100 protein-coding genes, 2 tRNA genes and 1 riboswitch (2 of these 103 cut by a window edge) are annotated in these 115,343 nt (G+C 42.6%); of the genes, 62 read left to right on the forward strand and 40 right to left on the reverse strand.

Annotated elements, in window-relative coordinates:
• Together PSYCG_RS00235 and PSYCG_RS00240 are read left to right on the forward strand one after the other, a co-directional pair.
• A protein-coding gene (locus tag PSYCG_RS00235; RefSeq protein WP_020442444.1) for a DnaJ C-terminal domain-containing protein crosses the window boundary here: on the forward strand, positions 1-545 show its 3' portion. 448 nt of this gene lie to the left of the window's left edge; 545 of the gene's 993 nt are visible here — the last part of the coding sequence; its start codon lies off the left edge, out of view; the stop codon is at positions 543-545.
• 85 nt (positions 546-630) lie between these two features.
• Positions 631-954, forward strand: a complete 324-nt coding sequence (locus PSYCG_RS00240; protein ID WP_020442445.1) for a chaperone modulator CbpM — start codon at positions 631-633, stop codon at positions 952-954.
• An 87-nt stretch (positions 955-1,041) separates the two neighbouring features.
• On the opposite strand, the gene sstT is transcribed toward PSYCG_RS00240, so the two are convergent.
• From sstT to PSYCG_RS00260, 4 genes are all read right to left on the reverse strand, one after another.
• Entirely contained in the window at positions 1,042-2,244 is a 1,203-nt protein-coding gene (gene sstT / locus PSYCG_RS00245; RefSeq protein WP_011512424.1) for a serine/threonine transporter SstT, read from the reverse strand.
• A 194-nt stretch (positions 2,245-2,438) separates the two neighbouring features.
• The gene (locus PSYCG_RS00250) at positions 2,439-2,894 is read right to left on the reverse strand and encodes a DNA polymerase III subunit chi (protein ID WP_020442446.1); all 456 of its coding nucleotides are present in this window, start codon (positions 2,892-2,894) and stop codon (positions 2,439-2,441) included.
• A gap of 21 nt (positions 2,895-2,915) precedes the next feature.
• Complete coding sequence (locus PSYCG_RS00255; protein ID WP_020442447.1) at positions 2,916-4,595, reverse strand: leucyl aminopeptidase; 1,680 nt, start codon at positions 4,593-4,595, stop codon at positions 2,916-2,918.
• Between the two features lie 251 nt (positions 4,596-4,846).
• Positions 4,847-5,452, reverse strand: a complete 606-nt coding sequence (locus tag PSYCG_RS00260; protein WP_020442448.1) for a cysteine hydrolase family protein — start codon at positions 5,450-5,452, stop codon at positions 4,847-4,849.
• A 463-nt stretch (positions 5,453-5,915) separates the two neighbouring features.
• Between PSYCG_RS00260 and PSYCG_RS00265 the strand changes: the two genes are divergently transcribed.
• Positions 5,916-7,202 carry an LPS export ABC transporter permease LptF gene (locus PSYCG_RS00265; protein WP_041772357.1) on the forward strand — a complete coding sequence of 429 codons (1,287 nt, stop codon included), beginning with the start codon at positions 5,916-5,918 and terminating at the stop codon, positions 7,200-7,202.
• Entirely contained in the window at positions 7,202-8,428 is a 1,227-nt protein-coding gene (gene lptG, locus PSYCG_RS00270) for an LPS export ABC transporter permease LptG (RefSeq protein ID WP_020442450.1), read from the forward strand. The genes PSYCG_RS00265 and lptG overlap by 1 nt, the downstream gene beginning before the upstream one ends.
• Positions 8,429-8,522: 94 nt before the next feature.
• Here lptG and PSYCG_RS00275 read toward each other — a convergent pair whose 3' ends face one another.
• The gene (locus PSYCG_RS00275) at positions 8,523-9,131 is read right to left on the reverse strand and encodes a class I SAM-dependent methyltransferase (protein WP_020442451.1); all 609 of its coding nucleotides are present in this window, start codon (positions 9,129-9,131) and stop codon (positions 8,523-8,525) included.
• Between the two features lie 381 nt (positions 9,132-9,512).
• On the opposite strand from PSYCG_RS00275, the gene PSYCG_RS00280 reads away from it, so the two are divergent.
• Entirely contained in the window at positions 9,513-9,956 is a 444-nt protein-coding gene (locus PSYCG_RS00280) for a hypothetical protein (protein ID WP_011512431.1), read from the forward strand.
• Positions 9,957-10,079: 123 nt separating this feature from the next.
• On the opposite strand, the gene xerD is transcribed toward PSYCG_RS00280, so the two are convergent.
• The 7 genes from xerD to recN all read right to left on the reverse strand — a co-directional run bounded on the left by xerD (position 10,080) and on the right by recN (position 16,423).
• A complete protein-coding gene (gene xerD / locus PSYCG_RS00285) occupies positions 10,080-11,018 on the reverse strand; it encodes a site-specific tyrosine recombinase XerD (RefSeq protein WP_011512432.1) in 939 nt (312 codons plus the stop codon).
• 107 nt (positions 11,019-11,125) lie between these two features.
• Entirely contained in the window at positions 11,126-12,340 is a 1,215-nt protein-coding gene (locus PSYCG_RS00290; RefSeq protein ID WP_020442452.1) for a methyltransferase, read from the reverse strand.
• A gap of 69 nt (positions 12,341-12,409) precedes the next feature.
• Positions 12,410-12,670 carry a sulfurtransferase TusA gene (tusA, locus tag PSYCG_RS00295; RefSeq protein WP_020442453.1) on the reverse strand — a complete coding sequence of 87 codons (261 nt, stop codon included), beginning with the start codon at positions 12,668-12,670 and terminating at the stop codon, positions 12,410-12,412.
• 52 nt (positions 12,671-12,722) lie between these two features.
• Positions 12,723-13,256, reverse strand: a complete 534-nt coding sequence (locus tag PSYCG_RS00300) for a hypothetical protein (protein ID WP_020442454.1) — start codon at positions 13,254-13,256, stop codon at positions 12,723-12,725.
• 221 nt (positions 13,257-13,477) lie between these two features.
• Entirely contained in the window at positions 13,478-13,999 is a 522-nt protein-coding gene (ruvX, locus tag PSYCG_RS00305; RefSeq protein ID WP_020442455.1) for a Holliday junction resolvase RuvX, read from the reverse strand.
• 50 nt (positions 14,000-14,049) lie between these two features.
• Positions 14,050-14,613 carry a YqgE/AlgH family protein gene (locus tag PSYCG_RS00310; protein ID WP_011512437.1) on the reverse strand — a complete coding sequence of 188 codons (564 nt, stop codon included), beginning with the start codon at positions 14,611-14,613 and terminating at the stop codon, positions 14,050-14,052.
• Between the two features lie 130 nt (positions 14,614-14,743).
• Positions 14,744-16,423, reverse strand: coding sequence for a DNA repair protein RecN (gene recN, locus PSYCG_RS00315; RefSeq protein ID WP_020442456.1), 1,680 nt, complete (start codon positions 16,421-16,423; stop codon positions 14,744-14,746).
• Between the two features lie 533 nt (positions 16,424-16,956).
• On the opposite strand from recN, the gene PSYCG_RS00320 reads away from it, so the two are divergent.
• Both PSYCG_RS00320 and rlmB read left to right on the forward strand, forming a co-directional pair.
• Complete coding sequence (locus PSYCG_RS00320; protein WP_020442457.1) at positions 16,957-17,292, forward strand: pyrimidine/purine nucleoside phosphorylase; 336 nt, start codon at positions 16,957-16,959, stop codon at positions 17,290-17,292.
• Positions 17,293-17,496: 204 nt separating this feature from the next.
• A complete protein-coding gene (gene rlmB / locus PSYCG_RS00325) occupies positions 17,497-18,267 on the forward strand; it encodes a 23S rRNA (guanosine(2251)-2'-O)-methyltransferase RlmB (protein ID WP_020442458.1) in 771 nt (256 codons plus the stop codon).
• Here rlmB and coaE read toward each other — a convergent pair.
• From coaE to pilB, 4 genes are all read right to left on the reverse strand, one after another.
• Complete coding sequence (coaE, locus tag PSYCG_RS00330; protein WP_020442459.1) at positions 18,230-18,922, reverse strand: dephospho-CoA kinase; 693 nt, start codon at positions 18,920-18,922, stop codon at positions 18,230-18,232. The genes rlmB and coaE overlap by 38 nt on opposite strands.
• 83 nt (positions 18,923-19,005) lie before the next feature.
• Complete coding sequence (locus PSYCG_RS00335) at positions 19,006-19,905, reverse strand: prepilin peptidase (RefSeq protein WP_020442460.1); 900 nt, start codon at positions 19,903-19,905, stop codon at positions 19,006-19,008.
• 25 nt (positions 19,906-19,930) lie between these two features.
• Positions 19,931-21,154, reverse strand: coding sequence for a type II secretion system F family protein (locus tag PSYCG_RS00340; protein WP_020442461.1), 1,224 nt, complete (start codon positions 21,152-21,154; stop codon positions 19,931-19,933).
• A gap of 237 nt (positions 21,155-21,391) precedes the next feature.
• The gene (gene pilB / locus PSYCG_RS00345) at positions 21,392-23,104 is read right to left on the reverse strand and encodes a type IV-A pilus assembly ATPase PilB (RefSeq protein ID WP_020442462.1); all 1,713 of its coding nucleotides are present in this window, start codon (positions 23,102-23,104) and stop codon (positions 21,392-21,394) included.
• 397 nt (positions 23,105-23,501) lie between these two features.
• On the opposite strand from pilB, the gene tpiA reads away from it, so the two are divergent.
• The 14 genes from tpiA to pnp all read left to right on the forward strand — a co-directional run bounded on the left by tpiA (position 23,502) and on the right by pnp (position 37,117).
• On the forward strand, positions 23,502-24,311 hold the full coding sequence (tpiA, locus tag PSYCG_RS00350) for a triose-phosphate isomerase (protein WP_020442463.1): 810 nt from the start codon (positions 23,502-23,504) through the stop codon (positions 24,309-24,311).
• Positions 24,312-24,539: 228 nt separating this feature from the next.
• Positions 24,540-24,848, forward strand: a complete 309-nt coding sequence (secG, locus tag PSYCG_RS00355; protein WP_011512446.1) for a preprotein translocase subunit SecG — start codon at positions 24,540-24,542, stop codon at positions 24,846-24,848.
• 159 nt (positions 24,849-25,007) lie between these two features.
• Positions 25,008-25,092, forward strand: a tRNA-Leu gene (locus PSYCG_RS00360).
• A gap of 124 nt (positions 25,093-25,216) precedes the next feature.
• Positions 25,217-25,293 (forward strand) — tRNA-Met (locus PSYCG_RS00365).
• A gap of 458 nt (positions 25,294-25,751) precedes the next feature.
• The gene (rimP, locus tag PSYCG_RS00370) at positions 25,752-26,252 is read left to right on the forward strand and encodes a ribosome maturation factor RimP (RefSeq protein ID WP_011512447.1); all 501 of its coding nucleotides are present in this window, start codon (positions 25,752-25,754) and stop codon (positions 26,250-26,252) included.
• Positions 26,253-26,385: 133 nt separating this feature from the next.
• Positions 26,386-27,870 carry a transcription termination factor NusA gene (nusA, locus tag PSYCG_RS00375; RefSeq protein WP_011512448.1) on the forward strand — a complete coding sequence of 495 codons (1,485 nt, stop codon included), beginning with the start codon at positions 26,386-26,388 and terminating at the stop codon, positions 27,868-27,870.
• A gap of 149 nt (positions 27,871-28,019) precedes the next feature.
• A complete protein-coding gene (gene infB, locus PSYCG_RS00380; RefSeq protein ID WP_011512449.1) occupies positions 28,020-30,746 on the forward strand; it encodes a translation initiation factor IF-2 in 2,727 nt (908 codons plus the stop codon).
• Positions 30,747-30,944: 198 nt separating this feature from the next.
• A complete protein-coding gene (locus tag PSYCG_RS00385; protein WP_011279383.1) occupies positions 30,945-31,349 on the forward strand; it encodes a ribosome-binding factor A in 405 nt (134 codons plus the stop codon).
• 16 nt (positions 31,350-31,365) lie between these two features.
• Positions 31,366-32,445 (forward strand): tRNA pseudouridine(55) synthase TruB, encoded by a 1,080-nt coding sequence (gene truB, locus PSYCG_RS00390; RefSeq protein WP_020442465.1) that lies wholly within the window; start codon positions 31,366-31,368, stop codon positions 32,443-32,445.
• Between the two features lie 382 nt (positions 32,446-32,827).
• The gene (locus PSYCG_RS00395) at positions 32,828-33,352 is read left to right on the forward strand and encodes a type 1 glutamine amidotransferase domain-containing protein (RefSeq protein WP_020442466.1); all 525 of its coding nucleotides are present in this window, start codon (positions 32,828-32,830) and stop codon (positions 33,350-33,352) included.
• A gap of 58 nt (positions 33,353-33,410) precedes the next feature.
• Complete coding sequence (locus tag PSYCG_RS13380) at positions 33,411-33,569, forward strand: hypothetical protein (RefSeq protein ID WP_020442467.1); 159 nt, start codon at positions 33,411-33,413, stop codon at positions 33,567-33,569.
• Between the two features lie 45 nt (positions 33,570-33,614).
• The gene (locus PSYCG_RS00400) at positions 33,615-33,800 is read left to right on the forward strand and encodes a hypothetical protein (protein WP_020442468.1); all 186 of its coding nucleotides are present in this window, start codon (positions 33,615-33,617) and stop codon (positions 33,798-33,800) included.
• 345 nt (positions 33,801-34,145) lie between these two features.
• Entirely contained in the window at positions 34,146-34,412 is a 267-nt protein-coding gene (gene rpsO, locus PSYCG_RS00405) for a 30S ribosomal protein S15 (RefSeq protein WP_011512454.1), read from the forward strand.
• Between the two features lie 602 nt (positions 34,413-35,014).
• Entirely contained in the window at positions 35,015-37,117 is a 2,103-nt protein-coding gene (pnp, locus tag PSYCG_RS00410; protein WP_020442469.1) for a polyribonucleotide nucleotidyltransferase, read from the forward strand.
• A gap of 112 nt (positions 37,118-37,229) precedes the next feature.
• On the opposite strand, the gene PSYCG_RS00415 is transcribed toward pnp, so the two are convergent.
• The 4 genes from PSYCG_RS00415 to PSYCG_RS00430 form a co-directional block, all read right to left on the reverse strand.
• Entirely contained in the window at positions 37,230-37,802 is a 573-nt protein-coding gene (locus tag PSYCG_RS00415; RefSeq protein WP_020442470.1) for a hypothetical protein, read from the reverse strand.
• Between the two features lie 43 nt (positions 37,803-37,845).
• Positions 37,846-38,376, reverse strand: coding sequence for a hypothetical protein (locus tag PSYCG_RS00420; RefSeq protein ID WP_020442471.1), 531 nt, complete (start codon positions 38,374-38,376; stop codon positions 37,846-37,848).
• Positions 38,377-38,523: 147 nt separating this feature from the next.
• On the reverse strand, positions 38,524-38,781 hold the full coding sequence (locus PSYCG_RS00425; RefSeq protein WP_020442472.1) for a YheV family putative metal-binding protein: 258 nt from the start codon (positions 38,779-38,781) through the stop codon (positions 38,524-38,526).
• Entirely contained in the window at positions 38,782-40,977 is a 2,196-nt protein-coding gene (locus PSYCG_RS00430) for a M3 family metallopeptidase (protein ID WP_020442473.1), read from the reverse strand.
• A 561-nt stretch (positions 40,978-41,538) separates the two neighbouring features.
• Between PSYCG_RS00430 and PSYCG_RS00435 the strand changes: the two genes are divergently transcribed.
• The 3 genes from PSYCG_RS00435 to PSYCG_RS00445 all read left to right on the forward strand — a co-directional run bounded on the left by PSYCG_RS00435 (position 41,539) and on the right by PSYCG_RS00445 (position 44,682).
• Entirely contained in the window at positions 41,539-42,651 is a 1,113-nt protein-coding gene (locus PSYCG_RS00435; protein ID WP_011512460.1) for a hypothetical protein, read from the forward strand.
• A 217-nt stretch (positions 42,652-42,868) separates the two neighbouring features.
• Positions 42,869-43,627, forward strand: a complete 759-nt coding sequence (locus PSYCG_RS00440; RefSeq protein WP_041752899.1) for an endonuclease/exonuclease/phosphatase family protein — start codon at positions 42,869-42,871, stop codon at positions 43,625-43,627.
• Between the two features lie 59 nt (positions 43,628-43,686).
• Complete coding sequence (locus tag PSYCG_RS00445; protein ID WP_020442475.1) at positions 43,687-44,682, forward strand: NADP-dependent oxidoreductase; 996 nt, start codon at positions 43,687-43,689, stop codon at positions 44,680-44,682.
• A 28-nt stretch (positions 44,683-44,710) separates the two neighbouring features.
• Here the strand turns inward: PSYCG_RS00445 and PSYCG_RS00450 are convergent, their stop codons facing one another.
• Genes PSYCG_RS00450 through PSYCG_RS00460 form a run of 3 tightly spaced genes read right to left on the reverse strand, consistent with a single transcriptional unit; the run spans position 44,711 to position 48,190 of the window.
• Positions 44,711-45,334: an alpha-ketoglutarate-dependent dioxygenase AlkB family protein gene (locus tag PSYCG_RS00450; protein ID WP_020442476.1), complete on the reverse strand. Its 624-nt coding sequence runs from the start codon at positions 45,332-45,334 to the stop codon at positions 44,711-44,713.
• 8 nt (positions 45,335-45,342) lie between these two features.
• A complete protein-coding gene (locus PSYCG_RS00455) occupies positions 45,343-46,230 on the reverse strand; it encodes an alpha/beta fold hydrolase (protein WP_020442477.1) in 888 nt (295 codons plus the stop codon).
• Between the two features lie 49 nt (positions 46,231-46,279).
• Positions 46,280-48,190: an ABC transporter ATP-binding protein gene (locus tag PSYCG_RS00460; protein WP_041772359.1), complete on the reverse strand. Its 1,911-nt coding sequence runs from the start codon at positions 48,188-48,190 to the stop codon at positions 46,280-46,282.
• A gap of 277 nt (positions 48,191-48,467) precedes the next feature.
• Here PSYCG_RS00460 and PSYCG_RS00465 point away from each other — a divergent pair, with 277 nt between their 5' ends.
• Positions 48,468-49,316 (forward strand): hypothetical protein, encoded by an 849-nt coding sequence (locus PSYCG_RS00465; protein WP_020442479.1) that lies wholly within the window; start codon positions 48,468-48,470, stop codon positions 49,314-49,316.
• Positions 49,317-49,489: 173 nt separating this feature from the next.
• The gene (locus PSYCG_RS00470; RefSeq protein ID WP_020442480.1) at positions 49,490-50,380 is read left to right on the forward strand and encodes a fructose bisphosphate aldolase; all 891 of its coding nucleotides are present in this window, start codon (positions 49,490-49,492) and stop codon (positions 50,378-50,380) included.
• A 165-nt stretch (positions 50,381-50,545) separates the two neighbouring features.
• Here the strand turns inward: PSYCG_RS00470 and thiC are convergent, their stop codons facing one another.
• From thiC to argH, 3 genes are all read right to left on the reverse strand, one after another.
• Positions 50,546-52,432, reverse strand: coding sequence for a phosphomethylpyrimidine synthase ThiC (gene thiC, locus PSYCG_RS00475; protein WP_020442481.1), 1,887 nt, complete (start codon positions 52,430-52,432; stop codon positions 50,546-50,548).
• A gap of 240 nt (positions 52,433-52,672) precedes the next feature.
• A riboswitch (TPP riboswitch) is annotated at positions 52,673-52,796 on the reverse strand.
• A 79-nt stretch (positions 52,797-52,875) separates the two neighbouring features.
• A complete protein-coding gene (locus tag PSYCG_RS00480) occupies positions 52,876-53,166 on the reverse strand; it encodes an oxidative damage protection protein (RefSeq protein WP_011512469.1) in 291 nt (96 codons plus the stop codon).
• Positions 53,167-53,311: 145 nt separating this feature from the next.
• The gene (argH, locus tag PSYCG_RS00485) at positions 53,312-54,685 is read right to left on the reverse strand and encodes an argininosuccinate lyase (protein ID WP_041772188.1); all 1,374 of its coding nucleotides are present in this window, start codon (positions 54,683-54,685) and stop codon (positions 53,312-53,314) included.
• 116 nt (positions 54,686-54,801) lie between these two features.
• Here argH and PSYCG_RS00490 point away from each other — a divergent pair, with 116 nt between their 5' ends.
• The 6 genes from PSYCG_RS00490 to PSYCG_RS00515 all read left to right on the forward strand — a co-directional run bounded on the left by PSYCG_RS00490 (position 54,802) and on the right by PSYCG_RS00515 (position 60,822).
• Complete coding sequence (locus PSYCG_RS00490; RefSeq protein WP_011512471.1) at positions 54,802-55,953, forward strand: sensor histidine kinase; 1,152 nt, start codon at positions 54,802-54,804, stop codon at positions 55,951-55,953.
• 196 nt (positions 55,954-56,149) lie between these two features.
• Positions 56,150-56,887 carry a LytR/AlgR family response regulator transcription factor gene (locus PSYCG_RS00495; protein ID WP_020442484.1) on the forward strand — a complete coding sequence of 246 codons (738 nt, stop codon included), beginning with the start codon at positions 56,150-56,152 and terminating at the stop codon, positions 56,885-56,887.
• A 183-nt stretch (positions 56,888-57,070) separates the two neighbouring features.
• The gene (gene hemC, locus PSYCG_RS00500) at positions 57,071-58,108 is read left to right on the forward strand and encodes a hydroxymethylbilane synthase (RefSeq protein ID WP_020442485.1); all 1,038 of its coding nucleotides are present in this window, start codon (positions 57,071-57,073) and stop codon (positions 58,106-58,108) included.
• A 112-nt stretch (positions 58,109-58,220) separates the two neighbouring features.
• Positions 58,221-59,198: a uroporphyrinogen-III synthase gene (locus tag PSYCG_RS00505; protein WP_020442486.1), complete on the forward strand. Its 978-nt coding sequence runs from the start codon at positions 58,221-58,223 to the stop codon at positions 59,196-59,198.
• Positions 59,199-59,327: 129 nt separating this feature from the next.
• On the forward strand, positions 59,328-60,278 hold the full coding sequence (locus PSYCG_RS00510; RefSeq protein ID WP_020442487.1) for a hypothetical protein: 951 nt from the start codon (positions 59,328-59,330) through the stop codon (positions 60,276-60,278).
• A gap of 58 nt (positions 60,279-60,336) precedes the next feature.
• Complete coding sequence (locus tag PSYCG_RS00515; RefSeq protein ID WP_020442488.1) at positions 60,337-60,822, forward strand: acyl-CoA thioesterase; 486 nt, start codon at positions 60,337-60,339, stop codon at positions 60,820-60,822.
• A gap of 105 nt (positions 60,823-60,927) precedes the next feature.
• Here PSYCG_RS00515 and ribBA read toward each other — a convergent pair whose 3' ends face one another.
• Positions 60,928-62,040, reverse strand: a complete 1,113-nt coding sequence (ribBA, locus tag PSYCG_RS00520) for a bifunctional 3,4-dihydroxy-2-butanone-4-phosphate synthase/GTP cyclohydrolase II (RefSeq protein ID WP_020442489.1) — start codon at positions 62,038-62,040, stop codon at positions 60,928-60,930.
• Between the two features lie 312 nt (positions 62,041-62,352).
• Positions 62,353-63,642: a replication-associated recombination protein A gene (locus tag PSYCG_RS00525; protein WP_020442490.1), complete on the reverse strand. Its 1,290-nt coding sequence runs from the start codon at positions 63,640-63,642 to the stop codon at positions 62,353-62,355.
• Between the two features lie 329 nt (positions 63,643-63,971).
• Here PSYCG_RS00525 and PSYCG_RS00530 point away from each other — a divergent pair, with 329 nt between their 5' ends.
• Together PSYCG_RS00530 and PSYCG_RS00535 are read left to right on the forward strand one after the other, a co-directional pair.
• Positions 63,972-64,469 carry a hypothetical protein gene (locus PSYCG_RS00530; protein WP_020442491.1) on the forward strand — a complete coding sequence of 166 codons (498 nt, stop codon included), beginning with the start codon at positions 63,972-63,974 and terminating at the stop codon, positions 64,467-64,469.
• Positions 64,470-64,569: 100 nt separating this feature from the next.
• Positions 64,570-65,532: a hypothetical protein gene (locus tag PSYCG_RS00535; protein WP_020442492.1), complete on the forward strand. Its 963-nt coding sequence runs from the start codon at positions 64,570-64,572 to the stop codon at positions 65,530-65,532.
• A 63-nt stretch (positions 65,533-65,595) separates the two neighbouring features.
• Here PSYCG_RS00535 and gltA read toward each other — a convergent pair whose 3' ends face one another.
• Positions 65,596-66,876, reverse strand: coding sequence for a citrate synthase (gltA, locus tag PSYCG_RS00540; RefSeq protein WP_011512481.1), 1,281 nt, complete (start codon positions 66,874-66,876; stop codon positions 65,596-65,598).
• 1,032 nt (positions 66,877-67,908) lie between these two features.
• On the opposite strand from gltA, the gene sdhC reads away from it, so the two are divergent.
• From sdhC to PSYCG_RS00605, 13 genes are all read left to right on the forward strand, one after another.
• The gene (sdhC, locus tag PSYCG_RS00545) at positions 67,909-68,295 is read left to right on the forward strand and encodes a succinate dehydrogenase, cytochrome b556 subunit (protein WP_011512482.1); all 387 of its coding nucleotides are present in this window, start codon (positions 67,909-67,911) and stop codon (positions 68,293-68,295) included.
• Positions 68,296-68,312: 17 nt separating this feature from the next.
• Positions 68,313-68,699, forward strand: a complete 387-nt coding sequence (sdhD, locus tag PSYCG_RS00550; protein ID WP_041772361.1) for a succinate dehydrogenase, hydrophobic membrane anchor protein — start codon at positions 68,313-68,315, stop codon at positions 68,697-68,699.
• 178 nt (positions 68,700-68,877) lie between these two features.
• A complete protein-coding gene (sdhA, locus tag PSYCG_RS00555) occupies positions 68,878-70,728 on the forward strand; it encodes a succinate dehydrogenase flavoprotein subunit (RefSeq protein WP_011512484.1) in 1,851 nt (616 codons plus the stop codon).
• Between the two features lie 207 nt (positions 70,729-70,935).
• Positions 70,936-71,646 (forward strand): succinate dehydrogenase iron-sulfur subunit, encoded by a 711-nt coding sequence (locus PSYCG_RS00560; RefSeq protein WP_011512485.1) that lies wholly within the window; start codon positions 70,936-70,938, stop codon positions 71,644-71,646.
• 814 nt (positions 71,647-72,460) lie between these two features.
• Positions 72,461-75,346, forward strand: a complete 2,886-nt coding sequence (locus PSYCG_RS00565) for a 2-oxoglutarate dehydrogenase E1 component (protein ID WP_020442495.1) — start codon at positions 72,461-72,463, stop codon at positions 75,344-75,346.
• A gap of 155 nt (positions 75,347-75,501) precedes the next feature.
• Complete coding sequence (gene odhB / locus PSYCG_RS00570; RefSeq protein WP_020442496.1) at positions 75,502-76,734, forward strand: 2-oxoglutarate dehydrogenase complex dihydrolipoyllysine-residue succinyltransferase; 1,233 nt, start codon at positions 75,502-75,504, stop codon at positions 76,732-76,734.
• 271 nt (positions 76,735-77,005) lie between these two features.
• On the forward strand, positions 77,006-78,457 hold the full coding sequence (gene lpdA, locus PSYCG_RS00575) for a dihydrolipoyl dehydrogenase (protein ID WP_020442497.1): 1,452 nt from the start codon (positions 77,006-77,008) through the stop codon (positions 78,455-78,457).
• Between the two features lie 200 nt (positions 78,458-78,657).
• Complete coding sequence (sucC, locus tag PSYCG_RS00580; RefSeq protein ID WP_011512489.1) at positions 78,658-79,824, forward strand: ADP-forming succinate--CoA ligase subunit beta; 1,167 nt, start codon at positions 78,658-78,660, stop codon at positions 79,822-79,824.
• Positions 79,825-79,928: 104 nt separating this feature from the next.
• Positions 79,929-80,804 carry a succinate--CoA ligase subunit alpha gene (gene sucD, locus PSYCG_RS00585; protein WP_011512490.1) on the forward strand — a complete coding sequence of 292 codons (876 nt, stop codon included), beginning with the start codon at positions 79,929-79,931 and terminating at the stop codon, positions 80,802-80,804.
• A gap of 107 nt (positions 80,805-80,911) precedes the next feature.
• Entirely contained in the window at positions 80,912-81,952 is a 1,041-nt protein-coding gene (gene galE / locus PSYCG_RS00590; protein WP_020442498.1) for a UDP-glucose 4-epimerase GalE, read from the forward strand.
• A 53-nt stretch (positions 81,953-82,005) separates the two neighbouring features.
• Positions 82,006-82,890: a UTP--glucose-1-phosphate uridylyltransferase gene (locus tag PSYCG_RS00595; RefSeq protein WP_020442499.1), complete on the forward strand. Its 885-nt coding sequence runs from the start codon at positions 82,006-82,008 to the stop codon at positions 82,888-82,890.
• 3 nt (positions 82,891-82,893) lie between these two features.
• Positions 82,894-84,561: a glucose-6-phosphate isomerase gene (gene pgi, locus PSYCG_RS00600; protein WP_020442500.1), complete on the forward strand. Its 1,668-nt coding sequence runs from the start codon at positions 82,894-82,896 to the stop codon at positions 84,559-84,561.
• A 37-nt stretch (positions 84,562-84,598) separates the two neighbouring features.
• Positions 84,599-86,011 (forward strand): UDP-glucose 6-dehydrogenase, encoded by a 1,413-nt coding sequence (locus tag PSYCG_RS00605; RefSeq protein WP_020442501.1) that lies wholly within the window; start codon positions 84,599-84,601, stop codon positions 86,009-86,011.
• A gap of 144 nt (positions 86,012-86,155) precedes the next feature.
• Here the strand turns inward: PSYCG_RS00605 and PSYCG_RS00610 are convergent, their stop codons facing one another.
• Entirely contained in the window at positions 86,156-87,643 is a 1,488-nt protein-coding gene (locus tag PSYCG_RS00610; RefSeq protein ID WP_020442502.1) for a phosphomannomutase/phosphoglucomutase, read from the reverse strand.
• Positions 87,644-87,799: 156 nt separating this feature from the next.
• Here PSYCG_RS00610 and mazG point away from each other — a divergent pair, with 156 nt between their 5' ends.
• The 8 genes from mazG (at position 87,800) to yjgA (ending at position 95,460) form a co-directional block, all read left to right on the forward strand.
• A complete protein-coding gene (mazG, locus tag PSYCG_RS00615; protein ID WP_020442503.1) occupies positions 87,800-88,663 on the forward strand; it encodes a nucleoside triphosphate pyrophosphohydrolase in 864 nt (287 codons plus the stop codon).
• Positions 88,664-88,736: 73 nt separating this feature from the next.
• Positions 88,737-89,048 (forward strand): ComEA family DNA-binding protein, encoded by a 312-nt coding sequence (locus tag PSYCG_RS00620; protein ID WP_227500748.1) that lies wholly within the window; start codon positions 88,737-88,739, stop codon positions 89,046-89,048.
• Positions 89,049-89,212: 164 nt separating this feature from the next.
• A complete protein-coding gene (gene pcnB / locus PSYCG_RS00625) occupies positions 89,213-91,474 on the forward strand; it encodes a polynucleotide adenylyltransferase PcnB (RefSeq protein WP_020442505.1) in 2,262 nt (753 codons plus the stop codon).
• A gap of 34 nt (positions 91,475-91,508) precedes the next feature.
• Positions 91,509-92,075 carry a 2-amino-4-hydroxy-6-hydroxymethyldihydropteridine diphosphokinase gene (gene folK / locus PSYCG_RS00630; RefSeq protein ID WP_020442506.1) on the forward strand — a complete coding sequence of 189 codons (567 nt, stop codon included), beginning with the start codon at positions 91,509-91,511 and terminating at the stop codon, positions 92,073-92,075.
• A 67-nt stretch (positions 92,076-92,142) separates the two neighbouring features.
• Positions 92,143-92,943 carry a 3-methyl-2-oxobutanoate hydroxymethyltransferase gene (gene panB, locus PSYCG_RS00635; RefSeq protein WP_020442507.1) on the forward strand — a complete coding sequence of 267 codons (801 nt, stop codon included), beginning with the start codon at positions 92,143-92,145 and terminating at the stop codon, positions 92,941-92,943.
• Positions 92,944-92,994: 51 nt separating this feature from the next.
• Positions 92,995-93,858 (forward strand): pantoate--beta-alanine ligase, encoded by an 864-nt coding sequence (panC, locus tag PSYCG_RS00640; RefSeq protein WP_020442508.1) that lies wholly within the window; start codon positions 92,995-92,997, stop codon positions 93,856-93,858.
• Between the two features lie 59 nt (positions 93,859-93,917).
• On the forward strand, positions 93,918-94,880 hold the full coding sequence (gene rapZ / locus PSYCG_RS00645; protein WP_020442509.1) for an RNase adapter RapZ: 963 nt from the start codon (positions 93,918-93,920) through the stop codon (positions 94,878-94,880).
• A 67-nt stretch (positions 94,881-94,947) separates the two neighbouring features.
• A complete protein-coding gene (gene yjgA / locus PSYCG_RS00650) occupies positions 94,948-95,460 on the forward strand; it encodes a ribosome biogenesis factor YjgA (protein WP_011512503.1) in 513 nt (170 codons plus the stop codon).
• Positions 95,461-95,610: 150 nt separating this feature from the next.
• Here yjgA and PSYCG_RS00655 read toward each other — a convergent pair whose 3' ends face one another.
• The gene (locus PSYCG_RS00655; protein ID WP_011512504.1) at positions 95,611-96,231 is read right to left on the reverse strand and encodes a thiol:disulfide interchange protein DsbA/DsbL; all 621 of its coding nucleotides are present in this window, start codon (positions 96,229-96,231) and stop codon (positions 95,611-95,613) included.
• Between the two features lie 376 nt (positions 96,232-96,607).
• Between PSYCG_RS00655 and ubiG the strand changes: the two genes are divergently transcribed.
• The 4 genes from ubiG to PSYCG_RS00675 all read left to right on the forward strand — a co-directional run bounded on the left by ubiG (position 96,608) and on the right by PSYCG_RS00675 (position 99,551).
• Positions 96,608-97,438 carry a bifunctional 2-polyprenyl-6-hydroxyphenol methylase/3-demethylubiquinol 3-O-methyltransferase UbiG gene (ubiG, locus tag PSYCG_RS00660; RefSeq protein WP_020442510.1) on the forward strand — a complete coding sequence of 277 codons (831 nt, stop codon included), beginning with the start codon at positions 96,608-96,610 and terminating at the stop codon, positions 97,436-97,438.
• Between the two features lie 34 nt (positions 97,439-97,472).
• The gene (locus PSYCG_RS00665; protein ID WP_011512506.1) at positions 97,473-98,183 is read left to right on the forward strand and encodes an HAD family hydrolase; all 711 of its coding nucleotides are present in this window, start codon (positions 97,473-97,475) and stop codon (positions 98,181-98,183) included.
• A gap of 102 nt (positions 98,184-98,285) precedes the next feature.
• On the forward strand, positions 98,286-99,161 hold the full coding sequence (locus PSYCG_RS00670) for a YciK family oxidoreductase (protein ID WP_020442511.1): 876 nt from the start codon (positions 98,286-98,288) through the stop codon (positions 99,159-99,161).
• A gap of 123 nt (positions 99,162-99,284) precedes the next feature.
• Positions 99,285-99,551, forward strand: coding sequence for a DksA/TraR family C4-type zinc finger protein (locus tag PSYCG_RS00675; RefSeq protein ID WP_011512508.1), 267 nt, complete (start codon positions 99,285-99,287; stop codon positions 99,549-99,551).
• 120 nt (positions 99,552-99,671) lie between these two features.
• Here the strand turns inward: PSYCG_RS00675 and PSYCG_RS00680 are convergent, their stop codons facing one another.
• Together PSYCG_RS00680 and ompR are read right to left on the reverse strand one after the other, a co-directional pair.
• Positions 99,672-100,859: a CobW family GTP-binding protein gene (locus tag PSYCG_RS00680; RefSeq protein ID WP_020442512.1), complete on the reverse strand. Its 1,188-nt coding sequence runs from the start codon at positions 100,857-100,859 to the stop codon at positions 99,672-99,674.
• A 43-nt stretch (positions 100,860-100,902) separates the two neighbouring features.
• A complete protein-coding gene (gene ompR, locus PSYCG_RS00685) occupies positions 100,903-101,667 on the reverse strand; it encodes a two-component system response regulator OmpR (RefSeq protein ID WP_011279439.1) in 765 nt (254 codons plus the stop codon).
• Between the two features lie 419 nt (positions 101,668-102,086).
• Here ompR and PSYCG_RS00690 point away from each other — a divergent pair, with 419 nt between their 5' ends.
• Positions 102,087-104,609 carry a Tex family protein gene (locus PSYCG_RS00690; RefSeq protein WP_020442513.1) on the forward strand — a complete coding sequence of 841 codons (2,523 nt, stop codon included), beginning with the start codon at positions 102,087-102,089 and terminating at the stop codon, positions 104,607-104,609.
• A 136-nt stretch (positions 104,610-104,745) separates the two neighbouring features.
• Here PSYCG_RS00690 and PSYCG_RS00695 read toward each other — a convergent pair whose 3' ends face one another.
• Together PSYCG_RS00695 and PSYCG_RS00700 are read right to left on the reverse strand one after the other, a co-directional pair.
• Positions 104,746-105,177 carry a hypothetical protein gene (locus tag PSYCG_RS00695; RefSeq protein WP_020442514.1) on the reverse strand — a complete coding sequence of 144 codons (432 nt, stop codon included), beginning with the start codon at positions 105,175-105,177 and terminating at the stop codon, positions 104,746-104,748.
• A gap of 447 nt (positions 105,178-105,624) precedes the next feature.
• Positions 105,625-106,923, reverse strand: a complete 1,299-nt coding sequence (locus PSYCG_RS00700) for a saccharopine dehydrogenase family protein (RefSeq protein WP_020442515.1) — start codon at positions 106,921-106,923, stop codon at positions 105,625-105,627.
• A gap of 459 nt (positions 106,924-107,382) precedes the next feature.
• Here PSYCG_RS00700 and PSYCG_RS13160 point away from each other — a divergent pair, with 459 nt between their 5' ends.
• Positions 107,383-107,538 (forward strand): DUF1328 domain-containing protein, encoded by a 156-nt coding sequence (locus PSYCG_RS13160; protein ID WP_011512513.1) that lies wholly within the window; start codon positions 107,383-107,385, stop codon positions 107,536-107,538.
• Between the two features lie 146 nt (positions 107,539-107,684).
• On the opposite strand, the gene PSYCG_RS00710 is transcribed toward PSYCG_RS13160, so the two are convergent.
• The 4 genes from PSYCG_RS00710 to PSYCG_RS00725 form a co-directional block, all read right to left on the reverse strand.
• Complete coding sequence (locus PSYCG_RS00710) at positions 107,685-107,978, reverse strand: 4a-hydroxytetrahydrobiopterin dehydratase (RefSeq protein ID WP_020442516.1); 294 nt, start codon at positions 107,976-107,978, stop codon at positions 107,685-107,687.
• A gap of 304 nt (positions 107,979-108,282) precedes the next feature.
• Complete coding sequence (locus PSYCG_RS00715; protein WP_020442517.1) at positions 108,283-108,576, reverse strand: GNAT family N-acetyltransferase; 294 nt, start codon at positions 108,574-108,576, stop codon at positions 108,283-108,285.
• Positions 108,577-108,758: 182 nt separating this feature from the next.
• Positions 108,759-110,105, reverse strand: a complete 1,347-nt coding sequence (locus PSYCG_RS00720) for a fatty acid desaturase family protein (protein ID WP_020442518.1) — start codon at positions 110,103-110,105, stop codon at positions 108,759-108,761.
• A 129-nt stretch (positions 110,106-110,234) separates the two neighbouring features.
• A complete protein-coding gene (locus tag PSYCG_RS00725) occupies positions 110,235-111,557 on the reverse strand; it encodes a flavin reductase family protein (RefSeq protein ID WP_020442519.1) in 1,323 nt (440 codons plus the stop codon).
• Between the two features lie 371 nt (positions 111,558-111,928).
• On the opposite strand from PSYCG_RS00725, the gene ettA reads away from it, so the two are divergent.
• The gene (gene ettA / locus PSYCG_RS00730; protein WP_020442520.1) at positions 111,929-113,590 is read left to right on the forward strand and encodes an energy-dependent translational throttle protein EttA; all 1,662 of its coding nucleotides are present in this window, start codon (positions 111,929-111,931) and stop codon (positions 113,588-113,590) included.
• Between the two features lie 116 nt (positions 113,591-113,706).
• Here the strand turns inward: ettA and plsB are convergent, their stop codons facing one another.
• Positions 113,707-115,343: the 3' portion of a glycerol-3-phosphate 1-O-acyltransferase PlsB gene (gene plsB, locus PSYCG_RS00735; RefSeq protein ID WP_020442521.1), read on the reverse strand. It continues 1,156 nt past the right edge of the window; only the last 1,637 of its 2,793 coding nucleotides appear in the window; its start codon lies off the right edge, out of view; the stop codon is at positions 113,707-113,709.

Genomic DNA, 115,343 nt, shown 5'->3' on the forward strand with positions numbered 1-115,343 from the left:
ATCAACATGCCGAGATTACGGTTGATTTGGCTTCAGTCTATAACGGTGATGACTATAGTATTAAGTTAAATGTTCCGGTGCGTCAGCCAAATGGCAGTGTGGGCTACGATAATAAGACCCTTAAAATTAAAATCCCTAAAGGCATTACGGATGGCAAGCAAATTCGATTGGCTGGACAAGGAGCGGCTGGCAGCGGTAATGGTAAAAATGGTGATTTATTTTTAAAGGTTAAAATCAGTCATGCTTCAAATATCCGTATCGAAGGCGCAGATATTTACCAAACTGTAAACATCGCCCCATGGGAGGCAGCACTGGGTGAAAAAATTAATGTTAGTACGCCAGCGGGCACGCTGGGTGTAAGTATCCCTAAAAACAGCAAATCAGGCAGCAATTTACGTCTAAAAGGCAAAGGTATTCCTGCTAAAGAAGCAGGCGATTTATACTTAACCCTAAATATTGTCAATCCGGATATAAATAGTGAAGCGGAAACCAACGCTTATGAAGCACTAAAACAAGCCTTCACTGACACAACCATTGAACGATAAACAAATAGATTTATAAAAGCCGTTTAATACCCTAATAGAGATGTAGACGATAACGATAAAATAAAGAAAAACGAGGATAATCGCTATGAAACACTCGCCTGAATTTAATGACATTATCATGAGCTTAGATGAGCTGATATCTGCCTGTGGTCAAGAGCGCCAGTGGGTGATCGAGCTGATTGAAGAGAACATCATCGAATATGATGTACCAGAGCGCGAGCAGTTTACTGGCTATCAGCTGACGACTGTGCGCCGTGCGTCCCGCCTAAGTCGCGACTTTGAAGCCAGCGTGCCAGCAATTGGTCTGATACTTGAGCTGCTAGATGAAATCGAGCAACTGCGCCAATTAAAACGTCAATTGAATATGCAAGCACCTGTTATTGAAGTCACGATTGACCAATTAAAATAGTTAAATGAACAGTAAAAGCCGATCATAAAAAAGAGCCCAATCATTGATTGGGCTCTTTAGCATTTAAACATACGATTTTATAGCAAATTAACGAGCATATTTTGGATCAGCAGCAGCGGTAAATAAGACGTCTGTTGATGAGTTCAGAGCGGTTTCTGCAGAATCTTGTATGACGCCGATGATGAAGCCAATTGCGACTACTTGCATTGCAATGTCATTTGGAATACTAAATAGGCTTGCCGCTAATGGAATTAGTAGCAATGAGCCACCAGCAACACCAGATGCGCCGCAGGCACTAATCGTTGCGACCAAGCTTAATAGCAGTGCTGAGGCAAACGTCACTTCGATACCGAGCGTATGAGCAGCAGCAAGCGTTAAAACGTTGATAGTGATTGCAGCGCCTGCCATATTGATGGTAGCACCCAGGGGAATAGTCACTGAATAGGTGTCTTCATGTAGACCCAATTTACGCGCAAGGTTCATATTGACAGGGATATTTGCCGCTGATGAGCGGGTAAAGAAGGCGGTGATACCAGACTCACGTAAGCAGATAAACACGAGCGGATAAGGATTTTTTCCTGTCTTAACTAAGATAATGAGTGGATTGACGACTAGCGCGATAAATAGCATACAACCGACCAATACCATCAAGATGCGTGCATAGCCAGCTAAAGCTTCAAAGCCTGTCTCAGCGACGGTATTGGCAACCAAACCCAAAATACCAAAAGGCGCTAAGGCAATAACCCATTTTACCACTTGTGAGATGGCATCAGAAAAATCACCGACCACGGTACGAGCAGTATCACTTGCCTGACGTAAAGCAAAACCAATAATGATTGCCCATGCCAAAATACCAATATAGTTGGCTTCAGCGATAGCTTGAACGGGGTTGGCGACCAAATTCATCAGCAAGTTGGTCAACACTTCTTTTAAATTTGCTGGCGGTACTTGTTCAATTACCGCATTGACTAAAACCAGCTCGGTTGGAAATAAGAAGCTTGCCCCTACAGCAGTCAGCGCTGCTAAAAAAGTGCCAAACATATACATGATCAGCACGGGTTTAACATAGACCTCGTTGCCACTACGATGTTGGCTAATGGCTGCCATGACCAAAACGAATACCAGTATCGGCGCGACGGCTTTTAGTGCCCCCACAAATAAAGTACCCAATAATCCTAATGCAATACCAACATTTGGTGCCAACCAACCTATTAATACCCCTAATACTAAACCGATAATAATAAGCGGTACCAGTCCTATACGCTGGTACATCGCAATCAATGAACGCATCTATACACCCTCAACCTTGTCAATAAATAAGATATTTATAGCGAAAACAGAAAAATAATCGGAGGATGGTAGCATTTTTTGGGATAAGCGCCTACCTTTAACCCGCATCTGACTGGGCTGGTAGAGCTAAAGAAAAGGCGTTATATGTGACAAAAAGAATGATTTTACCGTAACAAATAAAGCGGTTTGAAGAATTAAACTTTAAAGTGGGTCAGCTCATAGCCGAGTTGTTGATAGCTTTTATATTTATGACGACCTTCTTGCACACTAGCTGCATCAGGTTTTATCAGCTCAAGGACGCGAGTAGGTTTCGCATTGATAGTAGCTGTCATAAAAGTGCTTACTGGATGTATAGTGGTATTAAGAACCATACCTTTAAAGTTAGCAGGTATATAATTGCTAAGAAGTACAGGCGCTAACGCTTTATGGTTGATATCAGTATCAGCATTCAAAAGGCGTTGATGTGGGATAAAGCTAGTAGCCTCTTGCGCCCATAATGCCTTATCAAGCGTCGATAGCAATTCATCATCGTCGATAAGAATTAACAACGATTGATTGCTTTTATTAAGCGCGGTTTGGGTCAGCTGACAAATAAAGCCCAAGAAATCTTGGGCTTTATTCTCAGTTAATACATAGAAGCTAACGTTCATAAACTGATTTTCATTAATAAGTTATGCCATGTTTACACTATTTCTCAGATATTGCATGAATAACGGTACAGGACGACCAGTCGCAGCTTTGTCTTGACCTGAAATCCATGCCGTACCAGCGATGTCTAAATGCGCCCATGCTTGGCCTTCTTCTATAAAGCGCGATAAGAAACATGCGGCAGTCACAGCGCCAGCACCTTTACCACCGATATTTTGAATATCAGCGATAGGCGAGTCAATCTGCGCTTGATACTCGTCATCCATTGGCATGTGCCAGATAAGATCACCTGATAAATGACTCGCGTTTTCTAAGTCGAACAACACATCTTCGTCATTACTAAAGACTGCTGAGCGGACATGACCTAGGGCAACCACACAAGCACCAGTCAAGGTTGCGACATCGATGATGGCTTTTGGCTGATAATACTTCTGTACGTAGCACAAGGTATCGCACAATACTAAACGACCTTCAGCATCGGTATTTAATATCTCAACTGACTTACCGTTCATTGCTATGATGATATCGCCAGGACGCGTCGCCTCTCCTGATGGCATATTTTCAGCACAAGCTAGCGCACCGACGACGTTGATAGGTAGACGCGCTTCACATAATGCTTTTAGGGTACCGAGTACCGCAGCAGAACCGCCCATATCAAATTTCATCTCATCCATCGCCGCACCTGGTTTGATTGAGATACCACCTGAATCAAAGGTCACGCCTTTACCGACAAGAACGATAGGTGCATCATCATTTGTAGTTTGGACATTGTCTTCGCTATTTTGGTCAGCTTTTTTAGCGGCTTTTTTGCTAGCAGCTTTGGTTGGTAACTTATCAGCCAATGCTTTTAGACCACCCGCTACTTTTGCGCTGTTGGTAATGGCTTTACTAGTATCGCCATCAGCATTGACGCTAAAATTAGACTTGCCACGATATTCCATTAACACCAGCTTGCCCTCTTTGGTCGAGCCTTGCGCGACCGATAAGAAGCAGTTCATACCTAATGCTGACATCTCTTTTTCACCTAATACGGTGACTTTTAAGAGGTCAGGATAAGTGGCTGCCAATTCCTGTGCTTGCTCAGCCATATACGCTGGAAAACAGATATTACCCGGCTCATTGGCGACGTCACGGGTTAAGCTTTGACCAGTGAAGACCGCTTGTGCAAAGTTTAACGATTCCTCTAAAGATGGCTCTGCCAATAAGTAGATGTCGGTTAAAACAGGCGTTTGCTGCTCAGATTTGTACTTGTCAAAACGATAGCTTGCTGCCAGTAGGCTCAGCGCGAATTGACTAAAATGGTTTTCTTCTAAAGCATCGCCCAGCGCAACAGTGATAGAGTCAACACGCTTTTGCGTGCTCTTATAAATGGTATTGGCAATTTTTTCTAGAACGCTATGACGCAATTTATCAACATTACCCACACCGACCAATAACAGCTGTACTGGATTTTCTTTGGTGGTTTTTTTATCGCCAGCTAAAGCATAGTCAGCAACGGTTTCACAAGCTTTGCCGTTAAAGTGCGATACTTCAATCAATTGCTCAATACGGGTTTGATAATCGTTTAATACTGACTCAGCTAAGATATTTTTCTTATCATCGATTAAGACGACAAGGCAAGCGGCATCTTTGCTTTTAGCTTCTTTTTTAAGAATTTTTTGTGTATGGGTTTTCGGTAAACTTTGCGTTAATTTAATATTCATATATTGTTATCCTTATTAGATGAATGCATTTTTTTAAAAGCGTGAATACAGTAAGGTGTCAAATTTAAAAAGATATCAAATTTTAACTGCTAACGCATTTGAATCGATAGTGTATTCTAACTGCTACTTATCTTAAATAGCACACCTATCAAGCAAGCATAGTAGTGTAGCATATCGGCATACAGTACGCAGTTAGCAAGGGTTAGGTAATGTTTCTGGAGCTATTTCTTGCATTATTCTAGGGTCTGTCGTTAGCTGTTAGTCAACTTATCAGTCGCTACTAGAGCGGCAAATCTATCTTGAAGTGCAGCCATCGCACTATCATGCACAGTATTAGCCGTTATGACTTGTCCTGCAACACTAGGCAGATCGCGCGTGGCACAAGCATCATGACACACGAAATTTTCAAAACCCAAATCAAAAGCTGCTCTGACGCTTGAGCTGACGCACATATGGCTCATAAAGCCTGCAAAAATAATTTGTTGCTTACCAGCCGATTTTATTAGTGCTTGCAGCTCGGTATCATAAAATGCATTAGGGTGCATTTTAACAATGGTTTTTTCGTCATTAATAGGCTGCAGGCTATTAATAATATCTACTTTTGATGATAATGGATTGAAAATTTTATCATTATCCTGCCCGTGATGAGTAACATGAAATATCGGAATAGATTCGTTCCTAGCTTTATCGAGTAGCAGGCGCGCGTTCGCAGTGGCTTTATTACCGGCATCACCTAACGGCATCGCGCCGTCAACATATTCATTCTGAAAATCAATCATGACGATAGCGCAATTTGACCAATCAATCTCATTAAATTGACCACCAGCTAATCCAAGTAAAGTAGAGGGAATAGACATTTTATGCTCCGTTAATTAGTAAACGATATAAGTATAGATGCTAAATCTTAAATAATTTTGAATGTTAACTGACGTTAAATACTAACAACTAATGCTGATAGTATTCAGTACGTGATACGTACAGTACACAAATTCAGTTAGAAAGCATGCATGAGAGACTTAATCGTGATGTCTGAGTTAAAGCGCTTATATCTTATATAGTGCGATTAGGTTTTAAATAGCGCAGTTACGTCCCAATTTAACCCTGTTGATGAGTGAGTAATAAATGCGTTATTGGTAACGGCTAGGTAATGTTTCCAAACACATTTCCACGCTATTTTTTCTAGAAATATGCTAGCATTAGCGGTTATGCCTATCGTCTCTGGTCAAGCTTAACTGTCCTTATCAATACAGACGCGATGAACCGCACGAACGCCAACTTCTACAACCGCTAAGAGTGCCTACTGTGATATTACGCCGCTATATGACCCAACAAGTTGCCTCAACGACCGCATTGGTCTTGGGGTTTTTAGTGGTGATGATGCTTGGCGGACGTTTGATACGCTATTTTGGTATCGCAGCTGAAGGTAATTTAGACATCGGTTTGCTGTTTACCATCATTGGTTATAACCTACCGTATTTCTTAGAGCTTATCCTACCATTGGCGTTCTTTATTGCGTTAATGCTGGTATTTGGGCGCCTGTATGTTGACCAAGAAATGGCAGTGATTAATGCCAGTGGCGTGTCGCGCGGTCGGCTTGGGCGCTTGATGACGCCATTGATTTTGGCATTGTTCGTTGGTGAGGCAGCATTATCCATCGTTGGTAAGCCATGGGGCGTGCGTTCATCTGAGAATGTCTGGCAACAGCAAGCGTTGACCAGTGCCTTTGACTTAATTCGCCCCAATCAATTTATTAGCAGTGGCAATTATCATCTGTATGTGGGCAGTTTAAGTGATGATAAAAAACAATTACAAGATGTGATATTGATTCAGTCTGAGCCTGAAAAAAAGGGCAATGGGGCTAAAAATAACACTGCTAAAAATAGTGCTATGGATCTTGAAAATAACATCGATGTCGAAACTGCCGAACAGCTCAATATTCCAGAATTGCCCACAGCGCTTGCCAATAATAATATTAGCAAAGACACGATTACGCTTGCCAAACGTGCTGAACAAGTAGATACCGGCAATAGTGGCGTAACCCAATTGGATTTGTTCCAAGGTCGCCGTTATGAAGTCGGGGCTGGTAGCTTAAAATACAATCAAGTAGGTTTTGATCGCTATCGTATTACCTTGACGGAGTCGTCGAAAGAAGTCATAACCGAAGACAATATCGAGACGCAGGCGATTGGACCGTTATGGCAAGCGGCAACAGGCAATGCGCAAGTGGGTAGTAATAATGCCATGCGTGCGGCCCAAAGCGAGCTTGGTTATCGTTTATCATTACCATGGCTGATGATTATCGCGCCGATGCTCGCCGTACCACTGGCGCAAGTTCGTCCACGTCAAGGTCGTTGGTTACGCCTATTTCCCTCCATTTTACTGTTTGTCAGCTGCGCGCTCGGTATCATCTCGCTCAAAAATGCTGTCGGTAAAGGCAGTGTAAGCGTGTGGGCTTATGCATGGCTCATCTTAGGATTTATGGCCTTGGCACTGTATATGAATTGGGGTAGCCGCGTGCAGCACCGATTGCGCTTTCGCAAGCCAGAAAATGAGCTTTTGACGGTTACCGACAATCAAAATAGTAGCTCACAAGGAGGGCAATCCTAATGAGTGCTCTATTCTCTAAATCATCGAAGCCGAATTCGCCAAATGCTAAATCGATGCTTAGCTCAAAACCGACTAACCTCAAAGTGCTTAGCCGCTATGTGAAACTAAATGCCTTGCTAGCGATTATCGCTGCGGTCATAGGATTGTGGGCATTACAGCTGGTATTCTCTTATTTATCTGAGCTTGATTCGCTAGATGAGAGCTATACGATGGGAGAGGCAATCAGATATATCTTTTATCGCTCGCCTTATTTTTTAGAACAATTTATCCCAACAGGGGCATTATTGGGTGCGGTCGTTGGTTTGGGCTTGCTGGCCAATAACAGTGAGCTGGTCGTCATGCGAGCTGCTGGTATTAGCGTTTATCGAATCGTCAGTTGGGTATTGCAGCCAGCTATGATTTTTGTAGTATTAGCATTATTCATTAACCAGTTTGTGTTGCCGTATTCCAATCAATTGGCAAATGAGATTAATAGTGAGGATAACAGCTCGCTAGTGACTTCAGTACGTGGTTACTGGACAGTGCAACCACGCTTTGAGAATACAAAAGACGGCAGTGCCAAGCCGGATGGTAGTGATATCTTGTATATCGATTATGCTGATGTCAAAGGGAATATCGGTCAGGTAAAGCGTTGGCACTTAGATAATAACGGCAACTTGCAAACCGCCATTCATGCTGAAGGTGGTAAATATATCGGGCGCGAGGCGCTTGCTACCGCTAGCAGCAAACCGAGCGAGCAATATCGTTATGAGTGGCAGCTGAACAATATGACCAAACTGATGATTAATCAAGGCTTTGAAAGTAGCCAAGCCATATCGCCCACAGACGCATTGAGTTTACCGTTTGCCCCTGAGTCTGTGTATTTGCTCACGCGTCAAGCTGAGGATTTATCTCTTACGCAACTTTATGAGCATCGTCAATTTATGCGTCAGCAAGGCACTCGCTCTTTAAGCCATGAGCTGGCGTTTTGGCAAAAGCTATTATCACCTTTATCCATTCTGTCACTAGTGATTGTCGCCTGCTCATTCGTTTTTGGCTCATTGCGTACGCACAGTCTCGGCTTGCGAATTGTCGTGGCATTATTATTTGGGCTGCTATTTAGTTATGTGCAGGATTTGGTCGGTTTTGTGTCACTAGCAACGGGCTTTTCGCCGCTACTGATGGTGATACTGCCAATTATTGCCAGTGCATTGTTGGGTGGATATTTACTGAAACGGCAGATGTAACTCTCAAAATGAGGTAAATCTAAAAGTTTAGCCATAAAAAAGCACGCTAGATCCTTATGATTTAGCGTGCTTTTTATTTGTCTGGTTCTAGCGTTTAATCTTTGGTTGCCATGGTAATCGTATAAGTCTTGCCCTGTTTTACCTTTTCGCTATTACCAAAGACTTCGGTAAATGAGCGTTTCATAAACTGACGTAAGCCATTAATCGTCACCACGTAAAAGCGTCCACCTTTACGCATACGCGCATGAGCATCTAGGAAATAAAGGTAATGCTGCTCTTTGCCTACTTTGGCTGGTAAGTTTGACATCACAAGACTAAAGTCTTTGTCTTTGGCCACGTGATTAAAGCCATTTGATAAATGTACATCGACATTTTTTAGACCATTCTTTTCACAATTAAGGCGTGCATATTCTACTGCCATAAAGTCTTTATCAATCAAAGTATGCTGACCATTAGGACATTCGCGCGCTGCTGCCATACCCAATACGCCGTAGCCACAGCCCAAATCTATCGAGTCATCATCCGCCTGAAAATCCACATAATCAAGTAACATCAAGCTACCGTCATCGAGCTTTTGTGGTGAAAAAATACCCCACGTGGTCGCAAAATCAAACGGCTTGCCGAGTACGTCTTCGCGAAAATTAATATCTTCGCGCCAGTATTTGGCTTTTTCTAATAGATCGCTAGGTGGTCTATGGCTCATGGAATTCTCGGATTATGGATAAGTAAAAGGTGGTGCATTGCTCAAACGAACAGGGTGCACATTATGATGAGTATTGTAACGATAAAAGGGAAGATTTGCAGCTACGTATTAGTGGAAATTGTGATGGGCACTAAAGGAGGGGTATTTGACAGAAACCATTATCAGATTTATGTCAGGTTGAAGTTACCCGTTTACGCATTTATATCGTAAATGCTATAGCATCCTTATTGAAGCTATGGAATACTAATAAAGCTAACTAATTGGTCAACTATTTATTGTAGTGTCTTCTTGATATGAAGAATTACGGTCATACTAGGAGTTGTACCAGCTTACTAAGATTAAACTCACCAAGCTTTACTTAATTAGAAAGGATGCTTAAATATGAAGTCTAAAATCAAAACGAAAATAAATCCAGCGCAAGAAACATTTATTCATATTGTACATAGTAAGCGTATTAAGCCTCTCAAAAAACAGCCGGGTGTCAAATGTGTGGAAGCAGTAAAAACGATCGACAAAGCTTATTTGGCTGAGCTATCTGGTTGTGATGAATATGTGTCTATCGCTTTTTGTTATAAAAACTATAATGAAGAGACCAAGCCTCGTCTTAGTGAAAATGAAAGCTGTGCTGTGATTAGTGTGGCCAAAGCCAAAGAGCTATTAAATACTACAGAGTTGGCTGAAGAAGCATTGTCTGCTGTCAGTATTATTTTATTTAGCGCTGTATCACAGACGTTTGGTGGCTTCTTAACGGATGGGGAAACCAGTAAGCGTTATGTACTATCAAAAGGCACAGAATATGCAGGCTTGTCCTCATTATCGCTATAGCATATAAGCAAGCTTACGTTTCTACTAAGTATGAAAAAACGGCAGTATTATTATAATATTGCCGTTTTTTTGCTTTAATTCATAGGTTTTTATGTTGGTAATAATATCTCGTAGATCAGTAAGCTAACCCCTTGGATGATGTTCAGCATGTAACTTCTGCAATCTAGCCGTCGCCACATGGGTATATATCTGCGTCGTCGATAAATCACTATGCCCTAATAATAACTGTACGCTCCGTAAATCGGCACCGTGATTGAGTAAATGAGTAGCAAAAGCATGACGTAAGGTATGCGGTGATAGGTCTTTATCAATACTGGCAACTTTGGCGTACTTCTTTAGCAGATACCAAAAGTTTTGCCGGGTCATATAGCCACCTTGCGCAGTTAAAAACACTGCTTGGCAATTTCCTGCTTTTAAATGGGCTATCAAATCACCACGTCCATGCGTCAAATAATCTTCAAGCGCATCTGCTGCATATTCCCCTAAAGGCACTAAGCGGGTTTTATTGCCTTTCCCCGTGATTTGTAGCCAGCCTGAGTTTAGATTCACTTGTTCAAGAGACAAGTTAACCAACTCACTAACGCGCAAACCGCAAGCGTAAAGTACCTCTAACATGGCTTTATCACGTAGCCCTAGCGCAGTACTGCTATCGGGCGCGGCAAGGAGATTATCGACGTCAGCTTCTGCCAAATCTTTTGGCAGTGGACGACCAAGTTTCGGGCTTTTGATACGCTCGCAAGGATTGTCTTCACGTAGGTTGCTGGCAATCATCCACAGATAAAACTGACGCAAACTTGAAAGCATGCGCGCTTGCGTACGCGGCGTTTTCCCATCTTGAGTAAGAATAGACAGGCAGTGCAGCACATCTTCGGGCTGCCAACGCGTTAGTGCCGTATGATTGGTTAATTCGCAGGAGCGCAAATCACGCACATAGGCGTTACGGGTACGCGTGGCCAAACCACGAGCCAGCATTGCTTGACGAAATTCGGTTATATAAGCCGGTTCATCATCTACGGCCAGCGCTTTTGGTTGGCGCTGCTGTACGGCACGGTCGCGGCTCATAAAACATACTCGGCAGTGGTATAAGAAATTACAAGTGGATATAAATGATATTTTTTATATTAAGTTGACTATCCGTTAATAAAATTTGGCAAAGTCATTTTTACCCTTTAAGTATTAACAGGTACCAAACACCATAGCGAGGTGACTTCCGCATTACGCGCTGCAAATAGTGGATCAGTATCGTCTTGGCTTCGACCGTGTTTAGGTTGGGTATCGAGACGGTATTTTACTTCTAAACCAGCATTAGTAAACCAGCCCAATAATTCATCGCGGCTGCGCAACTGCAAATGTTCTGCCAAATCTGACAGAATCAACCAGACCTCTCCTTGTTTAACTAAATGCTGCTTTGCGCCTTGCAAAAACCCACGCAACATCGTGCTATTGGCATCATAGACGGCAAATTCTAAGGGCGAGGTTGGCTTGGCGGGCAACCAAGGTGGATTACAGACTAGCAGATTAGCCAGTGGCGCATCAGTCGGATACAAGTCCGCTTGCTGCAATTGCACTGCAGGTAAAGCTAAACGTGTAAGGTTGTCACTAGCGCAGGCTAATGCACGCGGATTTAAGTCCGTCGCAATTACCTGTTTCACACCGCGCTGCGCCAGAATAATAGCAAGCAAACCGGTTCCGGTACCGATATCAAAAGCAACATCATAACTTGCTGGCAACGGTGCGTCGAGCAACAGCTGTACATACTCATGACGAGTCGGTGCAAAGACGCCATAATGTGGGAAAATTGATAAACCCAAATTTTCGATTGCCACCCCTTTTACGCGCCACCCTGCCGCACCTAAGGCACCTTGCAGGTCACGAAATGAAATTAGACATGACTCATTCAACTCACCAAAAGCAGCGGTACAAGCAGCACTGACATCAGGGGCGCGGCGTAACTGGCTGACATAACCGGCATCAAGCTCTAATAATAAACGGCTTAATAGGCGCGAACGCTGTGATTGGACTTGGCGTTGCTGATGAAAAAGATTAGGGATGTCTTTAGAGGGTGCCAAAGTCTCATCTGTAGATTTAGCGGACTTAGCAGGTTTATTAGCTGCTTTATTAATTTTACGCTGCTCAGAACGCTCATTCGCACGGTCAATGCGTCGAGTGATGGCTTGCAGCAGTTGCCTTGCATTATTAAAGTCACCGCGCCACAGCATTGACGTTCCAGCACAAGCCAAGCGATAAGCCTCATCGGCTGTTGTTTTGTCGTCGACCACAACAATACGTGCAGGCGGCACATGATTGCTTTGAGACAACCAGCGGGCCTGACGTAAGGTTTCATTTTCGTGCCATTGCACGTACTGTATTTCTGTTGCTAACACGCGACCTACCTTTCAGATGTGAATGATGTATTTTTATAACGCAAAGATATTTCTGCATTATATATTGCGCTAAGCGCTCTTTTTCTTGACTAAATAACGATAGGTTGGCGCATCGTTTAGCGTTTCTTGATGGACAAGGGTATGTCCCAAGTGCCGGCAGAAATTAGGAATGTCACGCGTAGTGGCAGGATCAGTGGCTAATATCTCAATCACATCGCCGCCATCCGCTTTACGAATTGTCTTATGTAGCATCATGACTGGCTCAGGACAAATCAGTCCTTGGGTATCTAGATGATGGTGAATAGTCGTGTCTAATATTGAAGTCGTCATATTTTTTTATAAACCTAATAGATAAGTTTGGTAGCTGAATACTTGTTTATTACTAATCTTGTAAAGGCGTATTTTCTGCATCAGTAGGGGTAATAATTTTATTATTTTCAGTGCTGTTATTATTTTCAGGTAAGTCGGCTAGGGCTAAGAAATTAAAGAAGCGCTTAAAGCTCACCTTAAATAAAAAAGCCACACCGAGCCACGATGCCAATCCTAACCAAGCCGTATCGGCAAATAACAGCCCGCCGATCAGGATAATACTTGAGACACCAATGGTCATGATAACCATCGAGGTTTGATTGAGACGATAGCGATAGATGATAAAGGCATTATATAGCGTCAGTGGAATGGTCAGCGCCACCAAAGCATAAGGTAAGTTGTAGAATAGTTGATACAGGAGCTGATTGTCATGAAAGGCTTTGATACTAGCAATGGTGCCAAAAACCATAAAAGCGATAATAGCGGCATAAATGAGATAGACGGCTATTTGGTTGACACGTTGGGCGCCTTTGATACGCGCAATAGCAAGCGGTGCAAAACCATGTCGTGAGCTATTGTGCAAAGAGTGGTCTGAGACAGAGGTCATAATAATCAGTCATTTATTCGTTTGGATTGAGGAGGTACAGTTAATTCACTTTTAAAAGGGTACAGAACTACTGGGGTTAATTATTCGCAGCCTCTGTCTGCGTAGGCACAGCAAGCAAGGAAAATTAACCCCAGTAGTGATTGATAACATTTGTATTTCTTTTATGTAGAACCGACTATATCAGGTATTGATGGGACATTAAAAAGAAAGCTAATGCTCAATTAATCTGCTTTGATGGCGTCGATGGCGATACTGCTATGAGGATCAGCAAAGTAGGTCGACATTAAAATACAGGCAGAGATATCATCAATCGGAGCGCGCTCATGTTTAATCCAGCCATTTTCCCATGCTATCTCACGCGCGGCGACCGATGTTAGGCGCTCATCGCATAGAGATACGATGACAGGTAAATGCTGCTCCATGATTCTATGTGCCAGACGACGGGCAAATTTATGTGCTCGTTTTGACAGCATAGAGCTGCTACCGTCCATATTTAACGGCAGTCCGACTACTACCTTTGCCACGCCCCAAACCTTGATAATACCGAGTAGATTATCCCAATCAGGTTGCCCATTATTCATCGCTAAAATATCAAAGGCACGCGCCGTTTCTGTCAAGCTATTACCGAGTGCCATACCCATTTTTTTAACCCCATAATCTAAGGCTAAGATAAGATGTGGCTTAATCGCTGGCTCAGCAACGCTAGTGTCAGTACTGTCTTTTATAAGAGTGCTATCTACCATAATAAGGGGTGTTTCCTATTTTTAGTTCTGTATTCGTTCAGCGTATGAAATTAAGCATGACCGATGTCACTGCTTAAATAATCAAAATTAACCCCAATCTTATCAGCGGCCATTTGCCAGCGTTCCTCAAAAGGCGTATCAAACAATAAGTTTAAATCAGCAGGGCATACCAGCCAATCGCCGTTGGCAAGCTCACGATCGAGCTGTTTTTTACCCCAGCTGGCATGACCTAAACAGAGCTGATAATGACCAACGCCTTGACCGGCTGCAATACGTTTGAGGATATCTTGGCTGGTAGTGATGCAGACATTTTCTGAGATGGCAAATGAGGATGCCCATTCTGGCTGCCCTGTATGCAACACAAAGCCAACCTCAGGGTACATAGGTCCACCTTCTAATGCCAGATCTTCCATCACCTGTGCGTCTGTTACCTCAATATCCAGATCTTCTAGCAGTTTTCCCACGCGTGCCTGCTCTAATGGACGATTGACCATCAGACCGAGGGCACCGTGTTTATCATGACGGCAAATATAAATCAGCGCCTGCTCAAACCGTGGGTCTGACAGCTCAGGCGCCGCGATTAAAAAATGATGGGTCAAATTGGCTTTGGACATAGAGACAAATGCAACCTACTAATAAAGGTAAAATAACAGAGCTGACACCACTATATGGCGATAATGAATAAAAAATCAACTAAAGCAAGGATTTAGCAATAAAAAAGTATTTATGGTGGTCAATCAATGATCATTTAACATCGCTCAATAAACTGCGCGCATGGTCACGAGTGACATCGGTGATAATAACGCCACCAGACATACGTGCCAGTTCATCTACTTGCGCACTCTCGGTTAAGATGACAAGCTCACTTTCAGTTTGCTCGTCATGGTGTTTTTGTACCAAGATATGCTGATGCGCTTGCGCAGCGACTTGGGCTTGGTGGGTAATGGCGAGTAATTGCTGCGTTTGCCCAAGGGCGCGCAACAGCTCGCCCACCACTTGTGCCGTACCGCCACTGATACCGACATCAACTTCGTCAAAGACCAGCATAGGTTTTGCCGCATTATTATCTGCATTGGTCGCTTGCAAGACCTGCATCACTAGTGCCATACGCGATAGCTCACCACCTGAAGCGATTTTGTGTAGCGGCTGCATCGGCATACCGACGTTGGCGCTGAATAATAAGTCGATATCATAACAGCCTTGTCCATTATATTGGCTGACATCGGTCTTTTTGGTAAAAACGAATTCACAACGTGCATTAGGTAGGGCAAGCGGCTGTAGTTGCTTAATCAGCTGTTTGCTGACAATCGGTGCAGCTTTAGCCCTTTTTTTATTTAGCTCAGTTGCTAGTGCTATATACTCTTGCCATGCTTGCTCAATTTGTGCCGCCATTGCATCACTGCTTGGCTCGTTTTCTAATTGTTCTAATTGCGCTTTCCAGCCTTTTGCTTCATTAATCAAGTCGCTAGCTGGCAAGTTATGCTTACGTGATAGGCGATGACCTAAACTGATCAAACTGTCTAATGACTGCAAACGCTCAGGGTCAGGCAATTGCTGCTCAGCATAATCTGACAATAAGCCAGTCACTTCAGTGATTTGCTGCTGCGCCAAATGTAGCTGTTCTGAGGCTTGCTCAAAGGTTTGGCTAACGCTCATTTGATTATCGCATAGTTTAATTGCTTGCCCGAGCAAGGTCATTACATCGGGCTCATCGGTATCATTATCGAGTAAATGCAAGCCATGACTGGCCTCGATCATTAGTGCTTCAATATTAGATAATTCTTCGTGTTCTGCTTCTACTTCTGCATAATCAACGACCAATAACGGTGCGATATCTGCTAACTGGCTTTGCAACAGTTGAATACGATCTTGGCGCTGAGCTTCACGGCTAGCGAGATCGTCAGCGCGGCGTTTAAGTTGCTGATAAGCTTGATAGCTACTTGAGGTCTGCGTAGCAAGAGAAGTTATCTGTGCCATTTCATCTAGCCATTGCACTACAAATTGTGGCTTGAGTAGCGCCTGCTGAGCATGTTGACTATGAATATTGACCAGCAATGCACCCAAACTCTTAAGCTCAGCTAAACTGACAGGTGTGCCATTTAACCATGCTTTTGAGCGCCCTGTATTGCTAAGCTGGCGGCGAATCAATACATCTGGCTCTTCTAACGCCCGCTCATTTTTGGCAAACCATTCAGCAATGATACTATTGTTTTCTACATCAAATTGCGCGTAGATATCCGCGTGCGCCGCGCCATGTCTGACCATCGCACTGTCTGCGCGCTCGCCGATACATAAAGACAGCGCATCGAGTAATAGCGATTTGCCAGCGCCTGTTTCACCAGTGATGACATTGAAGCCTTCAGCCACACTCAGCTCATGCTGAGCAATTAACGCAAACTGATTTAAAGTTAATGATACTAGCATCAACGCCTCTCATGACAGACAACAAACCTCAAATACGATGTCATGTCGTACAAGGAGGTTATCTCTACAATAGGTTAAATAAAGGAATGAATCGGTTCAGTTCATACTGCAACATAGATAAATGCAATTGGCAAATAGTATGGTGGCAAATAATCTTAAATACAAATATTAAAGGTAATCAATAACATCACTTAAAGCCATCATAATAAGCGGAACTTTCCTGCCGCTGTAACAAACTTTATAGATATAATGTGGTAGCATAATCTCACATAATGATAAACTCTTACCACCAGATTTTCGTGCATTCTACGACAGAGCAGTTAGCTTGTAGAACATGATACAAACCTGTGTGTCAGTAAGTATCAGTAATAAATGGTTATTTTTAAACCTATAAGATAAATCAATTCTATAATCAGCGCACAGCAAAGTAAAAATGATTTAGAGTCGATGGTAAAAGGTAGATACAACAACGCTTATCTACACATTCAATTTGGTTTTTTAGTTGGCAATAATTATTTGATAAGGAAGCCACTATGACAGCGGCGCAATTTACTAATGTAACAGTCAATGCTCAAGCCACGATATCCTATGATGGTCGTTGCTCAAGCCATACCATTATGTTCGAGGACGGTCGTCATAAGACATTAGGTGTTATCTTACCTTGTGATAATTTGGTCGAGCATTATCACTTTAGTACCAATACATCTGAACGTATTGAAATCACTAGCGGTGAGTGCGAAGTCAAAATAAATGGGGAAGAGGATTTCAGCTACTACCGCGCAGGACAGTCATTCGTGGTTGAAGGTAATAGCGGTTTCAATTTACGCACAGAACAGATCGTCCAGTATATTTGTCACTTAGAAGGCTAATGCGCCTCAAAGTATCGTTATATAATTGATGAAGCCAAAAGCCAATGATTCCAAAGAAATAAATCTTATGAGGTTTATTTCTTTTTTTTGCTGACATTATTTAGATGAAGCTGGTCATTAATTGCTACAATTACACATCTCTATTTTTATTGCATGTTTTTTATAACACTGTGCAATACCCACTTTATAATCAATAGGTCTATTATGGCAAAACCTACCTATTTTTATGGCATTCATGCCATTGATGCCTTGCTCGAATACCGTCCTCTTGATGGACTGAGCTTGTTTGTACAGCAAGGGCGCGAGACTGACAGTCATGTACAGTCTATTATGGCGCAAGCACGTGATAATGGCATCAGTATTCAACCAACGCAAAAAGACAAACTTACTCAGCTGTGTGGTAGCCCGCAACATCAAGGCGTAGTGCTGAACGCCCGTCCATTAGGCTTCGCTGATGAAGGTTTGCTAGATAAGCTTGCTGGTCGAGATGATTGTTTGTTACTGGTACTAGATCAAATTACGGACGCCCATAATTTTGGCGCTTGTTTGCGTACAGCAGTAGCCATGGGTGTCGATGCAGTCATTTGTCCGAAACATCATGCAGCTAGCTTGACGCCAACGGTTGCCAAAGTATCTGTCGGTGCAGCTGAAATGATGCCTATTGTTAGCGTGACCAATCTGGCACGCACGCTGACAAAAATTAAAAATGCCGGCGTTTTTGTGTTTGGTACCGCTCTTAATGCCGATGCCAAACCAATCCATGCTGCAGATCTGACTGGTAAGACGGCTATTATCATGGGTTCAGAAGGTGAGGGGATGCGTCGCCTGACAACAGAAAGCTGCGATGAGCTGGTTTATATTCCGATGTCAGGCAACGAGCATGGCAACTTGCAAAGCTTAAATGTCAGTGTGGCGACAGGTATGGCTTTGTATGAGATTAATCGGCAGCGAACTTTAGCTGCTGGGCAAGCTTAAGATAATCTTGATGGAGCGGCTCTAATTGTACATATAGCGCCGCAAGATCACTCTCATTTAATACCACATCATCCGCATGACGATTGCGCTCTTCACGGCTTAGCTGATTGACCATAATGGCTTTAATTTTTTGCACACTTAGCGCATCACGTTGACTGGCACGCGCAAGCTGGGTATTTTCTGTGGCATCCATCACCAAAATACGTTGACATAGATTGGCAAGCCCGGCTTCAGCTGCTTCAATTAATAGCGGCGCTGACAACACTACATACGGCGAGGTACTCTCTGCCAATTGCTTTTTTGCAGCTTCGCGTATCGCGGGATGGGTAATCGCTTCAAGCTCAATTAGAGCATCAGGGTAAGTAAACACATGGGTTCGTACAGCGGCGCGATCCATCTCACCATCAGCATTTAGCACCCAATCTCCAAATTTCCTCTGGATTTTGCGCAACGTTGAGCTGCCTTTGACCACCACTTCATGTGCAATGACATCTGCATCAATAATATCGATTCCCTGCTGTGCGAACCAGTCACTGGCGGCTGATTTGCCACTGCCGATACCACCCGTTAAACCCACTACCAATGTTTTACTTTTATACTCAGGCGTTTGCGGCTGATGCGAATAAGGTGAAGGTGCTGCTGCGTATTTTGACATAATGATGACTTATCTGACTGATAGAAGGATAATGACTATAATCAATGAAAGGTTAAGATAACTGATTGAGAAGTGACTACTGCTTAAGTATACATGCCTAAATACCAATTAACGATATCTGAGCCGTATAACAACGCCACAATACCGGCAATAGCAATATAAGGACCAAAGGCAAAAGGCTTGCTCTCACCTTGTTTTTTCATCAAGATAAGACCAACGATGGAGCCAAGTAAAGACGACAGAAGGATAATCAATGGTAACATCAGAGGACCAAGCCACGCGCCCAGTACTGCCAATAATTTAAAGTCGCCTTGTCCCATACCATGCTTTTTGGTGATTAAATAAAATATCTTGACCACTATCCATAACGATAAAAATCCCAATAACAGGCCCCATATCGACTGAGTAGGGGGCACAAACCAACCTTGTAAATTGACCGCCAATCCTAGCCCTGCTAATGGAAAAGTTAAGCGGTCAGGCAATAACTGTGTATCAAAATCGATACCAGTTAAGGCGATGAGTGTCCAGACTAAAACTAATGCCGACAGCCCTACTATTCCGACGCCAAAATGATAAATGACTAGTGCAGATAGCAGAGCAGTGACCAGCTCAACGATAGGATATCGAAGCCCGATAGCCGCTTTGCAAGCTGAGCAACGTCCGCGTAGTACTATCCAGCTAATTAAAGGGATGTTTTCATACCATTTAATTTTATGGGTACAGTGCGGGCAGCGCGATGCTGGTTTACTTAAGGTAATAGGTGTATCAGTGGCAACAATATTAACTAATGGCATCGTATGCTCACGCGGCATATCTGCTTGCTCATATATAAACTGGCTACACTCTTGTCGCCAAGCCGATACCATCATCAGCGGAGTGCGATGAATTACCACGTTTAAGAAGCTACCGACGCACAGCCCTAGTAGACCAAATACGACCAAAGCGATTGTCATATTTTCTTGTAGTAACTGTATAAATTGCATGAATTAGCTGTCCTTTAATTAGCTTTTAACCTACTACTGAGCCCATCTGGAAGATTGGCAAGTACATGGCAATGACCAAGCCACCAACTAATACGCCAAGTACCGCCATAATCATTGGTTCCATTAAGCTAGTTAGTCCGTCGACCGCGTTATCGACTTCATTTTCGTAATAAACAGCTACTTTATCTAGCATTTCTTCTAAACTACCGGACTCTTCACCGATACCGACCATTTGAATAGCAAGACTTGGAAATAAATTGGTTGAACGTATCGAGAACTGTAATTGTTGTCCCGTAGAGACGTCATTTTTGATTTGTTGAATAGCGTTATAAAATACGACATTATTTGCTGCACCGGCAGTAGAGTCTAGCGCATCAATAAGCGGTACGCCGGCAGCAAAAGTCGTGGACAGCGTACGAGCAAAACGCGCAATCACTGCTTGGTAAGCGATATTGCCAAATATTGGGGCTTTTAATACCGCACGGTCTAGGACATCACGAAATTTCTTTGAACGCTTCTTAGCTTCTGAAAAGCCAATAATTGCGCCACCAATAAATACAATTAAGATGAACCACCATGCTTGCATCCACTCAGACATACCTACGACCATTTGGGTAAAAGCAGGTAATTCTGCACCAAAAGAGCTAAATAAATCAGCAAACACTGGAACGACTTTAACAAGCAGAATAATGGTGACAATAATAGCAACTACAACGACCGCGATAGGATATTTCATGGCTTTTTTAATTTTAGCTTTTAACAGCTCGCTTTTCTCTTTATAAGTCGCAACTCGCTCTAGCATGGTTTCTAACGCACCTGACTGCTCGCCAGAATCAACAAGCGAGCAAAAAAGATCGTCAAAATAGCGGGGATGCCTTCGTAATGATGAAGCAAAGGTTCCACCAGCTTCGATATCGGCTTTAATTTGTAACACCAAGTCTTTCATACTCGGATTATCTAGAGAGTCCGCGACAATCTCAAAGGATTGAGTCAATGGCACCCCAGCTTTCATCATGGTTGCCAATTGACGTGCAAAAATAGCAATATCGATAGGCTTGATAGACTTTTTAAAGGTGTATAAGGGTTTTGGCTTTTTCTTGATACCTTTAACCGTAATACCTTGTTTGCGCAACGTGGCTTTGGCAAGCTCTAAGCTACGACTGGTCGTCTCACCTTTTACCTTTTGCCCGCGACGGTTGACGCCATCATATACAAAGTCTAACAGCATGTCGGTCTTAGCTTTTGCCATGTCCGTTCCTTCAAAAAATGGTCTGATATAGTCCAATATAGATAATGCCTGCTATAAAACGTAGTTAACCCATTGTTTTAAGCGGATATACTTTATTTTAGCGCAAAAAACCAGTGTTTATCTGTTTTATTTTTCCTACTGGCTATTATTGTTTAATAGTAATTAAACAACAAGTTTTACGGACATAATGAAATTTACTCAGAGGAATATCTGTACCAAGCTTTTCAACCAAATATGCTATTCAGAAGTCACGCGCATCATTTCTTGAATACTGGTGACACCTTGTAAAACCTTTAAAACACCAGAGCGACGTAAGTCTCTAAAACCGTTTTTTAGCGCCGCATCTTTGATGTCTATCGCGTTACCATCTTCCATGATAATACGTGAAATATCTGGAGTGACTTTCATCACCTCATAAATGCCCACACGTCCTTTGTAGCCTTCACGGCACTCATTACAACCGACTGGCTCGTAGATGACATTGTCTGTATTGTCCAAATCTGTATCTGTAAAACCAAGCTCAAGCAGACTTTGACGCGGAATATTGATAGGTTTTTTACAGTTTTTACATAAGCGCCGTGCCAATCGTTGGGCAATGACCAAGTTCACGGAAGTGGCAATATTAAAAGAAGCGACACCCATATTGCGTAATCGCGTTAACGTTTCAGGCGCTGAATTGGTATGTAAGGTTGAAAGTACCATGTGCCCTGTCTGTGCTGCTTTAATCGCAATCTCAGCAGTTTCAAGATCACGAATCTCACCAACCATCACAATATCAGGATCTTGGCGTAAGAAAGACTTAAGGGCGGTGGAGAAAGTCAGCCCCACTTTTGGGTTGACGTTGACCTGATTAATACCTTCAAGGTTAATTTCGACAGGATCTTCGGCAGTCGAGATATTGGTCGAACCAGTATTCAGGAGGTTAATACCAGTATAGAGTGAGACGGTTTTACCAGAACCAGTGGGACCAGTAATTAGGAGCATGCCTTGCGGTTTATGTAACGCCTCCAAAAACATATCTTGTTGGTCAGGCTCATAGCCCAACGCTTCAATACCAAGCATGGCTGATGAGGGATCTAGAATACGCAAAACCAGTTTTTCGCCAAACAAGGTAGGTAGGCAACTTACCCGAAAATCGATGGCCTTATTTTTAGATATCTTTAGCTTAATACGTCCATCTTGAGGGACACGGCGCTCTGAGATATCCATTTGTGACATTACTTTTAAACGCGCAGCAATTTTCCCCGCGAGTTGTACGGGCGGGTTGGCCATTTTTTGCATCACACCGTCGACTCGAAAGCGCACTCGATAGCTTTTTTCATAGGGCTCAAAATGTAAGTCGGACGCACCCATACGAATGGCATCTACTAGCATTTTATTAACAAACTTGACGACCGGTGCTTCCTCGACGCTATCAGAGATTTTGGTCTCACCGTCATCTTCTTCTTGATTCTCATCAAAGCCAATATGCAAATCACTATTAGAAAAGCTATCAAAATTTTGCATACTATCAGCATAGAAGCTTTCAATACGCCTTTTAAGCTTATCTTCTTCGACTACAACGGTTTCAATTGACAAGCGAGAGTTAAAGGCAATCGCATCAATCGCATCGATACGGGTCGGATCGCTCAGTGCCACAAATAAGCGTTGCCCACGCTTAAACATTGGTAAGGCATTAAACTTACGGACGATTTTTTCGTCGACCAAGTCTTTTGGGATGACCTCTGAGCTGAGCGCATCGAGATCAAATAAAGGATCGCCGAATGCTTGCGATAGCATTTGAGCCAATTGATAGGCATTGGCGAGCTTATGCTCTACCAGATAAGAGACCAGTCCTACTTGCTGCTGCTGCGAATCAGTCTGCGCCGCTTTCATATGCGCTTCGCTTACGATACCTTCGCTAATCAGCTGCTGTGCTAAGCCACCGTATTTACTGGTTGTGATAGACATTAAGACTTCTCCTTGCTCGATATCTTGTAGGCGATAGATTTACCTAAATAGCAGGCTATTCACCGTGTTTTACTTATTGCCATTTTATCGTTGATAGTTGAGCTAATTATTAAAATAGTTATTTTAAATACGGGTTTGAGATAAAAAAATCGATTGTCTGCACTTTATCCTATATTGAGAAAATCATATAGGGATTTACGTGAGCGCAAAGGTTTTATAGAGAGTAGGGCTCGATTCGCTAATCAAAAATAATTATTCAGCAATAGTTACTAAAGCAACGGTTGAAAGGTCAGTTTTGATTTGGGGCGCACTATACTATAGCACTTGTGAAATATTTGTTATACTTGCGCGCATATTAGCCATATTGGCAGCCATATATAAGACAAGGTAGAGAAGAATGCAAGCTTGGGTAATTGGAAATTGGAAGCAGAATCCAGCAACGAGCCATGACGTAAACGCACTACTGGACGACTTATACGCTGCTATTAGTACAACCAAGCAAATGAGCCACGATAACTCCGCGCGTTGTCAAATAATGGTAGCACCAAGCTTCATACATTTAGCAGCAGTGAATAGTCGCCTAAAAGACACCTCAATACTGTGCGCAGCTCAAGACGTTAGTGGACACAGTGCCAGTGTTGGTGCTTATACAGGTGAATGTTCAGCGCAGCAGATAGTCGATGCTGGAGCGACTTGGACAATCCTTGGTCACTCAGAGCGCCGTCAGTATCATCAAGAATCTAACGATTCTTTATTGCAAAAAATGATTCATGCGTTGTCACAAGATTTAGGCGTGGTATTTTGCATTGGTGAAAGCCAAGCGCAATATGATACCAAGCAAACGCTTGAAGTCATTGATAATCAGTTAGCAGTTATCAAAGAATTCATTACACAGCAGCCAGAACTTATTGAGGCATTACCGACTCGTCTCATTATTGCTTATGAGCCAGTATGGGCAATAGGTACAGGTAAAGTGCCAACGGTAGCAGAAGTCAGCGCCACTCATAAGCATATCAAGCGAACGTTGGCAGGATTTGCCGACTCATTGTCTAACATGACGGTTTTGTATGGCGGTAGTGTCAATGCTGATAATGCCAATAGCTTTGCTGCTGATCCTATGATTGATGGCGCTTTAGTTGGCGGTGCTTCATTGAAAGCTGACAGCTTTCTGACGATTGCCACCGCTTTTAGCCAAGCCACTATCTAGTAGATTCTTGATAGATATGATAAAAACGTGAGTCTTTATTGTAATTGTTATTCACAAAATGTCTTTATCAGTTGGCAAAAGTGGGTTTAACAGTGCCCTTGCAATCGTGTACAATACGCCCTATTTATATCATCGATATGGCAACATTTACCGCCAATCTTTATCACTATTACACCATACGATTTGTTTTTCGTTATCAGTCGTCATTACGCGGCAAAAGAGGCCACCATGTTTACGTTTATATTAGCCCTGCATATTATCGTGGCGATTGCCATGATTGGCTTGATTTTGATACAGCATGGTAAAGGGGCAGATGCAGGGGCTTCTTTTGGTGCCGGTTCATCAGGTACAGTGTTTGGTGCAGCGGGCACTGCCAACTTTTTAACACGCGCGACAGCCGTATTGACCGCCATCTTTTTTATCACGAGTATGACCCTTGCGGTCCATGCTCGTAAGCAGGCAGAAGATCAGTTTCGTCTAGATGCACCGGTTTCAGCACCACAAACGCCGCGGCCTTTGACACAAAATCCTCAGTAGCTGCTGTTACTCTACTTTTTTAAGTAGGCAGCCCTTGCTATTTGAAAGCGTTACATTTACAATGCTTTTTCTGTTTTTACAAGTCTTAGACCTTTGATGCTTACCTTACGCGTCAACTATAATGGGTATTGAGAATATAGAGAGAACAGTTAGAGTAATGCGATTGTGGTGGAATTGGTAGACACGCCATCTTGAGGGGGTGGTGGCGCAAGCTGTGGGGGTTCAAGTCCCCCCAATCGCACCAAGTTTTAAAGTTGTATCGTATTAAGTGAGTCGTTCATAAATAGCTAAGATTTTTAATTTAAATTATTTTTAAATAAAGATTGACACTACTATAAAACTTCCCTATAATACGCGTTCTAGATTGATGCGGGGTGGAGCAGTCTGGTAGCTCGTCGGGCTCATAACCCGAAGGTCGTTGGTTCAAATCCAGCCCCCGCTACCACTTTTTATACTGATGTTTTGCACACTAAATTTGTCAGTAACAATTAGCCCACCATTATGCTTGTGGGTTTTTTTGTATCTGGCGGTCTGTGTAATCGCGATATCTATCCTACTTATGCTAAGCTCTATGTCTATAGAGTGCGATACCATTTATAGAAGCTTGTCATCACATGTCATTCATGGCGCGATGATACTTAAGCACACTATCTTTTATTCCTCACTCTTTTATCGATAGTACTGCTTTATAAGTAATAAAAGCATAGCGCGGCTGAGCTTGATATTTGTCAAGCTTACCCTGATACAAATACCCGGTAGATATCATTTGTGTTTATGCTTTAAGCATAAGACAATCACTGTGGTTTAAATAACGATAGGTTCTTATTAAATAATGATGAAGAAAAACTTCAGCAGCATTTATTAAGTAAGATAGATAAGTGAATAGGAAAATATAAATAGATTATGAAGCTTTCGACCAAAGTTACAGAATTGACTAATATCATTGCTCCTGCCGTCGCGGCTTGCGATGTGGCACTATGGGGTATAGAGTTTGCACCACAAGGCAATCGCTCTTTGTTACGCATTTATATTGAGGCATTGCCAGAAGAGCAAGCTCAAAATAAACAAGTAACGATTGAAAACTGTGCAGCAGTCAATCACCAAGTGAGCGGTATTCTTGAAGTTCATGATCCGATTTCCGGTGAGTTTATTTTAGAAGTCTCTTCACCTGGTTTTGACCGTGCGTTCTTTTCAGATGAGCAAATGCATGCTTATGTCGGTCAGACAGTGAGCTTGCGTTTGATACAAGCGATTGGTGAAGGTGATAAAAAACGCCGTAAAGCAACTGGTACTTTAAACAGTATCGATGCCACCTCTTTAAAGCTGACTGCCACTGATGGTGAGCAGTTTGAGATTGCATTAAGCAATATTGATAAAGCCAATTTAATTTATGAAGATGCTTAATCTATTCGCTATTAGACCTTTTAGTGTATAAACGCAGTTAGTCTAATAGTTTAGATGGCTGATGGTGAAAATATAGAGTAAGTCAAAAATTATAAAATTTAAGTCAATTAAAAAATGATAGGACAGGCATAGTATGAGTCGTGAAATCTTAACGGTAGTAGAAACTGTCAGTAACGAGAAGGGCTTAAATCCTGAAGATATCTTTGAAGCAATCGAAGATGCTTTGGTCGTCTCGACTAAGAAAAAAGTATATACCGATCAGCCGGAAGTAGAAGTGCGGGTCTCAATTGACCGTACAACAGGCGATTATGATACTTATCGTTATTGGACAGTGGTTGCGGATGAAGACCATGAAATGCCTGCTTGTCAGCTTGCGATTACTGACCTTGATCAAGAAGAATGGTCAATCGGTGATATTAAAGAAGAGCAAATTGAGTCGATCGAGTTTGGTCGTATTGCTGCCACTCAAGCCAAACAAGTTATCATCCAAAAGATTCGTGAAGCTGAGCGTAATTTAGTAGCAGATGCTTTTGAGCCACGTGTTGGCGAGATGATGTATGGCGAAGTCAAAAAACAAACCCGTGATGGTTACATCATTGACTTAGGTGATAATGCTGAGGGTTATCTATCACGTGATCAGATGCTACCACGTGAGCAATTGCGCGCAAAATCGCGTATCAATGCCATCTTATATCATGTGAACCGTGAAAATCGCGGCGCTCAGTTGCTTCTATCACGTACTCATCCTGAAATGCTCTCGGCATTGATGCAAAAAGAAGTGCCTGAGATTGCAGAACAAATTATCGAAATCCGTAACGTCGCGCGCTTACCGGGTACTCGTGCTAAAATAGCGGTTAAGACCAACGATCATCGTATCGATCCGGTTGGTGCTTGTATTGGTATGCGTGGTACACGTATCCAAGCAGTACAGCAAGAGCTTGATGGCGAGCGTATTGATGTAGTGGTTTGGTCAGATGATCCTGCCCAATTTATCATCAGCGCTTTAGAGCCTGCAGACGTAAGCAGTATCATCCTAGATGAAGATACGCAAACGGCTGATATTATCTTTAGTACCAATGATCAGCTAGCACGTGCGATTGGCTCACAAGGTCAAAACGTACGCTTAGCTTCTGAGCTGACCGGCTATAAGCTAAATATGATGCTAGAAGAAGAGTATCAGCAGCGTCAAGCAAACGAATCTAAAGCATTCATCGAACTATTCTATGAACGCCTAGAAGTGGATAAAGACCTAGCACAAGCGCTTGTCGATATTGGTTTCACCAGTATTGAAGAAGTGGCTTATGTACCTGTCGAAACCTTCTACGATATTGAAGGATTAGATGATGAAGCGATTGATATGATCCAAGAGCGTGCGAAAGAAGTCGTTATTGCAGACGAATTGGTCAAACAACAGAACATGAAAGAGCCAAGTCAGGAACTACAAGATCTTGAAGGAATGACAGTCAGTTGGGCTTATAAAATGGCTCAAAAAGACATCATTACGGTGGATGACTTGGCAGAACAAGCCGTCTTCGACTTAGAAGATATCGAAGACTTAGATACTGAAACCGCAGGAAAACTCATCATGAAAGCTCGGGAATCTTGGTTCAATGAATAAGCGGTAACTGCATATCGCTGTCTTTTGGTGATATGCTATCGATAATAAAGTGCTGGTATGAGCAAAATTTATATCAGCCTTACCCCAATCATTTGTAGCCAACAACTGAATTGAACATATAGCAAATAATAGACAGTAGGTGATAATAAATGGCAGATAAGACCGTCAAAGAACTGGCAGATATGGTAAGCAAAACCGCAAGTGCTGTACAACAGCAATTGGTAGATGCTGGACTGCCTGCGCGTGCAGAAGGTGACTTAGTCACCGAGCTTGAGCAGGAAAAGTTGGTGACGTATTTAAAGCAAAGTCATGGTCAGGAAGAAAAGCGTCGCATTAGTCTGAAGTCTAAAACGACTAGTACTGCGCGTGTGACTGGCTCTTCGGGCAAATCTAAGAGCGTCAATGTTGAAGTGCGTAAAAAGAAAGTGTTCGAGAAGCCTGATCCAGAAAAGATGGCTGAAGAATTGGCTGCACGTGAGCAAGCGATGATTGAGTCGCAAGCGCGTGCTGCTAAAGATGCCGAAGACCGTGCTGCTACTAAGAAAAAATCTGAGGAGCGTCAAGCTGCTACTTTAGCTGCGATGCGTGCAAGCCTTGGCTCTAGCAAAAAGTCAGACGACAAGAATGACGATATTTCAACGTCAGTGGTTGTGAAAAAAGGCGGCAAGACTACTATTGAAGTTAAGCCGAAAGACCAACCTAAGAAGAAAGTTACAGCGACAAAACCAAAAGTTGAGACGGCAGTTGAGCGTAAAGCTCGTGAAGTGCGTGAAAAAGAAGAAGCTCGTTTACGCGAGATCGAAACTGAAACACGCCGTACCCAAGCTGAAGAAGCGCAAAAGCGTACGCTTGAGCAAATGCGTAAAATGGCTGGTCAATATACTGATCAGCCCGCAACTGAAGTTCGTAAAGATGAGCCATTGGCAGAAGGTTTGGTTGGTGACGCATTAGAAGAATCGTTTGAGAAAGAACGTCGTGAAATCAAGCGTGGCACCAGTACTACTAGTGCCCGTGGCCGTGGTCGTCGTAAAAATCAAGACGAGCGTGAAATTAAGAACCGCAAAAACGGTCTACGTTCAAGCCAGTCTTCACAGCATAAATTCGAAAAGCCTGTCGAAAAAATTGTTTATGATGTAGAAATCAGTGAGCAAATCACGGTTTCTGATCTTGCCCAGCGCATGGCAGTGAAAGCTCGTGAAGTGACTAAGTTACTCATGAAAATGGGTGAAATTGCTCGCGAATCAGACATGATTGATCAAGCAACCGCTAGTCTAATCGTAGAAGAGATGGGTCACAATCCAGTACCCGTCAGTGATACTAAAGTTGAAGACGATCTACAAGATGCTGTTGATGAGCGCAGCAGTAACGTACAAACGCGTCCACCAGTAGTCACTATCATGGGTCACGTTGATCATGGTAAGACGTCATTACTAGATAAAATCCGTGAAACGAAAGTGGCTACGGGCGAAGCAGGCGGTATTACTCAGCACATCGGTGCTTATCATGTGAAAACAGCACGTGGTGTTATTACTTTCCTTGATACTCCAGGACACGCCGCCTTTAGTGCAATGCGCTCACGTGGTGCTCAAGCGACAGATATCGTTGTATTGGTCGTTGCTGCAGATGACGGCATGATGCCACAAACTGAAGAAGCGATTGATCATGCTCGTGCTGCTGGTACGCCGCTGATTGTTGCTATCAACAAAATGGATAAGCCAAGTGCTGATCCTGATCGTGTTCTTAACGAGTTGACTGCAAAAGAAGTGGTATCGGAAGATTGGGGTGGCGATACTCCTATGGCTCGTATCTCAGCCAAGACAGGTGATGGTATTGATGAGCTGCTAGAGCTTATTAGCTTACAAGCTGAGCTAATGGAATTAGAAGCACCATTAGATGGTCCTGCTCAAGGTGTGGTTATTGAGTCAAGACTCGAAAAAGGTCGTGGTCCTGTCGTTAGTGTCCTTGTCAAAAAAGGTACATTAAAACAAGGCGATTTAGTCTTAGCTGGTGAATATTACGGTAAAGTTCGTGCGATGACTGATGAACATGGCAAACGTATTCAATCAGCTGGACCTTCTATCCCTGTAGAGATATTAGGCTTACCTGAAACGCCGGCAGCTGGTAGTGAATTCTTAGTCTTAACGGACGAGAAAAAAGCCCGTGAAGTCGCGGACTTTAGAACCAACCGTGAGCGCGAGCGTCAGCTTGAGCGTCAAAACGCGATGCGTCTAGAGAGCATGTTTGATCAGATGGAACAGGGTAATGTTTCATACCTAAATATCGTTCTAAAAACCGATGTTCGTGGCTCGCTTGAAGCACTACTTGCTGCATTGAATGAGTTATCGACGGATGAAGTTAAAGTCCGTGTGATCAGCTCAGGCGTTGGTCCTATCTCTGAGTCAGATGTGACGCTAGCCGAATCTAGTGAAGCGGTATTATTAGGCTTCAACGTTCGTGCAGATGCTACCGCACGTCGTAAATCAGATTCTGCCAACATGGATATCCGCTATTACAGCGTTATTTATGGCTTGATTGATGATGTGAAAGCGGCAATGAGCGGTATGCTTGCGCCAGAACATCGCGAGAAAATCTTAGGTGTTGCAGACGTTCGTGAAGTATTCCGCTCTAGTAAGTTTGGTGCAGCTGCTGGTTGTATGGTGGTTGAAGGTACGATTTATCGCAACAAACCTATCCGTGTATTACGTAATGACCAAGTTATCTTTACTGGTCAATTACAGTCATTACGTCGCTACAAAGAAGACGTTAATGAAGTACGTACGGGCATGGAATGTGGTCTAGCCGTCCGCGGTTACGATGTAGAAGCTGGTGATAAAATCGAAGTCTTTGAGATTCAAGAGTTCGCACGTACTATCTAAAGTCACTGGTGAAATTAGGATGGTGCATCATGCGACCCGCTTTATTAACTGCGCATGGCATGATGGATTAGCTATCTTATAAATATTCAGCTGTACTTAGGCCTAACAGGTACATCCTGCTAGGCCTTTTTTAACAAATATTAGTCGTTAAACTTATTAATAAATGATTATATTGATCAATAAAAACAAGGTAATAACATGAACCAACGTTTACAACGTTTAGCTGATCAGATTCAGCGTGAGCTTGCTGTCCTTATCCGTGACGCGGTCAATGATCCGCGTCTGACAGGTTTTGTCACTATCTCTAGTGTTAAAGTCAGCCCAGATTTGGGCTATGCTGATGTGTATGTGACCATTATGGAGCCTGAGCTCAATGATGCCATGACCATGTCAAATCATGAAGAAAGCATCAAGGTGCTAAACAAAGCAGCAGGATTTTTGCGTACGGAGCTGAGCCATAGTTTAAAGACTCGCACAACACCGCGTTTGCGCTTTCATTATGATGAAGTGACTGCCCGTGGTAATTACATGATGGATTTAATCAGTAAAGCAGTTATTAAAACTGAAGAAAATGAGTCTGACGAGCAAGAAAACGAAGAATAGAAGGGTAAAAGCCATTATGTCTATCGCGTCTACGCAAGCGGGTAAAAAGTCTAGTAATCACCCTAACAAGATTAAAGTTTCTGGTGTGATTTTAGTCGATAAGCCTCAAGGTATGACTTCTCAGCAAGTGGTTTCAAAGGTAAAATATTTATTTAAATCACCTAACCATGACAGCAAGAAAGCAGGTCATACCGGTACACTTGATCCAATGGCAACGGGATTATTGCCTATCTGTTTGGGTGAAGCGACCAAATTCAGTCACTATCAGCTTGATGCGGACAAATCCTATCAAGCGACTATTTTACTTGGCAGTCAAACTGATACTGGTGATGCCGATGGTCAAGTCACTGCTGAGGCACCGATTCCAGCGTTTGATGATGCACTGTTAGACAAAGTCGCTCAGCAGTTTTTAGGTGCCCAGCAGCAAATTCCACCGATGTATTCTGCCTTAAAAAAAGATGGCAAAAAACTCTATGAATATGCTCGTGCTGGTATAGAAGTAGACCGCCCGCCAAGAGACATTGTCCTTAAAGCCATTGAGTTAAAAGCAATCGATGAGCAGCAAATCCAGTTAACAGTAACCTGTTCAAAAGGCACTTATGTGCGTGTATTGGCAGAAGATATTGCCAAAACTATGGGTACACTTGGACATTTAACGGCATTGCGCCGTCTACAAGTAGGTGACTTCAAAATCGATGAAACAATTGCGCTTGCAGATTTAGAAGCATTGCCATTAGAACAACGTCAGACATATCTACTGCCAGTAGATGCCTGCATTGATATTAGTGCCGAGCTGTCACTATCGTCAGAGCAGTGTGAGCGCGTACAAATGGGTCAACGCTTGAATGTTATCGATCAGTTGACTGATGATGTGCAAAGTTATATCGCAACAGCTATCGATCAGCATTTAGCTGCTAACAATAACAGCGCTGCTGATAGTCAAAATATTGAAGAGACTAACGATGATAACGAGCAGCAATTGGTACATGAAATACCGATAGATATTCGTCTTATCGATGAGCAGGGCGCATTTATTGGTCTAGGGGCAGTGAGTTTGAATGGTCGATTGCAACCTAAAAAGCTGATTCAGTTATAATGTCAACACGTAAATTTGGCTAGATTTATAACTTAAAAGCGGCAAAACTTACTAAGAGTTCACACAAATCACATATCGTCACATTTTATTGCAGGTTTCACCTATAGTGAAACCTGCTTTTTTTGTATCTTGATTAAGTCAGTTAGGGAAAGCATGACATGGATGAAAAGAATAATAAGAAAGTACAATATAAAATATGAAAGGGTGATAATAATATAAAATGGATTTACTATAAATTTCGTTGAATAAAATAATAATAATGATAAATTTGGGCAGTAAAACTAAATAAAAATAATAAGACATTAATTCATATAAATTAAATTTTACAATTATAAGAAAATTATTCAGTCATAAATATAATTTACAAATAATAGGAAGTACTATGAAAACGATTGCTTTTTTACTTCATAACAACTTTGAACAAGCAGAATATGAAGAGGTTAACAGCCAACTAAAAGCCAAAGGTTACAGCACACTTCTAATAACGACCAATAAAGAAAAAGAAGTCCAAGGTATGCAGCAAGACGTCAACAAAGGCGATACCTTTACCGCTGATATTTTTGCAAAAGATGCAAAACCTGCAGATTATGATGCTTTAGTTTTGCCGGGTGGTACGGTTAATGCTGATACCATGCGTGGTAACGAAGACGCACATAGTATTATTACTGCAATAAATGAGGCTGGTAAACCGCTTGCTGTTATCTGCCATGCGCCTTGGATATTAATCAATACTGGTATAGCTAAGGGTAAAACGTTAACGGCTTATCATACTTTACAACTTGATTTAGAAAATGCTGGGGCAAAATTCGTAGACGAAAGCGTGCAGATAGACGGTAATCTGATTACTTCACGCAACCCAGATGATATTAATAATTTCGTCGCAGCGATTGATAAAGCTTTAACATAAGTTCCAATCGTTTTAACTTAGAGTAATTTTTATTCATTATCTATAAGGATATAACACGATGACACAGCCTAATCCAAACGATACCAAATTTGAGCAACAACGTTCTGATTCTGCCAAAGCAGCGCTTAAAAGCCAGACGGAAAATAATCATACAGAAGACACTGAAGCTGCCGCAGAGCGTATTGCTGATAATTTGGAAACGAAGGAAGATAAATAGTTTCTTAAGTATGAATATATGAGTTAAATGTAAATAGGAGTTACTATGAGCAATTCAGTAAAAGATATGGATGAGCAAGAACAAGAGATTAATCAACTTGTAGAAGATATCAATCCTCGTGCTGATAACTCTCCTGATAGTTTAGCAGAAGCTACGACTGTGCCTTTAGCAGACGATGAGCTAGGCGGTACGGCTAGCGAAGAAGATATCCAAAAAATAAATAAGTCTTAGATTATAAGGCTGGTATCTACATTTCATGTTTACTTTTGATGGGTACTAACAATTTAGTCAACTTACTTACCAATAATCAGATATTCTTAAAACCATAACAAAAAACTGCTGTTAGCCCAGCAGTTTTTTGTTATAATTGGCGTCATATTTAAATACGGTTTAGATTATTCTAAATGGTTTTAAATGACAGTTATGACTCATTGAGTTTGTCGTACACTAGGTCAACTCTAGTAATGCAGGGTTGTCCTGAATGACGTGCAGGCTATTTTATTGACTATTCTATTGCTCCTCGATACTTAAACTTTTAAGGTTATCTTGGTGCTCTTAGCATTGCCGGAGAGATTTATGCTAACTAATGCCGATCGCGAACAAATCATTGCCCAATACCAACGTGGTGAAAGTGACACTGGTTCACCAGAAGTTCAAGTAGCTTTGTTAAGTGCTCGTATCAACGATCTACAAAACCATTTTAAAGCACACAAAGCGGATCATCATAGCCGTCGTGGTCTTATCCGTATGGTTAATACCCGTCGTAAACTGCTTGATTACCTAAAAGGTAAAGATCTTGGTCGCTATACCACCCTTATTAGCCAGTTAGGTCTACGTCGTTAATTTGACGACAGTAGTACAAATGGTTGCTAAAACGAGATATGCCTTAACTGGGAAGTATTTTAGATTTTTTGCGCAGCTATTTGGAACTTGCTTGTTGATATCGATAAAGTAGATTTTTCTAAAAACGGTGTGGAATAGTTTCACGCCGTTTTTTTATGCTTATCAGTATGGTATGAGTTTAAGTACAGAAGCAAAAGCTTATATTTAACTAATTATTAAGAATTAGATAGTAGTGCATTAGGTTGGTCAATGATCATAAATCACTGTAAAATAATGCCTGAGTCGGTTTTTGCACTGTTTATGATAGATAAACGTGCATAGGTAAAGTATTGAAGAGGCTCCATAGATGGAGTAGTTTTGATGCTATAAAAATCCAAATGATCGTTATAGCAAACCGAATTTTAGCAGCAACCAATATGCAGGGCTAAGCGAGCTAGACAAGCCAGTAGCATAAGATAAATATTTTATAATAATAGTTTCGATAGACAAGATTTATAACTGTAAAGACAGTCGATTAGAAGCTATATACAAAGAATTTTAATGACAGATATCAGCGTTTTTTGTGCTGATATTATTTCGTCAGTCAATATTAGGAAAATTATATGACAATGTTTAATACCATTAAGCGTGAGTTTCAATACGGTAACCAGCAAGTTGTTATCGAAACAGGACGTATTGCGCGTCAAGCCAACTCGATTTTAGTCCACATGGGCGGCGTTACTGTATTGGTAGCAGCGGTTGTAAAGTCTGATGCCAAAGAAGGTCAAAACTTCTTTCCATTGACCGTAAACTACCAAGAAAAAATGTATGCAGCAGGTAAAATTCCAGGTGCTTACGGCAAACGTGAAGGTCGCGCGAGCGAGTCTGAAACCTTAACCTCGCGTCTGATTGACCGCCCAATCCGTCCACTATTCCCTGAAGGCTATGTAAACGAGATTCAAATCACAGCGACGGTTGTGTCATCTGACAAAACTCAATCAGCGGATATCGCAGCACTAATTGGTGCTTCAGCAGCGTTAGCTATCTCTGATGCCCCATTCAATGGTCCTGTTGCTGCGGCGCGTGTTGGTTTTATCAATGGCGAATACGTACTGAACCCAACCCTTGAAGAGCTTAAAGAAAGTGATCTTGACTTGGTCGTCGCTGGTACCAAGTCTGCAGTATTGATGGTTGAGTCTGAAGCTGCAGAGCTATCAGAAGATCAAATGCTAGGTGCGGTCTTATACGGTCATCAGCAGCAGCAAATCGTTATCGATAACATTGCCTCAATGGCAGAAGAAATTGGTACTGCTAAGCAGCAATATACCGCTCCTGTACGCAATCAAGCATTAGAGACCAGCATGAAAGAGCAGTTCGGTACGCAAGTATCTGACGCTTATACCGTTACTGATAAGCAAGCTCGTTATGCGAAACTTGACGAAATCAAGGACGCTGCCCTTGCTGCTCTTGCTGGTGATGCTGAATCAGAAGCGTATAGCAATAATGTTGCTGAGCTTAAAGAAATTTATAACGATCTAAAATATCGTACCGTTCGTGACAATATCTTGTCAGGCAAGCCACGTATTGACGGTCGTGATTTAGAAACCGTTCGTGCCCTTGATGTACAAGTCGGCGTATTACCATTTACTCATGGTTCAGCATTGTTTACACGTGGTGAAACCCAAGCATTGGTAACGACTACCCTTGGTAATACTCGTGACGTCAATATGATTGACTCACTAGCGGGTACCATTCGTGACCATTTCATGTTGCATTATAACTTCCCGCATTTCTCAGTAGGCGAAACAGGTCGTGAAGGCATTCCTAAACGTCGTGAAATCGGTCATGGTCGTCTAGCACGCCGTGGTGTACAAGCGATGCTGCCTGATAGCGATCGCTTCCCATATGTTATCCGTGTGGTTTCTGAGATCACTGAATCAAATGGTTCATCGTCTATGGCTTCTGTTTGCGGCGCAAGCTTGGCATTGATGGACGCTGGTGTGCCAATTAAAGCACCGGTTGCTGGTATTGCCATGGGTCTAGTTAAAGAAGGCGAGCGCTTTGCTGTATTGTCTGACATCTTAGGTGATGAAGATCATCTTGGCGATATGGATTTTAAGGTCGCTGGTTCTAAAGACGGTATTACTGCTCTACAGATGGACATTAAAATCGAAGGTATTACCCCAGATATCATGGAGCAAGCGTTAAAACAAGCTCATGCTGGTCGTATCCATATCTTAGACGCAATGAACAAAGTATTGCCTGAAAGCCGTACTGAAATTAATGCTCATGCACCTAACTACGCCGTAATTGAGATCAATCCGGACAAAATCCGTGATGTTATCGGTAAAGGTGGCGCAACGATTCGTCAGCTAACGGAAGAAACTGGCGCAGTTATCGACATCGATGATGCTGGTACCATCCGTATCTTTGGTGAAAATAAAGCGGCAACCAAAGCAGCGATCGCTAAAATCGAAGCAATCACGGCAGAAGTTGAAGTAGGTAAAACTTACGAAGGTACAGTTGCTCGTATCGTTGACTTCGGTGCCTTTATTAACGTATTGCCAAATACTGATGGTCTCGTGCATATCTCGCAAATCGCTGATGAGCGCGTAGAAAACGTATCTGACTATCTAAAAGAAGGTCAAATCGTTAAAGTATTGGTTCAAGATGTTGATAACCGTGGTCGTATCAAGTTGACTATGAAAGGTATTGAGCAGAGCTAATGCTTAATATTTGATAGCGTTAATATTTAAAGAACCGCCTTGAATCACTTATTATGAGTGCTCAAGGCGGTTTTTTTATGGACGTAAAATATAACTAAAATTAGAAAATATGTTATATGGCAATGTCTTTAGGTACATGGATATCAATGCGAAGCTCAGGTAAATTTGCTAAATAATGGGTTATGAGAGGCAATATATCAATATGCCAATCTAATGGAAGCGGGTTTGTTGTAAGAGACTCATTGGTCGAAGGATTGGCTTCATTGCGTAAATGGTTATAAATAAGTGGACGGGCAAGCAGAGCAATGTGACGGATACCTTGATAGCGTATCAGCGTTGTCAGTTGTTGTCGTAAATCTACTAAAGCTGCCGTCAACCAGCGTACTCTTACTGGATGATGAGAGTGATCTGATATAACAAGGTTGGCAATATAACTGGGTTGGTTACCATTACTACTGACACTAAGCCCAGCTTGCTCACGTATGCGTTTATGCAGTAAACAGCTACCAACCATTAAGCTACCATCACGGCACGCACGATAGTAACGTTGATAATTATCAGGATATAGGGTTTTTGCGCGAGTCAAAATAGGATCTAAAAGGAGACCAGCGCTATTAACAGGAAGTATGAGCAGCTGAGCGCTGCTATTTAGAATAGGATTATGAGTGAGTTGCAAAGATGCCATCATCAACCCCTGAATAAAAGCATACATTATTTGGCGATAACGGCTAATTAGTGTTGGTTTTAACCGCAGTATCAGCCTCTAATTGGGCAATTTGTTGCTCAAGTAATGCGATTTCTTGAGCTTTTAGTTCAGTTAATTGTTTGGTCATGGCAATCTGTTCAGCAGCGAGCTTTTCTTGTTCGGCTAAGCGCTTACGTTCATCTTCTAAACGATCAATTTCTTCTTTAGCTAAGCTGTTCGTTTTTGGTAATGGGGCTTCTAAGATAGCTTTGGGATCTGAGATATCAGAATCCGTTATGTTAGCGCTACCTTGATTTTCATCATCAATAATATTATTAACGTCATCTTCTAATGGTACAGAAGCAATCTGTGTAGGCTTATCTTGTTCGGAAGTCACCGGCAAATTTTCAGCAGAGCTCTGATTAGATTGAGGTGCCGTGCCTTTCCAAACGAAATAACCGATTAATAGCACAATTAATAAAATACCAAACCACCATTTTTGACGTGGCTTAGCAGAATGGGTAGATTTTTTTGAGACTTTATGGGAGAAAGGACGCATTTTTTTGCTTTTCATACTACGTTCAATTTAGGTTAAAGATATCCTGCCATACTATAGCAAACTCGAAATAAAAAAGCCCATCTATTGATAGAAGGGCGATTAAATACAGAATTGTTTATAGCAATCATGAGATATAACTGTCTGATCGTCAAATATAAAGAGTTATTCTTTGAATTTGACCGTCCCACTGGTTCCGGTAATCATAGCGTCACGAGTTAATTGGTCTTCAAGATGGTTCTTTGCGCTGATCTCATCAGGATCAGGGCGATGTTCAGTATGCCCGCATAGCGTACATTCAATATATTCATCAGGCGCTGGCACAACGATATTGACTTGTACTACCGCATCCATGATTTGACATTTCGGGCAGCGAACGCCCGCTAAAAATTGACGCTTTGGACGCGTTGATTGATAGCGCATTTAAATCACCTCGCGTGTTATTGAGGCATTGGCAGCCGTACTACTTTTAGTCTGGTCTTTAGTATCAGAAAAACCGCTATGACGTAGCAAAGCATCAATACTGGCGCTACGACCACGGAAGTTTTCAAAATTCACCTTAGCTGGAAAACTACCGCCCACTGATAAAATAGTCTCACGGAAGGCTTTACCTGTGATGGGATTAAAAATACCGTCTTCTTCAAATTTACTAAAAGCATCAGCAGACAACAGCTCTGCCCATTTATAAGAATAATAACCAGCGGCATAACCACCAGCAAAAATGTGACTAAATCCATTGGCAAAGCGGTTGTAATCAGGCGTCTGTAAAATGGCAATATCATTACGTACGCTGTTAAGCGTAGTCAAGATACCTTCATAATTAAGCGCTGGCGTGTGCGCATGAATCAACAAATCGAACAAAGCAAATTCGATCTGACGGAGCGTTTGCAAACCACTTTGGAAGTTTTTGACTGCCAATAGCGCATCGAGTTTCTCTTTTGGTAATGGCGCGCCAGTTTCGACATGACTGCTAATAAGAGCAATACCTTCCGCGTCCCACGCCCAGTTTTCCATAAACTGACTCGGCAGCTCGACGGCATCCCATTCTACGCCATTGACGCCAGCAACATCACCTACCGTTACTTGGGTTAATAAATGATGGAGACCATGACCAAACTCATGAAACAAGGTGACAACTTCATCATGAGTCAATAAGCTTGGCTTACCATCGAGTGCTGGGGTGAAGTTACCGACCATAAAGCACACTGGTAGCTGTTGGTGGTTTTGCTCTTCATAACTATAACGTGACTGAAAGCCACTCATCCAGGCGCCGCCGCGTTTACCACTACGGGCAAATAAATCAAAATAAAAACCGCCAAGCAAGTTATCATCAGCATCAAATAACTGATAAAAACGCACGTCATCATGCCAGCGTGATACGGATTCATTTTGCTCTTGTACTTTGATACCGTATAAACGCTCAACGATAGCGAATAACCCGCTAATCACTTTTGGTAATGGGAAGTACGGGCGAATCTCTTCTTGTGATAAGCTGAACTCGCTTTGTTTGACCTTTTCGGCGATATAAGCACTATCCCACGGCTGCAAATCTTCAGTACCGTAATCTTGCGCATATTTTTGCAATTGCACCAAATCTTGCACAGCAGTTGGCGTTGCTTGCACTGCTAAATCACGTAAAAAGGTTTCTACTTCTGCCACGCTGTCTGCCATTTTGGTCGATAGCGATACCTCTGCATAGTTATGAAAACCCAATAGTCTGGCTTTTTGTTCACGTAACTGCAAAATCTCACTCATGATATTTGCGTTATTTAGAGACTGACCTTTAGCATTAGTATGATCATCAAACTCAGAGGCGCGAGTGACATAAGCACGATATAACGTCTCGCGTAAGTTGCGATCATCGGCATGGGTCATGATGGCAAGATACACAGGAATATTTAAGCTTGCCACATAATAAGGCGTCGATAAGGTATCAATCTCTGTTTGCGTGAGCGAACCATTTGCAAGCTGGCTTGTTTTGTACTGCTCACCAGCATCGGCTATTAATGCCAAACCACTTTCAGTCAAACCTACTAACTGCTCTGTTTTAAGCGGCAAAGCATAAGCTTGAGTGGCGTCTAAAACATGGTCTGAGAAAGTGGCTGATAGCGTAGATAGCTTACTTTGAATAGCCGCAAATTTATCTTGCTCAGCTTTTGGTAATGCGACCCCTGATAACTCAAAGCTACGTAGCGCAAGCTCAATAGCTCGTGCTCGTGCTGGCTCAAGGGCTGCGAAGAAAGCTTTATCATTGACAATCGCTTGATAACGACTAAATAGCGGCTGATGCTGCCCAACGCGCGTACCATAAGCTGATAGCTTTGGTAACAGCTCATGATGGACATGGCGGATATCATCATTACTCATCACACTATTCAGATGCGACAAAATGCCCCAACTTCGATCCAATGCCAAATTGATGTGGTCAAAGTTTGTTATATCAATTAGCGCTTGCTCAGCGTCTATCGAGGTAGACGTATCCTTGCTATCTGTACACACCGTCAACTCATCTAAAAACGCATTAGCCGTGTCAATGGCGCTGATTACTTGCTGTTGTAAAGTGCTTGGTGCAGTATCGGCAAAATCGACAAGATGTAACTTTGAAGAAATAGAAGTCATAAAAGGTTCCGTTATAAATAATGAGTTTGATAGATAAAAGGGTTTAATTTGGCGTAATTATTCAAATCGTTCAAATGATTAACAGGCGTTACTGTTTATATTTTAAAGATATATTAATATCAAGGTTTCTCAAAGTTAAATAGCTTGATGTAAGGCTAATCGTTATGGGGTATTGATAACCATTGTTAATAATCAGCATTGTAATATTCAAATAATGGGTCTTCATTAATGAAAATACAAGCTGAAAGCTTGAGCTCTGCTAAGCTGTTAATCAAATGACCTTTATTAAGGCTACTGTTATTAAGGTTATTGTGGCAAGCGTTGATATTATTTACAAAGCATCATCATTTGCTTGCAAATTAACCCTATAGCTTGTGTGGTCAAGTTGGTAGTGTAATAGGATAACAGGCGTTAATAGTGCTGTAGTATGAATAGCCTGTTAAGCATGCTATGTTATTAAGAGTATGCAGTCGCCTGACCGCAAAAATCTAGAATAAGTAACAGGCAAGGCGTACCAAAAGTAGTATTGGAAATTTATAGTCATAAAACAAGGAGTATTAAATGAAAGCAACTCTTAAAAGCTTACGTGAGACAAAGGCGAATCCAGCAGTCAGTATTTTTGTCAAAACGCACCGCGAACACCCTGCTAATGACAAAGACCCTATTGCCCTAAAAAACCAATTAAAAGTCGTCGAAGAACGTCTAACCAATGAGTATGACAAGCGTACGGCAACCACTATCTTAGACAATATCCATGCTAAGACCAAAGAGCTGAATCATAATCTTAATCTAGATACCTTAGCTATTTTTGCTAGTACTGACGATGTGCAAGTGATCCGTATGCCTATTGATACCACTGAGCGCGTGGTTATCTCACATCGTTTTGCGACCCGTGATTTAGTGCGTGATATGGCAAGCGCTGTGCATTATTATACTTTGGTATTGACTCGTGATAAGGCACGTTTAATTGAAGCCTCTAATGATCGCGTGATACGAGAGTTCGATCTAGACGATACTGCCCAAAATAATATGGAAAACATTCCTTTTCCTATCGACAATAATGGACTTCATACGACAAGCGATGGCGGATCAGATCGCTCAGCGAATAATGAGAGTAGTGCGTTAAAAGAGTTCTTTAACCAAGTAGATAAGAGTGTTCAAGAGCTGTGGGGCGAGCATAAAATGCCGCTAGTCGTAGTCGGTGATAGCAAAAATATTGGCTACTATAAAGATGTTTGTGACCGTCCGGATAATATCATCGCTACGGTATCGAACGCCACCAATCTAGATGAGGGTGGGGCACAGCATGTTATCAACAGTGTACAAGAAGCAGTAGAAGGTTATCGTACCTCCTTACACCAAGCGGCACTGGGCGAGATTGATAAAGCGCGCGGGGCAAACAAACTACAGACTGATTTGCAAGAAGTCTATCGCAGTGCTTTTCAGGGTATAGGCGATACCTTGTATGTCCGCCGTGGCTATATTCAACCAGCCAAAATTGATGAAAAAGCGCAAACGCTAAGTCTTGCGGACGACTCAAGTGCAGAAGGTATCACTGATGATGCTATTGGTGAAATCATTGAGCATGTCATTCATAATGGCGGTAAAGCGGTCTTTATGCCACAAGATATTATGAATGCAGATCAACCGATTGCTCTTGTCACCCGCTATTAATAGATGACATAGGCTCAGTAACGAATTAGCCATTGGTCATTGATAGCACATAGGTATAGTATGAGAGCATTGGTTCAGTATGAGCCAATGCTCTTTTTATATTTATGGTTTTCTAGCGCCTCGATTCTATTTCAAACGATTATTTTTTATTTTAAGCTGACCATATTCGATACCCAATATCTACTCTATAAATACTGAATTTATGACTACTACCATTATGACTAATACCACCTCTTTTGTACTCACAAGCTATAACATTCATAAAGGCATGTCGCCGATGAATCGCCAAGTCAAAGTTCAGGGTATTGCCCAAGCACTTGATATTATTGGTTCGGACATACTCTGTCTACAAGAAGTACAGGGGCAAAACCTTAAGCGCAATATTCAATACAACGAGTACCCTGACCAGTCTCAGCACGAATGGTTTGGTGAATATCTGCAACTAGAAAACAGTTATGGCAAAAATTCAGAGTACGATAACGGCCATCATGGCAATGCGGTGTTGAGCCGATTTCCACTTGATCCCAAGCATAACGTCAATATTACGGTCAATAAGCTTGAGCAGCGCGGGGTTTTGCACTGTGAAGTGCAGCCGGTAGGTTGGGAGGTGCCAGTGGTGGTTTTATGCGCCCATTTAAACCTATTTGAGCGCGATCGTATCAAGCAATATGAAGCGATTTCTAACTATGTCCGAGATGAGATTGCCCCTGACCAGCCACTAATTTTGGCCGGCGATTTTAATGACTGGAAAAAAATGTCTTGTGATAGATTGGCATCAAGCTTGGGTATGACGGAAGCTTTTAAACATTGTCACGGCAAGCTACTGCCTACCTTTCCAGCAAAGCTACCTGTATTGAGCTTAGACCGTATCTATGTCCGTAATCTCAGAATAAAGGATGCTTGGGTACATACGGGTAAACCGTGGTCAACTCTGTCTGACCATCTGCCTTTGAGTGCAGAACTGGCGTTGCTATAGAGTAAAAATTATTAATGGAATAAAGAACGCTAAACTAAAATAAACAAGGATGATAAACAATGTCTGATAAAAGCATACCAATGACTCAAAATGCCGTACTCATACGTGAGTTTGGTGAACCTGAAGTCATGATATACCAAGATGATGTTGCCGTACCTGAGTTGACAGATGCTCAAGTGCTGGTAAAAGTTGCTTACGCCGGTATCAATCCAGTCGATTATAAAACTCGTCAAGGTAAAGGCTGGGGCGCTACCAACATCCAAAAAGATAAGTTTGATCATAATCAATCAGCGATTTTGGGTTTTGATATGTCAGGCACAGTGGTTGACAGTCAAAGTACGAAATTTGCCGTTGGTGATAAAGTCGCAGCATTAACTTTTAACGGTGGATGCTATGCTGAATATGTCGCTGTTGATGCTAAAATGCTGGCACGTGTACCTGAAGCTGTCACCTTAGAGCAGGCAGGCGCATTACCTTGTATCGGACAAACGGCGCTACAGTTTGTTGAGTTTGCTGATATCAAAGAGGGCGAGCATGTAGTGATGAATGCCCCAGCAGGCGGTGTTGGTCATCTATTGATACAGCTTTTGATGAAAAAAATCGCTAAACATAATATTAAAGTTACGCTTATTTGCTCAGCAGAAAAGTATAAAAAACTGGATAGCTTGATAGATACTAGCCAGCTTACAGGCTGGATTGACTACACCAAAAATGATCCGTTCCCTGAGCTGCAAGCCGACGTCTTATTGGATTTGGTCGGTGATGAAGCGGGTGTAAGGGCGCTAGACGTTGTCAAAGAGTCTGGACGTGTATATGTACTACCAACAATTTGGGTAGATAAACTCAAAGAAGCAGGCAGTCAAAAAAATCTAAGCGTTGAAGGTTATGCGGCTCAGCGTAATGGTGAGGATATGGCACGAGTGCTACAGCTGGTGGCAGATGGTCAACTGACTTTACGTTTGCAAAAGACTTATCCATTGTCAGAAGTCGTTACCGCCCATCACGAGCTGCAAAAAGGCGATGCTTTTGGTAAATTGGTATTGAAAGTCAGTTGAGCCGAGGTTGATTGGATAATAGATTTAGCTAATGGTTATTTGGATATATTTGCCGAAAAGTTAGGCTAATGCGTCCTGTGGCTACCTTTTTAGTTTTGGTAATACTGTGATTCCAAAAGTTCTGGGTCTCACCATGCATGACAATTAGCTGACCTGACTCAAGATAAAGCTCAACTTTATCTTGAGTTTTTTTATGTTTAAAGACAAATTTACGAGTAGCACCAAGAGATAATGAAGCGATAATCGGTTGCTCACCAAGCTCTTTTTCATCATCGGCATGATAGCCCATACCATCTTCACCAGAAGGATAATAGTTGAGTAAACAGGAATTAAAATTGGCATCAATTCCAAGATCTAATAATTTCTGTTCGATATGGTGTTTCACATGAAACACAGTATCTGTCCAAGGTATGGTTTGACGCGTATGACCAGAGTACTGATAATCAATATCGCTATCACCCATCCAAACGATTTGACGCGTTGTGACATGTGTCTTGCCAAATAAAGTAACGATATCTTCTTGCCAAGGTAACTCAGTCACCAAGTTATAAAATAAGGGGCTGGGATAATCGATCACAATTCCTAAGTCATTTACCTGACCGTCATAAGGCAACAGGTTGTCAGTCGGTTTGGGCGCAAAAAGGTCAGTCATAGGTCAGCTTATTTATTGCTCTGATAATGCTCATTGATAATTTGAGCGCAGATTTCTGGCGCTTCCATGGGTAATAAATGTCCATATTTTGGTAAGGAAATAATACTGCTATCAGGAACAAATTTGTGCCATTGTTTACGCACTTTTGGATTGATAAATAAGGTGGGTTTGCCAGTAATCAGAGTGTAAGGGCAGCTTAATTTCTTAAGTGCAGCATCGATATGAGGGGCACCAAAATAATTAGCCAGCTCTTGCTCCGGTGCGAATAGCAGGGTATAGCTACCGTCATTATTGATGCTCAAGCTTTGTTCAGCAAAAGTTTTTAAGTGAGCATCACTGATACGTTGATACGCTCTCTGTGCCCGCAAGTGCTCGAAGTATTCCTGAATACTTGCCCAAGTGGTTTGCTTAGTTAATGTGCTTTTAAAGGGTTCTTGGCTTAATAAAAACTGCCGCGGCAACAGATTATATATTCTTGCTTGTTTTTTGGTAAAGGTAACAGGCTCGATAAGGTAGAGCTCTGAGAAAAGCTCTGGACGCTGAGCCGCCGCTATTGCAGTAGCAGTTGCGCCCTGCGAGTGTCCAATGCCAACAACTGGTTTATCTTGGGTTTTTTCTAAAAACTCAATCAGCATCTCAGCATCTTGCTCACGCGTTAGGCGGCGTGCTTGCGGTTTATCGTACCAATAGCCGCGTAATGCCAATGAGCTAAGCTCAAAACTGGCTGCCAGCTCATTTAACAATGGTGCATAGGTACCAACGGTAAAGCTGTTACCCCCATAAAAATGGGCAGGCGCACGTTTATAATCAGTTTGATTGGCTGACCCTAGTTGCTGTAAGTCATAATAGCGAGCCTGTTTGCCAGCAAGGTTGATGCGATTTGTATAAGCTTCCATAAAATAAACACGTCCCTGTGAGAAGTTGCTCTTAATAAAGCGCTTTTAATTAACTGTCTTCACCTAAGAAGCCGCCGCTTTGGCGATGCCATAATCGTGCATAGATACCATGTAGATTCAATAGTTCATCATGGCTGCCTTGCTCAATAATTTGGCCTTTATCCATCACAACCAGTCTATCAAGAGCGGCAATGGTTGATAAGCGATGGGCGATGGCAATAACTGTCTTGCCAGTCATAATATCGTTCAGGCTTTCAGTAATTGCAAATTCGATCTCAGAATCAAGGGCGCTGGTGGCTTCATCAAGTAGTAAAATCGGCGCGTTTTTTAGCATAACGCGTGAGATGGCAATACGCTGACGTTGCCCACCAGACAGTTTGACCCCACGTTCACCGACTTGAGTATCAAGCCCCATGTTGCCCTTATCATCATATAAATCTTTGATAAAGTCCCATGCCTGAGCTTGTTTTGCTGCGATGATAATCTGCTCGTCAGTAGCATCAGGACGACCATAAGCAATATTTTCGCGTACGGTACGATGTAATAAAGAGGTATCTTGGGTCACCATGCCGATTTGCTGACGTAAGGACTCTTGGGTCACCTCATCAATCGCTTGACCATCAATGAGGATTTTACCTTTATCGACATCAAAGAAGCGTAAGAGTAGATTGACCAAGGTGGATTTGCCGGCACCTGAACGTCCAACCAGACCGATTTTTTCGCCGGGTTTGATGTCCAAGTAAAAATTATCGAGAAGTTTGATAGTAGACGTGGCTGATAGGTTGCCGTCGTTTAAATTTCCACCATCATTATTGTCTGCATCATCGCTGTCATTCTCATAACTGAAATCGACATGATCGAAGACAATACGACCTTCTGTGACTTTTAAACCTGGTGCATGGGGTTTATCAATGATGGTTTGCGGTGCAGATAAGGTACGCATACCGTCCTGTACCGTACCGATACTTTCAAACAAACTTGCCGTCTGCCACATAATCCAGCGCGTTAAACCATTCAAGCGTAGCGCCATGGCAGTTGCAGCAGCAATAGCACCGACACCAATGGCTTCTTGTTGCCATAAATACAAGCCGATACCGGCAGTACTACTGACCAAAACAACACTAATCAAATGCGTTGAAAACTCAAGATAGCTGACCCAGCGCATTTGTGCATGGACGGTACCCAAAAACTGCCCCATGGCGTTTTTGGCGTAACTGAGCTCACGGCGCGAGTGACTAAACAGCTTGACGGTCATAATATTGGCGTAGGCATCAGTAATGCGCCCCGTCATCAAGGCGCGAGCATCTGCTTGTACGATAGCCGTTTGTTTGAGTTTAGGTATGAAATACCACATTGCAAGCCAAACTAATACAAACCACGCGATAAAGGGGATCAGTAGCAAGCTGTCAAGGTTGAAGAGAATGATACCTGAAGTAATAAAATAGACCGCGACATACATAAACATGTCAGTAACTGTCATAACGGTATCACGTACTGCCAATGCAGTTTGCATCACTTTAGCAGAAACGCGACCGGAGAATTCATCTTGATAAAACTGCATCGATTGACCAAGCATACGCTGATGAAAACGCCAGCGCATCTGCATGGGGAATACCCCTTGCAAGGTTTGAAAATGGATAAATGAGGATAAGGCAATCCATAATGGGCTGACAATCATCACCGCCAGCATGAGCAGCAGCATATCGCCTTTTTCTAGCCATAGGTTTTGCGGAGTATAAATTCCAAGCCAGTCAACAATATTACCAATCCAAGCAAAGAGCATGGCCTCGTAAATACCGATACCGGCTGACAAAATCATAAATATCAGTAGCCAGCCACGTAGACCATTAGTGCATGCCCACAGAAACTTTAGCATACCATCGCGAGGTGAGGGTAGTGGCATCGGCGTTTCAGGGAAGGCAGGTAGGCGATTTTCAAAAAAGCGAAATAGAGCGTTCATAGGCAATAGCAATACGTCAAGAAAAGCGTGAATAGACGCCATCTTGAGCAATTATATAGGTGAATAAGTAGGCGTCTATTTTAGCAAATCTTGACCAACACACTTACAGGCTAATTGTAATTTGAACGCAGCAGACACTAATTTGCATATCTTATGACTCGTCAAAATAAATGGCTTGCTGCATAAGAAATATATTGTTACATTCTATGGTTTTTTCTCTTTTAAAATTAATTTTGATATATACCCTCGATATGATGGATGACTAAGGTAAAGCGTTATGATGTATTTAACGATAGCAGTGCTGTGTAGCGTTGCCGTCTCTGTGTTACTTAAAATATTGCGCCAACGTGATATTGATATTCGTCAAACCATCGTTGCCGGTTATCCGGTCGCCTTTTTGTTGACTTGGTTTTTATTGAAGCCAGATGTCAGTGGCATGAGTGACCTTGGTGGAGCATGGGCAATTATTATTGCCCTTGGTGTACTACTGCCTGCGGTATTTATCATTCTTGGGCGCACGATTGAAGCAGTCGGTATGGTAGCTACTGATGCCGCTCAGCGACTGTCATTGATCATTCCTATCGTCGCCGCCTTTTTATTATTTGGTGAAGTGCTCACCGGCACACGCATTTTTGGCTTATTGCTCGGGTTTTTGGCGCTCGGGGCGCTGATTTATCGTCCGCAGCAGGGTGAGATTAGCAAACAAGCCAAACATACACCGCTATGGTTGTTTGGCGTCTGGGCAGGCTATGGCGTTATTGATATTCTATTTAAACAAGTTGCCAAGCAAGGTGCTGCCTTTCCACTGACATTATTTGTCAGTTTTGGGTTGGCAGGTCTGCTATTGTTGATTTATCTGCTCATCATGCGTGTACGCTGGCAGGGCAATGCACTTGCAGCAGGGATATTACTTGGTGCGCTAAATATGGGTAATATTTATGCTTATATTCGCGCTCATCAAGTATTGTCAGAATCGCCAAGTATCGTCTTTACTGGGATGAACGTTGGTGTGATTGCTGTTGCTACTCTTATAGGTGTTGGAGTATTTAAAGAATCACTCAACCGTATCAATATATTGGGTTTATTATTGGCGATTTGCTGTGTCGCAGTCTTGTTTTTGGCGTAGATATTTTTGGCATAATATAGGTATGACAACAATTTTATAAATGCTTTTATCGTTCAGTTATAGGCACATATAGCATCCTATGGTAAGGTTATCTACGAACAGTTAAACTAATATCAGCTAAAAATATCATTTGTGACACTTGACCTCAATAAATAAAATAGGATGCTCTTTCCATGGAATACCAAAAGCAATTACAACGTATCAAAAATGGTTCGGGATTTATTGCAGCCCTTGACCAAAGTGGTGGCAGCACGCCAAAAGCGTTAGAGAATTATGGGGTTATGGGCGATACCTATGACAATGACGAAGCCATGTTTGACCAAGTGCACGAGATGCGAGCACGTATCATGACGTGCGACTGCTTTGATAATGAGCGGGTACTTGGTGCAATTTTGTTTGAAGATACTATGGAGCGCGCGGTCAGTGGCAAGCCCACTGCCAACTATTTATGGGAAGACAAGCAAATCGTCCCGTTTTTAAAGGTGGATAAAGGCTTAGCAGAGCGTATGAATGGCGTGCAAGTCATGCGCCCGATGCCAAATCTAGATCTATTATTGGACAAAGCAAAAAACTATCCAGTATTTGGTACTAAAATGCGCTCCGTGATTTATGAGCCAAGTGTTGATGGCATTGAGCTAGTCGTCCAACAGCAGTTTGACGTAGCAAAGCAAATCCTATCAAAGGGTCTAATGCCGATCGTTGAGCCAGAAATTGATATCAATAGTGAGAAAAAGCATGATTGTGAGCTGATTCTTAAAACCAGTATTTTGCATAATCTTGATCGCTTAAATGATGAGCAACAAGTGATGCTCAAGCTGACCTTGCCTGAAGAAGCTGGATTTTATCAAGAACTGATTGACCATCCAAAAGTACTCAAGGTCGTCGCATTATCGGGCGGCTATAGTCGCACGGATGCCTGTGCAAAATTGAAGCAAAATCCGGGTATGATTGCCAGCTTCTCACGTGCCTTTACTGAAGGTTTGAGCAAGCAGCAAAGCGATCAAGAGTTTGCCGATACTATTAATACTTCGATTGATGAGATTTATCAGGCTTCTAAAATTTAACTTGTAAAGTCTAATTTGAAATTTTAAAGCATTCATCTATTAGTATAAAAAAAGCCCCTGCACATAACAGGGGCTTTTTTTATACTTGAACAATAGTTGTTAGCGTTGTATCTCTATACTTTTTTATATAACTGCCGAGCTTCTTTGTGAGATTTTTCTGTCAGTTTATTGGGTATTTAATCCTTTGGCATACTCACGGACATTCTGAGTGATTTTCATTGAACAAAACTTTGGACCACACATTGAGCAAAAGTGTGCCGTCTTGTGTGCATCTTTGGGTAAGGTTTCATCATGAAATTCGCGCGCGGTATCCGGATCAAGCGCCAGATTGAACTGATCGTCCCAGCGGAACTCAAATCGTGCTTTTGACAAGGCATTGTCACGCGCCTGTGCACCGGGGTGTCCTTTGGCAAGGTCAGCAGCATGAGCGGCAATTTTATAAGTAATAATACCGTCTTTCACATCCTTTTTATTGGGCAGACCCAAATGCTCTTTTGGCGTCACATAACACAGCATCGCCGTGCCAAACCAGCCAATCATCGCCGCGCCTATCGCACTAGTGATATGGTCATAACCCGGTGCGATATCGGTGGTTAAGGGTCCTAGTGTATAAAAGGGCGCATCAGCACAAACTTCAAGCTGCAAATCCATATTTTCTTTAATACGGTTCATTGCCACGTGTCCCGGACCTTCAATCATGACCTGTACGTCATGCTTCCATGCCACTTGCGTCAGCTCGCCAAGGGTACGCAGCTCACCAAACTGCGCTTCATCATTGGCATCTTGCAAGCAGCCCGGACGTAAACCATCGCCCAAACTAAATGCCACATCATACTGTTTCATAATCTCGCAGATGTCTTCAAAATGAGTATATAAAAAGCTTTCTTTATTATGAAACATGCACCACTGTGCCATGATAGAGCCACCACGCGAGACGATACCGGTTAAGCGTCCTGCAGTTAGCGGTACGTATTCAAGCAATACGCCAGCGTGAATGGTGAAATAATCAACACCTTGCTCGGCTTGCTCAATCAAAGTATCGCGAAATATCTCCCACGTTAAATCTTCGGCTACGCCATCGACTTTTTCTAACGCTTGATAAATCGGCACCGTACCAATCGGTACAGGTGAGTTACGAATCAGCCATTCACGGGTTTCATGAATATGGTTACCAGTAGACAGATCCATGATGTTATCCGCACCCCAACGCGTCGCCCATGTCATTTTCGAGACTTCTTCATCGATAGAAGAACCCAGCGCTGAGTTACCAATATTGGCATTAATTTTCACCAAAAAATTACGCCCGATGATCATCGGCTCAGATTCAGGATGGTTGATATTGTTAGGGATAATAGCGCGACCCGCGGCAACTTCACTGCGGACAAATTCTGGGGTGATAATCGCTGGCGTGTGCGCACCAAAAGTCTCGCCTTCGTGCTGGCGCATATCAGTCAGCTCATGCTGTTTTTGGGTTTCGCGGATGGCTATATATTCCATTTCTGGGGTAATAATACCGCGACGAGCATAGTGCAATTGAGTAACGTTACCTACTTTCCCATCAACAGCTTTAGCACGGCGAGGCTTGTCAATATGAGCAAAGCGTAAGTTTGCAGTACTGATATCACGTGCGCGCGCTAGACCGTATGAGCTTGATAAACCAGCTAGCTGTTCGGTATCACCGCGCTCATCTATCCAACCTTCGCGTAGTTTTGGCAGACCTTTGGTCAAGTCAATCGTGGCATTGGGGTCGGTATAGACGCCTGAAGTGTCATACACATAAAACGGTGGATTTTGCTCCCACTCGGACTCGGACACGCCTTGGATAGGAGTAGGGTCTAGGGTAATCTCGCGCATCGGCACTTGAATATCAGGGCGTGAGCCTTCGATATAGACTTTACGAGAGGCAGGCAAAATGCGATGTAGGTCGCGTGCGTCTTCTTCAAAACGGGCATCAGTTTCGCTGCGATGGGCGGGAGTTTTTAGTGCGTCTGCTTTGCTTGCTTTTACAGGGGTATGCGTGGTGGCTTGCGAGCCAATATCTGAAATAGTCATATGCTGTCCTAGCGTGTTGGTTTTTGAATAAAATCAACACCGCCAGTATCTGCGGGGCAAGCCTATCCCATATCGATAAATTCAATCACGAAACAATAATGCTATCAAAATAAATTTTAATAGCATTATCTATAAAGGATTGGTGGGCATCATTTTATTTATTGGCATACAGCAATATAAAGCGCTGCTAGATATGAACAATAATAAGAAGGCATTTCTGCGCGCCCTTTATACAGATATAACATAAGCTTAAGACTTCCCTGCGTCGGTACTAACCGCATCAGGTTCGGCGGGTGGTTTCTCAGCGACCATACGTCAACTGCATATTAAGCAGTCAATATATATCGCACCCCGAGTCTGTCAGTGTTGTGAATCTTCTTAATACTATCAAACTTCGACGACAAGTCCTAGTCATTTACCGATTTGTTAGTATCGTTTCAATATTAACTTTCTGGTGTCCAGCCCTGAGCACGCTCATAATCTTCATTATCTAAAAATTTATCACGCTGCTCAGTCAAAAACTGCTTCGCTTTTGGATCCAGCATACTAAGATGGTTTTCGTTAATCAGCATGGTTTGCTGCTCAAGCCACTCTTTCCAAGCCTTTTCAGACACGGTTTCTTGCAGTTCTTGACCTTTTTTATTCGGAAAAGGCGGATGCGGCATTTTTGGTAACTCTTGCTGATATTTGCGGCAAAAAACGGTATTGGCTTGTGGGTTAAAGGTTTCGGTCATGAATGACTCCTGTTTATAATGGCTTTTTTAATGAGGTTAATAACAAATGATATTACCTAATACTGTACCTGATTATGCTCAAAAAAACACCCGCAACGAAGGCGGGCATTTTTAATAATAAAGCGCTAATACTATTAAACAGATATTAAGCGAATAATTCCAATCGAGTACGACCACGGCTAACGGCTTTTTTGACTTGATTCGGCGCAGTACCGCCCAAATGATCACGCGCGGCAAGTGAGCCTTCTAAGGTTAAATACTCAAACACGTCTTCACCAATCGCATCGCTAAACTGCTGGAGTTGCGCAAGAGATAAGTCGCTTAAATCAACGCCCTCAGCAATGCCCAAAGCGACGGCATTACCGACCACTTCATGAGCATCACGGAACGCCACGCCACGGCGCACCAGATAATCCGCTAAATCAGTTGCAGTTGCATAACCTTTCATCGTGGCGGCGCGCATATTTTCTTTATTCGGCGTGATATTTGGTAGCATATCAGCAAATGCTAGTAATGAACCGGTCAAGGTATCAACACAATCAAATAGCGGTTCTTTGTCTTCTTGATTGTCTTTATTATAAGCAAGCGGCTGACTTTTCATTAGGCTAAGTAGCGTCATTAATTGACCAAATACGCGTGCGGCTTTACCACGAACCAACTCTGGTACATCAGGGTTTTTCTTTTGCGGCATGATAGATGAGCCGGTACAAAAGCGGTCAGGAATCTGCACAAAGTTAAATTGCGCTGACATCCAAAGAATAATCTCTTCGCTCATGCGTGACATATGCATCATTAAAATAGATGCTGCCGAAGTAAACTCGATGGCAAAATCCCGATCTGATACAGCATCTAGCGAGTTTTGGCAAATACCTTCGAAACCTAATAGCTCAGCGGTAATGGTACGGTCAATTGGAAAAGTCGTACCAGCAAGTGCCGCGCTACCAAGCGGCATTTGGTTAATGCGGCGACGGGCATCGACTAGGCGCTCGGTATCACGGTATAGCATCTCAAACCATGCCATGACATGATGACCAAAGCTGACCGGCTGCGCGGTTTGCAAATGGGTGAAGCCTGGCATGATGGTATCAGTATGTTGCTCAGCCAAATCTAGCAAGCCACTTTGCAAGCGCACCAATAGCGCAATGATATTATCAGTCTCTTCGCGTAACCAAAGACGAATATCAGTCGCCACTTGGTCATTACGGCTGCGACCGGTATGCAGCTTTTTGCCCACCGCGCCGACGATATCCGTCAAGCGCGATTCAACGTTCATATGCACGTCCTCTAACGCAATCGACCAATTAAACTCACCGGCTTCGATTTCGCGTAGCACTTGATGCAAACCATCAATGATCGTTGCAACGTCATCAGCTTCCAAGATACCGCATTCTCTGAGCATGGTCGCATGGGCAATTGAGCCTTGAATATCGTGGCGGGCAAAGCGCTGGTCAAAACCAACCGATGCGGTAAAGGCTGCCACAAAGCTGTCAGTCGCTTCACTAAAGCGTCCTCCCCACATCTGCTGACCCTGACTACTAGTAGTAGGGCTGTTCTGTGCGGCAGCGTTTGTTATAGAAGCATCTGTGCTAAACTCAGAAGCAGATGAATTTTTATTTGAATCGGGATTACTAAGGTTTGAAGAATTGGCGTTCATATCAGTCTAAGACAAGTCAAGAGAATAAGAACTCAAGTATAGCAAATGATGAGGTTGCCTTACTAGCGGAGCGCTTAGAGTTTTTTATACCCAAGCTCATGGAAATCATGAAACCTTGGCAATGGCTGCTGGTAATCTTTTTTTGGTCGCTTTTTTTAGCGATTGTCGATCGTCATAGCGTTGTCAATGAAACACAATTTGCCATAAAAATGACGGCAAGATTTATCCAAACCACCTTAACACTACTGCCTTCCTTTTATCTCATTGACTATCTACGCCCTGTTTTTAAACGTATGCGTACATTGAAGGTGAGCTTATATGTTCTGTTCATCATTACTATCAGTGCCATTATCACGTTGATACTGGTTCTGTTATTGATGATCAATACAGGTGCCTTTACCTTTACTCTCACTGCTTTTATTTCAACCGTTATCTTTAATACTTTAATTATTGCAGGATTTACTATTACAGGATTGCTGATCTTTTTACGTCGTTATCGTGAGATGACGGCGTTGAAGCAATCGTTTGAAAAAAAGCTTGCCGCACAAAATGATGTATTAAAAGCGCGTCTGGCACCGCATTTCTTTTTTAATACCATTAATACCTTGATGTCACTGATTGAGACCAATCCTTCTCGCGCTGCCGATTTATTACAACACGTTTCAGTATTATTTCGTGCCAGCTTTAATGGTGCGCGCGAGATCAGTTTTGCAGAAGAGGTGGCACTTTGTGAGCATTATTTGGCCATTGAGACGATTCGATTGGCAGACAAGTTGGTAGTAAGTTGGCAGCTGCCTGATGAAAATATCATGTATGACATGGTCATCACCGCTTTGAGTTTACAGAGCGTGATTGAAAAAATGCTGCTGAATGTGGTTGAGAGGAGCACTGAAACTGTCTATATCGATATTCATGTCACGTGGCTGCAGCACCGTGTGGCAATCACCATTAATGTGCAATTACCTAAAAATAGTTTAATGATCCATCATGATTTGCGCCAACATATGGATTTTCATATTCAAGCGCAGCGTTTACAAGCATATTTTGGTCAGAGTGCAGATATCCAAAGTAGGGTGACAAGCAAACAGATTATGACGACTATCGATTATCCGCTGCAGGACGTTAGCTTATAGCTTTTTTTAACCGTGGCATATTTATTGCAGCATTTATAATATCGCACGAATAGTATGGACGGATAATAAGTCTGATTAAGGTAAATCTATTATCAAAAACCATTATTTCCCTATACTAGATGATAGGTTATAAGTGCTAATATATTATTGATATTTTTAAATATATGTTCAAAGTATGCCCTTGAAAGGAGCTTGCATGCGGATCGTAGTTTGTGATGATGAACCATTAGCTCGTGAACGTTTGGTTAGGATTGTTAAAGAATCAGGTCATGAGGTAGTTGCCCAAGCAAAGACGGGTATCGAAGCCATTACTGCCGTAAAATCTCAGCAGCCAGACATCATATTGCTAGATATTCGTATGCCTGAGATGGATGGCGTACAGTGTGCGCAAGAGCTTGCTAAGCTGCAACATCCGCCCGCAATCATCTTTGTGACGGCCTATGATCATTATGCCATTGCCGCTCTAAAAGCCAATGCTATTGGTTACTTGCTAAAGCCTGCCAATAAAGATGAGTTGCTGGAAGCCCTAGAAAAAGCCACCAATCTCAATGCTGCGCAGCTCAATGAGATTCGTAAACTTGAAAGTCCAACGTCTCGTCCAGTGCGCGAACATATTGCAGCGCGTACCCATCGCGGTGTTGAGCTGATAAAACTCAAAGACATCTACTATTTTACGGCAGATCAGAAGTACGTCAAAGTACGGCACAAGGATGGCATCGTGCTCATTGATGACACCTTAAAAGAGCTTGAGCAAGAGTTTGAAGACAAGCTGTTCCGGGTACATCGTAACGCTATCATCAATATCAAATATTTAGATTTTTTAGAGACTTTAGATGCCGGCCAATATCAGTTACATTTTAAAGGAATTGATGAGACTTTAGCAGTGAGCCGCCGCCATTTACCAGGGCTGCGCGAAAAGATTCAAAACATCTAAGCATGCCTCACTTTGTCTCCTAAAGTAATCACGCCATATCATCAAACCCTTATTTATGCTTAAATAGGGGTATTTTTTTTGCATTATTATCGTTATAAACCATTTTTACGCCCCATCTTGGGCGAAAAACTCACATTATCGTCGAGCAATGACCGTTTAGTATTAAAATTATTGAGGCCTTTTATGAGCACCATGCAGCAACCTGCTTTGACTACCTTAAATATCGCTACGCGCCAGAGCCCACTAGCATTATGGCAAGCTGAGCATATTCGTAATCGATTACTAGCTTTGTATCCTGAGATGACAATTAATCTGCTAAAAATCGTCACTAAAGGTGACAAAATTTTGGATACGCCACTGGCTAAAATTGGCGGGAAAGGTTTATTTGTTAAAGAGCTTGAGCAAGCACTGTATGACAAGCAAGCAGATATCGCGGTGCACTCACTCAAAGACGTGCCCATGGATTTACCAGAAGGGTTGACGCTAGGCGTTTATTGCAAACGTGCTTCACCAACCGACGCTTTTGTATCGAATACTTATCATAGTATCGATGAGTTGCCACAAGGGGCGGTAGTCGGTACTGCAAGTTTGCGTCGTCAGTGTCAAATCAAAGCTTATCGTCCCGATTTGCAAATTAAAACCCTACGCGGCAATGTCGGCACGCGACTAAGCAAGTTAGATGCGGGCGAGTATGATGCGATTATTTTGGCGACTAGTGGTCTACAGCGCATTGAGCTTGATGCACGTATTCGTAGTGAGTTGGATATCAATATTTGCTTGCCAGCGGTTGGGCAAGGCGCATTAGCGATTGAATGTCGTGAAGATGATGCTGACGTATTAAAATTATTGGCACCACTCAATGACGACAAAGCCCGTATCCGCTTAATCGCTGAGCGCGCATTAAATCGTCATCTGCAGGGCGGTTGCCAAGTACCTATCGCCGCTTATGCTATATTACAAAAGGCAGATGCATTGGCTGCTGATAATGATAGCAATGATAATGACAGTGGTAACAACGATGATGGCGATACCTTATGGCTGCGCGGTCGCGTTGGTCAAGAAGATGGTAGCGAGCTGCTTAAGGTGGACAAGCGCCAGACGTTAACAGGCAGTCAAGCTGAGCAAGAAGCCCAAGCAAACCAGTTGGGTATCGAAGTTGCTGAGATGCTATTACAATCTGGTGCTGGTGAGATTTTATCAGCGATCTATCATCCTGAATAGTAGCTAGTCTGTATAACACTGGATCACCATTATCAACTCAGTCATAGAGTTATCATGGTTTAGATGACTCTATGATGGTGCTAACTCTATTTGCTTTTTTCACGGTATATTTATGTCTTGGTCATCATCTAAGTCCACAGATTCACATCAACCAATTAATACGCCATTATTGCTGCCGCAGATCGTCATCAATACACGCCCCGTCGAGCGTGCAGCACCGCTGACGCGACATTTACAAGCGGCAGGTTTATCGGTCGTTGATATGCCGATGTTGACACTGCAACCGCGTTTGACCACTGATAGTGATATGATACTGATGCGCCAATGGCTAGCAGGCGAGTATCAAGCATTGGTCATCGTGAGTCCGACAGCGGCAGCCTCAGGTTTGGCTATTTGGCAGTTGCTTGAGCGTGAGCACCAAGCTAATGGCGCGACTGATAAAGAAGTAGAAGGTATAAAAGGTAGCTCTAATATTTTAGTAGCGCCACGCCATCTGATTGCGGTTGGTGAAGCGACTGCTGCTGTGTTAAATGAGGCAAAGTTATCAAACGCCAGTTATCAAGTACTGCAGCCTGCTATTGCTAATAATGAAGGTATGCTGGCGATGCCTGAAATTGAAAGCTTGCAGGCGGGGGATAAGCTGCTCGTGTGGCGAGGTCTTGGTGGACGACGATTATTGGTCGATACTTTGCAAGCGCGCGGTGTGCATATCGATAGCATTGCTTGGTACGAGCGCAAAATGCCTATTGATGCCATGATGCAGTATCAGCAATGGCTACAAGGTTTTAATAGTCAGAATGTGACATCTGGCATAACCGCGTCGCAGCAAGTAAAACCCATTGTCATTGTAAGTAGTGGTACCGCATTTGAGCATTGGGAAAGTATCGTTCAGGCTGCCAAAACATTCGATGTAGCAGCAGAACACCAAGTAATGTCAGTCAATGCGCCACTTAAACTATCAGACTTTTCTTATGTGGTATTGGGTGAGCGCTTAGCCAATATGGTTGCTGAACAAAATTTAAGTTATTGGCGCGTAGAGGATTTGGCGCCAGAAACCATTCTCACTGCTATTAAGAAAACCAGCTTATAATATTTAACATATAGTTAATTTGAGATAAAAAAGAGCAGTTTAGCGTAACGTGCTACTACTCTAAAATTACTTAAACTACTTGCTCAACTGTTTACGCTTAACCTTATCAATCATGAACGGTGTGGCCTTATGCCAATGAATTCTGAATCGTTATCGAAAGATCCTTCTGCTCTTCAGCAGCGCCGGCAAGCAAATATGTTCTTGTTGCGCTTGCAATGGGTGGTTATTTTATTGTTGATAGGCGTCTTACTGTGGCTATATATCAGTCAGCAGCGTTTTCAGCATACGGTCAATGAGCGCTTGCAAAGTAATGAGCAAGTTGTCAGCCGTTTAAATGAGATGGACGACCGCTTATTTGCGATGAGTCAACAAACGCTGCCAGCGACTAGTGCAGCGGTCAATAGCCAAGCTCAAAACCAGTTAGATTTATTGCGTATCCAGATACAAGCTGCTGATAGGTTGCTGGCAGACAGTAATGGCAGTGCGGCGATTGATTTATTGCAAGGTCTACATTGGCAGCTTTCACAAAAAAGTAACGAGATTGCGCCTGCACTAACGGTCGTCATCAAGCAAAGCTTGGTTAAAGATATTGAGCGTTTACAGGCGAGAAGTGCTCAACCAAGCTCTTGGCAGCTGCAAAACCTTGCGATTCAAAATATCCAAGATTTTTTATATCGCCATGAGCGCGCTGCTAATACTGAGCTCAACAGTACGTCCCAGAAAAACACAGCGACGAGCCAATTTACTGACAATAGCCGTTTAACGCGTCGGCAGCTGACGATTCATGAAGCCATCATGACCTTAAATCTAGCTAGCCAAGCCAGTAACATGCATGATCGTGATCAGTTAGTCATGTATTTAAATCAAGCACGTAAGCAGCTGCAAACGCTGATGCCTAAACAAGCAGAATCACAGGTTTCTATCGATAACAAGCAACAGTCAGACAAAAATGACTTGCAGACCAAATCCTCTCCTAGAAATATGCCAGAAGTGATCGAAGGTTTGGATAGACTGATTGTCAATGCACCAAAAATATCGCCATTATTAACCTCACAGATTTTAAATAAGCCGCAACGTTAATGTACTACTGATTTATGAGATTATTTTAAAGTATTATAAAAATAAGAGACAGGCAGTTATGGAACTTTTCAATCAAACATCTATCATTGATAATTTGGACAATCATCGTCCTGAAGAGCTAGCGCATTATCCTATTATCCATCAGCAGCCGATTCATTGGGGTGAAATGGATGCCTTTAATCACCTAAATAATGTGGTGTACTATCGCTACGCTGAGTCAGCCCGTATTGGCTATTTGCAGACGCTGGGCATGTTTGATGGCAATATGGTTACGGTATTGGCACAATCAAGCTGCCAGTATTTGCGCCCAGTGATTTTTCCTGATACTTTGTTATTAGGCGTTCGTTGCCAGCGTTTGGGTACCACCAGCATAGTAATCGAGTACAGCTATTATAGTATGGCACAAGCTGCCATCGTTGCGACCGCTGAGGCAGTGATAGTGCGCTTAGAGAGCAATGGTCAAGACAAAAAGCCATGGACGAATGAGGAGCGCGAACGACTACTAGCTCTAGAAGCAACGTTCGGTCATATCCCACAACTCTAAGTATGATGCTTTGTGATTAAGCTTTGAGCAAATAATAAAAAAGGCGCACCAACCTAAGCTGATGCGCCTTTTTTATTGATCATAAGTTTCTATTAATTAAGCCTATTAATCTTGCTTTGGTGCATGGACAAAATCAACCACGTTCAAATCAAAACCTGATAAGGCATAAAACTTCATCGGTGAGGACAAGAGGCGCATATCACGTACCCCTAAATGACGCAAAATCTGTGCGCCAACACCAATACTGCGATATGGTTGCTGTGTGATGGTAGACAGAGCTTCATTCAATGCCGCCTTATCCAAAGCATCACCTAGGTCAGTCGGCTCATGATTGCCAATCCAAACCAAGACACCACGCTCTGATGCACTGATCTCTTCTAATGCTGAGCGTACGCTCCAGCCGCTACGACCAGTGGTATCATTTTTGGCAGCGAATAAATCGCGTAGAGGATGGAAACCATGGACGCGAACAGTGCTAATACCTTGACTCACATCGCCTTTAACCAAAGCTAAATGGGTTTCAGTCGCACCGAACTCACGGAAACGATGTAAGATAAAAGTGCCATACTCGGTCTCAAACGGATGCGATGCAATTTCTTCGACAGTTTGCTCATTAGCAATACGGTAGTTAATCAAATCAGCAATCGTACCAATTTTTAAATCATGTTCCTTTGCAAATACTTCAAGATCATCACGGCGTGCCATGGTGCCATCCGCATTGATAATCTCTACAATCACCGCTGCTGGCTCAAGTCCGGCAAGACGTGCCAAATCACAACCTGCTTCGGTATGTCCGGCACGATGTAAGACACCACCATTCTGTGCCATGATTGGGAAAATATGCCCAGGCTGAACGATGTCTTCTGGTTTTGCAGAAGAGGAGACCGCTGCTTGAATGGTACGCGCGCGGTCAGCGGCTGAAATACCCGTAGTCACGCCTTCAGCCGCTTCAATAGAAACGGTAAAATTGGTACTAAATTTTGCTTCATTACGATCAGACATGAGTGGCAGTGCCAACTGCTGGCAACGTGCTTGTGACAAGGTCAAACAAACTAAGCCACGTGCATGAGTAATCATAAAGTTGATATCTTCAGGGCGCACGTGGGTCGCTGCCATGATAATATCGCCTTCGTTTTCACGGTCTTCATCATCCATCAAGATGACCATTTTACCTGCACGAATGTCTTCGATAATCTCAGGAATCGCATTTAAACTCATAGGATGTCTCAATATTTTATTATATAAATAGGTGTCAATATGGGATATAAAGCGTTGTCTGCCTATTGTAGCAGTAGATGCGACAAAGCGCTGTTGTGGTCAAGCAAAACGCACTGGATCAAATAGATCAACTGTAGACGTTATCTAATCATTGCTTATACATCATTATGAGGACATTTTAACGCTTTTCATCCCACTGTGCTGCCTCATCTCGAAACTATATAGGCCAGTCTGTCTAAAACCGTGATTAGTATCACTAATGGTAACGACAATTGATAGATCAGTGCATATAATCAGTCATATTTTGAATGATTAGTCATTACTGGCTGCTTGGTCTTTCAGCCAATCGATAAACTGCTTGCTATGCTGCTCACGCTGATTGTCTGCAAATTCATAAAAGCGCGTACCGATTAAATTGTCTGGTAAATAACTTTGCGCATAATAATGATTGGGATAATTGTGGGGATAGACATAATCTTGTCCATAGCCTTGATTGCGCATTAATTTGGTCACGCCATTACGTAGGTGTAGCGGCACAGGTGAGGCGTCTTTTTCTGCCAAGCTCATCGCAGCATTGATAGCGTTGTAAATACTATTACTCTTGGCACTGGTTGCCAGATAGACCACCACTTGCCCCAAGATAATACGTGATTCTGGCATGCCGATGGATTGCACACTGCGCAATGCCGCATCAGCAAGGAGTAGAGCATTAGGGTTGGCATTGCCGATATCTTCACTGGCCAAAATGACCAAACGCCGCGCGATGAAGTCAGCCGGCTCGCCGCCCACCAGCATACGCGCCATCCAATATAGTGCCGCGTCAGGATCTGAGCCCCGTACTGACTTTATCATTGCTGATACCATATCATAATGCTGCTCACCATCTTTATCATAGCGTACGAGTGCAGTCTGTGCTACCCGACCGACCAATGCATCGTCGATAATGATCGGTGATTGCTTGGTATCAGCCGTTTGAATCGCCAGCTCTAATAAATTAAGGGCTTTTCGTGCATCACCATGTGCCAACTGGCTAATCGTATCTTGCGCCTGCAAATCGACCGATAGGTTTTTCAGTATATTATCTTCTAAAAGCGCCCGCTGTAATACGGCACTGATTTGCTCAGGCGTCAGCGGCTCTAGGCGATACACTTGGCAACGTGATAACAGCGCATTATTGACACTAAAGGAAGGATTTTCAGTGGTCGCGCCAATCAAGGTGATATCTCCAGACTCTACTGCACCAAGTAGCGCATCTTGCTGAGCTTTATTAAACCGATGAATCTCATCAATAAAGACCACAGGCGACTCAAAACTCAATGAATCCTTACTGTCTAATACTTCACGCAACTGCTTAACCCCAGTATTTAAAGCAGATAGTGCATGGAAAGGTCGTTCAACGGCATCCGCCAAAAGCATAGCGATGGTTGTTTTGCCAATACCTGCTTCCCCATGCAAAATAATAGACGGTAGGTGTCCTTGCTCTACCAAGCGCCTTAGCGGAGCACCTACTGCTAACAAGTGCTCTTGACCAATAATGGCATCAAGCGTGGTCGGGCGCATACGCTGGGCAAGGGGTGTATCAGCATGAAAATTAGGTGGCATAAAATTCTCTATAGCTTCTGTGATTCAAGGCTTTTTATTGTAAGATTAAACAGTTGTCCATAATATACGAACTCAAATTACTGCTTTCCATATTTGTCTTTATAATGCTGTCCTTATTGCGATTAAGCAATAAGTCATAAATAAGATAATAATTCATGATGTCTTTAACATTATTATAGAAGCTAGGCTAACGCAGATTCACGTTAATAAAAGTCAGCTAAATGTACAGCTTATGTCTTTAACGCTTTACTTATATCTATATTATCCCTATTAAGGTGTTAACTAACTTTACGAAAATGATAGATCACAGATAAAGGATGATAGTAGTCATGTTGCAGTCGATTTTTAAGCGTCTATTAAATCGTAGTTCGGTATCTGCTAACTTAGGAACTGCTAAACAACAAGCGCGGTCTCTTACTGAAGGTGAAATTACTCTTGCACGTTCGGTTTTTGGTGACAGCCTCAGAATTGATGACGTTCAGCTGAAAACAGCATGGTGGGTACTCAAACATTACGCTGTGAGTCCTAATGGTCATATTTATTTTCATGCATCAGATTGGATAGATGATTTCAGCCAAGCACCATTGGGCAAACAAGGGTGGCTGATACATGAATTGACACATGTGTGGCAGCTGCAACAAGGCTTGAAGGTGGTACGCGGTGCTATTATCGATCGTCGCTATAATTATGTACTAGAAATGGGTAAGCCTTTTCTTAAATATGGTATCGAGCAGCAGGCACGCATGGTACAAGACTATTTTGTCCGTCGTCAGCGCGGACAATACTGTCAAGATCTTGCAGGCTGTATTCCATTTTTAGTGGTTTAATTGCGACTAATCTTGAGCCTAGTAGACCATACCGCGACTGATTCTTAACCTTTATATAGCTATGTGATATTTTTGTTTTTAACACAGGAAATAAATTCAGATGTTTAAATTTTGGCTAGTAAAACATGATAATGGTGTTTATGGTAACCTTACCAATAAAGGTATTGAGTGTCCACAGCACTCAAATGCCTTACTGGCGGCGGCATTGACTGGTGTCTTGTTGTTAAGCGGATGTCAGCAGCAAGCAGCAGAAGAAAATGTAGCGGATAAGCCCCAAACCAGTGAGCAAACAAGTGAAGAAGACAGCCAACCGATGCCGCAAAGTGATTCTGCTGCCGCACGTATTGAGCAGTTCCAACCTTTATATGTTACCCAGTTTCAGGCATTGCAGGGGCGTCTGCAAGCAGAGTACGAGTCGCTACAAGCTGCTGATATCGCAGACAGTGAAAATGCTTTATTAATCGATGAGCCTACTGTTGCAACTGGCAATAATCAGCCAGTTGACAGCTATCAAGGAGCTATAGCTGCTACGCCACAACTAACACAAGATCCGGAAGCAGCTGCAAAGGATGTAGCAAATGGCAACTCTGCGACAGATACTGACATAAACGATGAAATCAACACCAGTACCGAAGTTGGTGAGCGCGATTTAACGGTGTTAAAGCGTATTAGCTTAGAGCCACGTAAGCCTGTGATATTAACTGAAAAGCAGATTATAGAACGCTATGAGCAAGCAATGGAAGCGCTTTATCAGCCAGTGACCACGCCACTGAATGCGCAGGATACGGATACTTTGATTAATATCGCCACCTTAGTACCACAGCTTTTTGAAGATGCAGAAATTGCTGGAAGAGTCAGTGCTAAAAGCCCTGCATTGGCACGTTTAATTATTCAGCATCAAGTTTGGGAGCAGATAGAAGCCCAGCAAGTACTAGATATGCAAAAAATGAAACAAACCCAACAACAAGAATTTGAGATGCTGATGGCAAAATTCAATGAAACGATTGAAGGTTATGATGAACAAATCGCTAAATATGAGCAAACGCTAAAAGAATTTAAGTAGTCCGTTAAATTTAGCCATAAAAAAATCTCGCACATGGCGAGATTTTTTATTCATGTTTAAAAACTATTTACGGTCTTCAACTTTAACGAAATCGCGCTGCGTTTCACCAGTGTATAGCTGACGTGGGCGACCGATTTTGAACGGTGCGCTGTGCATCTCTAACCAATGGCTGATCCAACCAGAAGTACGAGCTAGTGAGAAGATAACGGTAAACATTGACGTTGGGATACCGATGGCTTTAAGGATAATACCAGAGTAAAAATCAACGTTTGGATACAAATTACGCTCAACGAAGAACGGGTCTTCTAAAGCGATTTTCTCAAGTGCCATAGCAAGCTCAAGCTTAGGATCATTGATACCCAATGCACCTAGTACTTCGTCACAAGTCTCTTTCATCACTTGTGCACGTGGGTCAAAGTTTTTGTAAACACGGTGACCAAAGCCCATCAGTTTCACTTCACGGCTTTTCACTTTTTCCATGAACTCAGGAACGTTTTCTACTGAACCGATTTCATCTAGCATCTCAAGTACGGCTTCGTTAGCGCCGCCATGTGATGGTCCCCAAAGGGCGGCGATACCAGCAGCGATACAAGCGTAAGGATTGGCGCCAGTAGAACCTGCTAGACGTACGGTAGACGTTGAAGCGTTTTGTTCGTGATCAGCATGCAAGGTAAAGATTTTGTCCATAGCACGCGTAATAACGTCGTTGGTTTTATAATCAACATCAGCAGGTGTGGCAAACATCATGTATAAGAAGTTTTCCGCATAATTGAAATCATTACGTGGATACATGAACGGTTCGCCTTGTGAGTATTTATAACTCATTGCCGCAAGTGTAGGCATTTTAGCGATGAGACGAATCGCGGTAATTTCACGATGTTCTTCATTGCTGATGTCTAAATCTTCATGATAAAACGCAGATAAGGCACCAACGACACCAACCATAATTGCCATTGGATGGGCGTCACGACGGAAGCCTTCAAAGAACTTACGCAATTGATCATGAACACCAGTATGCTTACGAATTTTTTCAAAGAAATCGGCTTTTTGCTCAGCGTTAGGCAGATCACCATGAATCAGTGCATAAGCCACTTCTAGATATTCTGCATTGTTTGCTAACTGGTCAATAGGATAGCCGCGATGCAATAGCTCGCCTTTACCACCATCAATGAAGGTAATTTTCGATTCGACAGGAGCAGTTGCCATGAAGCCTGGATCATAGGTCCAGTAGCCAGCTTGTTGGAAAGCAGCAACTTCGATAACTGACGGCCCTAAAGTACCTTCAGTAATAGGAAGTTGGTAGTCCTTACCATCTACGGTCAATGTGGCTTGATTATCAGCCATAATTTAATCTCCATTGTTTTAACTTGTTAGAACAAAAATAATAGTGACGCACACCCTCGCGTCATAAATAGTCAAATGGCCAAAATGAATGTGACCTATTTAATATGCAGGCTATATTAGCAGTTATTACTTAAGTTTTGAAAAGACTTTTACTTGCTAGACCACCAATAGACGTGCGCCAATAGTGCTTATCGGTTGTAAACTTTGTATCAAAATATGTCTAGTAGGTAATTTGACTGTAAACCATCTTATTTATCATAGCGTAATGATTATTATTAACCTAAATGTAAAGAGACAGTTTTAACCAAGTACTCTGTTGAGATATCTTCTAATATTTACTATAAAACAGACAGAGCATCATTAGCTGATACATTCGTTTGGCTTCATAGGTCACTAAGCCTGAGTAATACTAATGAATTCATATTGCAAATAGCCAGTTTTTTGTTAATAAATCTCTAATAACCACTATTTAGGGGATAAATTTGTAATTAGTGCTCAGTCATTTTATAATTAGAGGGATTTAACTGGCACTAGCTTTGCGCAAATTGATGACTTGTCCTAATAAAGTAGGTGAGGGGCTTTGCTCCACTCATACTTTGTTACGATTGAATAATCACTTTGTAGACCAAGACCGAGCTTATCGCTTGAATATTCTTGTTAACTGTTCTATTTTTAAATAGCCTACAGTGAAGTTTACCTTAACAAAAAAGGATAACATAGAGATGACTCCATGGCGTTGTTCTTTTTTTTGTTAATGGGAACCAGTAAAAATAGAATAGTTAATCGATTTATCCCGTGCTTCGTTTTGTGGTCTGTTAATATGTAGAAAGCTTATTGTTGAAAGGGTTTATTGAGCGATAGTTGAATGCCCATAATGACCATGTCAATCTCCGTATGCTTTCAGATTTAGCGCAAATTAAATGACGTCAGCTAGCTCTTCCTTCCTTACTTTATTCGTCTTGTGTGGTGCTCAGTGTATTTGGCAGACGATTGCTAAATCATAAGTAACTACCAGACATAACCGCAAAAAGGATGCCCGCTGTGAAAAGCAACCGACCTATTGATCTGCCCCTCAGCCAAGTGATTAGTGTTAATCGATCACCGATTGCGATTGCTTCAATCTTGCATCGTATCTCTGGCATCATTTTATTTTTACTTATTCCAGTCATGCTGTGGTTATTGCAGAATTCTTTGGCATCGCCTGAGAGTTTTGAAACCGTTTTTGACAATGTTTTAGTGCGCTTTTTGGCATGGATTTTCGTCGCCGCCATCGCTTATCACTTTGTGATGGGTATGAAGCATTTATTTGCTGATATGGGCATGAATGAAGAGCTGAAATCTGGCCGTGCTGCCTCTATGATCAGCTTTGTAATTGCAGCGATATTAATAGTCGCGTCATTTGTATGGGTGATGTTCTAATGAGAAACGATTCAGGAATAAAAAGTGCAACCAGTCTAACCGGCTCAGGCTCACGTGATTGGATAGTCCAACGTATCAGTGCGGTGGTTTTAGCAGTTTATAGTGTGGTGCTATTGGGCTTCTTTTTGACCCATGGCGATGTGAGCTACACAGAATGGTCAAACTTTATGACCAGCTTACCGATGCGTCTATTTAGCTTGATAGCGGTTCTAGCGTTAGCCGGTCACGCATGGATTGGTATGTGGACCGTGTTCACAGACTATATCACTACCGGTAAATTGGGCGCGAGCGCAGCTGGCCTACGCTTGGTCTTACAGACATTAATGATTATTGCCGTTTTTGTATTTTTATTCTGGGGCATCATGATTTTTTGGGGTAACGGCTTCGGTGTCGTTGCTGTTTAACGCTCAGATAGATATGCACATTTTAGTAAGTGGTTGAAGGCGGCTTAGATACCCAGTTATATACAATTACATCATCCATATCCGTGCTTTGAGTCGATGATTCAGCTCAGAGTGTATGACTGGTTAAGCAGTCCTTGTATTTACTTCGCAAGTATTAACAGGCATTAGGAAAACCGTAATGGCAACTAGACAAGACAATACCATTAGCAATATCAAAACCCTAAACTATGACGCGGTCATCGTTGGTGGTGGTGGTTCAGGTATGCGTGCATCATTGCACTTAGCTGAAGCCGGCATGAAGGTTGCAGTCTTAACCAAAGTATTCCCAACCCGCTCGCATACCGTTGCAGCTCAGGGCGGTATCGGTGCAAGTCTCGGTAACATGAGCAACGATAACTGGCATTTCCACTTTTATGATACCGTTAAAGGGTCAGACTGGTTGGGTGACCAAGACGCGATTGAGTACATGTGCCGTGAAGCGCCAAAAGTAGTATACGAGCTTGAGCACATGGGCATGCCGTTTGACCGTAATGAAGATGGCACGATTTATCAGCGCCCATTCGGTGGTCATACCTCAAACTATGGCGAAAAAGCCGTACAACGTGCGTGTGCTGCTGCTGACCGTACCGGTCATGCGCTATTACATACGCTCTATCAAAAAAATCTACAGCAAGGTACTGAATTCTTTATCGAGTGGATTGCCCTTGATTTGATCAAAGATGAAGCCGGCAACATCAATGGCGTCATCGCTATTGAGCAAGAAACTGGTACTGTTGCGGTATTCCAGTCGCCAATTACTGTCCTAGCGACAGGCGGCGCTGGTCGTATCTTTGCTGCCTCTACCAACGCTTATATTAATACTGGTGACGGTATTGGCATGGCGGTTCGTGCTGGTATTCCATTACAAGATATGGAGTTTTGGCAGTTCCATCCAACCGGCGTCCATGGTGCAGGCGTACTATTGACTGAAGGTTGCCGAGGTGAAGGCGCTATCTTACGTAATAAAGATGGCGAAGCGTTCATGGAGCGTTATGCTCCAACGGTTAAAGACTTAGCACCACGTGATTTGGTTTCTCGTTCTATGGACCAAGAAATCAAAGAAGGCCGTGGTTGTGGTCCAAATGCTGATCATATCGTGATGGATATGACCCATTTGGGTGTTGAAACCATCATGAAGCGTCTGCCATCAGTATTCGAGATTGGTAAAAACTTTGCCAACGTCGATATCACGAAAGAGCCAATTCCTGTTATTCCAACCATTCATTATATGATGGGCGGTATTCCAACCACGATTCATGGTCAAGTGATTGTACCGGATCTAGAAGCGGGTACGGATGAAGATGGTCTATATGCCAAAGGTAACGTGGTTAAAGGTCTATATGCAATTGGCGAATGTGCGTGCGTCAGTGTTCACGGTGCCAACCGTTTAGGTACCAACTCATTGCTTGATTTATTGGTATTTGGTCGCGCTGCAGGTAAGCATATCGTTGATGAATTCCATCATGCAGATCATAACTATAAGCCACTTGATCCTCGCGTCCTTGATTACACAGTCGGTCGTTTAGACAAGCTGCAACAGTCAACTTCAGGCTACAATGCGCAAGACGTTGCCGATGAGATTCGTGCAACCATGCAAACGCATGCCAGTGTATTCCGTACACAAGCGATGATGGATGAAGGCGTTGCAAAAATCCTAGCGCTAGGCGAGAAGATTGATCAAATTCATTTGGCTGATAAATCACAAGTCTTTAACACTGCTCGTATTGAAGCCTTTGAAGTGGGCAATCTTTACGAAGTAGCAAAAGCGACGATGATATCGGCGGCCCAGCGTCATGAAAGCCGCGGCGCGCACAGTGTCTCTGACTATGATCGTCCTGAAGATGATGAATATGCACCAAACGGTCGTAACGATAATGATTGGATGAAGCATACCTTATGGTATTCTGAAGGCAATAAGATTATCTATAAGCCGGTTCGTAAAATTCCATTAACGGTTGATTATATCGAGCCAAAGGTTCGTGTCTACTAAGTCAGACGCCTTGCGCCTGATGTGTATAGACAGCATAAACGTTTTATCCTTTATTCATTTATTAAAAAGGTGACCGCCAGCTACAAGCTCATGCCAGCGCTCTATTAATCAGTATTTGATCATTCTTGTCAGTACAGATTAATAGCCAGTGCGACTATGTTGCAATCCTTGTATGCCCGCCATCACCGACGTGTGGAGTTTAGCATTATGAGCCGAGGTACTCGCACCATCGAAATCTATCGCTACGATCCTGATCTGGACGCAGCGCCGCGTATGCAAACTTATACGATTGAGCTATTAGACTCAGATCGTATGTTGCTTGACGTGTTATTACGCCTAAAGAAGGAAGATGAAACTCTTACCTTCCGTCGCTCGTGCCGTGAAGGCATCTGTGGCTCTGATGGCATGAATATTAACGGTAAAAATGGTCTAGCATGTTTGATCAACATGAATACTTTGCCAGAAAAAGTAACCGTTCGCCCGTTACCAGGTTTGCCAGTGGTTCGTGATTTGGTCGTTGATATGAACCAATTCTACGAGCAGTACGAAAAAGTACATCCATTCTTAATTAATGATCAGCCAGCGCCTGCCACTGAGCGCTTGCAGTCACCTGAGCAACGTGACAAGTTAAATGGTTTATATGAATGTATTTTATGTGCCTGCTGTTCAACCAGTTGCCCATCATTCTGGTGGAATCCTGATAAGTTCTTAGGACCATCAGCACTACTGCATGCTGATCGTTTTGTTTCTGACAGCCGTGATAGTGATACGCGCGCGCGTCTGGCTCGTTTAGACGATCCATTCAGCTTATTTCGTTGCCGCGGTATCATGAACTGCGTATCAGTATGTCCAAAAGGCTTGAATCCAACCAAAGCTATCGGTCATCTGCGTAATTTGTTGCTTGATCAAGCAGGTTAATATACCTTTTAAGCTCAATTAGCTTTATAATAGCGCTATAAAAAAACACCACCTGAGATAAGGTGGTGTTTTTTATTCGTTAAAATAAGCAAAACAATAGCGTAAGGTCACCATGCTTGTTAAGTCGTCTTAGAACAAGATTTGAATTTGCATCAGAATAATCATGGCAAGTAAGGCCATGCTAACAATACGTTGCTTATATGTAAGACAACCTGTTATCTGCTCCATCTGCCTATATAATTATAAGTAGTAATGGCTAAGCATAAAAAATGCTTGGTTATTATAAGATTATAGGGGTGAATGACGATGATAGAAGGTATATAATACTGAGGTTAAAACGGATGCATAGCAGTGATGTGTGAATATGCAGGAAGTCAATCACCTATGAATTGCGTAAAGTGATAATAGATATTCATTGTGTAAATACTTAGTATTGAACAAACAAACTATGGCTGTAAAGGTAGGCATGTTACGCTATACAGCAGTGCATAATTTGTCAAATAGCCATTGTAGAGCTACAATAGCCAAGTTATCCAGCAGAAATGGCTTGTAAATAAGCCAGCTGAACAAAAAAATTTTGAAAAAAATGCTATAAATAACAATCTAGTTATAACTTGTAGCATTATATATAAATTAATGTTTTGCGACGAGCGACATAAGAAAACTGAACGTTCACAAATAATTTGAATGGTGTTCTATGTTGATTGTTCATTGTTAAAAAGCTATTTATACAATAGCTAAGCCGCCTATATCCAACAGATTTTACAATAATAAGCACGATTCCATTCATTTATCTATCAAATAGACGATTATTATGAATAGTATAACTAAAGAAGCAGCGAGCGTAGATCAAACAGAGTTGGCCGCTGATAACGCCAATTATATTGATATTCTCTACGAGCAATACCTAGAAGATCCTAATAGTGTTGGCAGTGATTGGCAAACGTATTTTGAACAATACAAATCGCCAAATGATGCGCCGCACAACGCCATTAAAGACCAGTTTTTATTGTTAGCCCGTAACCAGACGGCTAATAAGGTCAGTACTGATACCAGTAGCTCGGCTATCAGTCATAGCAACAATGTTGGTGACAATAAGCAAATGGGTGTACAGCAACTCATCTCAGCTTACCGTCGTCGCGGTCATCGCCGTGCGCAGTTAGATCCATTAAGTCTGCATCCACGTGCGGAAGTAGAGGATTTGACTCTTCCTTATCACAATCTTTCTGAAGCGGATCTTGATACAGTATTTCCGACTAATGATCTAAATATCGGTAAAAATGAAGCACCGTTACATGAAATCATTGAAATCATGGAGCGCGTCTATTGCCGTTATATCGGTACAGAATATATGCACGTGACCACCAGCACAGAAAAGCGCTGGATGGAAAAATATCTAGAAACCAATCTAGGTCATATCTCTTTTGATACAGAAAAACGTTTGTCTATTCTTGAGCGTTTGACGGCAGCAGAAGGCTTAGAAAAATATCTTGCTCGTAAATATACGGGTGTGAAGCGTTTTGGTCTGGAAGGCGGCGAGAGCTTTATTCCAGCGATCAATGAAATCATTCAACGTGCTGGCGGTTATGGTACAAAAGAGATGGTCATTGGTATGGCGCATCGTGGGCGTTTAAACTTATTGGTAAATATCTTGGGCAAAAACCCTGCTGATTTGTTTGATGAGTTCGATGGCAAAGTTCAGCCAGAAAAGGGCTCAGGCGATGTTAAATACCATAATGGTTTTTCATCGAACGTGATGACACCAGGTGGGGAGGCGCATTTAGCGTTGGCATTTAACCCGTCACATCTTGAAATCGTTGCGCCAGTATTACAAGGCTCAGTACGTGCGCGTCAAGTACGTCGTAATGATCAGCCACTTCATGAAAATAAGACGGGCAATTCAGTATTGCCAATCGTCATTCATGGTGATGCGGCGTTTGCTGGTCAAGGCGTGGTACAAGAGACATTCCAGATGTCACAAACCCGTGCGTATACGACGGGCGGCACCATCCATATTGTGATTAATAACCAAGTTGGTTTTACCACCAGCCGTCAAGAAGATGCACGCTCAACTGAATACTGTACTGATGTGGCAAAAATGGTTCATGCGCCAATTTTGCATGTCAACGGTGATGATCCTGAGTCTGTGGTATTTGCCGCGCAATTGGCGTTAGATTATCGTCATGAGTTTGACAAAGACATCATTATAGATCTCTTCTGCTATCGCCGTAACGGTCATAATGAGGCAGATGAGCCTTCAGCTACTCAGCCACTCATGTATGCAGTGATCAAAAAGCTCCCAACGACTCGTACTATTTACGCGAAACAGTTAATCGAAGAAGGTTTGCTGAGTAAAGAAGATGAAACGCGTTTAGAAGATGAGTATCGTGAATCATTAGATCGCGGTGAATATGTTGCCAATTCATTGGTAAATGAGCCTAACGAGCAGCTATTTGTCGATTGGAAACCTTATTTGGGTCACGATTTGGTTGATGATTGGGATACCAGTGTTGATATCGAAGTGTTGAAAGGCTATGGTCGCCGCATGGCACAAATGCCTGAAGGTTACAAGCTACAGCGCCAAGTACAAAAAGTGGTCGAGCAGCGCTTAGCAATGCAAACTGGCGAAGAGCCTTTGAACTGGGGTGCAGCTGAGACATTGGCATACGCATCACTGGTTGATAACGATAAAGTACTGGTACGTATTACTGGTGAAGATGTAGGGCGTGGTACGTTCTCACATCGTCATAGTGAGCTATATAATATTGAAGATGGCAGCATGTATGTGCCACTTGCTCACCTGAGTGAAGATCAAGCACGCTTTGCCACTTATAACTCATTGCTATCAGAAGAAGCGGTATTAGCTTTTGAATATGGTTATGCGACCACGGTGCCAAATGCATTGGTTGTTTGGGAAGCGCAGTTCGGTGATTTTGTTAACGGTGCTCAAGTAGTTATCGACCAATTCATCGCGAGTGGCGAGACCAAATGGCAGCGCGTTTGCGGCTTGACCATGTTATTGCCGCATGGCTTCGAAGGTCAAGGTCCTGAGCATTCATCAGCCCGTCTTGAGCGCTTCTTGCAGTTATGTGCTGAAGACAACATGCAAGTCATCACACCAACGACGCCTGCACAGATTTATCATGCGCTACGTCGTCAAGCGGTTCGCCCGATTCGTAAACCGTTAATCGTGATGTCGCCAAAGAGCTTGCTACGTCATAAGCTTGCGACTTCTCAATTAGAAGAATTGGCAAATGGTAAGTTTGAAACAGTATTGCCAGAGATGGATCAGCAAAATCCGGACAATGTGACTCGTATGGTTCTATGTGGCGGTAAAGTTTATTATGACTTGCTTGAGCAGCGCCGTGCTTTAGGTCTAGACCATGTAGCAATCGTTCGTATTGAGCAACTCTATCCTTTACCAGAAAAACGCTTAATTGCTGAAATTGAAAAATACAGCAACTTAAAAGAAATCGTTTGGACGCAAGAGGAGCCGTTGAACCAAGGCGCTTGGTATTACTTAGCACCACATATGTTCCGTATTGTTGTACCGCATCCAACCAGAGCAAAAGTGATGGAGCCAGTTGCACGTCCTGCCAGTGCAGCGCCTGCGACAGGATCAGCAAAATTACACGTTAAGCAACAACAAGATTTAATCGCTGGTGGTCTTGGTATCAGTGTAGATGAGCTGTCTATTTAATAGCTTATATAAATAACAGATTGTATGTAATCAATGAATCAGGCGATGACAGTCAGTACCCAGTAAGACAATTTAAATATCACATTTTAAATGGCACTGACTGCCTATCACGACTTAATTATAAATAGTAATATCCAAATCTAAGGAGTATATCGATGGCTGAAATTAAAGCCCCCGTTTTTCCAGAATCGGTTGCCGATGGTACAATCGTTGAATGGCATGTCACTGAAGGTCAGCAAGTAAACCGTGATGACCTATTAGCTGAAATCGAAACTGATAAAGTTGTATTAGAAGTGGTCGCGCCTGATAACGGTGTTGTAACCCGAATCGTTAAGCAAGTAGATGACACCGTATTGTCTGATGAGCTGATTGCCGAATTTGAAGCTGGTGCTAGCGCCAGTGCTGAAGCTGCTCCTGCCGTTGATCCAGATCAACCAGCTGCGCCAGTACAACCTAAGCAAGAAACAGATGGCGGCGAGCCAGTACAAGCCTCTGCTGAATCTGATCATAAAGATCAAAGCCCTGCGGTTCGTAAAGCAGCCAAAGAGTCTGGCGTAGATCCTAAAAACGTCGAAGGTAGTGGTCGCGGCGGTCGTGTGACTAAAACTGACATGTCAAACCCAACGTTGAAAGCGGACAGCTCAATCACTTCTGATAGTGGTCGTCCTGTTGCTGAAGCAGTTGGCGAGCGTACTGAAAAACGCGTACCAATGACACGTCTACGTAAAACAATCGCGAATCGTCTACTAGCTGCTTCTCAAGAAACGGCAATGTTAACGACGTTTAATGAAGTCAACATGAAACCGTTGATGGATATGCGTACCAAGTATAAAGATCAGTTTGAAAAGCGTCATGGTACACGTTTAGGCTTTATGTCGTTATTCGTAAAAGCGGCGACTGAAGCCCTAAAACGCTATCCAGCTGTGAACGCGTCATTAGACGGTGATGATATTGTTTATCATGGTTACTATGACATCGGTGTTGCCGTATCTTCTAACCGTGGTCTAGTCGTACCAGTACTGCGTGATACTGATCGCATGAGCATGGCAGATGTTGAAGCCAAGATTCGTGAATTTGGTGGTAAAGCACAAGAAGGCAAACTTGGTCTAGAAGACATGGTTGGCGGTACATTTACCATCTCAAACGGTGGTGTATTTGGTTCACTGATGTCAACACCTATCTTGAACCCACCACAAACCGCTATCTTGGGTATGCATGCTATCAATGACCGCCCTATGGCAGTTAATGGTGAAGTTAAAATCTTGCCAATGATGTATCTTGCCCTGTCTTATGACCATCGTATGATTGATGGTAAAGAAGCGGTACAATTCTTAGTAACACTGAAAGAATTGGTTGAAGACCCTACTATGCTACTTTTAGATCTTTAAGTTTTTAGGCTTGTATCAGTAATGACTGATACAAGCTTTTTAGCTTTGTATAGATTATCTTTTAATGCCTTTTAGCTTTTTCAGTTCTATCTTATGAGCAATGAGCTAAGAATACTCAGCAGCCATCTTTATCGTCTTTTTAAACGCATCTATTATCTAGCATTTAGATATCGTATTGGTTATCGAACAGATAAGTCGATGGTTTACTAACGAGATAAAATTGGTTTATATGATACCTAACATTAAACTAAAATTAAAATAGGAACGTATTATGAAAGACAGTTACGATTTAGTCGTCATCGGCGGCGGACCTGGTGGTTATGAAGCAGCAATCCGTGCAGGACAGCTTGGCATGAGCGTCGCTTGTATCGAAAAACGCGTTTATAAAGGCGAGCCTGCACTTGGCGGTACTTGCTTAAACGTCGGTTGTATCCCATCAAAAGCATTGCTTGATAGCTCACATCGCTATGAAGCGACTAAGCACGACCTTAATGAGCATGGTATTACTACTGGTGATGTTGCTATCGATATCGAGCAAATGATTGCTCGTAAAGAAGGCATCGTTAAGCAGTTGACTGGCGGTGTTGCTGCGTTATTGAAAGGTAATGGGGTTGACTGGCTACAAGGCTGGGGCACATTAGAAGATGGTAAAGGTGCTGATAAAAAAGTTAAATTTACCGCCCTTGCTGATGAAGCAGAAACGACTATCACTGCTAAAAACGTGATTCTTGCAGCTGGTTCAGTACCGATTGATATTCCAGTTGCCAAAAATGACGGCGATCGTATCGTTGATTCTACTGGCGCGCTTGACTTCACTGCTGTACCTAAGCGTTTAGGCGTAATCGGTGCCGGTGTTATCGGTCTTGAGCTTGGTTCAGTATGGCGTCGTCTAGGTGCAGAAGTTGTGGTATATGAAGCACTACCTAGCTTCTTGGCTGCTGCTGACAAAGACATCGCTAAAGAAGCAGGCAAAATGCTGAAAAAGCAAGGTCTTGATATCCGTGTCGATACCAAAGTGACCAATGCTGAAGTGAAAGGCGATCAAGTCATCGTTACTAGTGAAACCAAAGGCGAATCTAGTGAAGAGAGCTTTGATAAGCTGATCGTTTGTGTCGGTCGTCGCGCTTATTCTGAGAAACTACTTGGCGAAGACAGTGGTATTCAATTGACCGAACGCGGTTTGATTGATGTCAATGATCAGTGCAAAACCAATCTTGATGGCGTTTATGCAATTGGCGACTTGGTACGTGGTCCTATGCTTGCGCATAAAGCCATGGAAGAAGGCATGATGGCTGTTGAGCGTATTCATGGTGAAAAAGCTCAAGTTAACTATGACACTATCATCAACGTCATCTATACGCATCCAGAAATCGCATGGGTTGGTTTGACAGAGCAAGAAGCAGAAGCTGCCGGTTACGAAGTCAAAACAGGTTCATTTAACCTAGCAGCTAATGGTCGTGCTCTTGCTCAAAGTGAAGCTCAAGGCTCTATCAAAGTCGTTGCTGATGCCAAAACAGACCGTTTGTTAGGCATGCATGCGATTTCTGCTGGTGCAGGCGATATCGTCCATCAAGGTATGATTGCGATGGAATTTGTATCAAGCATCGAAGATTTGCAGTTGATGACGTTTGCGCATCCAACGATCTCTGAAGCCGTCCATGAAGCAGCATTGTCTGCGGATGGTCGTGCCATTCACGCGATTCAGCGTAAAAAACGTAAATAATTTTAACGGCTAAAAATATTTGTATAAAGATATGTTAAGTGTCTTAAATGGTTATTAGATGATGGCATGACCATCGCATTGTTCGAATAGCTATTTTGAATGACTATTTTGAATGATGAGTTGGTCTAACATACAGTAGAGCATTCTACGATGTATGAGTTTTCATTTTTTATTAATGGTAAAAATAAAGGATTCAATCAATGAATTTACATGAGTATCAAGCAAAAGAGCTATTGAAAAGCTATGGCTTGCCAATTCAAGAAGGCATCATTGCCTACAGTGGCGACGAAGCAGCGGCAGCTTTTGACAAAACCCCAACTGATATCGCAGTCATCAAAGCGCAGGTTCATGCTGGTGGTCGCGGTAAAGCGGGCGGCGTGAAACTGGTTAAGACTCGTGAAGAAGCGAAGCAAGTGACTGATGAGCTTATCGGTAAAAACCTTGTAACGTATCAAACCGATGCCGCTGGTCAACCAGTGAATTTCGTTTTGGTTGCAGAAGATATGTATCCAGTACAAACCGAGCTATATCTTGGCGCTGTTGTTGACCGCTCTTCACGTCGCGTGACGTTTATGGCATCAACGGAAGGCGGTGTTGAGATTGAGAAAGTTGCAGAAGAAACCCCTGAAAAAATCTTTAAAGTAAATATTGATCCATTGGTTGGTTTATTGCCATTCCAAGCGCGTGAAGTGGCGTTTAAATTGGGTCTTGAAGGCAAGCAAATCAATCAATTCGTTAAATTGATGTCTGGTGCTTATCAAGCATTCGTTGAAAACGACATTGATTTACTTGAAATCAACCCATTAGCGGTTCGCGAAAATGGCGAGATCGTTTGTGTTGATGGCAAAATTGGTATTGACTCAAACGCTTTATATCGTTTGCCTAAGATTGCTGCGCTACAAGACAAATCACAAGAAAATGAGCGTGAGCTTAAAGCAGCTGAGTTTGATCTAAACTATGTTGCCCTAGAAGGCAATATCGGTTGTATGGTAAACGGTGCTGGTCTTGCAATGGCTACGATGGACATCATCAAATTGTACGGCGGCAAGCCTGCTAACTTCTTGGACGTTGGCGGCGGTGCAACTAAAGATCGCGTTGTTGAAGCCTTCAAGATCATTCTTGAAGACAGCAGCGTTGAAGGTGTTCTAATCAACATCTTCGGTGGTATCGTACGTTGTGACATGATTGCAGAAGCTATTATCGCTGCGATCAAAGAAGTTGACGTCAAAGTACCAGTTGTTGTCCGTCTAGAGGGTAACAATGCTGAGCTTGGCGCACAAATTCTAGAAGAATCTGGTCTGAAATTGATCTCAGCTCAAGGTTTATCAGACGCCGCTCAAAAAATTGTTGACGCTGTTAAAGCTTAATTGCTCAAGAGTATAAGGCGTTTGCTGTTATTCTACCGACGTTAACATTTAACGTGGCAGGATAGGCAAGCGCCTACCAGACAACCGCATACAAGGATAAGATAATGAGTGTATTAATTGATAAAGACACCAAAGTATTGGTGCAAGGTTTTACCGGTAAAAATGGTACGTTCCACTCAGAACAAGCCATCGAATATGGTACAAAAGTTGTTGGCGGCGTAACCCCTGGTAAAGGCGGTCAAACGCACCTAGGTTTGCCAGTATTCAACACCATGTCTGAAGCAATGGCTGCCACCCAAGCAGATGCTTCTGTTATCTATGTACCAGCCCCTTTTGTACTAGATTCTATCATCGAAGCAATTGACGCTGGTGTGAAGCTGATTGTTGTGATCACTGAAGGCGTACCAACGCTTGATATGCTTAAAGCCAAACGCTACCTTGAAACAGCAGGCGATGTACGTCTAATCGGTCCTAACTGCCCAGGCGTTATCACCCCAGGTCAGTGCAAAATCGGCATCATGCCAGGTCATATCCATTTGCCAGGTAAAGTGGGTATTATCTCACGCTCTGGTACTTTGACTTATGAAGCCGTTGCTCAAACTACTAAACTTGGTTTTGGTCAATCAACCTGTATCGGTATCGGTGGCGATCCGATCCCTGGTATGAACCAGATTGATGCATTGAAATTGTTCCAAGAAGATCCACAAACTGAAGCAATTATCTTAATCGGTGAAATCGGTGGTACTGCTGAAGAAGAAGCAGCCGCTTATATCAAAGACCATGTAACTAAGCCAGTTGTTGGCTATATTGCTGGTGTAACTGCTCCTGAAGGTAAGCGTATGGGTCATGCCGGCGCTATCATCTCTGGTGGTCAAGGTACAGCTGAAGATAAATTTAAAGCGTTCGAAGCGGCAGGTATTGCTTACACGCGTGACCCATCAAAATTGGGCGAGAAGCTAAAAGAAGTGACAGGTTGGTAGTATCAGCAGCTAACTGACTGTTAATACTCAAATGACGTTGAAAAATAATGAAGGCACCCCTACAATGGGGTGTCTTTTTTTGTTTGAAAATTGCTTTGGATATCAATATGGAAAATTATAAAAATAAAATATTAGTGACTGGCGGCGCAGGATATATCGGTTCACATACTTGTATTGCACTGCATGAAGCAGGCTACGAGGTGGTGATATACGACAATTTATCCAATAGCAGTTTTGAGGCAGTAAATCGTGTTTCTAGCCTTATTGGGCAGCCTATCGACTTTATCGAAGGCGACATACGTGATGCTGATTCACTCAGGCAAGTATTTGCCGCGCATCAATTTTTTGGCGTGATCCATTTTGCTGGCTTAAAAGCGGTTGGCGAATCTGTAGCTAAACCCTTGATGTACTATGATAATAATGTGAGTGGTACAATTACCTTACTTAAAATCATGGCTGAATATGAGGTTAAAAAACTAGTCTTTTCTTCATCAGCTACGGTCTATGGTGATCCTGAAATTCTGCCCATTAATGAAGACTCTCCACGTTCCTGTACCAATCCTTATGGACAGAGTAAGCTTACGGTTGAGCATGTTCTAGAAGATTTAGCGCTATCAGATAACAGTTGGAGCCTTATTCCTTTGAGGTATTTTAATCCTGTTGGCGCGCACCCATCTGGACAAATTGGCGAAGATCCCAATGATATTCCAAATAATTTAATGCCATATATCTCACAAGTTGCGGTCGGCAAGCTTGATCAATTAAGTATTTTTGGCGATGACTATGCTACCGTCGATGGTACGGGTGTGCGTGACTTTATACATGTCACGGACCTCGCACAAGGTCATGTCGCCGCGCTCAATTATCTAAAGCAGCAAAAGCAAAGCTTAGGTTTTCTTCCGATCAATTTAGGATCAGGTAAGGGAACGTCTGTATTAGAGTTAGTTAGAGCTTTCTCTGCCGTATCAGCTAAAGATATTCCTTTTCAGTTTGTTGGGCGACGAGCTGGTGATATTGCCAGTTGCTATGCTAGTGCTGATAAAGCACAAGAATTATTAGGATGGAAGGCAAGCTTATCTATTACTGATATGTGTCAAGATACATGGCGTTGGCAAAGCATAAATCCAAATGGTTATAACTCAATATAAGTATTATAGAAAACAAACCCTTATCCATTCTTATTAAGTATGTATTAATCCTTATGAAAAAAATTACTCACGCGGTGATACCCGTTGCAGGCTTTGGTACTCGTATGTTGCCATTGTCTAAATCCGTACCTAAAGAGCTACTGCCGCTTGGTAATCGCCCTGCCATCCATTATGTGGTGGCAGAAGCCATTGCTGCTGGTATTAAGCACATTGTCTTGGTTGGTCATGCACAAAAAAGTGCTATTGAAAATTACTTTGATCTCAATGCCGAGCTTGACAATCAATTGCGTGTTAAAGGTAAGAACGAGCTAGCAGACAGCTTAAACTGGCTACCAAATGATGTGACTATATCGATGATACGTCAGGGTCAGCCATTGGGTTTAGGTCATGCGGTGCTTGCCGCACGCCCAATCATTGGTGAGCATGATTTTGCAGTACTGCTGCCAGATGTGGTGCTTGATCCTTTTAATGGTGATATGTCTGCTGACAATTTGGCGTTTATGATTGACGCTTTTGCTGAAGATAACCATTCGCAAATATTGGTCGATAAAGTAGCCGATGAAGACGTACATAAATACGGTATCGCTCAATTAAGTGAAGCGCTTATGGATGAGGGCGATATAGATGATAAAACAGATGAGAATGTCAGTTTTAAAGTGGCAGGTTTTGTAGAAAAGCCAAATCTCTCTGATGCGCCATCAAGACTAGCTGTCGTCGGTCGTTATGTCTTTAGCCATCATATTTTTGATTATCTGGCGAATACCCAAGCCTCAGTTGGCGGAGAGATCCAATTGACTGACGCTATTGATGCGCTTATCAGTGAGTATGGTGTCAATGTCACGACCATGCGTGGTAACAGTTATGATGCTGGCGATATGCGCTCTTATATGCAAGCTTTTATATATTTCGCTCAGCAGCAACTAGCCGATGAAGAGTAGTTAATGAACGATACAAAAGACAATAAAGTCTATAGCAGTGCCCGCCATTCAAAATATTGGCAGAAGCTGAAGGCAGCAGCTGAGTCGAAGTGGTCATTAGCTGCCTTGTTTGCACAAAATAATACGCGTACCCAACGTTTTAGTGCTCAAAGTGGGGCGCTGTATATGGACTACAGCAAGCAATGTCTAGATGATACTGTGCTAGAAAGTTTATTAAATCTGGCAAATAGTTGTGAATTGTCTGCTCGTATTCAGTCCTTGCTACAAGGGGCGATGGTGAATACCAGTGAAGAACGTGCCGCTTTGCATACTGCACTACGATTGCCCACCACAGCAAACTTACAACTTGATAATCAAGATGTAGTCGCTGATGTCCATCAAAGTTTGGGGCAAGTTGAACGCTTATCTGAGCGTGTACGCAGTGGGACATGGCGCGGGTTTTCAGGTAAAGCGATTACAGATGTTGTTAATATCGGTGTAGGGGGTTCTGACTTAGGGCCACTGATGGCAACCACTGCCCTTGATGAGTGGGCAGATACCTGTGTTGAGGTCCATTTCGTCTCCAATATGGATGGCACGCAGCTGGATAATTTGCTAAAACATCTAAATCCTGAAACCACTTTATTTATTATCTCATCTAAATCCTTTGGTACCATTGATACCTTATCCAATGCCAAAACGGCACTATCATGGCTGTTTGCAACCGCAAAGCTGCGTGCGGGCACTGAAGACAGTGTATTGCGTCGTCATTTCATCGGTATCTCGGCCAATAGTGAAAAAATGAGTGATTGGGGTATTCATCCTGAGCACCAGTTGCAGCTTTGGGAATGGGTAGGGGGTCGTTTTTCTTTATGGTCAGCGATTGGTCTTGCCATAGCTATTCGTATCGGTATGTCTGGGTTTAAAGAGCTGTTGGCAGGCGCGCATAGTATGGATGAGCATTTTGCGCAGGCGGATTTTGCAGAAAACTTGCCAGTATTATTGGGCTTAATCGCAGTTTGGAATAGTACCTTTTTGCAGGTAAATGCTCATACTGTGCTGCCTTACGATGGGCGCTTAAGCTATTTACCCAGTTATTTAACTCAGCTAGAGATGGAAAGTAATGGTAAATCGGTGACCCAGCATGGTGATCGTATTGATTATGATACCTGTCCTATTCTTTGGGGTGAAATTGGTTCTAATGCCCAACATGCTTTTTATCAGCTGCTACATCAAGGAACGCAGCAAGTCTCTTGTGATTTTATCGCTTGTGTACGTCGCTACAGTGATGAGGCAAAAAATACGCCACTACAACAGCAGCATGAACTGTCTTTAGCCAATTGTTTGGCTCAAAGCCGTGTACTGGCTTTTGGTAATGCTGCTATCGCTGAAACGGATGGTCAAATTGCTTGCGATGCTGATAAATATAAATACTACCGAGGCAACCAGCCTTCTACAACCTTGCTGATTGATGAACTTACTCCGCATAGCTTAGGGGCGTTAATCGCGCTTTATGAGCATAAGGTTTATGTCATGGCCAGTATCTGGGATATCAATCCATTTGATCAATGGGGCGTTGAGATGGGTAAGCAGATGGCAGAGTCCGTTCATGATGCGATGCAGCAAGAGGGCAACACACCATTCGATACCTCAACCAATCAGCTATTAAAACACATCAAACAGCTTTCTTGAGAGCGCTGCTATATTAATAACGACTAAAGGTACACTCATGAGCGCCGAGACTATGGATAAAAATATACCCCAATCTGAATCCAATTCGTTTAGCGATTTGGCAAAAGAATCTGCTGTCTGTGTACTTATTGGTCATAGTATTGAGGCGGTGACCAGTGCTGTCGTACTGGCAGGTCTTGGTCAGCAAGTGCATTTATACGCAGACCAAGAGATATTGGCGCAGCAGCTACATCAATATGGCTTTGAGCATCATTTGCAGGCACTATGGCAAATGTATACGCAGCAACAGCATATTGTTAGTTATGAGCTGCCTAATAACGCTGATAGGCTTATACAGCTTTATGAAGTAGCAGATCATAGCAATACGAAAGCTATCGAAGAGCAGCAAAAGGTAAATCAACCAAAATCAGTAATCCTATATTGGTTGTTTTTAGACAGTGTGGATTCGGTATGGGTAGAGGATGATTGGCTTACCGCTTTTAATCACAGTCAACAGCAGACACAACCGCTCATGATGAGTGGCATTAAGCAGCTTGGCACTATAGATGCATTGTCTCAGCGCTTAAAGCGTGCTTGGGTCTATTATCTACCGTTCGTTTTCTTAAAAGATGGCGACGCTTATAGCTCGATGTTAAATCCGTCACTATGGCTACTCGGTGAAAAAACCTCTAATAGTCGTCATCATTTGGGTATACTACAGCCATTAATGCAGCATGCGCGTGCTACTCATTATGCCAATATCGCGACTATCGAATTTGCTCGTAGTAGCATCATGGCGATGCTCGCAACGCGGGTCAGTTTTATGAATGAGATGTCGCGCTTGGCGGATAGTCAACAAGTCGATATCCAGCAAGTCAGCCATATCATGGGGCTTGATGAGCGCGTGGGCAGTAGCTACTTGCAGGCGGGCTGGGGATTTGGTGGTAATACGCTACCGACAGAATTGCTTCAGCTACAACAATCAAGTCAAGCACAGAGCTTGGCCATGCCGCTATTGCAATCGGTTATGCATATCAACGAAGACCAAAAAGAGCTGATATTCCGCAAATTTTGGCAATATTTTGATGGTTTTATCGATAATAAAACGGTCATGATTTGGGGCGGTAGTTATAAAGCCGGCTCAGGACGGACGGCAGAGTCGGCGATTCATCCTTTATTGGCATTATTGTGGTCTTATAATATTCGTACGCTGGTTTATAGCGATAAAGCGCAAACGGAGCTTGCAGCACTTTATAAGCAGCAGTCATTACTGGAGTTAATAAATAATCCTTATCAACAGCTTAATGAGGCGCAAGCAATCTTTATTATCAGTTGGTTACCAGAAAATAGACTAGATATTGCTAAGCTTAATGAGCAAGCGATGCCCGTATTCGATGCGCAAAATGCCTTGTCACGAACGCAGATAGATGGTCTAGTCGGCGACTATATGGGGATTGGTCGCGCTAAATAAGATTTTCTATCAAGTATAAAGTAAGCTCAGTAGACAAATAGTTATTAGACTAAAGCTAAATAAAAGCGCCGATTAATATAAAATTAATACGCGCTTTTTTTATCTTTATAAGTTTAGAATGTCTTTATTCAGCACAGCAGCTATTTAAGCAGGTACAGCACCTTTACTGGCAAGCCATTGTTGAATCTCCTGGGTCTTGCCTTGTAATAAATCCTTATCACCGCGACTTTCAATATTTAACCGAACTAATGGTTCAGTATTTGAGGCGCGTAAGTTAAAACGCCATTCGCCAAAATTGAGGCTTAAGCCATCAAGGGTAGATTTAGCTGGATTTTCGGCACTAAACTTCTCTTCGATAGCGCTAATAATCGCCTGCGCATCATGAGTGGTCAGATGAAAGTTCAGCTCACCTGAGCTTGGATACGCTTTAATATAACCGCTGACCAATTCTGACAAGGTTTTACCAGTAATCGATAATAACTCAATGGTTAGCAGCCAAGGAATCATACCGCTATCGCAGTAGAAAAAATCGCGGAAATAATGATGTGCGGACATCTCGCCGCCATACACTGCGCCAGAATCACGCATGACTTGCTTAATAAATGAGTGCCCAGATTTACTAATAACCGCTTTGCCTTTATGCTCATGAATGACTGCTTCAGTATTATAAATTACCCGTGGATCATAAACAATCGACTCGCCCGCATATTTATTTAAAAAGGCTTGTGCCAACATGCCAACGACATAGCTACCATCGATAAATTCGCCGTATTCATCGAATAAGAAACAGCGGTCAAAATCGCCATCAAAGGCAATACCAAGGTCGGCTTTATTCTCTAACACAGCCTGCTGAGTGGCGGTTCTATTAGCCAAAATCATCGGGTTAGGGATGCCGTTTGGAAAGCTGCCATCAGGGGCATGATGCAATCTAATCACTTCAATTGGCGCGCCAGCTTGTGCTAACTTATCGATTAATAAATCAACTACAGGGCCTGCACTGCCATTGCCTGAATTGATAACCAGCTTAAGCGGTTTTAATTTATCAGTATCAATGAAAGTCATTACATGATCGATATAGGCGCTTTTATCCGTCAGTAATTGTAGGTTGCCTAACGTATTGTCAGTGATGAATTGCCCTGATTCTGCCAATGCTTGAATCTCTGCCAAACCATCATCGGCGCTAATCGGTTTTGAGTACTCTTTGACCAGTTTTAAGCCGTTATAATTAATCGGGTTGTGACTTGCTGTGACTTCGATACCGCCCAACGCCTGATAATAGCTAGTAGCAAAGTAGACCTCTTCCGTTCCTGTCATACCCAAATCGATAACGTCGACGCCAGCATCTAACATACCTTTGATGGAGGCTTGTTTTAACTGTTCACTTGAATGACGGATATCGCTACCAATAACGATAGCTGGTTTTACGTCTTGTAAGTCAGAGGGGGCATCAGCTGTGCTATAACGCTCGAATAAAATCTGGGCAAAAGCACGTCCGATACGGTAGACAATGTCTTCGTCTAGATTGACGTCAAGCTCGCCGCGGATATCGTAAGCTTTAAATGAGTCAATTTTAATCGGTGCGAACTGGGTTTGAGTCGCATAGCTGGCATTATTCGTATCGGATGTGGGCATAACGATAAAATCCTTGCGTTTAAGCAGTGAGATGATAATTAAGTAGATTACTCAATTATAAGCTAATCAGTGTTCAATGCTACACTAACGACAAAATCGTTATAAACTTAATATGGTTCTATTTAATAACCAATAAAAGTATAAGAGTGTTTTTTTATGAGTAACCCAAAAAATAAAGTTAAAGTGCCAACACCGGTACAAGGAACGCCAGAAGCAAGTGGCGAATTAGCGGATTTGTTGTCCTTAATGGCGCGGTTGCGTAGCGATTGTCCGTGGGATAAAAAGCAAAGCAATCATAGCTTAATTCCGTATGCGATTGAAGAAGCCTATGAGCTCGGCGAAGCGGTACAAAGTAATGATGATGAAGACATCAAAGGCGAGCTTGGAGATGTGCTGCTGCAAGTGGTTTTTCATTGTCAGATGTACGCTGAACAAGAGCGCTTTGATATGAGTGATGTGATTACCACTTTGCAAGAAAAGCTGATTCGCCGTCATCCGCATGTGTTTGAAGCAGAAACGCTTAAAGATGAAGCAGCGGTAAAAGAACGCTGGGATGAGATTAAGGAGGAGGAGCAACAAGCCCGCGCTGCACGTGGTAAACCACAGCGCCGTTTGGACAATACCAAAGCAGGCAGCGCGCTCATGCAAGCGCAGGATGTGCAAAAACAGGCGTCAAAATTGGGTTTTGATTGGGAAGGCGTCAGCGGCGCCTTTGATAAACTCGATGAAGAAATTGCCGAGCTAAAGGCCGAGATTTTAGATAAGCCAAAAGTCGAGATACAAGATAATATTGCCGATATTGAAAAAGAGCTTGGCGATTGCATGTTTGCGCTGGTCAATGTGGCACGCAAATTAGACCTTGATGCGGAAACAGCAACGCTGACCTGTGTGCATAAGTTTAAATCACGCTTTGGCTATATTGAAGACCAGTTAGCTGCCGCTGGCAAGCGTTTAGAAGACAGCGATATCAATGAGATGGATGCGTTATGGGAAACGGCGAAACAACATGAACGCACCTAGTAAGTATTTACTCGCTACCTTGCTCCCTAAACTACTCCAAAAAAGGGGTTTTTATTTAGTGGGCATGCTTTCTATGATTTTTACGTCAATTAATGCTGCTAATGCAGCACCGTGTTTTGATAATGCCCAAAGTGCTTATAACTACTTATTGACGCAAGAGACAGCGCAAAATCAAGCACGTATGCAGTCAATCATTAATATTAATCGAGCAACAGAAGGTGAGCTTACGTTGCTACATGGTATCGGTAGCAATAAGGCGCAAGCCATTATCCTATATCGTGAGATGTTTGGCAGTTTTAGAACGGTTGATGAATTGACAAAGGTAAAGGGTATTGGCGCAAAAACCGTTGATAAAAATCGAGGACGTTTGACCGTGCAAGATTAATCGCTGTATTTTACTTTAATTAACCCCAATATTGACAAAATAGCATGTAAGTAACTGTCTAAATACACCCACCATGGCCAAAATTTGTTAAACTAGCACGTACATCCGCCTGATTGACGCTGTGTTCGTCAGGGTGGTTAAGAAAAAAGGCAAGGAGTAGATGCATGGCCGAGCGTGCCGCCAAGCAGTTAGAACTGAATAAATCTGAATTACCCAATTCTATTACCGAAGTAATCGCAACCCTAACCCGAGCTGGGTTTGACGCCTATATCGTCGGTGGTGGCGTGCGTGATACCTTGCTAGGACTGCGTCCAAAAGATTTTGACGCGGTCACTGATGCCAAGCCTCATGAGATTAAAGACGTCTTTGGTAAGCGCTGCCGTATTATCGGTCGCCGTTTTCAGTTGGCGCATGTGTACTCTGGGCGTGAGCTTATCGAAGTAGCCACCTTCCGTGGCCCACCTATCAATGATTCTAATACCAATCAAGACGGTATGATTCTGCGCGACAATGTATGGGGTGATATCAAACAAGACTTTGCCCGTCGTGATTTTTCTATCAATGCCCTTTATTATCAGCCGCTTAAAGGCATAGTTCATGATTTTTGCGACGCGCTTGAAGATATTGACAATAAAATTATCCGTTTATTAGGCAATGCACCGATTCGTATCGAAGAAGATCCGGTCAGATTGCTGCGTGCCTTGCGTTTCAAAGCAAAATTGGGTTTTGAGTTTGATAGCGAATTAGCCGCACAGTTCCATGATGGCAACTGGTCATTACTTGAACAAATCTCTCCGCACCGTCTGTATGATGAAACGCAAAAGATGTTTACCGGTGGTTATTTAGTACCATTATTACCGTTATTGTTTGATTCAGGCGCGATTGATAGTCTCATCATTTATCCGCCTTCTGAGCCAAGTGCCTTAGTTAAACAAGTCGCTATTAATACCGACAAACGTATTGCTGCTGGCAAAAGTATCAACCCAGCATTCTTTTATGCCGCTTTGCTGTGGGAGAACTACTTACATCAACTAGAAAAAGCCAAAAAGCGCAATATGCCTTTTGCGGATGCACAAATGCATGCAGCAGGCAAAGTGATTGATCGTCAACGTATCAAGACTGCCATTCCAAAATTTGCTGAACAGTTTATTCGTGATATCTGGATATTGCAGCCAAAGCTGGCCGCGCCGCGTAGCAAACAGATTGTACAGCTATCTGAGCATCCACGTTTTCGTGCCGGTTTTGATTTTTTATTATTGCGCGAGCAGTGCGGCGATGCAGAGCATCCGCTTTCTGAATCGACCAATGATATGGGCGAGTGGTGGCAGAGCTATCAAACCTTGACTGAGCAGCAGCAGGATCAAGCGATTGATGACTTTGATGAAAATATCCGCCGTGGTGCTTATAAACAAGGTCAGCGTGGTCGTGGACGCAATCGTCAAAAGCAACAGAATTCGAATGATAATGCTAAGTTAAGTCAGTTGGATAATGACTATCAAGGTAAAGCGCTGAGTAATGGTCATGCAAAACCAGCAATGGTTAATGACGCCTCAAATGTGCCATCACGTCGTCGCCGTGCCAGTCAACATACTTCTGCTAATAGTAAAAGTTATAGCCTGCAGCAACTCACACAAGACAATAATGAGCTGGCACAGTTGCAGCAATTGTCTTTGGCGAGCAGTAATAATGGTAGCAATCAGCAGCACACGCCGAAACCTGCACCATTGTTTGTCATAGAACACGGCAACGTCGTACCGCCTTTGAAAAAGCAGCTATCTGGTTCAGATAAAGCACTGTCTAAAGCGACGCAAAAAGCGCCTAATCAAAAAGTGCTTGAGCAAGCAACAGTTAGTAAAAAGGCATCGGCTGATAGTCAATCGCAGCTGCAAGAAAAAGCTGTTAATAAAGCGAGTGACTTAACTAATAGATCGCATGCACCAAAAGAGTCAGTGAATACTCAGGTGTCTTCAAACAATGCTCGTAGTACTATTTATAAAGAACGCAATGCTGCTCAGTCTCCAGCACTTGTTAGTATGAATAATGAGCCGATACCGCACAAGCGCCGTCGTCGTCAGCCTACTGTGATTGAAAATAGTGGTATTGTCGCAGAGGCTAGCAGTGCTAAAGAAGCAACGACAATAGACACCAGTAGTAATGAGAAATCATCTGGGAAGTACGCAAAAAAAGTGCCTAAACCAGCTGTTCACTCTACTGATAACACTATTACTCAAGCGCCGAAACCCGCTAAAGCATCAAGTACTAAGCCTACTAAAGCTAAACGAGACGCTAGTAGTCAAAGTGCTACTAATCAAAGTTCTAACGAACCGCAAGATGCTAATAAAGTAGCTAACAGTAATATGAATGCCAATAAAGGCCCTGTGCCATCGAAACGTCGCCGTCGTCAGCCAAGCGTCAATGACGTTTAACGTTGACAGCGAATATAAGAGTAAAGTGATAACGATGAACACGCGCTTTAATGATACTGATTTTGATAGCAAATCTATCGCCATTTGCTCTTGGGTCACTTGTTATGTTGGCTTGGGTAGCAATCTGGCAAATGAGCTTGGGGCGCCTGTTGATCATTTACAGCACGCGTTTGAGATGATGCAAGAGCAAGAAAAGATACGCACTGTGCGTATTTCTTCATTTTATGCCTCGGTACCGATGGGACCGCAAGATCAGCCAGATTTTGTGAACGCCGTTGCTGGCTTTGAAACTATATTTACGCCGTTTGAGCTGCTGACATTTTGCCAACAGTTGGAGCAGCAAGCAAAACGCGCCCGCCTGCGTCATTGGGGTGAGCGTAGTCTTGATGTGGATATATTGTTATACGGCGATGAGCGGATTTCTGAGCCAACATTAACGATACCGCATGTGGGTTTGCATGAGCGTAATTTTGTTTTGATACCGTTACGAGAGCTCGCACCTGAGCTAATGATTGTAGGAAAGTCGATAATCGACTATCCCCAAAGCAGCGATTGGGCAGGTTTGAAGCTGTTAGAACATGATGCGTCAAGTCATAAATAAAGAGACATTCATTTAAAGTGAATGACAGTTGATTGATATTCAGAAGTATTGAGGATGATATAACGATATGACAACGTTATCTACTTTAAATAAGTTTAAAAAAGACGGTACCAAATTTACTTGTCTGACCTGTTATGACGCCATGTTTGCGCGCATGATGGAAAAAGCGCAGATTGATACGATTTTAATCGGTGATAGCTTGGGTATGGTGGTGCAGGGTCATGAGTCAACTTTGCCTGTTACCGTCAATGATATGGCTTACCACACTGCTAATATCTCCCGTAGCAATAAGCAAGCGCTTATTTTAGCGGACTTACCCTTTATGAGCTATGTGACGCTGCCTGAAGCCGTTATTAATAGCCGCAAGCTGATGCAGGCAGGCGCTCATGTGATTAAAATTGAGGGTGGTCGTGAGCTTTGCGAGTTGATTACAACATTAGCGCAAGCAGGTACGCCAACGTGTGTACATTTAGGCTTAACACCGCAGTCGGTAAACGTTTTTGGCGGTTATAAAGTCCAAGGTCGCGGCAATGAAGCAGGTCAAAAACTCCTTGACGATGCACAAGCTGTGGTTGACGCTGGTGCAGCGCTTTTGGTACTAGAATGCGTCCCTGCTGAGCTTGCCAAAGCGGTAACGGAAGCCGTCGCTGTACCAGTGATTGGTATTGGGGCAGGCGCCGATACCGATGGTCAAGTATTGGTCATGCACGATATGCTCGGTATGGTTCATGGTCGCGCGCCGCGTTTCATCCATAATTTTTTGACTGATGAGCGTAACACTGAGCACAGTATCGAAGGCGCATTTGCCTTGTATCAGCAGTCAGTAAAGGAAGGTAGTTTTCCAACAGAGCAGCACCAGTTTAGCTAAGCAAATATAGAATTTCAGTAATTAGGTCCATCAGTAAAAGAGCAGTTAACCATGCCGACGATTCATTACCATATCTCAGACTTACGCGTTGCTCTGCAGCCTTACCGAACAGCGCAGCGCATTGCTTTAGTACCTACAATGGGCAATCTACACGATGGTCATCTGGAGCTGGTAAAAATTGCCAAACAGCATGCAGATATCGTGGTGGTTAGTATTTTCGTCAATCCAACGCAGTTTGGGGTTGGTGAAGACTTTGATAGCTACCCTCGTACCTTAGATGAAGATGTCGCGAAGCTTACCACGGTTGGTGCTGACTATGTTTTTGCTCCTACTATTGATGAGATGTATCCGGTATTACCGCCGCCGACCACTATTCTCGCTGGGACTATTACTGAGCAACTATGTGGCAAAACTCGCCCCAATCATTTCGATGGTGTCGGTATTGTTGTCTCTAAGCTCTTCAATATCGTGCAACCTAACATAGCTGTATTTGGGCAAAAAGATTATCAGCAATTATCCATTATCAAGCAGTTGGTTCGTGATTTGAGCTATTCAATCGATATTATTGGTGCGCCTATTATTCGTGCTACTGATGGCTTAGCGTTATCATCGCGCAATCAGTATTTAAGCGAGTCTGAGCGCCAAACAGCGCCTATCTTACAGCAGGAGCTGCAGTATTTAGCCAAACAGATTAGTGATAATAAACAACCGTTAGAGGTGCTTTTGACAGCAGCTCACGAGCGTATTACTAGTGCGGGGTTTATGATTGATTATCTAGAAGTAAAAACAACTGAGCTAACGGCTGTTGATGATGAGAGTATCAATGACCATCAAGTCTTGGTTATTTTAGTGGCTGCATGGCTAGGTCGTGCACGTTTGCTAGACAATCGATTGGTCACGATTAATAAAGTTTGATCACGCTGCTATTTATAACATTGTAATTTGCGGGATGCAATTTATAAGGATGACGGAACATGCAGGTAAATCAAGACACCCATAATGCTCAATCAAAGGTAACAGATTCTAACGAATCCACTGGTGATAAACTAAGTATACTGGTAGTGTCAGGACGTTCAGGCTCAGGGAAAACCTCGGTACTAAATATCCTTGAAGATCTGGGTTTTTATTCTATTGATAATTTGCCTTTGTCTCTTGTGCCTGAAGCGGCGCAAAAGCTGGTCTGTGATAGTGGAATTAAGCGCATTGCCCTTGGGGTGGATATTCGTACGCCGCGCGCAGATTTATCTAACTTTGATGCAATCCATGACAGTTTAAAGCAGACCTATGGCGAAGAGGCGGTCACGGTGATGTATGTGACGGCGCAAGAAGAGACGCTGGTTGCACGCTTTAATGCCACTCGCCGCATCCATCCGTTGATGGTGTTAGATACCAAAGGCGTAGAAAATAACGTTTATAATCTACCAGCAGCTATTGAGAAAGAAATACAGCTTTTGCAGCCGATATTCAAGCATGCCGATATCAAGATAGATACCAGTATGCTCAATATCCATCAGCTAAAAGAGCGTCTGCGTGATTATGTGGGTGTAGATAATCAAATCGTGATTAATTTACTATCGTTTGGTTTCAAGTACGGCAGCCCTATCGATGCAGATTTTGTCTTTGATGTACGCATCTTACCCAATCCACATTGGAATCCGACACTGCGCTCGGCGACAGGTCTTGACGCTGAAGTGAGTGCATTTTTTGCCGATTATCCAGAGGTTGCTGAGATGACGGGAGATATCGCTACATTCTTGAATCGTTGGTTACCTGATTTTTTACATAATAATCGTCATACGGTAACGGTTGCCATTGGCTGCACCGGTGGGAAGCACCGTTCGGTATTTATCACCAAACACTTACAAGACAGATTGCAAAATAGCTTGCCAGAAGGCTTGACCGTGACGGCGAAACACCGTGAAAAGCATCGCTGGTAGCGCTTGCTGAACCTTTTATACCTAATTTTTTATACCTATTATTTATTTTTAAACATGGAAAGCTTTTATGATTGACTGGTCAGAACAAGATATGCGCGTCTCACGCACAGAGCTCAAAAAAGCTCATGAGCGCCTGCAACAGTTGTCGATACCGCTTGCCAGCTTATCGAAGAAACAACTTAAAGCTTTACCTGCCAGTGATTATTTTATGGCGGAATTAATGGCGCTTGCCGATATCACCAGCGCCAATGCGCGTAATCGTCAGACCAAGCGCGTTGGCAAGCTTATGATTGAAGAAAATCGTCATGAGCTGATAAAAGCACTATTTGATGCCTATTTTCCTAAAGAGCAGGTTTCTAAGATAGAGAGCTGGTATGAGCGTTTAAATATCAATGATGAAGGGACGCTTAAGCAGTTTGTCAAACAATATAAAGCCTCTGAGCAGCATAGTATGTATCAGCTGTTGCTCTGGATTGAGTACGCTAAGCATACAAACGATGAGGAGCTAATGGCGGAGTCAAAAGCAGATTTGGCCAGTTATATCCGTGAAGTCGCTATTTTAACGAATCTAAAAAAATAGCGGTAAGAGCTATAGGCAAGCGAATTTGGTTAGTGGGTACCTATAAAACACTAAAGATAGAATACTAAAATACAAAAAAGCCAATCAGTAAAGATTGGCTTTTTTAATTGATCAGAAATAGCGTTTTTATATTTTTTTAAAAAACTAATGCTACTTTTTCTCTGCGCGTACTTTGTCGACTAGGAAATCAACTACTTTAGGTACGGTAGCACTTTCACCGGTTACCACGTACTTGCCTTGCACGACAACGGCTGGCACACCTGATAGCTGATAACGCTTGGCACCTGCTTGTGAGCGACCGATTTTGGTACCAACAGCAAAAGAGTTATAAAGGCTATTAAATTTCTTTTCGTTCACACCTTTTGAGGCATACCATTTGCTTAATGAAGACTGGTCAAATAACTGCTTACCATCTTTATGTACGGCATCAAATAAAGCGTCATGGGTCTTGTCTTCAAAACCCAGTAATTGCGCGGCATAAAAACCACGGGCACTGGCTTCCCAAACAGGGTTTAATGCTGCGGGTGTTTTAAAGAATGCCACATCTTTATCTTTATTTTTTGCCCATTTTTCCATGTGTGGATTAAGGACATTACAATGCGGGCAACCATACCAAAAAAACTCACGCACAATGATAGCATCACCGCTGATTTTTTCTGGATTATCTAACACACGATAGTCTTTTCCTGCGACATAATTGGCAGCTTGTGCACCCATATTGGCAAATCCAATAGCGCAAGCCAAACCAGTTAATGCGATGATACGTTTCATACTTATTCCTTGAAATAACGACATTCAGAAGTTTGCTTTAATAGTTATAGCTTTGATAGTCATATAAATACCAAAGCAAATAAGCAATGACAAAGTCAATAGACGACGATAGGTCGACTGAGTCGACCTACTATAGAATAGCAACTATAATAGCGTAAAATGCGGCAGTTTGTGAACCGGATTCTTAACTAATGGTTGTAATGCTGTCAGTCATTATTTAAGGTATCTTACTTATAGCCTGTTATTCTATTTTTATTGACCTTTAGAGCATCAATAAAGCAGTTCACAATCGGTGACGATGTACTTACGGCAGCTTTACGGCTCGCATGTTAATATTGAGTCTTTAGTCACATACTATAACAATAAAGGAAAAACTATGAGCCAAGCTTTATTTTCTGGGCAGCCTTTGCACACTCAAGCAAATGATAGTGGCATGGCTGACGATACCATAAACGCTATCAATGTCGATCCAAGCGAAGTTGAAAAATTTAATAAATTGGCGGGTGAGTGGTGGAATAAAACCGGTGCCTTTGCTACCTTACACGAAATCAATCCGCTGCGTCTAAACTGGATAGAGGAAAATGTGAAGCGTGGCTACGTGAGTGCTGATAGTCAAAAAACGGCAGAGATGGGCTTGGCGGGTAAAAAGGTTCTTGATGTCGGTTGTGGCGGTGGTATCTTGTCAGAATCAATGGCACGTCGCGGCGCAGATGTGACAGGTATCGACCTTGGGACAGAAAATCTTAAAGCAGCAAGTCTCCATGCTGAACAAAGCAACTTACAAGATACCTTGCGCTATCAGCATATTCCGGTTGAGCAATTGGCTGCTACCCATGCTGGTCAGTTTGATGTGGTTACCTGTATGGAGATGCTAGAGCATGTACCAGATCCAGCCGCTATTGTAGATGCTTGTTTTAAGCTGTTAGCGCCAGGCGGCGTATGCGTACTATCAACGATTAACCGTAATCCAAAATCTTATTTGTTTGCTATCGTGGGTGCAGAGTACGTATTGCGCTTGCTTGATCGCGGTACGCATGATTATGCCAAGTTTATTACGCCAGCTGAGCTCGATAAAATGGCAATTGATGCAGAGTTTGCGCGCCAAGATATCATTGGACTGCACTATAATCCATTGACCAAGCGTTACTGGCTAGCTCAAAACGTCGATGTCAACTATATGATAGCAGTACAGAAACCTCTCGCTTAATACCCTTTTATCACCTTAATTAAGAGCCTTCGTAATGAGCCAATTTGTAAAAGCGGTCTTATTTGACCTAGATGGGACATTGATAGATACTGCTGCCGATTTTGTACGTATTATTGGCAAAATGAGCCAAGAAAACGGCTGGCAAGCGCCGTCTGAGACAGAGATTCGTGAGCAAGTATCGGCAGGTGCTTCAGCGATGGTGCAGCTTATGCTACGTCATAATGAGCAAACAGACTTTAGCGAAGAGACGTTACTTGAGTTTCGTCAGCAGTTTTTAGACGATTATGAAGCGGATATTTGTGTGGATAGTCATGTTTTTGACACGCTTGAGGACGTCTTAAGTGCCCTTGAAGAAAAAGGTGTACCGTGGGGTATAGTGACCAATAAACCGCGCTATTTGTCAGAGTTGTTATTAGAAAAAATGCAGCTAGATACGCGCTGTGCGGTTTTGGTTTGTCCTGATGATGTGTCACGCCCTAAACCTGATCCAGAGCCTATGTATGCGGCGCTAGAGAAGCTTGGTATCCCTCGCGGCGCTGCTGCAAGTGTGATTTATGTTGGCGATCATATCCGTGATATCGAAGCTGGTAATGCCGCTGGTATGCCCACGATTCTGGCCGCTTATGGTTATATTCCGCCTGAAGATCAAAACAACCTGAAGAAATGGGGCGCAGATTATATTACGGAAACCCCTGAGCAGTTGAGTAAGTTACTGCTTTCTTCTGGTAAATTCGACTATTTATAACTCAAATGAGCCACAAGATCAGCGTGTTATCAGGCAAAATTTAACAACATAGCATAATGGTTAACCATCCCATTTATTAAACGATAAGTAGTGAGTAACGCCATGAGTGACAATATCAACCCATTAGCGAATCAGTCGGCAAACCATTCAGCCGACAATATAGCCAATAATATTGCAAGCCATCAGACTGAATTGCAATCGTCTGCAACCGAATTAACCCACGGGGATATTCGTGACTTTGTACCCTCTGAAAACTGCTTAGATGGCAAGACCATTTTAGTCACAGGCGCAGGTGATGGCATTGGTCGGGTCGCTGCATTGACCTATGCACGCTATGGCGCAACGGTGCTGCTATTAGGACGCACCAGTAGCAAGCTTGAATATGTTTATGATGAAATCGAGAGCTTTGGTGGTAAGCAGCCTGCTATGTTACCAATGAATCTAGAAGGGGCTACCTATGCAGAAATGCAAAAGCTAGAAAATTTGATTCATAGAGAAGTTGGTCAGCTTGATGGGATATTGCATAATGCTGGGATGCTTGGTCCATTGACACCACTTGAGATGTACGATGTAGATATGTTTGCTCAAGTCATGAAGATTAACTTCACAGCGACCTTTATGCTTACCCAAGCGCTACTGCCGTTACTCAAAGATGCACCGCATGGTTCTATCGTATTTACCTCTAGCAGCGTTGGTACGCATCCTCGCGCATTTTGGGGTGCCTACGCGCTGTCTAAGCAAGCGGTAGAAGGAATGAGCGATATCTTTACCCAAGAGACGCAAAACACTACCAATCTGCGTTTTAATTGTATCAATCCGGGTGGTACTCGCACCAATATGCGCGCCCACGCTTATCCAGGTGAAAATCCGATGAGTCTGAAAACTCCTGAAGATATTATGGCAGGCTATGTATGCTTGATGAGTGATGAGAGTATCGGGGTACGTGGACAAGTGGTTGAGTTACAACCCAAGGATTGAGCGACAATTTGTCTGCGCAGGTAGATTGAAATTGCTGATATTTAACCCCATCTATTTGTTATCAAAGACCTTTATGCTTGATTAAAAATACGCATAATGAATAAAAATAAATAGGATAATACTATGGCAGGTGGTTGGTCAAGAGATGGTGCTGAGCATGAGCAAATGGATGCGACCGTTAACGATGCGCTAGAGCGCGCACGCCGTGCATTACCGACAGGTAAAAGCGCAGAGTTTTGTGATGAATGTGGTAAGGCGATTCCAGAAGCTCGCCGTATCGCAGTACCGGGTGTGCAGCATTGTGTTGGCTGTCAATCTGAGCTTGAGCAAGAAGCAAAAGCTGCGGAATTGTTTAATCGCCGTGGCAGTAAAGACAGTCAGTTACGCTAATAAAACCAATGCTGCTCAATAAAAAAGCCCCTACTATCAAAATAGTGAGGGCTTTTTTATTGGTTCTATTTTTATCAACAATCTTTCTATCACTACAATAGATGGCTATGCAATCATTAGCTATAGTATCAACGCCATGAGTTCATGGTCATAGGCTTCCCAATCTAGCTTAACCTCTATCGCATCTTCTTGCCCAGTACTTGTTTGCAAAATAATTTCTAGTCGGCTGTCGGCTTGTACGCTCAATGTCTTTGTGGACAAGCTATCAGGCGTAAAATTGATTTGTAGCCAGCCATTAGACGTATGCAATACGCCTTTGATGCGTTGCCAGTTTGGTAGCGTTAGCAGCCAATCCTGTAACTTATCAGCATTTAATATATAGTCCGCTGGTAATCGCCAACCTGCAACTACGATATCTTGCTGTATTTCATGATAACGATAGGGCAGCTCGATGTCTTTGTCTGCCTGAATATTATTATCGTTTGTGGAAGGGTCGAATAATGACTTATTCGATAATGAATGACTCAGCGGCTGCAAGCTAATCACAGATTTTTTATGCTGAGCCATATTAACTGTCCGCTGTTGTGAGATAGTCTGGCTAGGCTTGATCAGCTGCGTGCTTAAAACTGCTGAATAGTCATTTGATGTGCTTATATCGTTAATTGTGGTCTGATCATCAGATTCTGCCCAAATAATAGTGATTTGCGCATTTAACTCTGCTATCCAATCTTGTAATGCTTGCTTATCGTCAGTACTTAATTGGGCATAGCGATTAACGACCAAGACATCGGCATCACGAATATGCGCTTGGAACCCTTCGTGAGCACGATATTTTTCTCGTTGCCACTGCAGAGCGTTAAGTACAGTTATGACCGCTTGCATCTTTAGAGCCGTCTGCCAATGCGGCGCGCTCAGCTGCCGTATAAGCTCACGTGGATGAGCAAGCCCTGTTGGCTCAATAAGCAGGCGTTGCGGATGATGGTCACTCAGTAGGCGACTAATAGCTATTTGTAGAGGTAACTGGCTGGTACAGCAAATACAGCCGCCGCTAACTTCACGAATGGCGATATTATTTTGAGCGGAATTGCTATCTTGTGAGCTTGAAACCAAGGATGCATCGATACCAATCCGACCAAACTCGTTAATCAATAATGCCCAACGCTCATCAGTGGATTTATCGGCAATCAATTGATTAATAAGTGTGGTTTTGCCAGAACCCAAAAACCCTGTCACCAAAGTGCAGGGTATATTTTGATGAATAATAGAGGATTTCAATGTTGCGCCCGTTGTATTAATAGGATTACCCATTAATAGTATGATATATCAACGGACACAAGCAATACTTAGAAATTTAAAGTGATTCGCTCTTAGCTGCTTCGACTTCTGCTTCATCAGGTACGAATACATAGCCTACGCCCCAGACAGTCTGGATATAACGTGCTTGTGAAGGATTGTCTTCAATTAAGCGGCGCAGACGTGATACTTGAACGTCAATTGAACGCTCCATCGCACCCCATTCACGACCACGGGCAAGGTTCATCAGCTTATCACGGGTCAATGGCTCACGTGGATGCTGAACCAATGCCTTTAGTACCGAGAATTCACCCGTCGTTAAGGTGACAACATTGCCGTCGCGTTTGAGCGTACGTGTCGATAAATCAAGTGTCCATGGACCAAATTCTACTACTTCAAGCTGATGACTTGGTGCCCCTGGTAGCTCACGATTTTGACGACGGAGTACTGCTTTGATACGTGCTAATAGCTCTTTTGGATTAAATGGCTTTGGTAGATAGTCATCCGCACCCGCTTCTAGACCTGCGATACGATCAGCGTCGCCACCTTTAGCCGTGAGCATAATAATAGGGATGTCGCCATTATCTTCGCGCAGACGCTTACAAATACTGATACCGTCTTCGCCTGGTAGCATCAAATCAAGTACCACTAATGAAAAAAGCTCACGCTGCAGCAGCTTATCCATTTGACTGCCATCGTGGGCAGTACGGACAACAAACCCATCGTCTTCTAGAAAGCGCTGTAACAAAGAGCGCAATCGTGCATCGTCATCAACGACTAGAATACGCTGAGTTAAGGTATCGGGGCTGTTATTTTCAGACATACAGGCATCCTCTTATAAAAATTATTATTAGCAAAAATTATTGTTAAAACGCACCAGTCAGTATATTTACTCTCGATAAAAACAGTGTGAATACCACTTTTACTATTTATTAGTGCAACTATTTGAGCATCATTCCATCGATTGGCAAAAAAAATATAAAAATGAGAACTATTGTTCAGTACGTTGGTACACAGCAATATTTGTGCTGATGAGACTTTAGTGTATAAGATTGCAGTCATAATTGCATCACTGATAAAGGCAAATGCTGTAGGTGTTTGTTTAATAAAGCGTCAAGAGTGTGCTCATTAAACGATTTTTGCGATAAATAACACGATAAATAACGAAAAGATAAAAAGGATTTCTATTCATGCAGCTTTTGCTATAATGCAAAACTACATTTCTCAACGATTGATACGTCTATGAGTAGCACTGATACCTTAACGCCATCTCAAACCTCGACAAATGCACAGGTTTTGGATGCAACCACACACGCGAATATTCACGACAAGCTTGCTCGCGCGCTTGGCATTAAGACTGCTCAAGTCAATGCGTTTGTCAAACTGTACGATGAAGGCGCGACCGTTCCGTTTATTGCCCGTTACCGCAAAGAAAAGACGCAGAATCTCGACGATGCGCAATTGCGCGCGCTAGAGAAGTCTCTCAATTATGAACGTGATATGGCAACCCGTCGCCTTAAAATTATTGAATTACTGAGCACACAAGGCAATTTGACTGACGAGCTGCAGACACGTATTGATAATGCAACCTCAAAACTTGAGCTTGAAGACATCTACTTGCCATATCGTCCGCGCCGCCGTTCACCAGCTGCCAAAGCACGTGCTGCTGGTCTTGATATTGCTGCACAAGCAGTGTTAACGCAAAACGTGACGCCAACCGATGCATTAGCAGACTATCAAGTACAATCAAGCATTACTGATGAAAGCGGTAATGAGATTGAAGTTGATTTTAGTGATATCGAGAAGCAACTTGCTGGTGTACAAGCCATTATCGTAGATGAATGGACGCAAGCATTAGACTTGTTAGATCATTTACGCAGCAGTTTTTCCAAAACAGCCAGCATCGTATCGAGCGTTGCCAGTGAAGAAAAGCGTGAAGTCGGTGAAAAATTCAAAGATTACTTTGAGCATAGCGAAAGCCTTGCACGTTTGCCAAATCATCGCTTATTAGCGATGCTACGTGGTCGTCAAGAAAACGTCTTGGGTCTAAAAATCGAAGGCGAAAATGCGCCTTTTATTGAAAAAATTATTAAGCATTTTGAGATTGATGCTAAAGCGCCAACTGAGCGTCAAGCTTTTTTGACAGAAGCGGCGAGCAGCTTATGGAAAGACAAATGGCGTCCACATATCGAGCATCGTTTATTGACTGAAAAGCGTCTGACTGCAGAAGCGGCTGCGATTGATGTTTTTGCCAATAATTTACAGCATTTATTGATGTCAGCACCTGCTGGTCGCAAAGTTATTTTGGGTGTTGATCCCGGTATCCGTCATGGCGTAAAAATGGCGATTGTTGATGCTCAAGGTCATGTGATGTTAGATGGCGAAGACAAGCCTGTTATCGCAACGGTTTATCCATTTGCGCCTGATAATAAAATGACTGAAGCCAAAGTGGTTATCGATGAGTTATTAAGTACTTATAATGTGGATCTAGTGGCTATCGGTAATGGTACGGCAAGCCGCGAAACCGATGCGATGATTAAAGAAATTTTGGCAGCAAATGATGCGCTAAAAGCCAAAGCAGTCATCGTGAATGAATCTGGCGCGTCAGTCTATTCTGCCAGTGAGCTTGCTACTGATGAGCTTGGTAATTTAGATGTCTCTGTACGTGGGGCAGTATCTATTGCTCGTCGTCTACAAGACCCATTGTCAGAGCTGGTCAAGGTAGATCCAAAAGCCATTGGTGTTGGTCAATATCAACATGATGTTAACCAAGCTCAGTTGGCAGATAGTCTTGATAAAGTCACACAAGACAGCGTTAACGCCGTTGGTGTTGATGTGAATACGGCAAGCCCCGCTATCTTGGCGCACATTGCTGGCTTAAATAAAAATGTTGCGCAGCAAATCGTTACCTATCGCAAAGAGCATGGCGCTTTTGATAGCCGCGAGTCATTGAAAAATGTGCCGCGCTTAGGTGCTAAGACCTTTGAGCAAGCCGCAGGCTTCTTACGCATACATGATGGTAGCAATCCACTTGATGCAACTGGTGTACATCCAGAAAGCTATGCGCTGGTCGACAGCTTACTTGCCCAAACAGGAAAAGCATTGCCAGAAGTTATCGGTAACGATGGTGTATTAAACAGTATCGATACCACAGCGCTAGCTGCTAATGATGAAAATGTTAGCGTAAAAGCGATTTTAGATGAGCTTGCTAAGCCTGCTCGTGACCCACGTCCTGAGTTTAAGACGGCTAACTTCCGTGAAGATGTGAACAGCATTAAAGATTTGAGCGAAGGCATGACATTAGAAGGGGTTGTTACCAACGTGACTGCCTTTGGTTGCTTCATTGATGTTGGCGTGCATCAGGATGGCCTGGTTCATATCTCGCAAATGGCCAATGACTTTGTCGCAGACCCGATGAACCGCGTCAAGCCCGGTGATATCGTCTCGGTCCGTGTCATCTCTATTGACGAAAAACGCGGTCGTATTGGTTTTAGTATGAAACCTGAAGCTGAAAAACCTGCACGTCCAGCAGCGAAACCTGCGACGGCAAATGTTACTAATAATGATGAGAATACCAGTCGTCCGCGCAGCAATCGTCCAGCTGGCGATAAGCGTCCGTCTAAGCCTAAGCGCCAACCTAGTAGCAGCAATAATAGCGACAGTCGCAGCAAGGCGCCTCGTGCAGAAAAAGCAGAAGCGCCTAGCAAAATGGGTACTTTCGGCGCGCTATTGCAAGAAGCAGGTGTGACTAAAGTTAAGAAATAAGATGTCTTATTCTAAATAGAAACAAAAAAGGCAGCCTAATGGCTGCCTTTTTTATTAAATCAAATATATCAATGGTGCTTTTTAATCACTATATTTATTTCAAGAATCGCCTTAGTATAATTACTTAGGTATTTACTTATAGCTCATCTTCTTCTGAAACTTCTGCTAAGTCTTCTTCTGCATCTAGCGCTACATCTTCAGAGATAATCTCAGTTGTTTGTAATTCCGAATTTTGTAAAGCTTCTGCTGGCGCTTTTATTTCGGTAGTCATCGATTGTTGACCGTTTGGCGCTTTTATCTCAGTAGTCATTGGCTGTTGACCAATATTGCTATTGACGCGTGCGCGCGAAATCGTTTGAGTTTCGCTAATCGCAAACGGCGTCATTTTGCTTGTTTTAGAAGTATTTGCATCAGTCTCATTGCCTGTGCTTTCAACTTTGGCTTCAACAGCAATCTCAGCAGTGGCGATCGTCTTTTTAGCGGCTTTAGTATCAGCTGGAGCTGCCATTGCCGGAACAGTAAGTGCCGCGCCAATCAGTAATGATAAAGCTAGAGTATGGTTTTTCATTTATTTAATCCTCAATTTATATTTTTATAATGTCAGCTAAAATGGTCGTAGAGATAACTTTGATTAAATGCGGTCTGATACGATACTTATCTATGTAGAATACAGAATTTATATATTTAAAATAACTAATATATAATCTATAGAAAAAATAAAATCATGATAATCAATAGGAGACTATCATGATTGATTCGTATAAAAATTCTGGTCAGTGCATAACGTTATCTATAAACGTAAAAGACGTCGTAAACACTAGGCGTAATAATAACAATTTAAATACTAATCATTCAGTGGTACATCCATGAAAAATCTAACAGACTCCTACTAATAAGTGATGTCGTGCAATTATTGTAGTGTTATTGTGAGATAAAAACCGCACCTTGTGACCAAAATGCGGTTATTTTAATACTACTGATTGATATTCTAGAAACTGCTTTTTAAGACATAGGTTTAGCTATCAATCACATCAAAGCTCAGACCAGCGTGTTTCTCTAAACGAGCAAGTAGCTTGTCGCCCATTGCTGAAGCAGGTGTCCAAAAACCACCCTTCACTTCTTCTTTGCTGATATCTTGCGCTAGACATAATGCCGCTTGCGACAACATACGTGAAGTGCTGCCATAGCCTGGATCTTTATCACCCGTTACTTTGGTAGTAATACTGTCTTTGTTAGCTGTTTGTCCAAAGAGACGAATATCAAAATAGCCGTTTTCTTGCTCTTCTTTAGAAGGTCCTGAACCTGATTTAGGCAACACGTGCTTGGATAATAACTCGCGGCTTGGCGTAATCATCATGGCAGTGGCAAAGCCGAGCAAGCCTGCACTCAAGGCATAACTCGTAAGCTTACCTTTGATACCATCTTTCATCCACATTGCTTCATCATATTTAAATTCGTGTCCATATTCATAACCAAGCAACTGATTACTGCGATGCACAATGCGCGTATTAATACTTGCCATCACAAAAGGTGCAAGCCAGCGCTTATGTTCGCTATCGTATTCTGGTTTACTGACATTGCTTTGACGTACGTTTGGCGCATCTTTATCATCGTTCAGCAAATAAGGATTTGCCACTTGCTTACGACGAGATTTATCTTGTCCAACTTCCTCAAAGATGGTTGCCATTGAGGCAATCGTGCCGCCTGATAGTCCGCCTTTCGCGGCTTTCACGCGCATATGAATAACATCACAAGCACTGTCAAACTTCGCTTCTGCTTGCTTTTGCGTAAAGTAAACGCCTAAATCTGATGGGATAGAATCAAAGCCACACGAGTTGACGATACGGGCGCCGCTTTGTTTTGCCGCCTCTTGATACTTATCCATCATATCTTTGATAAATATTGCCTCACCAGTGAGATCAACATAATCTGTGCCATTATCAACACACGATTTGATAAGCGGTTCGCCGTATTTAAGATAAGGTCCAACGGTTGAGATAATGACTTGTGTTTGCTCGGTCATTGCATCAAGGCTTGCCGCATCATCGCTATTGGCAATGATAATATCTACTTTGCTTACCAGTTTAGATTGCAACTCGTTGAGCTTCTCTTGATCACGACCTGCTATCGCCCAATTAATTTCAGAGCCGCTCTTATCTTTGTTAGCAGACAAAAACTCTGCCAGATAATGGGCAGTGATTTGCCCAACAAAGCTGGTTGCCCCATATAAAACCACCGCATAAGCTCGTTTTTCACTATTAATTTTTTTGTTATCACCTGATGAGTTGGTACTCTTTGCTATATCCGTATTCATCGTTATCTTCCTTGTTAGTGTGCTTTGTCAAATGATTGTTATAAGAAAATGATCGTTAAGTTCAATTGAGCTTAAAAAAGCATCATAAATAACATTTATAAAATCGAGCGTAAGATCTTTGAATAATTTTCTCATATACTTAGTAGTACTTAAGTGCTTATTTACCGTTTCCACACATAAGTACTGAAAATATCTTTAAATGGTAAGATTTGCTACAAAGTTTACATAACCTATCGACATTATTACCAAAATGAACCTTTTAGATTGAAAATCATTGCTACTCTATATTCCTAAGCACTATCTACAGCATTATCTATATTTTTAAACACTAATAGCTGTAAAAAAATAAAAAGCAAAATATCGGATGACTGAGGTTGGTAATGTAAGAGTTAGTTGGTTAGCAATTACTATAGCAACCTTATTATTTGACTTTTCAATTACTATTTTAGGAGAATTATTATGTTTCGTTGGGCTATTATTTTCGCCGTCATCGCATTGTTAGCAAGTTTCTTAGGATTTGGTGGTGTTGCTGGATTGTCTGCAAACTTCGCCTATATCTTGTTAGCATTAGCAGTCATTCTATTCATCGTGGCATTCGTTAGCCGCCGTATGTAATAGGAAAAGTATACTCGTCCTATAAAGACATTAGCCAGTTAGAAAACTGGCTAGTAAAAAAGACCTCAGATACTATCTGAGGTCTTTTTTATGGCTAGAACATAACTATCTGCTAAGTGATAAGTAGTAAGCACACAGCTTGATATTTATAAGCGTTTGGGCTGGACGATATGTTCCATGCGTTTTGCTAAACGAACATCATGGCTGGTGATGCCGCCAGTATCGCCAGTAGTCAGGCGAACTTCTACCAAGTTATAGGTATTACTCCATTCAGGATGATGTTCTAAGGCCTCAGCATGAAAAGCCGCTTGATTCATGAAGCTCATAGCTTCAACAAAATCGCCAAAGTGGTAAGTTTTTACGATCGCATTACCTTCGCGCTGCCAGCCTGGTAATTCTTCTAGCTGCAAATCGACTTGTTGATTAGATAAACTACTCATGGTGATATCCTTTATTATTATGGTGGATAGAAAAATCATTATTAACGATAAAATAGTGTGGCAACTACTGTAATTTTTATTTGCCTTCACGAATGTAATAAACGCTTATAAAAAGTCATAGGACAAAAAACCCACCTGTCACTGACATTTTATTATATATTTGGTTAAAAAAATATAATAGAAGTATCAAGAAGATAAGAGGGCAATGACGTTATTAGTGAGAGTATATAGCGCTAGTATAACGGTTAATAGAGCAAACTATCGTAGCTATTTATCGTTAAACATACTTATTCAATAGTTTGAACTATAGTAGATCCTTGTAGTCAGGATTTTTATCAATATACGAAGCAACAAACGAGCACTGCGGTACTACTTTCTTATTGTTTTCACGAGCATAGTCCAATGCATGTTTTACTAATGCCGAGCCAACTCCTCGACCACCTAACTCCTGTGGGACGATAGTATGATCATATACCAGCTTATCCTCACGCTCTTTGTAACTAATATAACCTGTCTGCCCATCGATCGAAGTCTCAAAGCGTCTTGCTGCCTCATTATGGACGATATTCATATCTGATTTTGTACCGACGTTACTCATAAAAACTCCCTATTTTCAAATATTATAATTATTTCTACTCTTGTTATTGTGCAGATTTCTAGTTTACATCTCTAGGCTGTTAGCGTAAGAGCAGATAGGGCAAATGTTAATATTTTTAACAGGCTTCTATTCTAAAAGCTCTTTTCAAGATTAAAGACTATGCCAGTCTCATTAATAAAAAATCAGGCATAAAACATAGCTTGGCGCACGACCTGAGGGAGAAACCTTCTAAAACCACGTAATGTCTCAGTAGCTTTGTTAGAGGCATGGTTATTACTGCTATTGTTGGTAATGCTTCTATCATTATTTGATATCGATTGTGTGTAAGCGCGCCATTCATCGCTATTTGGTTTACTAAAATGGCGAATGCGTCCAATTACTTGCTTAAATTGATGACTAAAGTGCCCAGTATTATAGGCTAAATCGTATTTATCGCAGATGGCTTGTACGTTTGGTGCAATCTGCGCATAGTGCCTAGCAGGCATATCCGGAAAGATATGGTGCTCAATCTGATGCGATAAATTACCAGTCAGAATATGAAACCATTTATTACCCTGAATATTACTAGAACCGAGAATTTGGCGTACGTACCAATCACCTTTGCTCTCATTGGCATCAAGCTGGGTATAAATATGCGCCTGCTCAGTAAAGTGACCACAAAATATCACCGCCCATGTCCATAGATTACGGGCGATATTGGCAGTGATATTACCGCTTAGGGTCGTCATTGCACTACTATGACCTAATGTCAGACCTGCCACCGCAGGAAAAGCAATATAATCTTTACCCATTTGCCGGGCGATTTTACTGAATAGGGCACGAGCTTTTGGCTGCATTATTCCTGCCAGCTGCGGCTTATCTGCGTATTCGTCAACACTGATTTGGATATCATGGAAAGCGACTGCCCATTCAAAGCCTAATGCCAATATCATCGTCTTAAATAAGTTATAACGATCGCTTGGCGTCCAAGGCTGCTCATCAGTCACACGAATCAAGTGATAGCCGACGTCATGGTCGCGACCGACGATATTGGTAAAAGTATGATGCAAGTAGTTATGCGAATGCTGCCATAGGGGCGCAGGGCAAACGATATCCCAATCGAACTTTTGGCTGTTAAGGTGAGGGTGCTGCATCCAATCATACTGACCATGCATGACGTTATGACCAAGCTCCATATTGTTTAAAATTTTACTAAAACTCAGTAAGGATGTGCCAAGTAGCCAAACGCTAAGTTTGCTACGTTTTGATGATAATTGCCCAGAAAATGCCAGTAATGCCCGTGAAATGACCTCGCTATATACCACCGTTCCATAAACACGCTGAATATAGCGCGCATCATCGCTGCCTAGTGAGTCCATCACGCTTTGATACAGAGTATTCAATTCATTAGCGAGCGCTTCGGTTTGCACTTTTGGTAACGGCGTACCCGTTAACGTTGGATATCGCGTGGTTTTGAATGGTGCATCGACTAACGAAGTTATAGTAGAGACTGCAGATTTAGCTTTAAATATAGGGGGTAACAAGCGCATAGATAGTCCTTATCCGAAGGTGCATCAATAAATCGTAAGCACAACGTTCGGTTTAATCATCGGTGTCAGTTTTAATAAACATTACAAATAAATGTTTATGCAAGGCTGTCTTATCCTTGATAATATTTTTTAAATATCCAATATGACATCAGTCATTGGTACATTAATGCAGGTTTGAATAGACTCATAGCCATCATTACTTATCTTACCGGTTTGAATGTTTTTTACTCTACCGCTGATTTTATTACAGCGACACAGCTGACAGATACCTTGTCTGCAGCCGTGGCTCATTCGAATACCAGCGCTCTCAGCACCTAATAGTAATGTCGTACTACTGTTATATTGTCGTTGCCGTCCACGTAAATAAATTGTTTTTACGTCGCTAGTAATCACTTCTTCGTCTGCTTTATCTATAGCAGGCAAGATATGATTGAAGTTCTCTATGGCACTAAAGCTCTCTATCGTAATGTTGTCACGCAGCTGCTTGTTATCTGGCAAATTAATCTCATCGCAAGCGCGGTACAAACCCGCTAACAACGCCGGCGAACCACAGGCAAATATCTGTGTATCCATCAGCGGTAATTTTAATGCTGTTAAAGTTTCTACGCTCAAATGTCGTGAGCCGGCAAGATAAGTATTGGGGTCTTCTGTATTAATAAGATGATAAATGAATGTTGGATACTTAGTAGCTAACTGCTGCCATTGATCTTGCAATGGGGATTTATAGAAGTTTGTACGATTGTAATGTAGCAGCGTTACTGGATGCCCATTTTGCAGCGCCTGCGTAATCAAACCTAGCATTGGCGTAATACCACTGCCGCTAGCGATAAACAATAGTGGCAGTGGTGTAGAGGTAAGGGATAAGGGTTCGCTTATTTGACTTGCTTGCTGTGCTAACACTGTATGAGCTAGAGTAAATTCGCCACTGGGTAAACTGCTATTAAATATAGCACCCAGTGCTGCACGTTTACTTAGATAATCTGATACTAGACCTTGCGGCTTAACAGCAATAGTCATCGTAGAGACAATAGCTTGCGGTTGTGACTTTTCATCAAGGCGATCTCTATCAGAACCGTTTTTATCAAGGCTATTATTAAGGTTGTCTTGATTTCGATTAGAATTTTTATCGCTGTCCTCATGCCACCATAATGGCTGCTGCGCTAGACCAACCAATGAATAGGGGCGTTGATGATAAATACCATCAATCAGTATGCTTAAATTAATATGCTGACCGCCATGCCAGCCATCGTGTGAGCTATTACCTGAACTAAAAGCTTGCTGCTTAAAGGCGCGGTTAGGCTCAAATTGTAGCGCTATCAAGTCATCACTGAGTGTACGGCGTGCTATAAGACGCAATTTAGGCACAGTTAATGACCAAAAGGGGTGCAGCCGTGTACTGATGAAATCAATAAACACACGTTGGATCAGTTCAGGGCGATAGCCAGTCGTCATGGAGTACCTTTTCTATTGAGCCGTTTTTACAAAGCTATTTTATTAAGATTAGCTAATATAATATCGTCTATTGATTAATTTTGCGAAATGTTTAATGCTGTTTTTTGTGGTTTTTATAAAACGGCCATGGATCAGAAAGATACACCAGTAAGCTGAATGATAATTTTAATAGAAGTATTTTATATAAAATGCGCTCAGCTTTATGTCAAAAGGTATGAAACAAGCGGTAAAACAGCCAGTTAGCTTGCAGGGGTTGCGCCACAATGCGATAATGACAGTCAATGAATACCCCTGATTTTGAGGTGCAGCTTACTTGGTAGTATTGCTAAGTCTGTTTGTTTTCCTCTTTTATGCAGTCTATCGGAGTGTTAATGGCTCAATATATTTACACGATGAACAACGTGTCAAAACTTGTTCCACCTAAGCGTGAAATCTTAAAGAACATCAATCTATCTTTTTTCCCTGGCGCCAAAATTGGTGTTTTGGGTATCAATGGTTCAGGTAAATCAACCTTGCTACGCATCATGGCGGGCGTGGATACTGAATTTAGTGGTGAAGCTCGTGCGCAAACGGGTACCAAAATCGGTTATTTGCCGCAGGAACCGCAGCTCGATGACAGCAAAGATGTCCGTGGTAACGTCGAAGACGGTATGCGTGAGGCGTTAGATGCGCTTGCTCGTCTTGATGCCATTTATGCGGAATATGCTGAACCCGATGCTGACTTTGACAAGCTTGCTGAAGAGCAAGGTAAGATGGAAGACATCATCCAAGCATGGGATGCGCATAACTTAAATACCCAGCTTGAGAAAGCGGCTGATGCACTTCGTCTGCCACCATGGGATGCGGATGTCAGTAAACTATCAGGTGGTGAAAAACGCCGTGTAGCGCTATGCCGTTTGCTATTATCTCGCCCTGATATGTTATTACTTGACGAACCAACCAACCATTTGGACGCTGAGTCCGTGGCATGGTTAGAGCAGTTCCTGCAGAACTATAGCGGTACTATCGTTGCCATTACCCACGACCGTTATTTCTTGGATAATGTCGCTCAGTGGATTTTGGAGCTTGACCGCGGTCATGGCTATCCGTATGAAGGCAACTATACTGAGTGGCTAGAGCAGAAGAACACTCGTCTAGAGCAGCAGAATAAGCAAGAAGAATCGTTTGCTAAAGCGTTGAAAAAAGAGCTGGATTGGATTCGTAAAAACCAAAAAGGTCAACAAGCTAAGTCTAAATCTCGTGTGCAGCGTTTTGAAGAATTGAACTCACAAGAATTCCAGAAGCGTAATGAAACCTCTGAGATTTATATTCCACCGGGTCCTCGTTTGGGTAATAAAGTCATCGAAGTCAACGATATCTCCAAGTCATTTGGTGACCGTTTACTTTATGAAAACCTTAGCTTTAACGTCCCAGCTGGTGCCATTGTTGGTATTATTGGTCCAAATGGTGCGGGTAAAACCACACTATTTAACATGATTACCGAACGCGATACACCGGATACAGGCTCAGTCGATTTGGGTGAAAGTGTCAAAGTTGCTTATGTTGGTCAGGTACGCGACAATTTAGATGATAGCAAAACGGTTTGGGAAGAAATCTCTGACGGGCTTGATATTATTACCGTTGGTGACTATACGACGCCAAGCCGCGCTTATATTGGTCGCTTTAACTTTAAAGGTTCAGACCAGCAAAAGCACGTCGGTCAATTGTCTGGTGGTGAGCGTAACCGCTTGCAGTTAGCTAAGACCTTGAAGCAAGGCGCGAACGTCTTGCTCCTTGATGAACCGTCAAACGATTTGGATATTGAAACCTTACGTGCGCTAGAAGATGCGATTCAGGTCTTCCCAGGTACGGTCATGGTCGTCTCGCATGATCGCTGGTTCCTTGACCGTATCGCGACTCATATCTTGGCGTTCGAAGATGAAGGTCCAGTTTGGTTCGATGGTAACTATTCTGAGTTTGAAACGTATCGCAAAAAGACGATGGGTGATGCTGCCACTCCTAAGCGTATGAAATATAAAAAGATTTCAACTTAAGATAGCTACTCAGAAATTTCAAATGTAAAGTAATAAAAAAGACCTCTAATATTAGAGGTCTTTTTTATGAGTATTACTTCAGTAGGCTGTTTACGTCTATGACCTAAAATTGTTAATTAACGCTTACGCCCAAACTTACGCTGCTTTTTATTACTAATCTCAGTAATAGCATGGGCAATCTCTTCTTCATTGAGACTGGCAACTTGATGCAGAATTTGCATCATCTCAGGTCTCAGCACATATTTTGCATGATGAGCAATATCATTGATACGTTGATCAAAGGTTAAGATGCCAGTTTCTGCATCTTTTTGCAGATAATCCAAACGAGTCAATGCACCAAGGAAACTGGTGAATAATGCGCGATCAAAGAAGTCGGGAATATCATCAGCATATAGCACTGATAAACGCTGACCAAGCAAGTGACATAAATCAACCACTTCGTTTTCGGTTAAGTTGCCTGAGCCTTGTTGAGCGAGTAGAGCCAAGGTCATAAAGTAGCGTTCAAGACTTTGCTCAACCGGCGTGGCAAGTACTTGTAGCTGTTGGTAGCATCTGCTATTGGCTTCAGGGACGCTGAGCATACCATCGCCCAATTCTACAATCAAACCATGAGCAATCAGACTGTCAACTTTTTTGTTCAGGGTATCCGCCAAACCATGCGCAGGATAATATAAGAATAGCTCGCTTTGTAAAAATGGATAGAGCTGCATGGCGATATTGTCTAGACGGCTACGTTCGATACGACCATTACGGGCAACTAAAGCCGCTAAAAAAGACAGAAGAATAAAGACATGCAAGATATTATTACGGAAATAACTCAGCAGTGCTGCTTGTTTACCTGCAATCTGGATAATATCACCCAAGATATGAGGGATACGTTCAATAAGCTTAAGCTTAATACCGTAATCAATAATTTGCTGCGGTGACATGTCGGTAACGACCGTATCACTTGAATACGGCAGCTGTTGAGCCAAGCCTTGATAAAGGGCAATTTGCTCGCGGCAAATATCTTCATCGAGCGCCGATTTTGGTGCAGATAGTAACACCAGTGACAGCAAGGATACCGGAGTAACCACTGCTGCTTTATTGATATGCTGCATGACTTTGACACCGATATTATCAACCATGGCGCTGGCTTTATCATCGAGCGGCGTATCGGTGCGATCAGCAGGTAAGCTGTTTTCTGGTACATCAAATTTGGCCATAAAATCGGTTAGATGTAGCGGTGTACCAAAACTTAAGTGCACATTGCCAAAAATACGTTCAATCTTGCGACCGACTTTGAGGAGTCCAAGTAATGATTCAGACTCTTTTGGCTTACCTTTTAGCTCACCGATATAGGTGCCACCTTCCATGATGCGCTCATAACCGATATAAGTCGGAATAAAGACCACTGGCTTGTTACTCTGACGCAATTGGCTGTGCACTGTCATTGCTAGCATACCCATTTTCGGTGGTAGCAAACGTCCTGAGCGTGAGCGCCCGCCTTCGATAAAGTATTCAATCGGCGTATTACGAGTAATAAGCGTGTGCATGTACTCACGTAAAACTGCGGTATAAAGCGCATTACCACGGAAACTACGACGTATATAAAAAGCCACTGCACCGCGTAATATTGGACCTAAAACTGGCACATCTAAGTTGTCACCCGCAGCGACATAAGGAATACTCAAGCCGCGTTTATAAATGACATAAGACAGTAGTAGGTAGTCAACATGGCTACGATGACAAGGTACATATACCAGCTCATAAT

The sequence above is a fragment of the Psychrobacter sp. G genome (assembly GCF_000418305.1).
Taxonomy (GTDB): Bacteria; Pseudomonadota; Gammaproteobacteria; order Pseudomonadales; family Moraxellaceae; genus Psychrobacter; species Psychrobacter cryohalolentis.

Excerpts from the sequence above, each read along its gene's own strand:
- PSYCG_RS13380 (WP_020442467.1), top strand. The coding sequence starts at position 33,411 with ATGACACAGCCTAATCCAAACGATACCAAATTTGAGCAACAACGTTCT.
- PSYCG_RS00565 (WP_020442495.1), top strand. The coding sequence starts at position 72,461 with ATGAATAGTATAACTAAAGAAGCAGCGAGCGTAGATCAAACAGAGTTG.
- PSYCG_RS00395 (WP_020442466.1), top strand. The coding sequence starts at position 32,828 with ATGAAAACGATTGCTTTTTTACTTCATAACAACTTTGAACAAGCAGAA.
- PSYCG_RS00435 (WP_011512460.1), top strand. The coding sequence starts at position 41,539 with ATGAAAGCAACTCTTAAAAGCTTACGTGAGACAAAGGCGAATCCAGCA.
- lpdA (WP_020442497.1), top strand. The coding sequence starts at position 77,006 with ATGAAAGACAGTTACGATTTAGTCGTCATCGGCGGCGGACCTGGTGGT.
- thiC (WP_020442481.1), bottom strand. The coding sequence starts at position 52,432 with ATGACTATTTCAGATATTGGCTCGCAAGCCACCACGCATACCCCTGTA.
- PSYCG_RS00560 (WP_011512485.1), top strand. The coding sequence starts at position 70,936 with ATGAGCCGAGGTACTCGCACCATCGAAATCTATCGCTACGATCCTGAT.
- PSYCG_RS00675 (WP_011512508.1), top strand. The coding sequence starts at position 99,285 with ATGGCAGGTGGTTGGTCAAGAGATGGTGCTGAGCATGAGCAAATGGAT.
- PSYCG_RS00680 (WP_020442512.1), bottom strand. The coding sequence starts at position 100,859 with ATGGGTAATCCTATTAATACAACGGGCGCAACATTGAAATCCTCTATT.
- sucD (WP_011512490.1), top strand. The coding sequence starts at position 79,929 with ATGAGTGTATTAATTGATAAAGACACCAAAGTATTGGTGCAAGGTTTT.
- PSYCG_RS00695 (WP_020442514.1), bottom strand. The coding sequence starts at position 105,177 with ATGAAAAACCATACTCTAGCTTTATCATTACTGATTGGCGCGGCACTT.
- coaE (WP_020442459.1), bottom strand. The coding sequence starts at position 18,922 with ATGTCAAAATACGCAGCAGCACCTTCACCTTATTCGCATCAGCCGCAA.
- folK (WP_020442506.1), top strand. The coding sequence starts at position 91,509 with ATGAACACGCGCTTTAATGATACTGATTTTGATAGCAAATCTATCGCC.
- PSYCG_RS00425 (WP_020442472.1), bottom strand. The coding sequence starts at position 38,781 with ATGCGCTATCAATCAACGCGTCCAAAGCGTCAATTTTTAGCGGGCGTT.
- galE (WP_020442498.1), top strand. The coding sequence starts at position 80,912 with ATGGAAAATTATAAAAATAAAATATTAGTGACTGGCGGCGCAGGATAT.
- PSYCG_RS00280 (WP_011512431.1), top strand. The coding sequence starts at position 9,513 with ATGAAGTCTAAAATCAAAACGAAAATAAATCCAGCGCAAGAAACATTT.
- PSYCG_RS00300 (WP_020442454.1), bottom strand. The coding sequence starts at position 13,256 with ATGACCTCTGTCTCAGACCACTCTTTGCACAATAGCTCACGACATGGT.
- PSYCG_RS00510 (WP_020442487.1), top strand. The coding sequence starts at position 59,328 with ATGCCAATGAATTCTGAATCGTTATCGAAAGATCCTTCTGCTCTTCAG.
- hemC (WP_020442485.1), top strand. The coding sequence starts at position 57,071 with ATGAGCACCATGCAGCAACCTGCTTTGACTACCTTAAATATCGCTACG.
- pilB (WP_020442462.1), bottom strand. The coding sequence starts at position 23,104 with ATGTCTATCACAACCAGTAAATACGGTGGCTTAGCACAGCAGCTGATT.
- PSYCG_RS00320 (WP_020442457.1), top strand. The coding sequence starts at position 16,957 with ATGACAGCGGCGCAATTTACTAATGTAACAGTCAATGCTCAAGCCACG.
- argH (WP_041772188.1), bottom strand. The coding sequence starts at position 54,685 with ATGTGGGGAGGACGCTTTAGTGAAGCGACTGACAGCTTTGTGGCAGCC.
- PSYCG_RS00710 (WP_020442516.1), bottom strand. The coding sequence starts at position 107,978 with ATGAGTAGTTTATCTAATCAACAAGTCGATTTGCAGCTAGAAGAATTA.
- PSYCG_RS00255 (WP_020442447.1), bottom strand. The coding sequence starts at position 4,595 with ATGAATATTAAATTAACGCAAAGTTTACCGAAAACCCATACACAAAAA.
- PSYCG_RS00530 (WP_020442491.1), top strand. The coding sequence starts at position 63,972 with ATGTTGCAGTCGATTTTTAAGCGTCTATTAAATCGTAGTTCGGTATCT.
- recN (WP_020442456.1), bottom strand. The coding sequence starts at position 16,423 with ATGCTAGTATCATTAACTTTAAATCAGTTTGCGTTAATTGCTCAGCAT.
- PSYCG_RS00610 (WP_020442502.1), bottom strand. The coding sequence starts at position 87,643 with ATGCCCACATCCGATACGAATAATGCCAGCTATGCGACTCAAACCCAG.
- PSYCG_RS00655 (WP_011512504.1), bottom strand. The coding sequence starts at position 96,231 with ATGAAACGTATCATCGCATTAACTGGTTTGGCTTGCGCTATTGGATTT.
- rapZ (WP_020442509.1), top strand. The coding sequence starts at position 93,918 with ATGCAGGTAAATCAAGACACCCATAATGCTCAATCAAAGGTAACAGAT.
- tusA (WP_020442453.1), bottom strand. The coding sequence starts at position 12,670 with ATGACGACTTCAATATTAGACACGACTATTCACCATCATCTAGATACC.
- infB (WP_011512449.1), top strand. The coding sequence starts at position 28,020 with ATGGCAGATAAGACCGTCAAAGAACTGGCAGATATGGTAAGCAAAACC.
- lptG (WP_020442450.1), top strand. The coding sequence starts at position 7,202 with ATGAGTGCTCTATTCTCTAAATCATCGAAGCCGAATTCGCCAAATGCT.
- sdhA (WP_011512484.1), top strand. The coding sequence starts at position 68,878 with ATGGCAACTAGACAAGACAATACCATTAGCAATATCAAAACCCTAAAC.
- rpsO (WP_011512454.1), top strand. The coding sequence starts at position 34,146 with ATGCTAACTAATGCCGATCGCGAACAAATCATTGCCCAATACCAACGT.
- panB (WP_020442507.1), top strand. The coding sequence starts at position 92,143 with ATGACAACGTTATCTACTTTAAATAAGTTTAAAAAAGACGGTACCAAA.
- PSYCG_RS00450 (WP_020442476.1), bottom strand. The coding sequence starts at position 45,334 with ATGACTGACCTTTTTGCGCCCAAACCGACTGACAACCTGTTGCCTTAT.
- PSYCG_RS00240 (WP_020442445.1), top strand. The coding sequence starts at position 631 with ATGAAACACTCGCCTGAATTTAATGACATTATCATGAGCTTAGATGAG.
- PSYCG_RS00495 (WP_020442484.1), top strand. The coding sequence starts at position 56,150 with ATGCGGATCGTAGTTTGTGATGATGAACCATTAGCTCGTGAACGTTTG.
- PSYCG_RS00690 (WP_020442513.1), top strand. The coding sequence starts at position 102,087 with ATGAGTAGCACTGATACCTTAACGCCATCTCAAACCTCGACAAATGCA.
- PSYCG_RS00260 (WP_020442448.1), bottom strand. The coding sequence starts at position 5,452 with ATGTCTATTCCCTCTACTTTACTTGGATTAGCTGGTGGTCAATTTAAT.
- PSYCG_RS00460 (WP_041772359.1), bottom strand. The coding sequence starts at position 48,190 with ATGAACGCTCTATTTCGCTTTTTTGAAAATCGCCTACCTGCCTTCCCT.
- panC (WP_020442508.1), top strand. The coding sequence starts at position 92,995 with ATGCCGACGATTCATTACCATATCTCAGACTTACGCGTTGCTCTGCAG.
- PSYCG_RS00340 (WP_020442461.1), bottom strand. The coding sequence starts at position 21,154 with ATGGCAAAAGCTAAGACCGACATGCTGTTAGACTTTGTATATGATGGC.
- sstT (WP_011512424.1), bottom strand. The coding sequence starts at position 2,244 with ATGCGTTCATTGATTGCGATGTACCAGCGTATAGGACTGGTACCGCTT.
- PSYCG_RS00720 (WP_020442518.1), bottom strand. The coding sequence starts at position 110,105 with ATGCGCTTGTTACCCCCTATATTTAAAGCTAAATCTGCAGTCTCTACT.
- sdhC (WP_011512482.1), top strand. The coding sequence starts at position 67,909 with ATGCCCGCTGTGAAAAGCAACCGACCTATTGATCTGCCCCTCAGCCAA.
- ettA (WP_020442520.1), top strand. The coding sequence starts at position 111,929 with ATGGCTCAATATATTTACACGATGAACAACGTGTCAAAACTTGTTCCA.
- mazG (WP_020442503.1), top strand. The coding sequence starts at position 87,800 with ATGAGTAACCCAAAAAATAAAGTTAAAGTGCCAACACCGGTACAAGGA.
- odhB (WP_020442496.1), top strand. The coding sequence starts at position 75,502 with ATGGCTGAAATTAAAGCCCCCGTTTTTCCAGAATCGGTTGCCGATGGT.
- PSYCG_RS00465 (WP_020442479.1), top strand. The coding sequence starts at position 48,468 with ATGATGTATTTAACGATAGCAGTGCTGTGTAGCGTTGCCGTCTCTGTG.
- nusA (WP_011512448.1), top strand. The coding sequence starts at position 26,386 with ATGAGTCGTGAAATCTTAACGGTAGTAGAAACTGTCAGTAACGAGAAG.
- PSYCG_RS00480 (WP_011512469.1), bottom strand. The coding sequence starts at position 53,166 with ATGACCGAAACCTTTAACCCACAAGCCAATACCGTTTTTTGCCGCAAA.
- PSYCG_RS00505 (WP_020442486.1), top strand. The coding sequence starts at position 58,221 with ATGTCTTGGTCATCATCTAAGTCCACAGATTCACATCAACCAATTAAT.
- PSYCG_RS00665 (WP_011512506.1), top strand. The coding sequence starts at position 97,473 with ATGAGCCAATTTGTAAAAGCGGTCTTATTTGACCTAGATGGGACATTG.
- PSYCG_RS00430 (WP_020442473.1), bottom strand. The coding sequence starts at position 40,977 with ATGACTTCTATTTCTTCAAAGTTACATCTTGTCGATTTTGCCGATACT.
- ruvX (WP_020442455.1), bottom strand. The coding sequence starts at position 13,999 with ATGGTAGATAGCACTCTTATAAAAGACAGTACTGACACTAGCGTTGCT.
- PSYCG_RS00715 (WP_020442517.1), bottom strand. The coding sequence starts at position 108,576 with ATGAGTAACGTCGGTACAAAATCAGATATGAATATCGTCCATAATGAG.
- PSYCG_RS00535 (WP_020442492.1), top strand. The coding sequence starts at position 64,570 with ATGTTTAAATTTTGGCTAGTAAAACATGATAATGGTGTTTATGGTAAC.
- truB (WP_020442465.1), top strand. The coding sequence starts at position 31,366 with ATGTCTATCGCGTCTACGCAAGCGGGTAAAAAGTCTAGTAATCACCCT.
- tpiA (WP_020442463.1), top strand. The coding sequence starts at position 23,502 with ATGCAAGCTTGGGTAATTGGAAATTGGAAGCAGAATCCAGCAACGAGC.
- rimP (WP_011512447.1), top strand. The coding sequence starts at position 25,752 with ATGAAGCTTTCGACCAAAGTTACAGAATTGACTAATATCATTGCTCCT.
- xerD (WP_011512432.1), bottom strand. The coding sequence starts at position 11,018 with ATGAGCCGCGACCGTGCCGTACAGCAGCGCCAACCAAAAGCGCTGGCC.
- PSYCG_RS00725 (WP_020442519.1), bottom strand. The coding sequence starts at position 111,557 with ATGACGACTGGCTATCGCCCTGAACTGATCCAACGTGTGTTTATTGAT.
- PSYCG_RS00440 (WP_041752899.1), top strand. The coding sequence starts at position 42,869 with ATGACTAATACCACCTCTTTTGTACTCACAAGCTATAACATTCATAAA.
- pcnB (WP_020442505.1), top strand. The coding sequence starts at position 89,213 with ATGGCCGAGCGTGCCGCCAAGCAGTTAGAACTGAATAAATCTGAATTA.
- rlmB (WP_020442458.1), top strand. The coding sequence starts at position 17,497 with ATGGCAAAACCTACCTATTTTTATGGCATTCATGCCATTGATGCCTTG.
- PSYCG_RS00250 (WP_020442446.1), bottom strand. The coding sequence starts at position 2,894 with ATGAACGTTAGCTTCTATGTATTAACTGAGAATAAAGCCCAAGATTTC.
- gltA (WP_011512481.1), bottom strand. The coding sequence starts at position 66,876 with ATGGCTGATAATCAAGCCACATTGACCGTAGATGGTAAGGACTACCAA.
- PSYCG_RS00275 (WP_020442451.1), bottom strand. The coding sequence starts at position 9,131 with ATGAGCCATAGACCACCTAGCGATCTATTAGAAAAAGCCAAATACTGG.
- PSYCG_RS00310 (WP_011512437.1), bottom strand. The coding sequence starts at position 14,613 with ATGTCCAAAGCCAATTTGACCCATCATTTTTTAATCGCGGCGCCTGAG.
- PSYCG_RS00515 (WP_020442488.1), top strand. The coding sequence starts at position 60,337 with ATGGAACTTTTCAATCAAACATCTATCATTGATAATTTGGACAATCAT.
- PSYCG_RS00700 (WP_020442515.1), bottom strand. The coding sequence starts at position 106,923 with ATGAATACGGATATAGCAAAGAGTACCAACTCATCAGGTGATAACAAA.
- PSYCG_RS00620 (WP_227500748.1), top strand. The coding sequence starts at position 88,737 with ATGATTTTTACGTCAATTAATGCTGCTAATGCAGCACCGTGTTTTGAT.
- yjgA (WP_011512503.1), top strand. The coding sequence starts at position 94,948 with ATGATTGACTGGTCAGAACAAGATATGCGCGTCTCACGCACAGAGCTC.
- PSYCG_RS13160 (WP_011512513.1), top strand. The coding sequence starts at position 107,383 with ATGTTTCGTTGGGCTATTATTTTCGCCGTCATCGCATTGTTAGCAAGT.
- PSYCG_RS00400 (WP_020442468.1), top strand. The coding sequence starts at position 33,615 with ATGAGCAATTCAGTAAAAGATATGGATGAGCAAGAACAAGAGATTAAT.
- ompR (WP_011279439.1), bottom strand. The coding sequence starts at position 101,667 with ATGTCTGAAAATAACAGCCCCGATACCTTAACTCAGCGTATTCTAGTC.
- PSYCG_RS00335 (WP_020442460.1), bottom strand. The coding sequence starts at position 19,905 with ATGCAATTTATACAGTTACTACAAGAAAATATGACAATCGCTTTGGTC.
- PSYCG_RS00595 (WP_020442499.1), top strand. The coding sequence starts at position 82,006 with ATGAAAAAAATTACTCACGCGGTGATACCCGTTGCAGGCTTTGGTACT.
- ubiG (WP_020442510.1), top strand. The coding sequence starts at position 96,608 with ATGAGCCAAGCTTTATTTTCTGGGCAGCCTTTGCACACTCAAGCAAAT.
- PSYCG_RS00445 (WP_020442475.1), top strand. The coding sequence starts at position 43,687 with ATGTCTGATAAAAGCATACCAATGACTCAAAATGCCGTACTCATACGT.
- ribBA (WP_020442489.1), bottom strand. The coding sequence starts at position 62,040 with ATGAGTTTAAATGCGATTCCTGAGATTATCGAAGACATTCGTGCAGGT.
- PSYCG_RS00385 (WP_011279383.1), top strand. The coding sequence starts at position 30,945 with ATGAACCAACGTTTACAACGTTTAGCTGATCAGATTCAGCGTGAGCTT.
- secG (WP_011512446.1), top strand. The coding sequence starts at position 24,540 with ATGTTTACGTTTATATTAGCCCTGCATATTATCGTGGCGATTGCCATG.
- PSYCG_RS00415 (WP_020442470.1), bottom strand. The coding sequence starts at position 37,802 with ATGGCATCTTTGCAACTCACTCATAATCCTATTCTAAATAGCAGCGCT.
- PSYCG_RS00670 (WP_020442511.1), top strand. The coding sequence starts at position 98,286 with ATGAGTGACAATATCAACCCATTAGCGAATCAGTCGGCAAACCATTCA.
- pnp (WP_020442469.1), top strand. The coding sequence starts at position 35,015 with ATGACAATGTTTAATACCATTAAGCGTGAGTTTCAATACGGTAACCAG.
- PSYCG_RS00420 (WP_020442471.1), bottom strand. The coding sequence starts at position 38,376 with ATGAAAAGCAAAAAAATGCGTCCTTTCTCCCATAAAGTCTCAAAAAAA.
- PSYCG_RS00605 (WP_020442501.1), top strand. The coding sequence starts at position 84,599 with ATGAGCGCCGAGACTATGGATAAAAATATACCCCAATCTGAATCCAAT.
- sucC (WP_011512489.1), top strand. The coding sequence starts at position 78,658 with ATGAATTTACATGAGTATCAAGCAAAAGAGCTATTGAAAAGCTATGGC.
- PSYCG_RS00455 (WP_020442477.1), bottom strand. The coding sequence starts at position 46,230 with ATGGAAGCTTATACAAATCGCATCAACCTTGCTGGCAAACAGGCTCGC.
- PSYCG_RS00470 (WP_020442480.1), top strand. The coding sequence starts at position 49,490 with ATGGAATACCAAAAGCAATTACAACGTATCAAAAATGGTTCGGGATTT.
- PSYCG_RS00265 (WP_041772357.1), top strand. The coding sequence starts at position 5,916 with ATGACCCAACAAGTTGCCTCAACGACCGCATTGGTCTTGGGGTTTTTA.
- pgi (WP_020442500.1), top strand. The coding sequence starts at position 82,894 with ATGAACGATACAAAAGACAATAAAGTCTATAGCAGTGCCCGCCATTCA.
- PSYCG_RS00525 (WP_020442490.1), bottom strand. The coding sequence starts at position 63,642 with ATGCCACCTAATTTTCATGCTGATACACCCCTTGCCCAGCGTATGCGC.